A 112,102-nucleotide genomic window follows, 5' to 3' on the forward strand; every position below is an offset into this window, starting at 1 on the left:
GACGCGGGGTGGAGCAGCTCGGTAGCTCGCTGGGCTCATAACCCAGAGGTCGCAGGTTCAAATCCTGTCCCCGCTACGAGAGAAACACCAGTTCGAAGCCCGTCTCCGGATCATCGGAGGCGGGCTTTCGACATTCCTGGCTGCGGGCGTTATTTCTGGCTGCGGGCGTCCGGAGCGGTTGGCGACCCCCGCTGATCATCGCCAGGACGGGTGGGTTAAGGTTAACCAGTCGACGCGGGGTGGAGCAGCTCGGTAGCTCGCTGGGCTCATAACCCAGAGGTCGCAGGTTCAAATCCTGTCCCCGCTACAAATGGAAGTGAAACAAGCCCGGCCCCCACGATGTGGGGGCCGGGCTTGTTTGCTGCCTGTGCTGACGAAGAGAAGTCGCTGCACCTCGGCGGTCCCACCGAGAGAGCACTCTCGACTCCAAGATTCGGCGTGGACCGACGTGCCCAGGTTGCGCCCCTCAGCGAGGATGGGCACATGTCTTCATTCGGTAAGTGGTGGGGCCGCCTGAGCGCGGTCCTCGGTGCGGTCGTACTGGCGGTCTTCGTGCCCGTTGCGGCCTGGGCATCCACGGGCACCGGCGAGCTGGTGGTGGAGGCCGCTCGGCGGCGACGCAGCGGCGGCGGCTTCAATGTCCTCGGCCTGCTCTGCTGCCTGGTGGTGGTCGCGGTCATCGTGTTCCTGGTGCTGCGCCTGACCCGCAACCGTCGGGGTGGCCCGCCCCGCTGACCTGGCCGAGGGGTAACGACAGGTCACCAGCGGCCGGCCGGGGGCCGGCCGCCGGTGCTCACTCCGCCAGGGCCGCGATGGCTTGGGACAGGAAGCGCGCGGTGGCCTCGCGGGTCCCGTCGCGCTTGACGCGGATGCGCTCGGCGGCGGTGACCAGCAGGGTGCGCACCTTGGGGTGCCCCTTGGGCGGCGGCGCCGGTGCCGGCCCGAGCAGGTCGTCGATGCTCGCCCCGAACGCGGCGACACGCTTCTGGGCCGGGTCGGTGATGCTGCCCTCGGCGTAGCGGCGGACGGGAAGGCTGGCGTTCAGCCCACGCTCGTGGCCGAGGACAGTCCCGGCCTCACCGTTGGTGGTCAAGAAGTTGATCACGTCGGCGACGGCATCCGGGTGGCGGGTGCCCCGAAACGCCGCCCAGTACATCGACGCCCGTGCCCACTGGGCGCCCGGTGGGCCGGGGAGGCCCACGATGCCCAACTCGGACATGGTGAGTCGTTGCAGCTCGGGCAGTTGATGCGACCAGGCGAAGGAGGCAGCGGTCAATCCGGTCACCACCAGTTGCTGGGCCGGGTCTCCGCTGTCGGCCTGCTCGACAAGCGTCGCCCCGGGTGTGGCCCGTCCACGGCGGGCCCGCTGCCACAGCTCGAACCACGCGATCAGCTCGTCCGCGCCGAAACCGAGCTCGTTGCCTCGGTAGAACTCGCCACCCTGCGAGCGCAGCCAGAGCCAGAGCGCCCGGTAGTCACCGGACGCGTCCATGGTGCCGGCCACCTGGCCGTCGCTGGCATCGGTGACCTCTTCCGCCCAGGAGACGTACTCGGCCCAGGTCATTCCGCCGCGTGGCTCCGGCACTCGCAGGTCCCGCAGCAGGTCCCGGTTGAAGACCACGACGGCGTGGGTCTGCCCGCCAGCCACCGCCATCGTCCGCCCCTCCACCGTGCCGTAGCGGATCAGACCCTCTGACAGGCCCCGCAGATCCAGGCGATGGTCGGCGACCCGGTCGGTGAGGTCGAGGATGATCTGACGTTGGGTGTACTCGGTCAGCATCGCGTCGTCGATCTGGACCAGGTCCGGGACGTTCCCACCGATCGCCTGGGTGGCCAGTCGGTCGTAATAGCCGTCGGCACCCTGCCAGGTGACCCGGAAGGTGACCCGAGGGTTCCGCTCCGAGTAGAGCCGCAGCACCTTCTCGGTCAGCTCCGCCCGCTTGGTGCCACCCCACCAGAAGACCGACAGCTCGACCGGCCCGTCCTGACTCGAGGTGGCGGTGCGGTCGCTGCACCCTGCCAGCCCACCGGACGCGAGCAGGGGTGCACCGAGCAGCGCGGTGAGCAGTCGGCGCCGGCCCGGGTCGGCGCCGAGGCGATCGATCGGGGGTCGAACAACGGGCACGGGGGTCTCCTGGACCTGCGAGGGCGGCGGTCGGACCATTCACGCAGGCAGCGCACGAAGGTGTCAACGTCCGTCCGGTCACCCCGGCGAGGGTGGTCGGCTCGGGCCTTCCGACGGCACATGGTGTACTAGGGCGCGTGGAACTTCTGCACTCTGGCAAGGCTCGGGACATCTACGCCGACGGCGAGGATCTGATCCTGGTCGCCTCGGACCGCATCTCGATCTACGACGTTTCGCTGCCGACGCCGATCCCGGACAAGGGTCGCCTGCTCACCGCACTCTCGCTGTGGTGGTTCGAGCAGCTCGCCGACCTGGTGCCGAACCACGTCATCTCCGCCACCGACGTGCCCGCCGAGTTCGCCGGGCGGGCCATCCGGTGCCAGCGGCTGGACATCCTCCCGATCGAGTGCGTCGCTCGCGGCTACCTCACCGGCGGCGGCCTGCGGGAGTACGAGCGGACCGGCGCCGTCTCCGGCGTACCACTGCCGCGAGGGCTGGGCGAGGCGTCGATCCTGCCCGAGCCGATCTTCACGCCGTCGAGCAAGGCCCCGATGGGCGAGCACGACGAACCCATCACGTACGACGACATGGTGGACAAGGTGGGCGAGGCGACCGCCGAGCGACTGCGGCAGATCACCCTCGACGTCTACCGGCGCGGCGCGGAGCTGGCCGCCGACCGGGGCATCCTGGTCGCCGACACCAAGCTCGAGTTTGGCTGGGCGCCGGACGGCACGCTGGTCCTCGCCGACGAGCTGCTCACCTCCGACTCGTCGCGGTTCTGGCCGGCCGAGTCGTACCAGCCGGGCCGGGTGCAGTTCTCCTACGACAAGCAGTACGTGCGGGACTGGGCCACCGGGACCGGCTGGGACAAGCAGGGCCCGGCCCCGGACCTGCCGGCCGAGGTGGTCGAGGCGACCCGGGCGCGCTACATCGACGTCTACGAGAAGCTCACCGGCAACCGCTGGGAGTGACCGCCGGACGGGTCCAGAACTGGCGCGGCGCGTAGCCGTCGCGGCGCAGCCAGTGCTCTGTGTAGACGATCCGATCCGCTTCCACCACCACCAGCGGCCCGTCGGGCGGCTCGTCCAGGTTGCGTGACCGCTCGACGTGGTCGGACTGCCAGCGGATGGCCGGCCAGTAGTGGGCGAAGTCCTCATCCTGTGGATCGAGGATCCGAGCCTGGCCGAAGACCTGTGCGCCTCGGCTACTGGCCTGGCCGACCAGCGGGGCGAAGACGCCGATCGACACCCGGGGGTCGGCGGCGATGTTGCGCATCTTCGGTGAGTTTGCCGCTGCGGTGAACATCAGCGCGAAATCAAGGTGGAAGTAGCGCACAGGAGTGGCCAACGGGCCGTCCGGGCCGGTGGTGGCCAGCACACACATGTTCTGCGACGACAGCAGGTTGAGGATCCGCTCCTCCAACCTCGGTCGGTCGAGGCGTTCTCGCGGGCTGGGGCCGCCCAGCCAGGGGTTGGTGACGGGCATCGGTCACTCCATCCAGTTGAGGGTGCGCTGCACGGCCTTGCGCCAGTTGTGCAACTCCCGGTCGCGCAACTCCGGGGCCATGGTCGGCTTCCACTGCGCGTCGGAGCGCCACTGCGACCGCAGGGTGGCCAGGTCGGGCCAGAAGCCGACCGCCAGACCGGCCGCGTACGCGGCCCCCAGGCAGGTCGTCTCGGTGATGCGGGACCGCACCACCGGCACGTCGAGCACGTCCGCGAGGAACTGCATGAGCAACGCGTTGGCGGTCATCCCACCGTCCACTCGGAGTCGGCGCAGCGCCACGTCGGAGTCGGCGTTCATGGCGTCGACCACCTCACGGGTCTGCCATGCCGACGCCTCCAGTGCCGCCCGGGCCAGGTGCCCCTTGGTGATGTAGCCGGTCAGGCCGGCGATCACACCACGCGCGTCGCTGCGCCAGTGCGGGGCGAACAGCCCGGAGAACGCCGGCACGACGTAGCAGCCGCCGTTGTCGTCCACGGTGCGCGCCAGCTCCTCCACCTCCGCGGCAGTGGAGATCAACCCGAGGTTGTCCCGTAACCACTGCACCAGCGAGCCGGTGACCGCGATGGCGCCCTCCAGGGCGTACGCCGGCGGTTGGCCCTTGATCCGATAGGCAACCGTGGTGAGCAGGCCGTGCGTGGACGGGACCGGGCTCGCGCCGGTGTTGAGCAGCAGGAAGCTGCCGGTGCCGTAGGTGCACTTCGCCTCGCCCGGCTGGAAGCAGGCCTGCCCGAACAGGGCGGCCTGCTGGTCGCCGAGTGCGCTGGCCACCGGCACCCCGGCGAGCACTCCGGTGGCGTGGCCGTACACCTCGGCCGAGCAGCGGATCTCCGGCAGCATCGCTGGCGGGACACCCATCGCGTCCAGCAGGTCCGGCGCCCAGTCGAGGGTGGTGAGGTCCATGAGCATGGTCCGGCTGGCGTTGGTCACGTCAGTGACGTGCTCGCCGGTCAGCTTCCAGATCAGCCAGCTGTCCATGGTGCCGAAGAGCACCTCGCCGCGCTCGGCACGCTCGCGCAGGCCGTCGAACTCGTCGAGCAGCCAGCGCAGCTTCGGCCCGGCGAAGTAGGTGGCCAGCGGCAGGCCGGTGCGGGCGCGGAACCGCTCCTCGCCGTACGCCGAAGCCAGCTCGCGCAGCAGCGGCCCGGTCCGGGTGTCCTGCCAGACGATGGCGTTGGCCACCGGGCGGCCGGTGGCCCGGTCCCATACGACGGTGGTCTCCCGCTGGTTGGTGATGCCGACGGCGGCCAACCCACCCGCGTCGGTGCCAGCGGCCCGCAGCGCCTCGGAGACCACCTGCTGGACGTTGTCCCAGATCTCCTCGGCGTCGTGCTCCACCCAGCCGGGTTGCGGGAAGATCTGCCGATGTTCGCGCTGGGCCACGGCGACGATCTCCCCGGCCCGGTCGAAGACGATGCACCGCGAGGAGGTGGTGCCCTGGTCGATGGCGGCGACGTACTGGGGGGTCACCGCAGCACCGTACCCGGACCGGCTGCGCGGTGCGACATGCGTCACGGCCGGATGCGGCCCGCCGCCGTCCGCCGGCGGCCGCTTCGCCTACGATGTGCGAACGTGCGCGACATCGCCGTTTTCAGTGGAACTGCCCATCCCGACCTGGCTGCCGAAATCTGCACCCACCTGGGGGTGCCGCTGCATCCGGTGCGGGTGTCCCGGTTCGCGAACGACTGCTTGGAAGTGCAGTTGCAGGCCAACTGCCGGGAGCGCGACGTCTTCCTGATCCAGCCGCTGGTGCCGCCAGTGCAGGAGAACCTGGTCGAGCTGCTCCTGATGATCGACGCCGCCCGGGGTGCGTCCGCCGGCCGGATCACTGTGGTGTTGCCGCACTACGCGTACGCCCGCTCGGACAAGAAGGACGCGCCGCGGATTTCGATCGGTGCCCGGCTCGTCGCCGATCTGCTCACGTCGGCCGGGGCGGACCGGGTGCTCGCGATGACCCTGCACTCGCCGCAGGTCCACGGCTTCTTCAGCGTTCCCGTGGATCACCTGCACGCGCTGCGGGAGTTGGCCACCCACTTCCGGCGCTACGACCTCAGCAACACCGTGGTGGTCTCACCCGACCTCGGCAACGCCAAGGAGGCTGCGGCCTTCGCCCGGCTGCTCGGCACGCCGGTCGCGGCCGGGGCGAAGCAGCGGTTCAGCGACGACCTGGTCAAGATCAGCGCGGTGATCGGCGAGGTGACCGACCGGGACGTCATCGTGTTGGACGACGAGATCGCCAAGGGCAGCACGGTGGTCGAGCTGATGGAGCATCTGCGCGACCTGAAGGTCCGCTCGATCCGGCTCGCCTGCACGCACGGGCTCTTCTCCGGTGACGCGTTGCAGCGGCTCAGCGACCAGGACGGCGTTCTGGAGATCGTCTGCACCAACACGGTGCCCATCTCGGCCGCCAAGTTGGTCCCCAAGCTGCAGGTCCTGTCGGTGGCCCCCGCCCTGTCCGAAGCCATGCGTCGGATCCACAACGGAGAGTCCGTCTCCGCCCTCTTCGCCTAACCCTCCCGTCCCCGTCCCCGCGACCACCAGCCCGCGATCTTGCGGTTTCTGTCCCCGAGATATGCGGGTCTGGGTGGTTTTGTCGCAACAGTAAGTGCAAGATCGCCGGGGGTGGGGGGCGCGGGCGCGGGGTGGGTTAGTTCGGGGTGTGGCTGGGGCTGGTGAGGCCTGTGGTGACGCGGACTGTGGTGCCGGCGGCGCTGGTGACGACCTCCATGGCGTCGGTCAGCTCGCGGGCCAGCCAGAGGCCCCAGCCGCCAGCGGTGTCCGCGGCCGGCCGAGTACGGTCGCCCAGCCGCTGCGGGCTGATCCCGTGCCCGTGGTCGGCGACCTCGCACACCAACAGCCCTGCCTCGTGCCAGAGCCGCAGCCACCCGCGCCCGCCGCCGTGCCGCACCGCGTTGGTAATCAACTCGTTGATCGCGAGCACGAAGTCGTCCAGCCGTTGGCCGGCGAGCCCGGAGGCGTGCGCCCAGGAGGTGACCGAGTGTCGAATCTCGGTCACCTGGGCCTGGTCGAAGGCATCGGCGATCAGGAGGGCAGGTTCGATGGGCACAACCGTACGCGGTGCGTGCGGATCTGCGTTGGTCATGGGCCCGTCCCGGCGGCGGATCTCGAAGTGCTTCGCGGCTTTTCCACCGTACGTCAGGGTTTCCCGAACCGCACTCGCTGCTCGCCGTGCCACTGGCCCGGTTGTGGCATCCTGACCGCCATGCCGTCGCCGCCAGGTGGATTCGAGATGCCGCTGTGGCGTGCGCTCACGGTTTTCCGGCTGGCGTCCCTGGCGTACGTCCTCGTTCTCGCGATCCGCGACGCCGACCGGTACGCCCACCCGTACGCCGTCGGCGCCCTGCTCCTCGTGATGACCACCTGGACCGGGGCGACCGCGATCGGGTACGCCCGACCGGCCTGGCGGCGCTGGCCGCTGCTGTTGGCCGACCTCGGGGTGGTACTGGCCGTCGTGCTGGCCACCCCGTCGGTGGTCGGTCGGGCGGCGCTCGCCACCGGCGTACCCACCATGGGGGTGGCCTGGATGGCCGGCCCCGTGCTGGCCTGGGCGGTCTCCGGCGGCCGGCGGCGAGGCACGATCGCAGCGTTGCTGGTCGCCGGCGCGGACCTGACCACCCGGGAGCGGATCGGCCAGTCCTCGTTCACCGGGGTGATCCTGATGCTGCTCGCCGGAGTGGTGGTCGGGCACGTGGCTCGGCTCGCGGCGAGCGCCGAGGAACGGCTGCAACGCGCGGTGGAGTTGGAGGCCGCGACCCGGGAGCGGGAGCGGCTGGCCCGCGGTATCCACGACTCGGTCCTTCAGGTGCTGGCGCTGGTGCAGCGGCGTGGCGCTGACCTGCCCGGTGAGGCCGGCGAGTTGGCCCGGCTGGCCGGCGAGCAGGAGGCCGCGTTGCGGGCCTTGATCGGTGGCGCCAGCCCGGTCGCTGCCGTGGACCCGGACGGCTCCGAGGCCGCCGCGGTGGACCTGCGGACCCTCCTCGGCGGCTACGCCTCGCCGGCGGTGGCGCTCTCCGCCCCGGCCACCCCGGTGCCGCTGCCTCGTCGGGTGGCTGGAGAGCTGGCCGCCGCGACCGGCGCGGCCCTGGACAACGTGGGGCGGCACGCTGGCGGGCGGGCCTGGGTGCTGATCGAGGACGAGGGGGCGACGGTGACCGTGTCGATCCGCGACGAGGGGCCGGGCATCCCGGACGGCCGGCTGGCCGAGGCAGCCGCCCAGGGCCGGCTCGGCGTGACCCAGTCGATCCGGGGCCGGGTGGCCGACCTGGGCGGGACGGTTCGGATCGTGTCGGCCCCCGAGGCTGGCACCGAGATCGAGTTGACCGTGCCGAGGGTGCAGCGGTGAACCCGACACGGGTGATGGTGGTCGACGACCATCCGATGTGGCGGGAGGGCGTGGCCCGGGACCTGACCGAGGCCGGTTTCCTGGTGGTGGCGACAAGCGGGGAGGGACGACAGGCCATCCGGGTGGCCGCCGCGGCCCGGCCCGACGTGGTCGTCCTCGACCTGCAACTACCGGATATTTCCGGCGTCGAGGTGATCCTGGGGCTGCGGGCGGCACTGCCCGACGTGCGGGTGCTGATGCTCAGCGCCAGTGGCGAACAGCAGAGCGTGCTGGACGCGGTCAAGGCAGGAGCCACCGGTTACCTGATCAAGTCGACCGCGCCCGCCGATTTCCTCGATGCGGTGCGGCGCACCGCGGACGGCAACGCGGTCTTCACCCCCGGCCTGGCCGGGCTCGTCCTCGGCGAGTACCGCCGGCTGGCCGCCGGACCGCAGCAGGGGGCCGACCCGGCCAGCAGCGGGGAGCCCGCAACGCCACGGCTCACCGACCGGGAGACCGAGGTGCTGCGGCTGGTGGCGAAGGGCATGTCGTACAAGCAGATCGCGCAGCGGCTCGGACTGTCGCACCGCACAGTGCAGAACCACGTGCAGAACACCCTGGGCAAACTGCAACTGCACAACCGCGTCGAGCTGACCCGGTACGCCATCGAGCGCGGCCTGGACGACTGACCCAGGTCAGACCGAGCTGAACGACTGACCCAGGTCAGACCGAGCGCGGCGGCTCCGTCTCGTGGATGGCCAACTCCTCGGCCGTCGCCCCGCCGCCAGCGGAACCGGCGTCGTATGCCACCGAATCGGTCTCCTGGTCGGTGTGCGACCCCTCGTCGGGTTCGACCAGCCGGCCCACCGTGGCGTCGGCCACCGTGCCGAGTTGGCCGTGGTCGTAGAGGGAGACCGGCGAGTTCGGGTCCGAGGTGGGCCCCGGGTTGATCACGTCGGCGTCCAGTTGGGCCTCCGCCGCAGCTTCCAGGTTGTCCGCCTCGAGAGCGATCTTCGGGTCGATCGTCCCGGCCAGCGGATCATCCGCCGGACGCTCGTACACCTCGCGGTCGAGCTTGTAGTCCAACGACTCACCGTCGAGCTGCTCCTCGGCGGTCGTGCCGAACCGGTCCACCGCCACCGGCGTCCGGTCGCCGGGCAGTTGGGCCGGGTCCGGGCCGTCCGCCTCGCGCCCGGTGAGCACATCGTCGTTGGCGGTCGAGTCGTCATCGGCGGTGTCGGGCAGCCCTTGCGCCTCGGTGTCGGACACGGGGGTCGGGTACTCGTTGTCGCGCATGTCTGATCACTACCCGCTGCCCTGCCGCCATAACCGGAGCACCGCCGGCGATGCCGTGGCGAAACCGACACCGGAGGCGAAAGGCCCCGTCACGCGGGAGCGGCGGCCTCGTCGTCCGGGTGCAGCACGCACCAGACGACCTTGCCGTCCGGTACGGCGCTGCTGCCCCAGCGGCGAGCCACGGTGTCGATCAAAAGCATGCCCCGGCCGCCGATCCGGGTTGGTGGGGAGAGACCGGCGAACGTCGGCTGATGCGGGGAGTGGTCGCGAACCGCCAGGTGCATAGTGCTGCCCTGGGGCGCCAGCCGCACCGTCATCGGAGTTCGGGCGTGCGCCACCACGTTGTTGACCATCTCGGTGATCGCGATGCACGCCGGGTCGATGAGCGTCGGCATGCCCCAGCGTTGGCAACCGGTGGTGACCAGCTCGCGGGCCTGCCGGGCCGCCTCCACCATCGGGGTCAGTTCGGCGGTGAGCACTGCCGCCAGCGGTGCCGCCGCGACCGCGGCCAACGCGTCGTCCACAGTCGGCCAGACCGGCACACCCGCCAACGGTGCGTCCGCGTGGTCGGGCCGGTCCGCCGCCAGGTCACACAGCAGCAGATCCGCGGCGGGCCAGTCGGCGATCTCCCGGCGAACCTCGGCGAAGACGTTCCGCCCGGGCGGGTCGACGACCCGCAGCCCCGTCACGTCGGCCACCACCGGGCCCGGTCGGTCGCAGAGTCGGGCGAGCAGCGCGCCGCGTACCGCCTCGGCTCCTGCGGCGTCGAGCACACCGGTCAGCCGGATCACCGCCGACGAGTCGTCGATCTCCACGAGACAGCTCGACATGATCGCCCCATTGTGCGCGTCGGTGACGGTCCGCGCATTCGGGCGCTCGGTGGCGGTCATCGGTGGTCCATCCGGGACCGGCGGTTGATCGCCGCCATCGTGCCGACCGCGGTGCCGGCCGCGGCAAGACCGAACGCGGCGGTCATCCGCACCAACTGACGCCGTCGGCCGTGCCAGCCGCCGTCCCGCTGGGCCTGGGCGTCGGCTTGGAACATGTTGCCGCTGCTGTCCATCCGGGCGCCCGGACCGAACTGGGTGCGGTGGGCGTACCAGCCAAGGGTGCGCTCCACCAGCGCGGGCGCCAGCCGCCATTGCAGGCCGAGCAGCCGGGCCGCACCGCCGGCGTACGCCTCGCGGCGCGGCCGGCGCAGCAGTCGGACGATGGTCTCGGCGACCATCTCCGGCGGGTAGATCGGGGGCGGTGGCACCAGCTCACGGCCGCTGTAGTTGCCCGCGTGCCGGAAGAACGGGGTGTCGATGGTGGCTGGCAGCACGGTGCAGACGGAGATCTGACCGCGACCGGTGACCCGCAGCTCCTGCCGGACCGTGTCGGCCAGCCCCCGGATGCCGTGCTTGGTGGCGTTGTACGCCGACTGGTACGGCATGGCCACCTCGGCCAGCACCGAGGCGTTGTTGACCAGCACTCCACCACCGGCAGCGGTGAGGTACGGCAGTGCCGCCTTGATGCCGTGCACCGCCCCGAGCAGGTTGACCTCCAGCACCCGGCGGAACTCGGCGACCGGAATCTCGTCGAACAGACCCACCGCGCTCACCGCGGCGTTGTTCACCCAGGCGTCGATCCGGCCGAACTCGGCTGCCGCCCGATCGGCCAACCGTTGCACCGACTCCAGGTCGGTCACGTCGGTCGGCACGACCAGTGCCCGGCCGCCCAACTCCCAGCAGCGCCGCGCGACCTGTCGTAGGGCCGGCTCGCTGCGGGCGGCCAGCACGACGGCGGCACCCCGGCGGGCCACCGCGTACGCGGTCGCCGTGCCGATCCCGCTGGACGCGCCGGTGATCACCACGGTCGAATCGTCGAGGCTGCGGGTCAGCGGCATTCCTGAGCGGTACCCCCGCCTGGGCCTGGTCATACCAGGGACCGGATGTTGATCATCGTGGAAGCGGCCGGCAATGTGGCTCTTGTGGTTGCTGTTGCGCAAGCGTCGGTGGCACCTGCGCGGACTCTTCCTGATCTGCCAGGTTTCGACTCCGGGCCCCGAGGTTAATGGGACGCTCTGAACGGGAGGACCACTGCCGAGGAAAGATCGCAGGGAGGTGACCCATGCGCGTCGGCCTCGTCTGCGCGCACGCCAGCTCGTACCGCCACGCCGACGGCCCACCGGTCGGCACCCGACAGCACATCGCACGGGTCGCCGCCGAGTTGGCCGAGCGAGGCCACGACGTCCGGCTCTACGATCGCCGGGACGCCCCCGGGCTGCCGGCGACGGCTGACATCGACGGCTACCAGGTGCACCAGGTGCCCGCTGGCCCGCCCACCCCGCTACCGACCGCCGAGCTCATCCCGTACGTGACGGAATTCGGCCGTTGGTTGGCCGACGAGTGGTCCGGTGCCTGGCGGCCCGAGGTGGTGCACGGGCACTACTGGGTCGGCGGCCTGGCCGCCGCGCACGCCGTCCGAGAGACCGACATCCCGGTGGTGCAGACGTTCCACTCGCTCGGCGTCGAGCAGCTGCGCCACCTGGGTGGCCACTACGACGGGCCGGGGGAGCGGATCACGCTGGAACGCGCGCTGACCCGGGCGGTGGACATCGCCGTGGCCCAGTCGAACGACGAGGTCGACGAGCTCACCCGGATGGGTCTGCAACGCAGCTCGGTCGCGTTGGTGCCGGCCGGGGTGGACATCGAGCAGTTCCAGCCCGACGGCGAGGCGGCACCGCGCGAACAACGGGCCCGCATCCTCTCCGTGGGCTCACTCTCCGCAGGGCACGGTCAGGAGGACCTGATTCGGGCGATGCGTCTGGTCGGTGACGCCGAGCTGGTGATCGCTGGTGGGCCACCGGCCGACCAGTTGGTCAACCACGCGGAGGCGCGACGGCTGCGCGAGCTGGCCGAGCAGATCGGCGTCGTCGACCAGGTGCGACTCGTCGGGGCAGTGCCGCACGACCAGATGGCCACCTGGTACCGGTCGGCGGACGTGGTCGCCTGCACGCCGCACTACTCCTCCGCCGGGCGGGTGTCGCTGGAGGCGATGGCCTGCGGAGTGCCCGTGATCGGCTACGCGATGGGCGGCCTGGCGGACGCCGTCGTCGACGAGGTCACCGGCCGACTGGTGCCCCCCGGCGACGTGCGGGCACTCGGAGTCTCGTTGCGCCGGTTGCTCGCCGACAACGCCGGCCGTTTCGCGTACGGGCACGCCGCGGTGGACCGGGTGCGCAGCAGCTACACGTGGGAGCGCACCGCCGGTGCATTGGAGCGCCTCTACGAGCGGGTGGTGAGCCGCCGCAAACCCGTCGAGGCCTAGTGGGGTCAGCCCGGGCGATCTTGCAGTTTCGGTCGCCGTTTTGCATGACATGCCCCTTAGGTCGGGGCAGAAAGTGCAAGATCGCGTAGCCGAAGGAGGGCAGTGCGGCGACGTTCCTCGCCGGGCGGCCCGGACCGTCAGCCCGGCCGACCGACGGCGATCATCGCCTGGTCGCGGCGGCGTGCTGCCGAGCGTTGCTGCTGCGGCTCGGCATACCGGGTCAGCCCGATCACCGCCGCCAGGGTGACCAGGAAACCGGCTGCGGCCAACCATTCCCGCCCCGGCCAGATCTTGTCGTTGAGCAGCAGCAGACCGACGATCGCGGCCGGCACCGCACCGGCGGCGTCCATCGCGGCGACCGCGGCGGTCGTCGAGCCACGCTGCATGGCCAGACCGAGCAGCAGCTGACCGACGATCGAGTGGGCAATCAGCAGGTAGAAGAGCGGGTCGGCGAGGAACGCCTCGGCGGACGGCGCGGACGCCAAGGGGCGAGCGGCCACCGCCGCCGAACTGAACGCCAACCCGGCCAGCGAACCGAGGGCCACCGAACCAGGTGCCCCGCACAGCCGGACGGCGAAGACACCGAGCACCGCGATGACGCCGAGTGCCACCAACAGGGCGATCGAACCAGCGGTGCCGAGTTGTTTCGACGGCGCAGGCCGAGCGGACAGCACCAGCGCGGTGATCCCGGCGAAGAGCAGGCCCAGCAGCACCACCTCCGCCACCGGTAACCGCCACTTCAGCACCAGCACGCCGAGGATGGCGGTCACCCCCAGCCCGGCCGCGACGCTCGCCTGCACGAGGAACAGCGGCAGATCCCGTCGGGCCAGAAAGGCGAGCACGAATCCGCCGATCTGGCAGCCCAGGCCGACCAGGTATGTCCGGTGCCCGGCGAGGCGCAGCAGCAGGCCCGGATCGAAGGTGTGATGGACCGTGGTGCGGGCCGCGGCCACCGACTGGAGGAGGTTGGCGAAGCCGTACGCGACGATCATCGCCGCGAGGAAGCACCAGCCGGAGGAGACCACCTGGCGAGGATAGAGGTTGGCGGGAGTCAGCGCTCGGCTGGACGATCGAGCCGGGTGAGGATGTCGGCGTGCAGCACACCGTTGGTGGCCACCACGCTGCTGTCAGTGCCAGGGGCACCCGCTGGGGCCGGTCGACCGAACAGATCCGTGACCGTGCCACCCGCCTCGGTGATGATCGGCACCAGCGCCGCCACGTCCCACAGCGACAACTCCGGCTCGACCATCACGTCCAGTGCGCCCTCAGCCAGCAGCATGTAACCGTAGAAGTCGCCGTACGCCCGGCTGCGCCAACTGGCCCGCATCACGTCGAGCATCGCGTCGAGCCGCCCGGCGCGCTCCCACCCGTTCAGCGACGAGTAGCAGAAGCTGGCGTCCGCGATCCGGTGCACCGCCGACACCCCGATCCGCTCGCCTGCGGCGGGGCCCGGCCCGGCGTACGCGCCCGCGCCCGCGCTCGCCCACCAACGCCGGCCCAGCGCCGGTGCGGACACCACGCCGACCGCCGGCCGGTCGCCGTCGTAGAGCGCGATCAGGGTGGCCCAGACCGGCACACCACGGACGAAGTTCTTGGTGCCGTCGATCGGGTCGATGATCCAACGACGGCCGTCCGGGTCGCTGGCCGGCTGCGCCCCGAACTCCTCGCCGAGCAGCCCGTCGGCTGGCCGGTGCTCGGCCAACAGGGCGCGGATCTCCCGCTCCACGGCGGTGTCCGCGTCCGAGACCGGCGTCAGGTCGGGTTTCGCCTCGACCCGCAGGTCGAGCGCGCGGAACCGGGCCGTGGCGATGGCGTCGGCCCGGTCGGCGAGCAGGTGGGCGAGGGCGAGGTCGTCGGCGTACCCGGTCATGCCGGCAACCTAGCCGACGCCCATCGGCTCACTCGTCGGGCCCGCGCCGGTCACCCTCGCCGGGCCCGCGCTGGTCGCTCTCACCACGCGAGTCACCCTCGCCGGCGCGGGAGGCGAGCAACCGGCGGTACGAGGCCAGCCGGCGCGGATCGGCCTTGCCGGCAGCCACCCAGGCATCCAGCCCGCAGGCGGCCTCGTCGGCCGTGTGCTGGCAGTTGGGCGGGCAGTCGACGGTGCCCTCGACCAGGTCCGGGAAGCCGTGCAGCAGGCTGTCGGCCGAGACGTGCGCCAGCCCGAAGCTGCGGATCCCTGGGGTGTCGATGATCCAGCCCGGGTCGGTGTCGACGCCGGGCACCGGTGGCAACCGCAGCGCGACCGCGCTGGTGGAGGTGTGCCGGCCACGGCCGATCGCGCTGACCACGCCGACCGCGCGTAGGGCGTCCGGGACGAGGCGGTTGACCAGGGTCGACTTGCCCACCCCGGAGTGCCCGACCAGCACCGACACCTTGCCGCTCAGTAGCGCACGCAGTGCGCCCAGGTCGGAGTCGGGGCGGTTGAGCACGTACGGCAGCTCCAACTCGGTGTAGTAGCCCAGCACCTCCTCCGGCCCGGCCAGGTCGGCCTTGGTGAGGCAGAGCAGCGGCTCGACGTCCGCGTCGTACGCGGCCACCAGGCAGCGGTCGATGAACCCGGTGCGCGGCGGCGGGTCGGCCAGCGCGCTGACGATCACCAACTGGTCGGCGTTGGCCACCACCACCCGTTCCAGGCGGCCCTCGGCGGTGGTCTCGTCGTCGTCGGCGGTGCGGCGCAGCACCGAGCGGCGCTCGGCGATCCGGACGATGCGGGCGAGGGCGCCCTCCGCCCCGGACGTGTCCCCGACCAGGCTGACCCGGTCGCCGACCACCACCGACTTGCGGCCCAGCTCACGGGCCCGCATCGCGGTGACCGTGGGCAGCTCGGCTCCCACCACGCCGCGCTCGGCCCCGGCCAGCACACACTGGTAGCGCCCCCGGTCGACGGCGATGACGAAACCGTCGACGGCGTCCGCGTGCTGAGGTCGGGTGCGCGTACGCGGGCGCGACGACTTTCCGGGCCGGACCCGCACGTCGTCCTCGTCGTACTCCCGCCGTTTGGTCGCCAGGACCTGTCCTCTTCTCGCGTCAGCTCTTGCCGGTCACCATCGCTGACCATAGTGCCGGGAACTCGGGCATGGTCTTGGAGGTACACCCCACGTCGTCCACCTCGATGCCGGGAACGGCGAGCCCGGCCACTGCGGCGGAATGCGCCATCCGGTGATCCTGGTAGGTGTGGAACACGCCGCCGCGCAGCGGCCGGGGCCGGATCTCCAGCCCGTCCGGCGCTTCGGTGACGTCCGCCCCGAGCGCCGTGAACTCGCGCGCGAGCGCGGTCAGCCGGTCGGTCTCGTGGCCCCGGATGTGCCCGATGCCGGTGAAGACCGACGGCGAGTCGGCGAGCATGGCCAGTGCGGTCAGCGCCGGGGTCAGCTCGCTGACGTCGGAGAGGTCGGCGGTCAGGCCGTGCACCACACCGGTGCCGCGGACGGTCAGCCCGCTGGTGGAGAGGGTGACCTCGCCGCCCATCCGTTGCAGCAGCGAGCGGAGTTGCTCGACCGGCTGCGCGCTGCTGTGTGGCCAGCCTTGCAGGGTCACCTCGCCGCCGGTGACCAGGGCGGCGGCGAAGAACGGCACCGCGCCGGAGAGGTCTGGTTCGATTTGCCAGCCGCGCCCGGTGAGCGGGCCGGGCTCGACGGTCCACACGTCGGGAGTGGTGTCGTCGACGGCCGCGCCAGCGGCACGCAACATCTGCACCGTCATCCGAAGGTGCGGCGCGGACGGCACCGGCGGGCCGACGTGCCGCACCACGACGCCCCGGTCGAAGCGCGGGGCGGCCAGCAGCAACCCGGAGACGAGTTGGCTGGAGGCGGACGCGTCGATCACCACCGCACCGCCGGTGACCCGGCCGGTGCCGAACACGGTCAGCGGCAGGCTGCCCGCGCCGGTGACGTCGATCCGGACGCCCAGCGAGCGCAGCGCCCCGACCAGCGGGCCGAGCGGCCGGGTGCGGGCATGGGGGTCGCCGTCGAAGGTGACCTGCCCGTCGGTCAGCCCGGCCACCGGCGGCACGAACCGCATCACGGTGCCGGCCAAGCCCACGTCGACGTGGGCGGGGCCGACCAGCGGGTGCGGCCGCACCAGCCAGCGCTCGTCGTCGCTGATCGAGACGTGCGCGCCCATCGCCCGCAGGCCGGCGGCCATCAACTCGGTGTCGCGGGCGCGTAACGGCCCGGCCAGCGTTGACGGGCCGGCGGCCAGCGCGCTGAGCACCAGGGCCCGCGCGGTCATCGATTTGGAACCGGGCAGGCGCAGCGTCGCCGTCACCGGGTCGGATGCGGTCGGTGCGGTCCACGGCTGTGGCGGCCGGGTCGCGGTCAGGTTCCCCACGGTTACATTCTGCCGTGTCGGCCGCTGGGCTGCGGGAACCGGCGGTCCTACTCCCGGTTGGCGGGACAGCCGACGGGGCCTTTGACGCGTTAGCGTGTGGCTCATGTGCGGCAGGTACGCGACGACTCGGAGCTCCGGCGAGCTGAGCGCGCTGTTCGAGTCGTCTGACGACACGGACGGCCTGCTCGGACCGGATCACAACGTCGCGCCGACCGATCCGGTGCCGCTGGTCCGGGTCAGCCCGGAGGGGCATCGCAGCCTCTGCGTCGGTCGCTGGGGTCTGCTGCCGCACTGGTCCCGGTCCGCTGCCGGGGCTGCCCGCATGATCAATGCGCGAGCGGAGACGGTGGCCACCAGCCGGGCGTATGCCGGGTCGTTCGCCCGTCGCCGTTGCCTGGTCCCGGCCGACGGCTGGTACGAGTGGGTACGCAAGCCCGACGGTGGGCGGCAGGCCTACTACATGACCCCCAGCGATGGCTCGGTGCTCGCCCTGGCCGGCATCTGGTCGGTCTGGGGGTCCGAGGCCGACACCCGGCTCACGTTCAGCGTGCTGACCACCGCGGCGCTCGGCGACCTGGCCGAGGTGCACGACCGGATGCCGGTGCTGCTGCCGCCCGAGCACTGGTCGTCGTGGCTGGCGCCGACCGACGAGCCGGAGCGGCTGCTCGTCCCGGCGTCGGTGGAGCGGCTCGCTGGGTTGGAGATCCGCCCGGTGGGTGCGGCGGTGGGCGACGTTCGCAACGACGGACCTCATTTGACCGCCCGGGTGCCGGCGGTGACTCCGCAGGAATTGACTTTGTTCTGAGGCCGAGGCGCATCGTCGGGTGCCGATTTGCCAGGGTTGCGCGCGATTCGTCTCCTGGCTGTTCAGTCATGTTCCCGGCAGACCCTTGTCCCGGTGTTGCGAAGTGCGATAGAACACAGCGCCGGTAGTGGCTGTCGATTCGCACGGGGCGGACGGCGTCCACCGATCTTGCCGGTCCCACGGGGGAGGTGGGTGGATGACACGGGCGCGTATGCCCCGGCCGCACGAGGTGGCTGCGGCGCGGCGAGACCCACGGTTGCTGCGAGCCGTGCGGGAACGACAACAAGACGACGCGTGGCGCACCAGAGGCACCTGTCAGGCCGTCGATCCGGAGACTTTCTTTCCGGCACCGAACGAGCCGGCGGATGCTGCCGTTGCGCTTTGCCGCAGTTGTGACGTGCAGGGGTCCTGCCTGGCCTGGGCCCTCGACGTCGGCGACTGCCATGGCGTCTGGGGGGCCACCACGCCCCGCGAGCGGCGGGCGATGCTTGTCGCCTGGCGCGGCGAGGTCGAACCGGACCCGGACGCCGTCGACGACGCTGGCCCGCCGGTGCGGGATCGCCTGCTCACTCTGGTGCCGCTGAGCTGATCGGCGGGCCCGGTCCGCACCCGTCGCCGGCCAGGCGGCGCAGAATGGGTCAGTGCTAGTCAGCGACGAGATCGCCACTGCGCGCGGTTCGGCGCGGATCGACACCGATCTGCCGGTCCGCCCCGCCACCGCTCTGCTCGTGCTCGGGCACGGCGCGGGCGGCAGCGTCGACGCCCCCGACCTGCTCGCGGTCCGGGACGCGTCGGTCGCCGCCGGCCTGGCGGTGGTCCGGGTGACCCAGCCCTATCGGGTCGCCGGTCGACGCGCGCCGGCACCGGCAGGTCACCTCGACGAGGCCTGGACCGCGGTGCTCGCCGTGCTGCGCGACCGGCACGCCGACGTTCCGACGGTGCTGGTGGGCGGTCGATCCAGCGGCGCTCGGGTGGCCTGCCGGACGGCCCGAGCGGTGGGCGCCCTCGGCGTGCTCGCGTTGGCCTTTCCGCTGCACCCGCCCGGGCGGCCAGAGCGCTCACGGGCCGCCGAGCTGGCCACTGGCCTGCCGACGCTTGTCGTCAACGGCGACCGGGACCCGTTCGGGACGCCGGAGCCAGGGCCGGGAGTGCAGGTGCTGACCCGTCCGGGGGAGACGCACGACCTGCGGCGGGATCCGGCCGGCACCGCTGCTCTCGTACGGGATTGGCTGTGCGCCCACGGCTGGGCCGCGCCCGACTGATCCGGCGTGGCCGGCCCGTCGCGCTTCGGCCCGGCACGGCCGGCCGAGCCCGGCTCGCCCGGACGACCGTTTCCCGTGCCTGGCGCGGGTCGTTGCATCCGATGGTGCCGCCGGCCCGATCTGGACAGGCGATACCAGTCCTCCCAGGCCCTTCCTGGTCCCAGCGCCGGCCGCCGTCGGGGCCGGGACCAGGAACGGGAGGGTCGGCCGGAATGCCCCAGTGGTCATCTCGCGTTACTACCCCCGGACGACTTTTTTGCGAGGGGGGTGACCGGTGCCGACCGAGACACGGAGCCTGGAACGGGACGAACGGGAGGCCCGGCAGCTGAAGCGGCTGCTGGATGGCCCAGAGTGGCCCGCGACGGCGGGACCAGGCGTGGCGGGTGCGGTGAGCACGGGCACACCGGCCGGAAGTGAATCTGCGGGCAGGTCCTTGCGCGTATCCTCGGCGGGAAAGCATCCGACGCGAGGGGATGTGCGGTTGACCACCGAGAAGACGGACGAGCGCAGGGCCCGATTCGAGCGGGACGCGATGCCATTCGTCGATCAGCTCTACGCTGCTGGGCTGCGGATGACGCGCAACCCGGCGGATGCCGAGGACCTGGTCCAGGAGACCTACCTGAAGGCGTACGCGGCCTTCCACCAGTTTGAGCAGGGCACGAACCTCAAGGCCTGGCTCTACCGGATCCTGACCAACACCTACATCAACTCCTACCGCAAACGGCAGCGCCAGCCGATCCAGGCGCCCACCGAGGAGATCACCGACTGGCAGCTCGCCGAGGCCGAGTCGCACACCTCGAGCGGGCTGCGCTCCGCCGAGACCGAGGCGCTGGACCGGCTGCCGGACAGCGACGTCAAGGAGGCCCTCCAGCAGCTGCCGGAGGAGTTCCGCCTGGCCGTCTACCTCACCGATGTCGAGGGCTTCTCGTACAAGGAGGTCGCGGACATCATGGGCACGCCGATCGGCACCGTGATGTCGCGTCTGCACCGGGGCCGTCGTAATCTGCGCAAGCTGCTCGAGCGCTACGCCGGGGAGCGGGGCTTCAGTGCGGCCCGCTCAGCGAAGGGCTCGACTGCCGCCGCTGCCGGCCGGGAGGTGTGACGTGAGCTGTGGGGAGCCGCACGAGACAGATTGCCGCGAAGTGCTCGCGGAGGTCTACCTCTACCTGGATCTGGAGTGCGCCGACGAACGGCGCCCGCTGATCCGGCACCACCTGGACGAGTGCGGGCCCTGCCTGCGCGAGTACGGGCTCGAGCAGGAGGTGCGGGCGTTGGTGGCTCGTTGCTGCGGCAACGAGACCGCGCCGGACGACCTACGCGAGCGACTGCGGGTCAAGCTCACCGAGCTGGTGGTCTTCGAGACCAGGGATTCCCGCGAGCTGGCCGACTGAGCGTCGGTCGTATCTGACGGACCAAGACCGGTGGCCCGGGTCGATGTCGACCCGGGCCACCGGTGTACCCGGCGTCGGCCGGGTCAAGCTGATCGGTGACGGGCCGACGGCCCGCCGACCCGTTCAGGAGTTGGGACGCTTGCCGTGGTTCGCGGCGCTCTTCTTACGGGCCTTCTTCTTCCGGGACTTCTTCGCCATGCTGACCTCCTCGTGATGGGTGGATCCGCTCTGCGTACGACCGCGGCGCCGTGTACCCGCCGGCGGCCCGGCATCGGGTCCGACCCGCTGATGGTAGTGCGGGCGACACCCGCCGCCTTCCCCAGGGCGGGCGCGCTATCCCGGCCGTGCCGCTGCGCGCCCATCGTCGGCAGCCGCATGATTGGATACGTCGGCAGGCACATCGCGAAAAGGGAGGGCCTGGACATGGCCGAGGAGATCCGCGCCGAGATGGTGGCGAACGTCTGGAAGGTCGTCGCCACGGCAGGTGACACCGTGACCGAGGGCGACACCCTGGTGATCCTCGAGTCGATGAAGATGGAGATCCCGGTCATCGCCGAGTCCGACGGTGTGCTTGAGCAGCTCGCCGTGCACGAGGGCGACGTCGTGCAGGACGGCGACCTCATTGCGGTGATCGCTTGAGCGGGCTGCGGGTTCGTCCTGCGGAGCCGGCCGACTTCGCGGCGGTGGCCCGGCTGACCGTGGCCGCGTACGAGGCGGACGGCCAACTCAAGGGCGAACACGGGTACGGCACGGTGCTGGCCGACGTGTCGACCCGGGCCGTCAGCGGCGAGGTGCTGGTCGCGGTCGACGAGGCGACCGGGGCAGTGCTCGGCTCGGTGACCTTCGTGCTGCCGGGCACCCCGTTCGCCGAGTTGTCCGGTCCGGGCGAGGCGGAGTTCCGGATGCTCGCGGTCGACCCGGGCGCTCAGGGGCGGGGTGTCGGTGCCGCGCTGGCCAAGGCGTGTGTCGACCGCGCGGCCGAGCTGGGCTGCACGGCGGTCGTGATCTGCGTCCGGGCCGGGATGGCCGATTCGGCGCACCGGCTCTACTCGCGGCTCGGGTTCGTCCGCGCACCGGAGAAGGATTGGTCGCCGGCGGCGGACGTGGACCTGCTCGGCCTGCGACTGGACCTGACCCGCGGCTGACCGATCAGCCCAGGCCGGTCGAGGACGCGCCCCGGTCGGGCTCCGCGGCCTCGTCGGGATGCGTGCCGATGGCGGCGAGCAGCTCGTCGGCCACATCCAGGGCGAGCTTGCGGCGTTCGTCGTCGCTGATGTGCGGCGCGCGCACCGCGAACCAGCTGGTATGCACCGCGAACAGTGACAGCGCGGCGCGAAGTTGGGCGGCAGGGGAGTCGTCGCCCCGGCAGAGCGCGTCGGTCAGCTCCAACATCCGACCGCGCATCTGCTGCCCGGCGGAGAGGCTCTTGAGCGCGGTCTGGTTCTGCTCGAAGAAGCGCATCACCGACGGCTGCGTGCCGTCGAACATCGTGTCGGCGTACCGGGAGATCAGCTCGCGCCGGGTGGCCAGGGTGGCGGGCTCCGTAGCGGCCCAGGCGATCAGCGCGTCCATCCGGTCCAGCCGGTCTTCGACGAAGCTGGCGACGATGTCGTCCTTGCTCTTGAAGTGGTAGTAGAGCGCTGCCTTGGTGACGTTGAGGCGCTCGGCGATTTCCCGGAGCGAGGTCTTCTCGTACCCCTGCTCGGTGAAGAGCTCGAGCGCGACGGTCTTGATCCGTTCCCGCGTCCCGCCTGTGCTCTCCCTCACTCACGCCCCCCAATTGGCTTGACCGCTGCTTGCTACCCAACTTACCGTGCGGCTAGTAAGGTGACTAGCCGGGCGGCAAGTAAGTTTGGCAATCCTCGGGGGGAGCTTACCCATGACTCAGGCAACACAGACCGGCGCACGACCCAACAACATACGGGTCGTGCTGTTCGGGCTGATGATCGCGATGATGCTCGCGATGCTCGACAACATGATCGTCAGTACCGCGCTACCGCGGATCGTCGGCGAGTTCGGCGGCCTCAACCACTTCACCTGGGTGGTCACCGCGTACGTGCTCGGGACCACCGTCTCTACCCCGATCTGGGGCAAGCTCGGTGACCTCTACGGCCGCAAGTCGGTCTTCCTGACCTCGGTCGTCGTCTTCCTCGTCGGCTCGGCCCTCTGCGGCATGGCCGGCTCCGCGATGCTCGGCGGCCCGCAGGACGGCATGGTCCAGCTCATCGCCTTCCGCGCCGTGCAGGGCCTCGGTGCCGGTGGCCTCATGGTCGGCGTGATGGCGATCATCGGTGACCTGGTCCCGCCCCGCGAGCGTGGGCGCTACCAGGGCATGATCGCCGGCATCATGGCCATCGCCATGGTCGCCGGCCCGCTGGCCGGTGGCTTCATCACCGATCACCTCTCCTGGCGCTGGGCGTTCTACGTGAACCTGCCGCTGGGCGGTGTCGCGCTGCTCGTGCTGATCAGCACCATGCACCTGCCGAAGTACCGCACCGAGCACCGGATCGACTGGCTCGGCGCCGGGCTGCTCTCGGTCGGCATCACCGCGATCGTGCTCATCACCACCTGGGGTGGCAACGAGTACGACTGGACGTCACCGCAGATCCTCGGCCTGGCCGTGCTGGGCGTGCTCACGCTTGTGGCTTTCGGCCTGGTGGAGCGCCGCGTCCAGGAGCCGATCCTCCCGTTGGCGCTCTTCGCCAACCGCAACTTCGCGCTGATCTCGGTGATCGGCTTCCTGCTCGGCTTCGCGATGTTCGGCGCGATGAACTTCCTGCCGCTCTACCAGCAGACCGTGCAGGGGGCGTCGGCGACCAACAGCGGGCTGCTGCTGCTGCCCCTGATGTTCGGCATGCTGGTCGTCTCGCTGGTCATCGGCCGGGCGATCACCAAGAACGGTAAGTACCGGGCGTACCCGATCATCGGGGGCGTGGTGATGACCGGGGGCATGGCCCTGCTGTCGATGCTCGACACCGAAACCAGCAAGGTGATGTCCTCGCTGTACATGGTCGTGCTCGGCGTCGGTATGGGCTTCCTCATGCAGACGTCGATGCTGATCGCGCAGAACAGCGTGGAGCAGAAGGACCTCGGCGCGGCCAGTGGCGCGGCGACGTTCTTCCGGTCGATCGGCGGCTCGTTCGGCATCTCGCTGTTCGGCGCGATCTTCGCCAACCGGCTGGCCAGCTCCGAGGGCGGTCGGGCCTTCGGCGGCGAGTCCGGCGGTGCCGGGATGGACCTGGCGAAGCTCAAGGAACTCCCCGCCGAGGCGCGCGAGTTGGTGCTCAATGGTCTCTCCGACGCGATTTCGCACGTCTTCCTCTGGGCGGTGCTGTTCACCATCGTGATCCCGGTGCTCGCCTGGTTCATCAAGGAGATCCCGCTGCGCACCGCCAACGAGGCGCCGCCGCAGGCCACTCCGGAGGAGGAAGCCGAGATCGCCCTCGGCAAGGCCCCCGTCGCCTGACCTCTACCCTCCCCCCGCGCCGCGCCAGCCCGTCAGGGCCGGCGCGGCGCGCTTCTTTCCCCGCGATCTTGCACTTTCTGTCCCGGCATAAGCCCTGTTCCCGACAAACCGACGACAGTAAGTGCAAGATCGGCGGGGCGGGGCGGGGCGGGGTGGGGTGGGGGCGGGGTGGGGTGGGTGGGTGGGGTCAGGTTTGGCGGGTTAGGCGTTGCCAGAGGCGGCGGAGGGGGTTGCGGGGGCGGGGGAGTTGGGAGGAACGCGTGCCCAGCAGTTCGGTGGCCAGTGCCGCGGTGGCCGGGTCCAGCTCCGGGGCAGCGAGCGCCAGGTGGGCCAGCGAGACGGCGATCGGGACCGGTCGGACCCGAGCCACGGCAGCCGCGTCGGCGAGCCGCTCCGCCACCACCCGCGCCACGTCCGCCCGTACCGAGGGATCCACCCAGGCGGCGGTGACCAGGGCGAACAGCGCTGCCTCGGTGACCCAGTCCTCGACGTCCCAGATCAGGTCGAGCAGCACGCGGCGCCGAGTCGACCCCTCCCACGGCTCGTCGGTGCGGTGGTGCAGCAGCCCCAGGCAGGCCCACACCTGCACACCACGGACCCAGACCGACGGGTCGTGGGCGGCCAGCAGCCGACCCACCGCGTTGGCCGGGGCCGCCGGTGGGTGCACCAGCAGGCCGAGCAGGTCGGCAACGTCGAGGCCGGCCAGGCCCACCGCCGCGTCGTACGCCGCCGGTGGGTGCGGCCACGCCGGGTGCGCGATCTGCCCGATCCGTTCGACCGCCGTCGCCGAGGGTGCCGGCAGTGCGGGCGTGGGGACGTTGTCCGCGTAGTGCCACAACCGCTGGGCGGACGCCCGCCGGGGCTCGCGCGGGTCCGGCTCAAGCGCGCCGACCACGTCGATCCGCAGCCCCGGTGCAGTGGACGCCGCCGTCCGGACGGCACTCGGCGGTGCGGCGGCGGGTAGGCGGACGGCGCTGCCGAGACCGTTGTCGTCATCGGCCACCGCCTGGCGCATCGCGTCGACTAGTGGACCACCGGCCGGGGTCAGTTGGCCGAGCCAGGGCCGGCCTCGGCAGCACTGGGCCAGGTCACCGTGCTCGTGGCTGTCGTCGGGGTGGTCGCGGACGAAGTCGGCGAGCGCGACCAGGTGGGCCAGGTCACCGTCGCGCAGGTGCCGCAGGCGGTGTGCGGTGTGCACCGCGCAGTCGAACGACGGGTCGCGCGCCAGCGCCCGCTCGGTCCACTCCAGCGCCTCGTCCAGCCGGCCGATCTCGGCCAGGGTGCCGGCGATGTCCGCGTAGATCGCCAGGTCGTCGGGATCCAGCTCCACGGCCCGACCGAGGGCTGCGAGGCAGTCGCGGGTCCGGCCCGCGCTGCGGTACGCGTACCCGAGCCAGACCTCGCCCATCTTCGAGGGTTGTGCGCGTACCCCTCGGGTGGCCCAGCGGACCGCCAGCGCGACCTCAGCGAGACGCCGGGCCAGTGCGGACGCCGCGCCCAGCAGCAGACCGTGCTCGGGGTGGACGGTGACCGCGTTGTGGGCCAGCGTGAGGTACGGCGTGAGGGCGCCCCGGCCGACCCGCGGCACCGGGTCGGGCAGCGCGGCGCAGACCTGCATGAGGATGCGGGCGATGTGCTCCGGATCGAGCCGTTCGGCCAACTCGGGCGCGGTGATCCACGGAACGCCGGCCCACTGGGTGCCGGGTGCGTACGCGGTTGCCGCGGCCAGCAGCTCCAGCCCTTCGGCGGGGCGGCCGGCGGTGGCGAGCAGATGGGCGCGGGCGACGACCGCGCCCACGAAGGTGTGGTGGGTGATCGGGAAGAGGTCGAGGCCTCCGCCGCTCGCGGCGGCGAGCCGGGCCAGCGTCTCGTGCACCTCTGGGAGGGTCGGGGCCTGTGTCAACGCGGCGGCGAGGTGGCCGGCGGCGTGCTGCAGGTCGCCCTCGTCGAGTGCCAGCCGGGCCAGCGCGAGCTCCTCCGTCGCGGAGAGCGCGGGGTCGTCCGTTCCCTCGGGCACGTGGTCCTCTCGTCGCAAGCCTAGACCGTGTGTAGCGGGGCAATCCTAGTTGATATTGAGATCATTCGGTGATCATCTGCGCAGTCCTGCTCGTTCAATTGCTCAGATACGATAAAAAGTGCAAGACTGAGCATGGAACGCGCGGCAATCGCGCAAGGGGGGAGTGTCCGTGACACGCGCAGGGGCTGGAATGGCCGCCGACATCGAGGAGCAGCCGGCGGGCTACGCGCGCCTGCTCTCCGCCGCCAACGCCGCCGAGATCGCCCGGGTGGCGGCGGTCATCGCCGAACGTCGCCCACGGCACGTGGTCTTCACCGCCCGGGGCACCTCCGACCATGCAGCCCTCTACGGGGCGTATCTGACCGAGATCCGGCTCGGCCTGCCGGCCGGGCTTGCCTCGCCCAGCGCGGTAACCCTGTTCGGGGCCCGCCCTGACCTGTCCGACGCGCTGGTCGTCGGGGTCAGCCAGAGTGGCGGCTCACCTGACCTGGCCGAGGTGCTGCGCGCCGCCCGAGCCTCCGGGGCGCTCACCCTCGCGGTGACGAACGCGCCAGGGTCGCCGCTGGACGAGGTAGCCGAGTTGAGCGTCGACATCGCCGCCGGGCACGAACGGGCGGTGGCCGCCACCAAGACGTACACCGCCGAGCTGCTCGCCCTGCTGATGCTGGTGGAGGGCATCCGGGCCGGCGACGGCGTGCTCCCGGCGGCCGAACGGGAGGCGCTCGACGCGCTGCCCGAGCTGGCCGCCCGCACCTTGACCGACAACACCCCAGCCCAGCTCGCGCCGCGCTACCGGTTCGCCCGCCAGCTCGTCACCACCGGCCGGGGGTACGCCTACCCGACCGCCCGGGAGGCCGCGTTGAAGCTGATGGAGACCTCGTACCTGCCGGCGCTGGCCTTCTCCGGTGCCGACCTGCTGCACGGCCCGCTCGCGATGACCGACCCGGAGGTCCCGGTGCTCGCGCTGGTCGGCTCCGGTCCAGGTGGACGGTCGATGGGCGAGGTGCTGCCCCGCCTCGGCGAACGACGCGCCGACGTCGTGGTGGTCGGCTCCGCCGACGTGCCGGGCGCCACCCGGCTGGCCGTTCCCGAGGTCGACGAGCGGTACGCCCCGCTGCTGGACATCCTGCCGTTGCAGCGGTTGGCGCTGGCCCTGGCGCTCACCCGAGGTGAGGACCCAGACGCGCCGCGCGGGTTGAAGAAGGTCACCGCGACGATGTGAGGCCCGGCGTGGCACCCTGGTCACCGTGTCCACGCTGCGCGACCTCGCCGAGGAGCATACCCATCTCCGTCCGGCCGACATCGACCATCTGCACCGGATCGCCGGCGACTGGCAACTGCTCTCCGATCTGTCCTTCGCTGACCTGCTGCTCTGGGTGCCGGTCGACGCCGACGGCACGTTCCTCTGTGTCGCCCAGGTCCGCCCCACCACCGCACCCACCGCCTACCAGGATGACCAGGTGGGACGGATCGTCGGCGGGCCGGAAGTGGCCCACCTGGGGGTGGCGTACTCCCAGGGCCGGATCTGGCGGGAGGGCGACCCGGTCTGGTACGGCGACGTACCCGCCCGGCACGAGGCGATTCCGGTCCGTCTGCGGACCGCCGAGGGTGAGGCCGGTGAGGTCATCGCCGTGGTGGGCCGGGACACCAACCTCTCCACCGCGCGTACCCCCAGCCAGCTGGAGCTCAACTACCTGACCACGGCCGACGACCTGGCCCAGATGATCGCGGACGGCACCTTCCCGCCGCCCCGGCATCCTGGTGAGACCACCTCCGCGCCCCGGGTCGGTGACGGCCTCGTGCGGCTGGACGCCGGCGGCAAGGTCACCTACGCGAGCCCGAACGCGCAGTCGGCGTACCGCCGGTTGGGTTACGCCTCCCACCTGGTGGGCGAAGACCTGGCCGCGCTGCACCGCCGGCTCGCCGGCGACCCGCTGGACGGCACCGAGGCGTCGAACGGCATCCTGGCCGCACTGCGCGGTGAGGCGCCGCCCCGACGGGAGATCGACGCACGCGGCGCCACGATGCTCACCCGGGCGCTGCCACTGATGCCCGCCGGGGTGCCGATCGGCGCGCTCGTGCTGGTGCGGGACATCACCGAGGTTCGCCGCCGGGATCGGGCACTGATCACCAAGGACGCCACGATCCGGGAGATCCACCACCGGGTGAAGAACAACCTCCAGACCGTTGCCGCCCTGCTGCGGTTGCAGGCCCGCCGGGTGTCCATGCCGGAGGCCCGGGTCGCCCTGGAGGAGTCGGTCCGCCGGGTCGCCTCGATCGCACTGGTGCACGAGACGCTCTCCATGTCCAGCGACGAGGCGGTCGAGTTCGACGGCATCGTCGACCGAGTGGCCAGCGCCGCGACCGAGGTCGCCGTGACCGAGGTGAGCGTCGGCATGCGTCGGCGGGGCAGCTTCGGTGTGCTGCCGGCGGAGATCGCCACCTCGCTGGTGATGGTCCTCAACGAGTTGCTGCTCAACGCCGTCGAGCATGGCTTCCCGCCGGCCGACGAAGCGGACGACGCCCCCGCCCCCGCCGTAGCCGGCCCTGAATTCGTGCCGGCTGCCGTTCCGGAGGCCGATCCGTCGGTGCGGCCGGAGGTGGTGGTCTCGGCGCACCGGTTCCGCAAGATGCTGCACGTTTCGGTCACGGACAACGGGCGTGGGCTGCCGCCCGACTTCGACGCCGAACGCGGCAGCCGCCTCGGCCTGCAGATCGTCCGAGCCCTGGTCACCGGGGAGCTGCGCGGCACCATCGAGCTGCGGGCCGGAGCCAACGGCGGCACCGAGGCGATGCTGATCGTCCCGCTCGCCCGCAGCGCCAACGAGGGCCGCTCACAGCCCTGACCGCCGCCCCGTCCGCCCCGTCCGCGGCTGCCGTCCGGCGCTGGCGACGTGTCGTGCACCGGTGGGTAGCAGTCCCTGTAGAGCTGCCCCACCAATGGGGCGTGCCGTGCCCTGCGTGCCGTGCCCTGCGTGCCGTGCCCTGCGTGCCGTGCCCTGCGTGCCGTGCCCTGCGTGCCGCGCCGACGCACACGGTCGGGCCGGGTGGCCCGATCGGGGTCACCCCAGATCTGGGGCAAGCTACGGCCGATGGCTTCGGCCGGCCGTCAGACCGCCACCACTCCGATAGGCGATATACCTGTGAGTCATATTTATGACCCACAGGTATATCGCTCAGAACGACAGGATCGGTCCGCCGGTCCGCCGGTCCGCCGGTCCGCCGGTCCGCCGGTCCGCCGGTCCGCCGGTCCGCCGGTCCGCCGGTCGGGCTGAGGCATCGGGAGGGCAGACCGCGGCAACGGGCCCGAGCAGCGAAGGGCCTGAACAGCAACGGGCCTGAACAGCAACGGGCCTGAACAGCGACAGGCCCGAGGTGGCAACGGGGTTGTGTTAGCGGGTCAGCAGGGCGACGGTCAGGCCGGGGCGCGGCCAGACCTGGGCGACGGTGAAGTTTGCGCGCAGCGCGTCGCCCTTGGCGCCGGTCACGGCCGCCAGCGGCTCGGCGTGCCGGCCGGAAATCACCAGCCACACCCGTGTCGTGCCGGCTAGGCACTGCGCCGGTTGCGGGCACTCGGCGGCCCACAGGTCACCCCGACGGACCTCGTCCTCGGTGACCAGCACGTCCCTTGGTGGGTCGTCGAGGTGGTACTCGATGCCGAGGTCGAGAAAGAGCCAGCTCTGCCGTGGCGAGTAGACCACCGCGTCGCCCGGCCGCTGACCTTCTGCGATCACCCGCGCCGCGCCCGCGTAGTCCACAGGCGCGTTGCGTGGCCATTCGTGCGTCCGCCGCAGCGCGGTCTGGTCGGGCAGGCCGAGCAGCCCGGCCAGGACCACCACGACGAGCGCGGCCGGCGCGGCCACCGCGGCCAGCGCCGCGCCCGCCAGCAGGCAGGCGAAAGGCACCACGAAGACCAGGTACCGGGGCACCCACAGCGGTACGGCCGTGCCGGCGGCGAAGAGCAGCAGCACCGGCAGCAGCACCGAGCTCACCGGCAGCAGAGCGCGCCGTCCGAGCCGGGCCGCGCCCAGTGCGGCGACCCCGACCAGCAGGCCGCCCACCACGCTGCTCTGGGTCACGCCGCCAGGCAGGGCGGTCAGGTCGTCCAGTCGAACCAGGTTGACCCAGTTCAGCTGACGCGACCGCTGTGACCGGGCCTTGAGCAGCAGCGGGCTGACCAGCAGCACGACCGGCACCACGGCGACCACCCACCGCCACACCCGCCGGTCCCGCTCAGCACCGCCGTCGGCCCGGGCGACGATGCCGGCCGCGACCGGGCCGCGCCACCACGCGAGCAGGACGACCAACGCGTGCGCGGCGAGCAGGGTGAGCGCGATCAGATGGATGAGTCCGAGAGCGGCGACGGCGACCGCGTACCCGGCCCAACGGGCCCAGCTCGGCCGGCGTAGTGCGGTCACCAACAGCAGGGTGGCGAGCACCGCGAGCATGGTGGCCAGCGCGTACGGGCGGGCCTCCTGACCGTAGCGGGATGTGCCGGGGAGCACCGCGAACAGCAGCCCGGCGAAGAGGCCGGTTCGCCGGTCGACGAGCCGCGCGCAGAGCACGGCGAGCAACCCGGCGGCCACGGTCATCGCCAGCACGGCCGGTACGCGGAGGGCGATCGTGGAGTCGCCAACGACCGCGGTCCAACCGTGCATCAGCAGGTAGTACGGCCCGGTGGCGGCGTCGATGGTGCCGGCCAACCGGGCCAGGTCGTGCGGCGACCGGGTGGCCGCACTCCAGGTCGCCAGCTCGTCGCGCCAGAGCTGGGCGGAGCCCAGCCCGGTCAGGGTCACCGCCAGGGTCAGCAGCGCCGGGGGGAGCCAGACCGGTACGCGGCGCAGGTGCTCCCGCGCCGCCAAGGTCGACTTCTCGGACAATGTGCCCACGGTCCGAGCCTGCCACGGCCACCCCGGTCGCGGGCGTCAGCTGGCGGCAGGCGGTGGGCGCCAGGCGGGCATCACGTCGTTCGGCCGAGCGGTCTTCGCCGGATCACGCTCGACGAGATCGCCGAGCACGGTGTCGATCCGTGCCATCAGCTCGTCGTCCAGCCGGACCGTGGTGGCGGCAGCCGTGTCGGCGAGCTGCTCGGGTCGCGACGCGCCGACGATCGCGCTGGCCACGGTTGGACGACGCAACACCCACGCCACCGCCAACTGGGCCATCGTGCAGTCGGCGGCCTCGGCGATCGACCGGAGCTGGTGTACCCGGGAGAGCAGCAGATCCGAGGAGTAGCGGGCGATGAACGACCCGCCGAAGCCGTCGGTGGCCCGGGAGCCGGCGGGCGGACGATGGCCGGGCTCGTACTTGCCGGTGAGCACCCCCATCGCGAGCGGCGACCAGGCGAGCTGACCCAGGCCGAGCTCGGCGCTGGTGGGCACCACCTCGGCCTCCACCACCCGCCACAGCATCGAGTACTGCGGCTGGTTGGCGATGAACGGGACGTGCAGGTCGGCGGCGAGCCGCAGGCCTGCGCGCAATTGCGGGGCGGTCCACTCGGAGGCGCCGACGTAGAGCACCTTGCCCTGGCGTACCAGATCGGCGAAGGCGGTCATCGTCTCCTCCAGCGGCACGCTGTCGTCGTACCGGTGTGCCTGGTAGAGGTCGATGTAGTCGGTGCCCAGCCGGTTCAGCGAGGCGTGGCAGCCCTCGATGATGTGCTTGCGGGACAGTCCTGCGTCGTTTGCCCCCGGCCCGACCGGCAGGCACACCTTCGTGCACAGCTCGATCGAGCTGCGCCGGGTGCCGCTCAGCGCCTTGCCGAGCGCCTCCTCGGCCCGCCCCTGGGCGTATCGGTCTGCGGTGTCGAAGGTGGTGATGCCCGCGTCCAGGGCAGCGGCCACGCACGCGGCCGCGGCGCCGTCGTCGAGCTGGCTGCCGTGGGTGACCCAGTTGCCGTACGCGACTGCGCTCACGCGCAGACCGGACCGGCCCAGTTGCCTGTATTCCATGTGTGGATCGTCCAGCGGGCGCGCGCTGTCGCCGAACCGTTCGAGCGTGGTCGAATCTGTCGGTGATCGAGGTCCACTTCACGCCCGACGACCTGAGTCGGGTCCGGTTCGTGCACTCGCCGCTGGCTGAGCTGGTGGCCAGCACCTGGGCCCTGCGGAAGCCGGCGAAGTACTGGATGCACCGTCCGTGGCGGGAGCGTGCCGAGCGGCTGCTCCCGGGTGCCGGCCTGGAGCCGCTGTTGGCAGTGCTCAAGTCGTCCAACGGATACGTGCCGGACTTCCTCACCCCGATCGGGGCGGCGCCGAATCTGGCGGCCGAGCTGCGGGCGGTCGCCAGCACCGACCCGACCCGGGTACGGCGGCAACTGGACCGGGCCGGCGCACCCCGGCTGACCCCGGACGAACTGGTCGCGCAGCTCCGTCGCTACTTCACGCTGCTGATCGCGCCGGACTGGCCCCGGCTGCGAGCGCTCGCGCTGGCCGACATCCGGCGGCGGACTCTGCTCGCCGCGGAGCAGGGCGGGCGGACCCTGCTCCGCGAGCTGCACCCGTTGATCCGCTGGGACGGCGCGGCGCTGCAGGTCGCCGTCGGCACGACCCGGCCGGCCGGTCTCCAGGGGCGCCCGTGGACGCTGCTGCCCACCTCTTTCGCCGGGCCGACGGTGCACGCGATCATGGAGGGTGACGCCGGGCCGGCGCTCTGCTATCCGCCCGCCGGGCTGGGCGGGCTGTGGACGTCGCCGCCGCCCAGCGCCGCGCTCGGCGCGCTGCTCGGCAGTACGCGGGCGGCGGCGCTGTCCGTGCTCGACGCTCCGCTGAGCACCGGTGAGCTGGCTGCGATGTTGGGCCTTGCGCCGGCGACTGCGTCACACCACCTCACCACGCTGCGGGACAACGGCCTGATCGCCGGTGTACGGCAGGGGCGGGTGGTCCGTTATGCCCGAACTATCCTCGGTGACCAGCTGGTCGGCTAGCCTTCGGCCCGTGATGTGGGATCCGGCACGCGGACATTGGCCGGCCCCCATGCGGTGTGGCAGCATAGCCCCATGACCGCCGCTGTCGTCCGCCGCTTCGTGGCACGTCGCCACGTCGACTACGGCCGCGTGTTCAGCGCGATCTGTCCGGCCTACTGACGACGCCCGACCAATCTGTCTCGGGCGCGCTCCGCGCCGGCTGTCTGAAGACACCGTTGTCCCGCCCGCTTCGCCGGGCCGGCCGCCGCGCCCCGCGCATGCCCGAGGCACAGCAGACAACGGAGGACGCCGCGATGGCGGTCAGCAGCACCCCGGCCCGACCCGAGGGCCCGACGGCCCGCCCGGCGCGGGCCCCGCGCCGCCCACGGGGTGAGGGTCAGTGGGCGCTCGGCCACCGCGAGCCGCTCAACCCCAACGAGCGGATCAAGAAGGACGACGATCCGCTGAACGTCCGGGCCCGAATCGAGACCATCTACGCCCACCGCGGCTTCGCCTCGATCGACCCGCAGGATCTGCGCGGCCGTTTCCGCTGGTGGGGCCTCTACACCCAGCGCAAGGCGGGCATCGACGGCGGGCGCACAGCCGTGCTGGAGCCGCACGAGCTGGAGGACGAGTTCTTCATGCTCCGGGTCCGCATCGACGGCGGCCAGCTCAGCCTGGCCCAGTTGCGGGTCATCGCGGACATCTCCCGGGAGTTCGCGCGCGACACCGCCGACATCACCGACCGGCAGAACATCCAATACCACTGGATCCGGGTCGAGGACATGCCGGAGATCTGGCGCCGGCTGGAGTCGGTCGGCCTGCAGACCACCGAGGCGTGTGGCGACTGCCCGCGCATCGTGCTGGGCAGCCCGGTCGCCGGGGTGGCCCGCGACGAGGTGCTCGACCCGACCCCGGCGGTCGACGAGATCGTTGCCCGGTACGTCGGGGACAAGCAGTTCTCCAACCTTCCCCGCAAGTTCAAGACGTCGATCTCCTGGCTGGTGGACACCCCCTACGAGTCGAACGACATCGCCTTCCTCGGCGTCGACCACCCCGAGCACGGCCCCGGCTTCGACGTCTGGGTCGGCGGGGGTCTCTCCACCAACCCGATGCTCGCCCAGCGGCTCGGCGTCTGGGTGCCGCTGGCCGAGGTGCCCGACGTGTGGGCCGGGGTGGTCGGGATCTTCCGCGACTACGGCTACCGCCGGCTGCGCAACCGGGCCCGGCTGAAGTTCCTGGTGGCCGACTGGGGCGTGGAGCGCTTCCGCGAGGTCCTGGAAAAGGACTACCTCGGCCGGACGTTGCTCGACGGCCCGGCACCGACCCTGCCGTCGAAGCCGATCGACCACGTGGGCGTGCACGAGCAGGCCGACGGGCGGCACTACGTGGGCGCCGCCCCGGTGGTCGGACGGGTCTCCGGCAAGCAGCTCACCCAACTGGCCGACGTGGTCGAGGCGCACGGCAGTGACCGGGTGCGGCTCACCCCGTACCAGAAGCTGCTGGTGCTCGACGTGCCGTCGGAGCGGACGGAGTCGCTGGTCGACGCGCTGCGCGACATCGGCCTGGAGGCCCGGCCTTCAGCGTGGCGGCGCGGCACGATGGCGTGCACCGGCATCGAGTACTGCAAGTTGGCCATCGTCGAGACGAAGGCCCGCGGTGAGGAGTTGGTGGCTCGGCTGGAGCAGCGGCTGCGCGACTTCGACGCCGACATCTCGATCCACATCAACGGCTGCCCGAACGCGTGCGCCCGCACGCAGGTGGCCGACATCGGGCTCAAGGGTCAGCTGGTGGTCGGCCCGGACGGCCGGCAGGTGGAGGGTTTCCAGGTGCACCTGGGCGGCGGGTTGGGCATGGCCCAGGGGCAGACCGCCGGTTTCGGCCGCAAGCTACGCGGCCTGAAGACCACCGCCGAGGAGCTTCCGGAGTACGTGGAACGGCTGGCCCGCCGCTACCTGGCTGGTCGGAGCGAGGGCGAGACGTTCGCCAACTGGGTGATCAGAGTCGACGAGGAGGAACTGCGGTGAGCAGCGAGAACCGAGCGGCACCTCTGTACTGCCCGTACTGCGGCGAGGAGGACCTGCGGCCGCACGAGGCGGGGCACGGCGCCTGGGAGTGCCACGCCTGCACCCGGGTCTTCTCGGTGAAGTTCACCGGGCTGCTCTCGCGGGCGGTGACCCGGTGAGTCTGGTCTCCGCCGCCGGCCTGCGCCTGGTCGGCCCCGGTGGCCCGACGCCGGCCGACCCGGCGCGGCGCAGCCCGGACGAGCTGCGCTCGTTGGCCGAGCAGGCGGCTCGGGACCTGGAGGGTGCCCCGGCGCTGGAGATCGCCCGCTGGGCGGCGCAGACCTTCGGCGACCGGTTCTGCGTCACCAGCTCGATGGCCGATGCCGTGCTGGCCCACCTGGTGTCCCGGGTGGCCCCGGGGGTGGACGTGGTCTTCCTCGACACCGGCCTGCACTTCCCCGAGACGCTACGGGTGCGCGACGAGGTTGCCCGGACGCTCCCCGTGAACGTCCGGTCGATCCGGCCCCGGCTCACCGTCGGCCAGCAGGACGGCCAGTACGGCCCCCGGCTGTTCAACAAGTCGCCGGACGACTGCTGTCAGCTGCGCAAGGTGGAGCCGTTGGAGCGGGCCCTGACCGGGTACGACGCCTGGGCCGCGGGCCTGCGTCGCGACGAGTCGCCGACCCGGGCCAACACACCGGTGGTGACCTTCGACCCGCGACGCGGCAAGGTCAAGGTCAACCCGATCGCGGCGTGGACGCAGGGGGATGTGGACGCCTACATCGCCCGCTTCAACGTGCCGGTCAACGAGCTGTTCAAGCAGGGCTACGGGTCGATCGGCTGCTGGCCGTGCACTCGCCGGACCAAGGCCGGCGAGGACGCCCGGGCCGGCCGGTGGGCCATGTTCGAGAAGACCGAGTGCGGGCTGCACGTCTGACCTCCCCGGCGACGACCCCGACCGGCCCCGGCGCGGCCGGCGGGGCGGATCCGGTGGTGCTGGTCGCACACGGTAGCCGTGATCCACGAGCGGCCGATGCCACCCGCGCACTGGCCCAGGCCGTGTCGGCCGCTCGGCCAGGCACACAGGTGTGGGCGAGCTGGCTGGACCACACCGAGCCGGGGCCGACCGAGGTCCTGCGAGACCTGGCAGTGGCCGGCCACCGTCGCGCGGTGCTGGTGCCGCTGCTGCTGACTGCCGCGTACCACCATCGGGTGGACATTCCGGCGGCGATCGCCGCGGCGGCGCAGGCCGGACCGGAGCTGGCGGTACGGGTGACCGATGTGCTCGGCCCGGCGGACGGAACTGTCGACCTCGGGCTGCTGGCCGGGCTGCGCCGTCGACTCGGTGAGGCGCAGCCGGGCCGCTTCGACGCGCTGGTGTTGGCCGCTGCGGGCACCAGGGACGCGCGGGCGCGTCGTTCGGTAGGCCGGGTTGCGGATGCGCTCGGTGTGGAGTTCGGTGTGCCCTGCCGGGTGGCGTACGCCTCGGCGGCTCCACCGGAGTCCGGCGTGGCGGTGTCCCGGCTGCGGGCGGCCGGCGCGCGCAGGGTCGCGGTGTCCGCGTACTTCCTTGCGCCGGGCCTGTTCCACGACGCGGTGGCCGAGGCTGCCCGCGCGGCCGGCGCGGTGGCGGTCGCCGCGCCGTTGACCGACGCACCGGAGTTGGTCGAGTTGGTGCTGCGTCGGGTCGATGACCGGCCCGGCGAGCGCGTGGTCGACTCCGGCAGGGTTACGGCGCGCTGACCCTCGTGCCGGCCGACGGTCCTCGTGCGGGACAGCGTCCTTGTGCCGGCCAGCGGTCCTTGTGCCGGCCAGCGGTCCTCGTGCGGGACAGCGTTCTCGTGCCGGACAGCGGTCCTTGTGCCGGACAGCGGAACGCCCCGGCGGGCGAACCCACCGGGGCGTACAGCTGTGTCGTTGGGGATCAGGCGGAGTGAGCGCGCAGCACCCGGAGACCGCCGCGCCGCTTGACAGCGCGCCGCTCCTCCTCGCTCATTCCGCCCCAGACGCCGGCGTCCTGACCAGACTCGAGTGCCCACTGCAGGCACTGGTCGGTCACGGAGCAGCGCCTGCAGACGGCCTTTGCCTGCTCGACCTGCAGCAGAGCCGGTCCAGACGTCCCGATCGGGAAGAACAGCTCTGGGTCCTCGTCGCGGCAGACACTATGGTGACGCCAGTCCATGGCGGCAACACTCCTCATTCTGGATGGGTGGCAACAATTGCTTGGTCGTGCTTTTCCTATATGCATCCGCAGTGCCGGTGGTGACAGTTAGCGTCTGACCATTCGGCAGTGCGTGAGCAGGCGTTCAGCGCCGGGGACCTGCTGGAACAGCTCAACCTGACGAGCATATCCAGGCAATGTCCCGGTAACTCAAGTTCGCTTGTGAATACTTTCACGAACAGTCGTGATGTCAAGGGTGACGCTCGGAAAAACTCCGGGCGGTGAGCAAGCCCACAACCCATTTGTCCGGGTTTCAGTGCTTTCCTGGTTACCCGCCGTGCCACAGTCGAGGATCAATATAGTACAGTCCGCGTGACATTGCTGACATTTCCGGCACCTGCCCCTCGGTGTGGCGGTGACCGGCCGATCCGGTCGCGGTCACCGTGTCGACCAAGGGCAGTACCCGAGACCTAGCAGATTACTCTCAGTGCGGCGGGAACGGAGGTGAATCTGACTTTCTCCCGCTCGCCGAGATAGTCGCCGTCCAGCTGGAACGCCTGCGGACGGCTTGAGAGCAGCGTGAACTCCGCCGTGTCATGGAGTCGTAACACCTGGCGGCCGCGCGGATCCGGCCGCTGGGACAGGAACTGCGTCACCGTCCGTGTTGTGCTAGCCACTCGGAGCTGACGCAACGCCAGCACATCCAGCCCGAGGTCGAACGACGCGGCGGGGTTGGGGTTGACTTCCCGGTCGCCCAGGTACGTCCATGGCGCCGTGTTCTGGATGATGACGGTGGCCAGCTCAGCCTCGGCCGGCTCGTCCGGACGTTCCAGGACGATCGCCGGATGCCGCCGGTCCGAGGCGAAGAAGTACTGATTCATGATCGAGCGCAGATAGAGCGTCGGCGTCGACACCCGGCCCTTCCGCCGGGCCTGCTCCACCCGGTGGATCACCGCCGCGTCCAGGCCGAACCCCGCGCAGAAGGTGAAGTAACGGTCGTCCGCCCGGCCCAGCCCAACCTTCCGGCTCCGGCCCAGCCGCAACGCTTCGAGGATCATGCTGGTCGCGTCCGGCCACTCCCGGGGTAGACCCAGCGCACGGGCGAACACGTTTGTCGAGCCGCCCGGCACGGTCGCCAGCGCGGGCAGCCGATCGGCCATCGTGGCATCGTCGGCGCGCGGCGGCGGGTCGGCCGTCATCAGGCCGTTCACCACCTCGTTCACGGTGCCGTCGCCACCCAGGGTGACGACCAGGTCGACCCCCTCCGCAGCGGCCTCCCGGGCCAGCGCCATGGCGTGCCCGCGCCGGCGGGTGTAGCGCACGCTGAGGTCGACTTCGCTGCGCAGCGCACGGACGAGCACGTCCCGGCTGCGTTCGCTGGTAGTGGTGGCCTTTGGATTGACCACCAGGACGGCCCGCATGGGCGGCACTGTACCTTCCGGTAGCCCGAGTATCGTGGCGCGCGTGACCATCGACTCGGCCCCGTTTCCCGTCACGCTCCGCTGGGCGGTCCGGCTGCTGTGGGGGGAATCGGCCGTCGTCGGCCTGATCGCGGCCTGGCTCGTCTGGGCCGACCTCACGGCCACCACCACCGATCTGGCGTCGGCGTTGCTGGTGACGGCCTTCGCCATCGGGGCGGCGGTCGTGCTCTGGGCGCTGGGCCGTGCGCTGCTGCGCCGCAAGGCGGGCGCACGGGCCCCCGCGATCGTGCTCCAGCTGATGCTGCTGCCGATCGGGTGGTTCATGATCCAGGCTGGGCTCGGCTGGCTGGGCGTGCCGTTGATGGCCCTCGGCCTGGGCGTGGGCTGGCTGCTGGTCAGCCCTCCGACGACCCGGGCCCTCGGCTTCGAGTGACAGTGCCGGAGTGACAGTGCCGGCAGGCGCTGGGCCGGTCAGTAGGTGCCGGAGCGGCGAGTGAGCAACCCGATCGTGGCCCGGCCGTCGGCGGCCGTGGCGGTTGCCGAGGTGGTCAGCGCGGTGAGCACCTTCCAGGCGAAGGACGACTCGGCGGGCAACGTGGCACCGCGCACGGTCGGCACGGTCACCTCGACGGTCAACGCATCCTCGGTGACCGCGAAGCGGCACTCCAGCTCGGCGTCGCGGGTGGCGATGGCGAGCAGCATGGCGCACGCCTCGTCGACCGCGATCCGCAGATCCTCGATCTCGTCGAGCGCGAACTGCAACCTGGCCGCGAGACCGGCTGTGGCGGTACGGAGCACGCCGAGGTAACCGCCGTCGGCGGGCACCGTGAGGCGCACCACGTCGTCGGTCCACGGCTGGCCAGTCAGTTGAGTCACGCCTCATCCCCCCGGTCGGGGACTCTACCCGGTCGGTCGCCTGTACGCGTGCCGGCAGCGGTGACATGACCGGCCAGTTGGCGCAGCGCGTCCCCGCTCAGTCGGTAGGGGACCCACTCGGTCATCTGCTCCGCGCCGATCGAGGCGTAGAACCCGGCGGCCGGGTTCCAGTCGATCATCGACCACTCAAGCCGCCGATAGCCGCGTCGTACGCAGATGTCGGCCAGAGTGGCGAGCAGAAGCCGACCCGCCCCGGTGCCTCGGGCTGGCGGGGAGACGTAGAGGTCCTCCAGGTAGATGCCGTGCACGCCGGCCCAGGTGGAGAAGTTGAGAAACCACAACGCGAAGCCGATCGGCTTGCCGTGCTCGTCGACCGCGACGTGACCGAAGAGCGCCGGAGCAGCCGCCGGCCCGCTCCAGCTCGGCCCGTCCGCCGCGCCGCGACCTGGAGCAGCCGGGAACAGGGCCGAGGTCAGCTGCTCGGCGGTCAGGTGGCACTGGTCGGGGGCACGTTCGTACTCCGCCAGCTCGTGCACCATGGCGACGATGGCCGGCACGTCCTCGGGACGTGCCGGCCGGATCGTCGGGATGACCCGTGAGGTCACGCCTTCTTGGTCTCCCAGAAGATCTTCGAGATCTCGTCGATCTTCGCGAGCAGCTTGTCGGCGGTGGCCGGGTCGAGGCTGCCCTTGACGCCACCGGCGCCGGCGAGCTTGGTGGCCTCGTTGAACAGGCTGTGCAGGTTCGGGTACTTCTCGAAGTGCGGGGGCTTGAAGTAGTCGGTCCACAGCACCCAGAGGTGGTGCTTGACCAGCTCGGCGCGCTGCTCCTTGATGATGACGGCGCGGGTGCGGAACTCCGGGTCGGTGTTCGCCTGGTACTTCTCGCAGATCATTTTGACCGACTCGGCCTCGATCCGGGCCTGAGCCGGATCGTAGACACCGCACGGCAGGTCGCAGTGAGCGCTCGCGGTGACGCGGGGCGCAAGGATGCGCGGAAATCGCATCGGGATCCTCCATGGGAAGTTTGCGATGATCAAAGGCGACATTACTCCTGAGGATGCTCCCCGAACCGGATGGAGGTGAAACCAGTGGGAAGCGATCACCCGCCTGAGGCGCCCCGTTTGCGGAGACCGTTGACCGCAGTTCTGGTGATCGGTCCGTCCATGGCACCGACGCTGCGGCATGGCGACGCGGTGCTGGTGCGTCCGGATGGCCGCCCGATCCGAGCAGGGGACGTGGTGGTCGCGGTCTTCCGGACCCGTCCCGAGTTGCTGGTGGTGAAGCGGGCGGTCCGGCAGCAGGACGGCGGCTGGTGGCTGCGCGGGGACAACGACCTGATCACCGATGACTCCCGGGCGTACGGGGTGGCCGACGTGCGGGGGAGGGTGGTGGCCCGCTACTGGCCGCGCCCCGGCCGGGTTCCTCGTCGCCCGTTATGACCCTGCTCACATCCCAGCGGCAGTGTCGACACTATGCTCGGAAGTGCCCGGGTGACCCCCTGCACCGCGTGCCACCGCTCGCCGCCCACCTCGCGGCCGGGCCGGACGCCCCATCTGCTCGACAGATCCTGGAGTCACCACCATGTCTTCGTCCATCGTGGACCCCGCTGATCCCGTCTTCCTGCTGCACCGCGGCGGCAAGATGGCAGTCACCTCGACCGTGCCGCTCACCAGCCGGGAAGACCTCTCCCTGGCGTACACCCCGGGGGTGGCTCGGGTGTGCGAGGCGATCGCCGCCGATCCCACCCTGGCGGACGACTACACCTGGGTGTCGCACACCGTCGCGGTGGTCACCGACGGCTCGGCGGTGCTCGGGCTCGGCAACATCGGCCCACGCGCCGCAATGCCGGTGATGGAGGGCAAGGCGGTGCTGTTCAAGCAGTTCGCCGGGGTGGACGCGGTGCCAATCTGTCTGGACACCCAGGACGTCGACGAGATCGTCGCCGTGGTGCGGGCGCTGGCCCCCTCGTTCGGCGGGATCAACCTGGAGGACATCAGCGCGCCGCGCTGTTTCGAGGTGGAGAGACGGCTCGACGAGGCGCTCGACATCCCGGTCTTCCACGACGACCAGCACGGCACTGCGATCGTGGTGCTCGCCGCGCTGCGTAACGCCGCCACCCTGCTCAACCGCAAGCTCGGTGACCTGCGGGTGGCGGTGAGCGGTGCGGGCGCGGCCGGGGTGGCCGTGACGAAGATGCTTGTCGCCGGGGGCGTCAACCCCGACCAGGTGGTGGTCTGCGACTCCAAGGGGATCATCGGCCTGCACCGCACCGAGCTGACCGGCACCAAGGCCGAGTTGGCGGCGAGCACCAACGCGGACGGCCGCCAGGGCGACATCACCGAGGCGCTTCGCGGCGCGGACGTGTTGATCGGGGTCTCCGGCGGGCAGATCCCCGAGAGCGCGGTGGCCGGGATGGCACCCGGCGGGATCGTGTTCGCACTGGCCAACCCGACCCCGGAGGTGCACCCCGAGGTCGCCGCCCGGCACGTCGCGGTGGTCGCCACCGGGCGCAGTGACTACCCCAACCAGATCAACAACGTGCTGGCGTTCCCGGGGGTGTTCCGTGGTGCGCTGGATGCCGGCGCCACCCGGATCACCGAGGCGATGAAGGTCGCCGCCGCGGACGCCATCGCCGGTGTGGTGGCCGAGTCGTTGACCGTCGACGCGATCGTCCCCTCGCCGCTCGACCCGCGCGTCGCGCCAGCCGTCGCCGAGGCGGTCGCCGAAGCCGCCCGCCGCGACGGCGTCGCCCGTCACTGACGACGCACGGGCCGGGGGCGCTCCGGCGCAGCATGCGCTGCTGGCCGGTGTGAGAGGGAGCCTTCTTAACGGGCGCTCAGCTTGTTACCGTGCCGATCATGCGTGCTGCCTTCGCCTCCAGCTTCGACGACGCCGATCCGCTCGCCGCACTCACCGTCGGCGAGCGGCCCGAGCCGACCCACCCGGCCGACGACTGGGTGACCGTGCAGTTGCGGGCCACCTCGCTCAATCACCACGACCTCTGGTCATTGCGCGGGGTGGGGCTCACCGAGGCCCAGCTGCCGATGATCCTCGGCTGCGACGCGGTCGGAGTGGACCCGGAGGGTCACCCGGTCGTCGTGTACCCGGTGGTGGTCACTCCGGGTGACCCGCGCGGGGTCTCCATCCTCTCCGAGCACTTTGCCGGGACCCTCGCCGAGCGGGTCGCCGTACCCCGATCGAACCTGATCCCGCTGCCCGACGGCATGACCGCGACCGACGCGGCGTGCCTGCCCACGGCCTGGCTGACCGCGTGGCGGATGCTGACCACCAAGGGCCGCGTCGCGGACGCCGACAGCGTGCTGGTCCAGGGCGCGGGCGGTGGCGTCGCCACCGCGGCCGTCGCGCTCGCCGTCGCGATGGGCAAGCGGGTGTACGCGACCAGCCGCGACGCCGCCAAGCGGGAGCGGATCTCGGCCCTCGGCGCTACCGCCGTGGAACCCGGTGCCCGGCTGCCGGAACGAGTCGACGTGGTGATCGAGACGGTTGGCGCGGCCACCTTCGACCACTCGATGAAGTCGGCCGCGCCGATGGCCCGGATCGTGGTCTCCGGCGCGACCGCCGGGCACGAGCCGGCGATCAACCTGCGCCGGCTCTTCGCGATGCAGCTGGAAATCCTGGGCACCTCGATGGGCACCCCCGGCGAGCTGTACGAGCTGCTGGCGTTCTGCTCCGACAACGAGGTGCGCCCGGTGGTGGACTGTGTCGTCCCGTTCAGCCGGGTCGAGGACGCCTTCGCCCGCCTGCACTCCGGCGACGCCTTCGGCAAGGTCGTCATCGACCACACGGCCTGATCCGCGGGCCGTCTCGTCGCATGATCCGCGCAACATCAGGGAAACTGCTGCCTCCGGTCGCGCTGAGGCAGCAACATCCCTGATGTTGTGCGGATTTCAGCCGGCCGGCCGGCCCGAAGCGTGCTGCTCAGAGATGATCGTCGAAGGTGGCGATGTCGCCGCGCATCGCGTCGGTGGGGATGCGCTTCTTGGCCGCCGCGTCGCCGTACAGCGACCAGCGGAGAAACTCGATGGACGTGTCCGAGACCACCCGCAGCGCCGCGCCGTCACTGAGCAGCGCCCGTCCGTGGTCGCCGTTCGGCAGGCTCAGCATCGCCTTCGGCCAGGGCACCTTGTCGTACACGGCCTTGCCCGCCGCGTACCCGACCACCTCGTCCAGCTCCCCGTGCACGAACAGTTGCGGCGCGGCCGCGCCGGCGAACGCGGTGCCCACGCCGAGCGCTGTGCCAGCGAACACCACGCCCGCGTCCAGCCGCTCGTCCCGGCTCGCGGTGAAGAGGCCGATCGTGGTCACCCCGCCCGCCGAGTGCCCGGCCGCAGCCACCCGGTCGGCGTCCAAACGGCCGTGCAGTGGGTCGTCGGCCTTGGCGTCCAACGCGAGCACCTGGGTCAGCGCGTACGACACGTCGGCCGGCTGGTTGAGCACGTCGAGGACGTTGCCGTCACCGCCCCGGGAGGTGTGCGGGAAGACCGGCGCGGCCACCACGAAACCCGCCGCCGACCACCGGGTCAGCAGCGTGGCGTAGTCGTCCGGCCGCCCGCCCAGACCGTGGCTGAACATCACCACCGGAAACCGACCGTTCGCGGCCGACGCCGACCGCTTGGCCGCGCCGCCGGCATCCCCAGCAGCCGGGTACCAGATCGTCACCGGCAGCGCACGGCCGTCCCGGTCCAGCTTCAGTTGGCGTACGCCGACTGCGAAGGCGCGCTGCGGCGCGGTCCCGGCAGGGACCTGCGGCGTCGGCGTGGCGGCGGCCGGCGGTGGCTCGGCCGGAGCCCGCCAGCTCTTGCCCTGCGGGGTGTCCGCTGAACAGCCGGCCAGCCCGGCCAGGAGAACGGCGCTGGCCAGCAGTGCGGAGGTGACGCGACGCGACATGAATCCGATTGTGCCTTGTGCGGTCGGCACGACCGGCGAAGTTCGACGGGCTGTGCCCGCCCCTGCACCCGCCGCTGCACCCGCTACCCTGCTCGACCAGGACCGGCACGTAGCCGGATCAGGTCGTCGGCGTCCTTCGGCCGGCGCGGACGCTCCGGCATCCAGACCGGGTACATCTGCTTGAACTCGATCTGGGCCTGCACCGAGATGGTCGGCGCGGTGAGCGAGCCGATCCGGCCGGGTGGCGCGTCCAGCATCCCGGCCGGCAGCGGGGTCCCGGCCCAGGAGCCGGCACCCACCGTCGGACGGCCGGCATCATCCCGACCCAGGTACGCGAAGCTGACCTCGACGTCGCCCGCGAACACGTCGAGTTGCAGCTCCACCGGCATCCGAGGGTCGAGACGCCAGCCTCGGGCCAGCAGCAGCGTGCCCAGCCGGTCCGCGTCCTCCCGCCAGCAATACCAGTCGACGTCGACGTGGGGGCGGGTCACCGCGCCGAGGTGGAAGTCCATCGCCCAGCCGCCGCGCAGCCACACCGGGATGCCGTCTGCCCCGGCGACCGTGACCACCTCGGCGATGCTCGCCAACTGGCGGTGCGCGTGCTCGTCCACCGGGCCACCGTAGCGGTGCCGCAGGGTCAACGGGCCGGGCGGGACTCGTAGCTGGTCATCGGGGTGCGGGCGTCGGCGGGGAGGCGAGCACCGGCCGTCTGGTCGCCGTAGAGGGTCCAGCGGAGGAAGTCGGTGGTGGTGGCGAGAACCGGGGCGAAACCTGGATCGCCCGGCGTCAGGTAGGCGCCGTGGTCCTGCCCGAGCAGGCTGAGAAACGCGGCCGGCCCGCGGGTACGCCCGTACGCCGCCTGGCCGACCGTCACCGGCACCACCGCGTCGGCCGTGCCGTGCACGAAGAGCACCGGTGCGGCCGGCCCGGCGAAGCTGCCGGGCAACCCACCCCCGGCGATCACGATCCCGGAGCGCAACCGGGCCGGGTGCCCCTCGCTGAACATGCCGGAGGTGGTGAAGCCGCCCGCCGAGTGCCCGGCGGCGGCAATCGACGTCAGGTCCAGGTGGCCGGCGAGGGGATCCGTGCGGTTCCGGTCCAGGCGGCTCAGGTGTCGGATCAGCCGCCAACCATCGGCGGGTTGGTTGCGCACGTCGGCCCGGCTGAACTCGGCGGCGCCCTCCCGGGTGTGCGGGAACGCGGGAGCGGCCACCACGAAACCCGCCGCCGCCCAGCGGGTGGTCAGGCCGGCGTGCAGATCGGGCCGGCTGAACAGCCCGTGGCTGAAGACCACCACCGGGAACCGCCCGTCGGCCACCCCGTCGGCCGCAGCCGGAAACCAGATCGTCACCGGCAGGGGGCGCGCCGAGCGCGGATCGAGGGTGAGCGTACGCACGCCGACGGCGTACGACCCCTCAGGCGCCCGATGCGCCGACAACGGCCCGTCGGACCCGCCAGCGACGGCCGTGGCAGGCGCGCAGCCCACCAGCAGCGTTGTCATCAGCACAGCGACCAGCCGTCCCGCCCCCATCGTTTCACGGTAAGTGCCCAGGCAGGCGTAGCGGCCCCGCCATCCGGCCTGGCTGCACCCACCACCCGGTCGGGTCACCTCCACCGGCCGGGCCCAACCTGGGACGACGTGGGCCGGGGGCGGTGCCGCGTAAACCGTTTCGCTAGGGTCACCGACATGCCTGAGAACTACACCGACCCCAGCGGCAACACCGAGGCGTTCCGTGCCTTCACCGAAACGCCGGAAGCCGCGGTGCCGACGGAGGCCCCATCCCGCATCCCCCTGATCGTCGGTGTGGTGGTCGTGGTGCTGGTGGTGGCCGTTGTCGCCTGGCTCGCGCTGCGCTGACCCCGCGCTGCGCTGACCCTCGCCTGCGCTGACCGGAGCTTCGTCAGCCGCCCTCGACCACGTCCCGGGCCTGCCGGGCGATCTCCCGTTCCTCGTCGGTGCGGATGACGCAGACGCTCACCTCGGCGCCGTCGGGCGAGATCACCCGGTCGCCGCCGCCGTCGTTGCGGGCATCGTCCACGGTGATTCCGAGCCGATCCAGGCCGGCCAGCGCGGCAGCCCGGACGGGTGCGGCGTTCTCGCCGACCCCGGCGGTGAAGGCGATGGCATCGACGCGGCCGAGCAGCGCGTAGTACGCCCCGACGTACTCGGTGATCCGCCGGCAGTACACGTCGAAGGCCAGCTCCGCTGCACGATCCCCGGCCGCCCGGCGCTGAAGCACCTCGCGCATGTCGTTGACGCCGGTCAGGCCGAGCAGACCGCTGCGGTGGTTGAGCAGGTCGTCGATGTCGTCCACCGACAGCCCAGCCTCCCGGCGCAGGTGGAAGATCACCGTCGGGTCCAGGTCGCCGCTGCGGGTGCCCATCACCAGCCCCTCCAACGGGGACATGCCCATCGAGGTGGCGACGCTGCGACCGTTCGCCACCGCGCAGGCACTGGCCCCGTTGCCCAGGTGCAAGGTGATCGTGTTGAGCTGCTCGTACGGGCGGCCCAGCAGTTCGGCGGTGCGGCGGGACACGTACGCGTGCGAGGTGCCGTGGAAGCCGTACCGGCGAATGTCGTACCGCTCGGCGGTGTCCCGGTCGATCGCGTACGTCGCGGCGGCCTCCGGCAGGGTGTGGTGGAACGCGGTGTCGAAGACGGCGACCTGACCGACGTCCGGCAGTGCCGCGCGGGCCACCTCGATGCCGGCCAGGTTGGCCGGGTTGTGCAGCGGGGCGAGCGGCACCAGGTCCTTGATCGCGGCCAGCACCGCGTCGTCGACCAGGACCGGTGTGCTGAACCTCCGGCCGCCGTGCACCACCCGGTGCCCGACCGCCGCCAACCCGGTCAGATCCAGCCCGTCCAGGATCTGCCGGACCGCACCGGCGTGATCCGACGGGCCGCCGCCAGGCTCACCGACCCGCTCGACGGTGCCGTGGTCGAGCGTCCGGTCACCGTCGTAATGGCGCCACTTCACCGACGACGACCCACAGTTGAGCACCAGAACCCGACTCACGAGGCCTCCTCGGTGGCCGCCTGGATGGCGGTGATCGCCACGGTGTTGACGATGTCCGGCACGGTGGCGCCACGGGAAAGGTCGTTCACCGGCCGGCGCAGGCCCTGCATCACCGGGCCGACGGCGACCGCCCCGGCGGAGCGCTGCACCGCCTTGTACGTGTTGTTGCCGGTGTTCAGGTCCGGAAAGATGAAGACCGTGGCCCGGCCGGCGACCGGGCTGCCCGGCAACTTCGTCGCCGCCACCGCCGGGTCGATCGCCGCGTCGTACTGAATCGGCCCTTCGACCAGCAGATCGGGCCGGCGCTCCCGGACCAGCGCGGTGGCCGTGGCGACCTTCTCCACGTCCTCGCCGGCGCCGGAGCTGCCCGTGGAGTACGACAGCATCGCCACCCGGGGTTCGATGCCGAACCGGGCGGCGGTGTCGGCCGACGAGATCGCGATGTCGGCGAGTTGGGCGGCGTCCGGGTCGCGGTTGACCGCACAGTCGCCGTACACCAGCACCCGATCGGCGAGCAGCATGAAGAAGACGCTGGAGGCGACCGATACGTCCGGCACGGTACGGATGATCTCGAACGCGGGCCGGATGGTCGCAGCGGTGGTGTGCGTGGCACCGGAGACCATGCCGTCGGCTCGCCCGGCCGCCACCATCAGGGTGCCGAAGTAGTTGGCCTGGGCCACGATGTCGTGCGCCAACTCCGCGGTGACGCCGCGGTGAGCGCGCAACCGGGCGTACTCGGCCGCGAACTCGTCTCGCCACCCGCTGGTGACCGGGTCGACCACGTTCGCGTCGCCAAGGTCGATGCCCAGTTCGCGGGTCCGCCGGGCGATGTCGTCGGGCCGGCCGAGCAACGTCAACTCGGCCACCCCACGGCGCAGCAGGATCTCCGACGCGCGCAGGACCCGTTCCTCGCTGCCCTCCGGCAGCACCAGGTGCCGGGGCTTCGAGCGGGCCCGGTCGATCAGCTCGTTCTCGAACATCAGCGGGGTGACCCGCGCCGACCGGCTGACCCGCAACCGGCGGGCCAGGTCGTCGGTGTCCACGCAGCGCTCGAACGCGCCGAGCGCAGCCTCCACCTTGCGGGGATTCGCCGCGCTGGGCCGACCCTCGATGCGACTGGACGCGGCCACCGTGTCGTAGCTGTCGCTGCGTACGGACAGCACCGCCAGCCCGGTGTTCAGCCCTTCCACAAGCCGCATGACCCTCGGGTCGGGCTGAACGCCCAGGGTGAGCACCAGCCCGGCCACCGACACCTGCCCGGCCACGTGCGCGGCGCTCGCGGCGACGAGCAGGTCGGCCCGGTCCCCGGGGGTGATCACCAGGGCGCCCTCGGTGAGGTGACCCAGCAGGGTCGGCACATGTGCCGCGCCGACCACGAAGTCCAACACGTCCCGGCCGAGCGCGGCGTCGTCCCCGGCCAGCAGGGTGGCACCGAGTGCCGCCGCCACCTCCGCCACCGTCGGCGCGGACACGCTCGGCACCTCCGGGATGGCGTACGCGGGGACCGGCAGGTCGGGCAGCGTCATCGGCCCCGGCACCCGGTTGGCGATCACCGCGAGCACCGTCGCGCCCAGGTCGGCCAGATCGTGGTACGCCCCGCGAACGGCCGCCGCGACAGCCCCCGGCTCCTGCCCGAAGCCGTCCACCACAGGCACCACCACGCTGCCGAACTCGGTAGCGAGCCGGGCATTGAAAGCAAGCTCCCGAGGATGGGCCGGGTCGCCTGGTTCGTCGAAGTCGCTGCCCACCACGACCACGGCCGGGCACTGCCTCTCCACCGCCCGGTAACGCTCGACGACGGCGGAGATCAGCTCCGCGCGCCGGCCGTCGGCCACCAGGGCGGCAGCCTCGGCGTAGGTCGCTCCGGCCAGCTCGGCCAGCGGCAACTCGACCCGGTAACGCTCGCTGAGCAGGGCGAGGATCGGGTCCGGACCGGCGTCGGCGACCAGCGGCCGGAACACGCCGATTCGCCCGACCTGGCGGGACAGCAACTCCGCCAGCCCGAGGGCAATCGTCGACTTACCCCCGCCCGAACCCACGCTAGTCAGATACACACTGCGAGCCACAACCCCACCCTAGAAGATCGCGAGACCCCGCCACCCAAGTCCTCCACCGCCGCCCCACCCCTCCAAGGCACCGGTGATCAAGAGCTTTGCGTCACTTCCGCCCCTGATGGTGACGGAAACTTCTTGATCACCGCGGGTCTGGGGTGGGGGTGGGGGGTTAGGCGTCTTCGTCGTCGGGGTCGTCTAGGCGGGCCAGGTACGTTGCCAGGCGTTCGATGGGGGTTTCGAAATCGGGGTTGAGATCGACGAAGTCGCGCAGGCGCTCGCCGAGCCACTCCAAGGTCACCTGCTCGTCGCCCCGGCGTTCGACCAGTTCCTCGATGCCACGGTCCGTGAAGTACATCGCGTACGTCCTCGTGCTCAGCCCGGCGCGGGCCGGGCGGGTAAATGGGTGGGTGGACCAACAGAACCGGGGCAGGACCGTGGTGAACGGCCTGCCCCGGCTCTCATGGTGCGGTCAGGTCACGGGCGGGGGAGAGCCGCCTCGATCAGCGCGTTCAGCTCGACCTCGTGGGTCTTGGCGGAGCCGACCGCCGGGGCGGCCGCGGCCGGGCGGGAGATCCGCCGAAGCCGGACGTCCGCGAGGTGCTCCAGCAGGTTGAGCGCGACGAACGACCAGCCGCCCTGGTTGGCCGGCTCCTCCTGCACCCAGGCGAAGTCCTCCGCGTTCGGGTACTGCGCGAGGGCGGCCCGGATCTCCTCCACCGGCAGCGGGTACAGCTGCTCGATCCGGATGATCGCGGTGTCGGTGACGCCGCGCTCCTGACGAGCCTGGAACAGGTCGTAGTAGACCTTGCCGGAGCAGAGCAGCACCCGCTTCACCGCCTCCGGTGCCGGGGCGGCAGTGTCACGCAGCACCGGCTGGAAGGTGCCGGTGGTGAAGTCCTCCACCGACGAGACGCAGAGCTTGTGCCGCAGCAGCGACTTCGGCGTGAACACCACAAGCGGCTTGCGCTTGGGCGACAGGGCCTGGCGGCGCAGCAGGTGGAAGTAGTTCGCCGGGGTGGTCGGGATGGACACCCGCATGTTGTCCTCGGCGCACATCTGCAGGAACCGCTCCGGCCGGCCGGAGGTGTGGTCCGGGCCCTGGCCCTCGTGGCCGTGCGGCAGCAGCAGGGTGACGGCGGAGCGCTGGCCCCACTTCACCTCGCCGGACGAGATGAACTCGTCGATCACCGACTGGGCGCCGTTGACGAAGTCGCCGAACTGGGCCTCCCAGGCGACCAGCGCGTTGATGTTCTCCACCGAGTAGCCGTACTCGAAGCCCATCGCCGCGTACTCGCTGAGCAGCGAGTCGTGCACGAAGAACCGGGAGCGCTCGCCGTCGCCGGTGAGCGACTTCAACGGCAGGTAGTCGTCGCCGGTGCGGGAGTCGACCACCGAGGCGTGTCGCTGGACGAACGTGCCGCGACGCGAATCCTGCCCGGCCAGCCGGACGGTGACCCCGTCGTGCAGCAACGCCCCGAGCGCGATGATCTCGCCGAAGCCCCAGTCGATGTTGCCCTCGACGGACATCTTGGCCCGCCGGTCCAGCAGTTGCTGGATCCGCTTGTGCGGGGTGAAGCCCTCGGGGAGGTTGATGTGCGCCTCGCCGATCGCCTTCACCACGGACGCGTCGGTGGCGGTGTCGACCTGCGGCTCCGGCTCCACCTCGCGGCGCGGCCGGTTGAGCTGGCGTGGCGCCGCGGCGGCGTCCCGGGTGGCCTTGAAGACCTTCTCCAGCTGCGCCTGGTAGTCACGCAGCAGCTCTTCCGCGTCCTCCACGGTGATGTCGCCGCGACCGATCAGCTCCTCGGTGTAGAGCTTGCGGACCGAGCGCTTCGAGTCAATGATCTTGTACATCTGTGGGTTGGACATCGACGGGTCGTCGCCCTCGTTGTGCCCGCGCCGGCGGTAGCAGACCATGTCGATCACGACGTCCTTGTTGAACGTCTGCCGGTATTCGAAGGCCAGCCGGGCCACTCGGACCACGGCCTCCGGGTCGTCGCCGTTGACGTGGAAGATCGGCGCCTGGATCATCCGGGCCACGTCGGTGCTGTAGAGGCTGGACCGGCTGTATTCCGGGGCGGTGGTGAAGCCGACCTGGTTGTTGACCACCACGTGCACGGTGCCGCCGGTGCGGTAGCCGCGCAGCTGCGACAGGTTGAGCGTCTCGGCGACCACACCCTGCCCGGCGAACGCCGCGTCACCGTGCACCGCAAGCGGCAGGACGGTGTAACCCTCGAGCTTGAGGTCGATCCGGTCCTGCTTGGCCCGGACGATGCCTTCCAGCACCGGGTCGACGGCCTCCAGGTGCGACGGGTTGGCCACCACCGACACCTTGACGGAGTGATCGCCGCCGGGGGTGGTGAACTTGCCGTTCTGACCCAGGTGGTATTTCACGTCGCCGGAGCCCTGCGTCGAGCGCGGGTCCAGGTGGCCCTCGAACTCCGAGAAGATCTTCTCGTACGGCTTGCCGACGATGTTGGCCAGCACGTTGAGTCGACCCCGGTGGGCCATGCCGATGACGACCTCGTCCAGGCCGTTCTCGGCAGAGGACTCCAGAACCTCGCCGAGCAGCGGGATCAGCGACTCGCCGCCCTCCAGCGAGAAGCGCTTCTGGCCGACGTACTTGGTCTGCAGGAAGGTTTCGAACGCCTCGGCGGCGTTGAGCCGGTTGAGGACGTGCTTCTGCTCGTCGGCTGCCGGCTTCTCGTACTTGCGCTCGATCCGCTCCTGGACCCAGCGCCGCTCCTCCGGGTCCTGGATGTGCATGTACTCGATGCCGACCCGGCGACAGTATGAGTCGCGCAGCACGCCGAGGATCTCACGGAGCTTCATCCGCTGCCGGCCGGCGAAGCCGTTGACCGGGAACTCGCGGTCCAGGTCCCACAGGGTGAGCCCGTGCTGGAGGACGTCCAGGTCGGGGTGCTTGCGGATCTTGAATTCCAGCGGGTCGGTGTCGGCCATCAGGTGACCGCGCACCCGGTACGCGTGGATCAGCTCGTGCACCCGGGCGGTCTTGTTGATCTGACCCTCGGAGTTGACCGCAACGTCGCGCATCCAGCGCACCGGCTCGTACGGGATGCGCAGCGAGGTGAAGATCTGGTCGTAGAAGCCGTGCTCGCCCAGGATCAGCTCGTGCATCACCTTGAGGAACTCGCCGGACTGCGCGCCCTGGATGATCCGGTGGTCGTACGTGCTGGTCAGCGTGATGATCTTGCTGACGGCCAGCTCGGCCAGCGTGGCCTCGGACATGCCCTGGTAGGGGGCCGGGTATTCCATCGCGCCGACGCCGATGATCGCGCTCTGCCCCTGCATCAGCCGCGGCATCGAGTGCACGGTGCCGATGCCGCCCGGGTTGGTCAGCGAGATCGTGGTGCCGGAGTAGTCCTCCATGGTCAGCTCATTGCGCCGCGCCCGCCGGACCACGTCCTCGTACGCCTGCCAGAACTGCCGGAAGTCCATCTGCTCGCAGCCCTTGATGGAGGGGACCACCAGGTTGCGGCTGCCGTCCGGCTTGGCCAGGTCGATCGCGATGCCGAGGTTGACGTGTTGCGGGCGGACCACCGCCGGCTTGCCGTTGGCCTCGGCGAAGGAGTTGTTCATCTCCGGGTGCTGGACCAGCGCCCGGACCATCGCGTAGCCGACCAGGTGGGTGAAGCTGACCTTGCCGCCTCGCCCACGGGCGAGGTGGTTGTTGATCACGATGCGGTTGTCGACAAGCAGCTTGGCCGGGACCGCGCGCACGCTGGTCGCGGTCGGCACGCTCAGCGAGGCGTCCATGTTCTGGACGATCTTCGCGGCGACGCCACGCAACGGCGTGGTCTGCGGGCCGTCGGCGGTCGGCGCGGACGGCTTTGCGGCCGGCTTGGCCGGGGCGGCCTTCTCCGGGGCGGCCTTGGCTGTGGCCGGCGCTGCGGCGGGCTTGGCCGGTGCCGACTGCTTGGCGGACGGCTTGGCTGCGGACGGCTTGCTCGCGGTCGCCGGCTGCGCCGTGGCGCTCGGCTGGCTGACCGTGGCGGCTGCCTCCGGCTGGCCGTCCGGCTCGGGGGCGGCGGCCGGCTTGTCCGACGACGACTCGACCCCGCGCGGCGCGGCCGCTCCGGGCGCTGGCCGATAGTCGGCGAAGAAGTCGTGCCAGGCCGAATCGACGCTGGTTGGGTCGGCGAGGTAGCGCTGATACATCTCCTCGACGATCCACTCATTCGGGCCGAAACCCGCCAGTGGGTTCTCCTGCGAAGTCTGCTGGGTCGACACGGCCGGTAATCGCCTCTTTCACGCGGGTTTGTGTGGCACGCGGTGTGTCCCGTCGCGCCCGATTAGGAGCACGGACTGGACGGCTCCCAGGCTACGCCGTACCGATCCCGCAGGCATTTCCGCCTCGGTCCCGTGGCCGGTTTCACAGAAGATGCCAGAAGTTCAGCAACAGCTGCGCGGTTGGTCGACGGCTGCTAACGCGCCGGGATCCAGCACGTCCCGGCCCTGTGGCAACGACGAGACCAGGGCGGCGGCAACGACGAGGACCCCGGGGCGGCCAGCTTGTCGCCGCCACCCCGAGGTCGGGACCGCCGTCAGGCGATGTCGCGCCGCCGAGTGAGCAGGACTCCGACGACCCCGCTGACCAGCGCGTAACCGATCAGCACCAGGGCACCGACCCACCAGGATGGTGTGAATTCCGAGGTGCCCTCCGTGATCATGACCTGGGAGGCCACCGCGGGCCAGACCACCTGCCACTTGAGCACCGCCTCGCTGTCGAGCACGTTCGACAGGAGCAGGAACAGCAGACCCACCACCTGGGTGCCGATCAGATAGAGCACCGCCGCCGTGATCACCGCGCCGAGCTGGTTGGTGATCAGCGTGCCGATGCCCACCCCGAGGATCGTCCAGATGGCGTACGCGAGCAGGTTGAACAGCAGCGCCCGCTGCACCGGCCACTCACCGAGCTGGGCGCCGTAGTCGTTCAGGGACAGGAAGACCGAGCCGGCGGCCAGGTCGATGAGCGTGGTCACCAGCCAGAACATGAAGCCGAGCAGGCTGGCGGCGACGAGCTTGCCGACGATGACCGACGTACGCCGGGGAGTCGTCAGGAACGTCGTGGTCGCAGTCTGGTGGAAGAACTCGTTGGTGACCATCAGGATGCCGATGAGCATCACGAACATCAGCCCGAGGTACTGGCCCGAGGTGTAAAGGTTCGCCGCCTGCGCCGGCGCGGTCGCCTGCTCGGCGCTGACGCCGACGTCGCCTGCGTCGCCACCGAGCGTCGTGACGAGCAACCACGCGTTGATCGCGAACGCCAGGGCGATCGAGAGGAACGCGCCGAGGGCCAGCCACCACCAGGTGCTGGTCGTGCGGATCTTGAGCAGTTCGGCTCGGACGAGGTTCATCGGATGCCCGCCTTTCCGGCCGTCAGCTCCAGGAAGACCCGTTCCAGATCGGGCCGTTCGGTGGTCAGTTCGTGCAGCTCTACCCCGGCCGCCAAGGCGGACCGGCCGATCGTCGGGGCGTCCACCCCGGCAACCAGCAGGGTGCCCTGCTCGTCGGTGTCGACGGTCGCCGACTGCGCCTTCAGCGCGGCGATCAGCGCCTCGGCGTGCGGCGTGCGGACCCGGACCCGGGCGCTCTGCGCCATCGAGCCGAGAACATGGTCGACCGGACCCTGCCGGACCAGCTGCCCGGCCGCGATGATCACCACGTCGTCGGCGAGCAGTTGCATCTCCGACAGCAGGTGGCTGGAGACCAGCACGGTGCGACCCTCGTGGGCGAGGTTCTTGAGGAACCCACGCATCCACCGGATGCCCTCCGGGTCGAGCCCGTTGGCCGGCTCGTCGAGGATCAGCACCCGGGGGTTGCCGAGCATCGCGGCGGCGATGCCGAGCCGCTGCTTCATGCCCAGCGAGTAACCCTTGAACTTGCGCTTCGCCGCCGGCGTCAACCCAACCAGGGCCAGCGCCTCGTCGGCCCGCTGCTTGGGCAGCCCGGCCGCCGCGCAGAGGACCCGCAGGTGGTTGATGCCGGTACGGCCCTTGTGCGCGCTGGAGGCCTCCAGCACCGCGCCGACGTGCCGCAGCGGTTGCGTGAGGTCGGCGTACCGATGGCCGCTGATGGTGGCCGTGCCCGCGGTCGGCGTGACCAGGTTCAGCAGCATGCGCAGCGTGGTGGTCTTGCCAGCGCCGTTCGGACCGAGGAAGCCGGTCACCCGCCCCGGTGCCACGGTGAAGGACAGGTTGTTCACCGCCCGCACGTTCTTGTACTGCTTCGTCAGACCGGACACCACGATCTGACCGTCGCTGGTGGGGCTTCGCTGCCCGTCAGTCATCGTTCTCCTCCCGTGTGTGGCGTCGATGTACGCCGTGGCACAGCGTGACGGCACGGGGCAACAAGGTCAATCAGGCGCGGTCCGTACGTTGTGGTCCGTCGCAGGGGGGAGGCGACTCCTACCTGCGGACGACGGCCGGGGGGTCAGCGGGCGATCCAGGTGGCCCGGGCAGCCCCGAGTAGCGCGCCGTCCGGGCCGTACAGGCTGGTGTGCACGAGCGCCTTGCGCCCATCGACGCCGATCAGCGCCCCGGTCACCACGCACTCGTCGTCAGGCCCTGGCAGCGCCGCGACCACGGCGGCGATCCGACCCAGCAGGTACGGGCGGCCCGGCGCGAGCACGGTCCACCCGCCGGGGCAGTCCAGCGCCGCCCAGACCGTGGCTGCGCTGACCTGCTCAGGTGCCCGGAACGGCGCGGCGGTCCGGCCATCCGGCAGCCGGCCGGGAAAGATCCGCAGCCCGTCGGGCCGCTGCGGCCCACAGACATAACAGCTGGGGAACGGATGCTCGACCAGGCCGGGGTAGCGGGTCGCCGCAGCCGCCGCGGTGTCCAGGTCGACAGGGGGTACGACGGCATCGACCACCCCGACCGGGCGCACCTCGGCCACCAGTTCGCCGGCCGGGTCACGTACCTCGCCGTCGACCAGACTCAGCTCGGTCTGCAGGGGCGGTGGCCGGCGCAGCGTCACCTCGACCGGGCCGGTGCCGCCCTGCTCGGCGGCGAACACTCCCGCGCTCCAGCCGCCGTTGCCGGATCCGGCGGGCCCGTTGTAGCGGGATTCGATGCGCATCGTCGACCTCCGGTGAGGCGTGCCGGCTCGTTCGCCGGTCCGCTCCGGCAGCCTCGCACGCCCACGGCCGGGTGTGGCTAGCGGTCTCGCCTGCCGGCGTTCATCCGATCGACACCAGTGGTCCCCGTGGATGGCAACCCGGGCACCTAGACAGATCCCATGGCCGTTCTGCATGCCGCTGGCGCACCCCTGACGACCAGCGGATACACCCTGCTGATCGCCGACGACCCCACCCAGGTCGCGGCCGCGCAACGCCTGCGTCACGAGGTGTTCGCCACCGAGCTAGGCGCCACCCTCCTCCCCGGTGCGGCCGGGTTGGACGTGGACCCCTTCGACGCGTACTGCGACCATCTGATCGTCCGCGAGGACAGCACCGGCGAGGTGGTCGGCACGTACCGGCTGTTGCCGCCCGGCCGCACCGACCGCCGGTACGCCGAGGACGAGTTCGACCTCACCGCGCTCGACCCGCTCCGCGACGACCTGGTTGAGACGGGCCGCTCCTGTGTGCACCCGGACCACCGCTCGGGCGCGGTGATCAACCTGATGTGGGCCGGACTCACCAGGTACCTGCACCTGCGTGGCTCCCGCTGGCTCGGCGGCTGCGCCTCGGTGCCGGTGGACGACGGGGGGCGGACGGTCGCCGAGGTGTGGGCGCAGGCCCAGACCCGGCACCTGTCGCCGCCGCCGTTGCGGGTCCGCCCGCTGCGGCCCTGGTTCGCCGACTCGGCCGCCGCTCTCGAACTGGCCGCCGCTGCCTCGGTAGCCGCCCAGCCGGCTGGGCGCGTCGCGGTGCCGCCGCTGCTGCGGGGCTACCTCCGTCTTGGCGCATGGATCTGCGGCGAACCGTCGTACGACCCCGACTTCGGGTGCGCGGACTTCTACGTGCTCTTCTGCCTGGACCGGATGAACCCCCGTTACCTGCGGCACTTCCTGGGCGAGGAGGCGCAGCGGTGACCGCCGTGTCGCACGACCTGTGGCGGCCCACATCGGGCTGCGACGACGATTGTCTGCCGGCGGCCGATGAGGTGCCCACGGCACCGGTGGCTCGCCGGGTGCTCAGGTTGGTTGCCGTGGCCGGCATGCTGCTGGCCGGGGTCGGCCTGGTGGTGCTGCTGCCCGTGCTCCCGGCCCGGGAACGGCAGGCAGCGGTGCGCGGCTGGGCCCGGGCCACCGCCCGAGCCTTCGGTGTCCGGTTGGTGATCCGGGGTCGGCTGCCCCGGCGGCGGGCGCTGCTGGTCGCCAACCATGTCTCGTGGTTGGACATTCTCGCGGTGCTGGCGGTCGCGCCCACCCGGATGGTCGCGAAGCGGGAGATCCGCTCGTGGCCGGTGGTCGGTCTCCTGGCCTCGGCGTTGGGCACGGTCTTCGTGGACCGTTCCCGGCCGCGGGCGCTGCCGGCCACCGTCGGCCGGGTCGCTGACACGCTGCGCGCCGGACGGTCGGTGGCGGTCTTTCCGGAGGGTACGACCTGGTGTGCTGGTGACGGTGCCGCCGACTGCCGCCCCGGCGGCGGTTTCCGGCCGGCGACGTTCCAGGCGGCCATCGACACGGGCAGCCCGGTGGTGCCGCTGCGGATCGCCTACCGCTGCGAGGCCACCGGGGCGACCACCACGGCTGCTGCCTTCCTCGGTGCGGACACCCTGCTGCGGTCGGTGGCCCGGGTGGTCACGGCGCGGGAGTTGGTGGTGTCGGTGACGATCACCGCCGCCCTGCACCCGGCCCGTGATGCCGACCGGCGGTTGCTGGCCCGGGCCGCCGAGTCGGCCGTACACCTGCTGCCCACGGCGGGGGCCGTAGCGCGGGCCCGGCTGCGTTCGGTGCCCACGGCGACCCCGGCCGTTCCCGTCTCGACGCCGGTCACCGGCCGGGAGCTGGGCCTGGCGGCCTGAGGGGAACGGCGCGGCGGGGGGTCGTCCGGCCCTGCCCACCGCGATGAGCGCGATGCCGCCGAGTCATCACCATGACGCGGAGGCATCGCGCTCGACCAACTCACGACCTGTCTTGTGCTGTCGCGATGTATCGCGTTACTGTGCTCCCTGTCAGGCGCGTGTTCGCGCGTCGTCGAGAGGGGGACGCCATGGCCAGATGGACGGTCGACAGCCCGCAGCGGCTCACCGTGGACGGCCCGGTCACCCGGCTGGACGTCCGCCTGGTGAGTGGACGGCTCAACGTGGTCGCCACCGACGGCCCGACCCGGATCGACGTCACCCAGGTCGGCCGTCGGCCGGTCCTGATCGACCACTCCGACGGCCGGCTCACCATTCGTCAGGAGCGCGGCCAGGGCTGGGCGGACGTCCTGCGGTGGTTCCGGATGATCCACCGTTATCCGCGGGTGGACGTCTCCGTCGCCGTGCCCGCCGATGTCCTCGCCGACCTGGGCCTGGTCGCGGGCTCGCTTGTCGCCTCCGGCCTGCGCCGCCAGACGACGGTCCACGTCACCGCCGGTCAGATCACCCTGATGGGCCTGCGCGGCAGCACCTCCGCGAAGATCACCTCTGGGCCGGTGGAGGCGCTCGGCGTACGCGGCGACCTCACCCTGGAGACAGTCTCCGGGGAGGTGATCCTCGCCGACAGCGCCGCCGACCGGGTGCGGGCGCAGACCATCTCGGGCGCAATAACCTGCGACCTCGACAATCCTCGGCGCAGCGAGATCCGGCTGACCACCATCTCGGGCAGCATCACCGTCCGGGTTCGCGAGGACAGCGACCTCGCCGTCCAACTGCACACCGCCTCGGGCCGGATCACCAGTGGCTTCCCCCAGGTGCGCACCTCGACGTTCCCACTGCCCAGCAGCGAGGGAGTGCTCGGCGCCGGCGAAGGTAAGCTCTGGGCTTCCGCGACCTCGGGCAGCATCGCCCTGCTCGCCCGAGCTGTCGACGACGATGGGGAGGAGCTGCCGTGACCGCCGTGTTCAGCCACGGGCGGCTCCGGCTCTACCTGCTCAAGCTGCTCGACGACGGCCCGAAGCACGGCTACGAGCTGATTCGCCTGCTGGAGGACCGGTTCCTCGGGCTCTACGCGCCCAGCGCCGGCACCATCTACCCCCGGCTGCAACGGCTGGAGGCCGAAGGGCTGGTCAGCCACACCGCTGCCGGCGGACGCAAGACGTACGACATCACCGACGCCGGCCGCGACGAGCTGCGCCAACGAGCCGGCGAGCTGACCGCGCTGGAGGCGGACATCGCAGCCTCGGTGGCGGACCTCTCCACCCTCGCCGGCGAGATCCGCAGCGAGGTGCGCGGCTCGGTTCGCGACCTCAAGCGGGAGTTGAGCGAGGCAACCCGGCAGACCCGGCGTACCCGGTGGGACACACAGGTGCCACCGACCCGGCCGGCGCCGGCCGACGGGCCGCAAGCCGCACTGCTCGACGAGTTCGACAAGCGGTTGAGCGCGTTCACCGCCGAGGTGGGCAGGCTGGTGCGCGCCCGGCAGTTCAGTGACACCCAACTGCGCACCGCGGTCCGGCTGCTCGACGGCGCGCTGGACGGGCTGCGTCGCCTGCTGCGCTGACCGACGTCGTCGCACGGCCGGTGACGGGCCCGGCGACTCACAGCCTTTTTGCAGGAATCATCCAGCGCCGCCGCAGTGACGTCACCGATGATTGGCGCATGCCCGCTACCCAGACCGAGGCGCGACTGCTCGTCGTCGAGGACGACCCCAACATCCTCGAACTGCTCTCCGCGAGCCTGCGGTTCGCGGGCTTCGACGTGGCCACCGCGACCAGTGGGAGCGCGGCGCTCAACGCCGCCAAGGACCACCGGCCCGACCTGGTGGTACTCGACGTGATGCTGCCGGACCTGGACGGGTTCGAGGTCATCCGAATGCTGCGCGAGGGCGGCACGCGTACCCCGGTGGTCTTTCTGACCGCCCGGGACGCCACCGACGACAAGATCCGCGGGCTGACCCTGGGCGGCGACGACTACGTCACCAAGCCGTTCAGCCTGGAGGAGTTGACCGCCCGGATCCGCGCCGTGCTGCGCCGCACCACGACCGGCGAGCAGGCCCCGTCCCGGCTCACCTTCGCCGACCTGGAGCTGGACGAGGAGACCCACGAGGTGCACCGGGCCGGCCAGCGCGTGCAGCTTTCGCCGACCGAGTTCAAGCTGCTGCGCTATCTGATGCTCAACGCCAACCGGGTGCTGTCCAAGGCGCAGATCCTCGACCACGTCTGGAACTACGACTTCCGTGGTGACGACAACATCGTCGAGTCCTACATCTCCTACCTGCGGCGCAAGGTCGACACCACCCAACCCCGGTTGATCCACACCCTCCGTGGCGTCGGGTACGTGCTGCGCAAGCCGGCGGCGTGAACGCGGTCCAGCAGGCGAAGGGGCGGGTGCGGGGCGTACCGCTGCGGGTCAAACTGGTCACCTCGGTGCTGGCGCTGGTCGCCGTCGCGCTGCTGGTGATCAGCTCATTGACCGCCTACCTCCTCCGCAACTACCTGGAGGGCCAGGTCGACGGGCAGATCAGTTCGACCGCCCGAGGGCTCGGCCAGCTGCTCCCGCAGCTGCGCAGCGGTGAGGTCGGCGCGATGCTGCCCAGTGACTACGTCCTGCGCCTGGCCGACGAGCAGCAGGTCTACAAGCCGGTCTACGACAAGTTCAGTCTCGATCCCGGGGAGCTGCCCACCTTTGCGACGAGCCGTGACGGCTTCGAGGATCTGGAGGGGGAGCCGCGGACGGTCATCTCGCAAGACGGCCGCACCCGGTGGCGGCTCTACTACGCGGCCCAGCCGGACGGCTCGGTGCTGGCCGTGGGCCAGCCGCTGACCGACGTGGACCGGGCCGTGAAGCAGCTCGTCTGGATAGATCTCCTGGTCGGCGGCGCAGTGCTGATCATGTTGGCTTCGGTCGGCGCGGCGATCGTCCGGACCAGCCTCAAACCGCTGGTGGAGATCGAACGCACCGCCGCCGCCATCGCCGGGGGCGACCTGACCCAGCGGGTGCCCGACCCGGAGCAGGGGCAGGAGCATCCGACCTCGGAACTGGGCCGGCTGTCCCGTGCGCTGAACGCGATGCTCACCCAGATCGAGGCGGCGTTCACCGCCAGAGCCGCCTCGGAAACCGCGGCGCGCTGGGCAGAGAGCGCTGCTCGCGATGCCGCCGTCGCCGCTCAGGCGTCCGAGGCGCGGGCCATCGGCTCCGAGGAACGGATGCGGCGGTTCGTCGCCGACGCTTCGCACGAGTTGCGGACCCCGCTGACCACCATTCGCGGCTTCGCCGAGCTGTACCGGCAGGGCGCGGCCCGTGAGCCGGAGCAGACCGCCGGCCTGCTGCGTCGGATCGAGGACGAGGCGGCCCGGATGGGGCTGCTGGTGGAGGACCTGCTGCTGCTCGCCCGGCTGGACCGGGAACGGCCGCTCTCGCTGACTCCGGTGGAGTTGCCGGTGCTCGCCTCCGACGCGGTGCAGGCCGCTCAAGTGATGGCCCCGGATCGCCGGATCGAGTTGGAGATCGAGCCCGGATCGGGTCCGCTCGTCGTCTCCGCCGACGACGCGCGGCTGCGCCAGGTGATCGGCAACCTCGTCACCAACGCGCTGACCCACACCCCGCCGGACGCCGAGATTCGCGTGCGGTTGCGGGCCGAACCGGGGGACCTCGCCGTCGTGGAGGTGGCCGACACCGGCCCAGGTCTCTCGGCGGAGCAGGCGGAACGAGTCTTCGAGCGGTTCTACCGGGCCGACGCGGCGCGTACACGGCGGGCTGACGGCAACACCGGCACCGGCCTCGGCCTGGCCATCGTGGCGGCGCTGGTCGCCGCGCACCACGGCACGGTCGAGGTGACCGAGACACCCGGCGGTGGGGCCACCTTCCGGGTCCGGATGCCGCTGCTGCCACAGGTCGACGAAGCCGACGAGTGACTTTCAGCCAACTTCCAGGCCGGTTCCAGCTTGATTGCAGTGCACAGGGAGAAGGTAGTGGCATGACCGAGTTCGAGTCCGACCCGCAGCGCCGGCCGGCCCCCATCGACGCCGAGCCGTCGCACCCCACCGCCGAGCTGCCGCGCGACGAGCGCGCGCAGTCCGACTCCCCGACTACTCCCGTCCAGGTCGTTTCGACCGCTGGTGACTCTCCGGTCGTTTCGACCGGCGGTGACTCCACGGTCGTTTCGACCGCTGGTGACACGGAGACCACCGCTGTCACGCCCGCCGCGGCCGACGCACCGGCCGCACACCCGGGCCAGCCGACGGGGTACGAGCCGCCGACCACCGCGCAGCCGACCGGGTACGAGCCGCCGACTGCGTCCGCGCCGCCGTACCCGGTCTCCGGATACCCGGCACCCGGCCAGCCCGGCTACCCGCAGCCGAATGCCGGCCAGCACCCCGGTGCCCCCTGGTACCAGGGCCAGCAGTCCGGCTGGGCCGGCGGGGGTCAGCCGGGTATGGCGTACCCGCCGCACCAGCAGCACGCCCAGCACCCGGGTCAGCATGCCCAGCACCCGGGTCAGCCGGTCCCGCCGTGGGGCCCGCAGGTCGCGCCGCCCGGCAGCGGCCCCCGACCGGGCCGGATCGCCAAGTTCGCCGGTGCCGGCGTCGCGGTGTTCGCCCTGATGCTCGGCTCCGGTGTGGCAGGTGGGGCCCTCGCCCTCGCCCTGGGCGACGACAGCGGCGGCGTCACCCGCACGTACTCCGCGGCACCGGTGCTCAACAGCGCCGACCTGCCAAAGATCGCCGCGTCCGTGCAGGACAGCGTCGTCTCCATCGCCACCGAAAGCGGCGAGGGCTCCGGGGTGGTGCTCACCGCCGACGGCTACGTGCTCACCAACAACCACGTGGTCGCCTCCGCCAGCGGTGACACCGTCCAGGTGGTCTTCGCCGACGGCACGAAGGCCGCAGCGAAGATCATCGGCACCGACCCGAAGACCGACCTGGCCGTGGTCAAGGCCAACGCGGTCACCGACCTCAAGCCGGCCAAGTTCGGCGACAGCGACGCCATGCAGGTCGGCGACCAGGTGCTCGCCCTGGGCAGCCCGCTCGGCCTGCAGGGTTCGGTGACCTCGGGCATCCTCAGCGCCCGGGACCGCACCATCCGGGCCGGCGAGGGTCAGCAGCAGGACCCGACCCAGCAGAGCCAGGCCGTCAGCTCGATCTCCGGTCTGCTCCAGACCGATGCACCGATCAACCCGGGCAACTCCGGCGGCGCGCTGGTCAACACTCGGGGTGAGGTGATCGGCGTCAACACCGCCATCGCGACCTCCGGGCAGAGCACCGGCAACATCGGCGTCGGGTTCGCCATCCCCAGCAACAAGGCCAAGGACGTCGCGGGCAAGCTTCAGCGCGGCGAGAAGGTCAGCCACCCGTCGCTCGGGGTGGGCGTCAACCAGGCCGAGGGCGGCGGCGCACTCGTCGCGTCGGTCACCGAGGGCAGCCCGGCCGCGAAGGCCGGACTCCAGCGCGGCGACGTCGTCACCCGATTCGGCGACAAGCTGGTCAACGATTCGGATGACCTGGTCGGCGCGGTGCAGGCCGGCAAGGTCGGCGACCGGGTCGAGGTGCAGTTCAAGCGGAACGGCGCCGAGAAGTCGGCAACCGTGACGCTCGCCGAGACGTCCTAACTCATATCTGAACCTGCCTCCTCCCTCCGGCGGCGGGTGGCGGGGCCGAGGGGGTCGGCTCCGTCACCCGCCGCTTCTTTCCGCCCCGACGGCGGTTCACCCGGATCGGGTGAACCGCCGTCACCCGTTTGCCCGGCAGGTTCGTTGGGCGAGTCTCGGCAACCGAACCAGGGGGTGGGTGCCATGACCGGGATGGTGGATGTCCGCGGGCGTGATCGACACGAGGTCGCCGATGTGGGGGTGTCCCAGGGCTTGGATGCCCCCACATCGCCGACCTGGAGTCGAGCGTCGCGCGACGACCAGCGGATCCAACGCGACGTCCTGGCGGAGTTGGCCTGGGACGCCCGGCTGCAACCGAACGAGATCGGTGTGACCGTTGACGAGGGCGTGGTCACCCTGACCGGATTCGTGGACGGTGCCGCTCGCTCTTGGGCCGCGACGCGGTGTGCACAGCGGGTTCGGGGCGTACGGGCGGTGGCCGACGAGATCGAGGTGCGGCTGCCCGGCACACCGGGGCGTACCGACGCCGAGATCGCCATCGCTGCCTCCCGTGCGCTGGAATGGGACAGCTTCGTGCCCGCTGAGCGGCTGGACGTGACAGTTGCCAACGGCTGGCTGATGCTGCGCGGTGAGGTCGAGTTCGGATGGCAGCGGCGCGCTGCCGAGGGGGAGTTGCGCCGGCTCGACGGCGTCCGGGGAATCACCAACCTGATCGAGGTGCGACCGTCGGCGCCACCGGTCGCCGATCGGCTGCGTCGGGACGTCCAGCGGGCGCTGGCACGCACGATCGGTGCCGAGCGGGTGACCGTCGAGGTGGACGGCGACACGCTGGTCCTTGCCGGGGTGGTCCGATCCTGGTGGGAACGCGACCAGGTCGAGCGGGTCGCCTGGTGCGCGCCGGGGGTGCGGGTGGTGCACGACCAACTCCTGGTCGGCGGGTGAGCGTCCGCCTTGTCCGGTTTACCCGGGACGTCACAGGGAACCCGCCGCCGACCGGCGGTGACGCCGCACCGGGGATCAACGGGGAGGACTCGTGGCCGTGAACCACCCGCCTGCGGGCCGCCCTCAAGAGCGGTCTTTGCGCATCGCGATGGTGGTCCCGCCATGGTTGTCCGTTCCGCCGCCCGGCTACGGCGGCCTTGAGCAGGTCGTCGCCGCCCTGGTGGACGCGTTGACGAGACACGGGCACGGGGTGACCCTGTTCGGCGCCGGTAGCCACCACGGCACCGCCGCCGAAGACTTCGTCTCCACCGTGCCCGAGGTGCAGTACGAGCGGCTCGGCGAGTCACTGCCCGAGCTGGCCCACCTGGCCCGGGTGAACCGGCTGATCACGGCGGCTGACTTCGACGTGATCCACGACCACACCACGATCGGGCCGCTGATCGCCGGCCGCCGGGCCGTACCAACGGTCGCGACCGTGCACGGCAACCCCGTGGGGGAGTACGGCGATGTGCTCAGCGATATCGACTCGGACGTCGCCCTGGTGGCGATCTCACACGCACAGCGCCTGCTGAACCCCGGCCTGCCCTGGGCCGGCACGGTGCACAACGCGCTGGACGTCCGCGGCCTGCCGCGCAAGACCGAAACCGGTCAGGGGCCAGTGCTGTGGTTGGCGCGGTTCAGCCCGGACAAGGGCCCGGACGTCGCCATCCAGGCGTGCCGGGAAGCCGGGTTGCCCCTACTGCTGGCAGGTAAGTGCAACGAGCCAGCCGAGCGCCGCTACTACGAGAAGGTCGTCGCGCCGCTCGTCGACGAGAACGTGACAGTCGTGCTCAACGCCGACCGCGCGGAGACGCTGCGGATGCTCGTCGACGCCCGTTGCCTGATCATGCCGATTCAGTGGGATGAGCCGTTCGGCATGGTGATGCTGGAGGCGATGGCGACCGGGACACCTGTGGTCGCGCTGAACCGGGGTGCGGTGCCGGAGCTGGTTCGGCCTGGGCTGACCGGGCTGGTCTGTACGCGCCCGGAGGAGCTGCCCGCGGCCTTGCTCGCAGCGGCGCAGCTCGACCCGGAGGACTGCGTGGCGCACGTCGCGGAGAACTTCTCGGTCGAACGGATGGCGTACGGCTACGCGGAGGTCTACCGGCGCTTCGCTGCCGGCCGAACCGACCGCCTCGAACCCGCCCGGGTATCGGCCCGCTGACCCCCGTCCCCGGGGACTGGTCAGACCCTGGCCGCGCCCAGCTCGGCGATGGCGGCGTCGAGTCGCTCCGCGTACGCCGGACTGATGCCACCCTCGCCGAGGCGGACCGCGACCTTCTGGCGCAGCCGGGCCACCGGTGGGGCCAGCTCGTCGCGGCCGGAGCTGACTGCGGTGGTCAGGTTGCGTAGCTCGTTGCGCAGGTCGAGGCCGATGTCGCTGCGAATCTCCCCCGCGCTCAGCCCGGCACCGATCAGCTTGTCGACCCGATTGGCGGCCTCGATCAGGGTGCCCGGATCTAAGGTGGGCGCGACGGTGCTCGGCGACGCTGGCGGTGCCGAGGTCGGCTCGGGCGGCGCGGAGGCCGGCGGGTCGGTCGGCGGGGTCGCCACCGGGCCAACCGACGGCTGCACCTGCCGTGCCGGCGGCTGCTCGGGCAGCAGGGCCACGCCGGTCAGCGCCACCCCGACCGCCAGGACCACCGGGACCAGCAGCAGCGCCAGCCGCCGTCGCGACCAGCCCGACGCGGCCGTCGTCGGGACGGTGACTGGCTGCGGTGGCAGGGGCGGCGTGGGCGTCTGGATGGGCGCGGGTGGGGGGTCGGCCGGCAGCAACTGGTCGCGTAGCGCGGTGGCGACCTGCCGGGCGGTCGGCCGATCGGCCGGGTTCCGGGCGAGGCTGCGCAGGCAGATCCGCGCCACCGGCGGGGGCAGCTCCGGCAGCTCGGCAAGCGTCGGCGGTGGGCCGCTGGCCAGCGCGGCGCTGAGCTGCTCCCAGGTCTCCGCCGGGTACGGGACCCGGCCGGTGAGCGCCTCGTGCAGCAGTACGCCGAGCGAGTACACGTCGGTGGACGGCTGCGCCGGTGCGCCGTCGAGCCGTTCCGGGGCGACGTACGCCGGAGTTCCGAAGGTCCCGCCGTCCTCGTCTTCGTCGGGCGCGCCGATCCGGGTGGCGATGCCGAAGTCGAGGACCTTGACCCCTGTCCCGGTCATCATCACGTTGGCCGGTGTGATGTCCCGGTGCACGATGCCGAGTCGGTGCGCGGCGGCCAGCGCGTCCGCGACCTGCGCGCCGACCTCGACCGCCTCGGCCCACGGCAACGGCCCTTCGGTGAGTCGCAGCTCCAGTTCCTCGCCGCTGAGCAGTTCCATCACCACGAACGAGGTGAGCGAGCCGTCCGGGGCGACCGTCTCGCCGTAGTCGTGCACCGAGGTCACGTGCGGGTGCACCAACTGGGCGGCGGCGCGGGCCTCCTCGCGCACCATGCCCCGAAAACGCGCGTCGGCTGCCAGCGACGGAGCGAGCACCTTGAGCGCGACGACCCGGTCCAGCACCTCGTCGCGGGCACGCCAGATCACGGACATGCCGCCGGCGCCGATCTGGTCGAGAAGTCGGTATCTGCGGGCCAGCAACCGGCCCGGATGCAGTGCTGCCTTCACCGATCGCACCTGCCTCAGGGGTGGGAGCGGTATCAGGTTGCGCGAATGTGTCCTGCCTGTCAACGCCGTCGGGGCCCTCCGTCGATGGGCGGTGCCTGGCGTGCGCCGACCGCCCGTTGACGGCGGCCGGCCGGTCGGCTGCGGGCCCGTGCCAGGATGAGGGGCATGGCGGGGGGACCGGTGGCGTTCGTGCTCGGCGGCGGGGGAGTGCTCGGCGCGGTCGAGGTGGGCATGTTGCGAGCACTGTTCCGCGCCGGCATCCAACCCGACATGGTGCTCGGCACCTCGATCGGCGCGGTGAACGGCGCGCTGGTCGCCGCCGACCCGTCGGAGGCGGTGACCGACCGGCTGGTCCGGCTCTGGGCCTCGCCGGAGGCGAGCGAGGTGTACGGCGACTCGGTCGCCCGGCAGCTGCGCCGCTTCGCTGCCCGCACCCACCTGCACTCACCCCGGCCGCTGCGCCGCCTGCTCGAAACCGAGCTGGGGGTGGACACCACCTTCGCCGAGCTGCGGGTGCCGTTCCGCTGCTGCGCTGCGCACATCGAGCGGGCCGCCGAGCACTGGTTCGACAGCGGCCCGGTGGTGCCGGCGGTGCTGGCGTCGGCCTCGGTGCCGGGCCTGCTCCCGCCGATGGAGATCGACGGCGCGCACTACGTGGACGGCGGCATCGTCAACTCCATCCCGATCGGCGAGGCGGTGGCCGTCGGTGCCCGCCGGATCTACGTCCTCCAGGTCGGACGGATCGAACGGGAGCTGACGCCGCCCCGTCGGCCGTGGGAGATCGCGCAGGTCGCGTTCGAGATCTCCCGCCGGCACCGCTTCTTCCGGGAGATGGCGGCGCTGCCCGAGGGGGTGGATGTGCACGTCCTGCCGACCGGAGGGCTGAACCCCCGCGACGACACGCCGTGGGCGTACCGGGACATGGCGGCGGTGGGACGACGGATCAGTCGCGCGTACACCGCCTCGCGGCGCTATCTCGCCACCCATCTGGAGCGGTGATGCCGCTGCTCCCCAGGTGGCTGCGTCGGTTGCTGCTCGCCCCCGCGGTGGTGGTGCTCGCGTTCGTCGTGGTCACCACGTTGCCGGTCTGGGCGCTACTCGCCGCGGCCGCATCCCCGCTGGTCCCGGGCCGGTTACGCCCGCTGCGGCTGCTCTGGATCGGCTGCTTCTACCTGGTTTGGGACGCTGCCGCCCTGCTCGCGCTCTTCGGGCTGTGGGTCGCCTCCGGCTTCGGCTGGCGGGCCCGGACCCCGGCCTTCCAGCGCGCACACTACGTGCTGGCCGGCTGGTTCCTGCGGGTGCTGTTCTGGCAGGCCCGATGGACACTGCGGCTGCACATCGACGTGGTGGGCACCGACCCGGACACTGCGCTGCCCGGCCGGCCCGAGCTGGTGCTCTGCCGGCACGCCGGGCCGGGCGACTCGTTCATCCTGATCCACGGCCTGGTCAACTGGTTCCACCGGGAGCCGCGGATCGTCCTCAAGGACAGCCTCCAGTGGGACCCGGCGATCGACGTGCTGCTCAACCGGCTACCCAACCGCTTCATCGCTCCGACGCCGGAGCGCGGCGAGGAGACGGTACGCCAGGTCGGGCACCTGGCCACCGGCCTGGACGACAACGACGCGTTCGTGATCTTCCCTGAGGGTGGCAACTTCACCCCGAAGCGGCGGCTGCGCGCCATTGCCCGGCTGCGTTCGCTCGGCCTGGAACGGATGGCCCTGCGCGCCGAGCGGATGCGCCACGTGCTCGCCCCACAGCCCGGTGGGATGCTCGCCGCGCTGGACGCCGCCCCGGACGCCGGGGTCATCTTCGTCGCCCACACCGGGCTGGACCGGATGCTCACCGTCGCCGACGTGTGGCGGGAACTGCCGATGGACAAACGGATCGTCATGAGGTTCTGGTCGGTGCCGCCGGAGGACGTACCAGCCGGACGGCAACAACGCATCGACTGGCTGTTCGACTGGTGGGCACAGATCGATGCCTGGATCGCCGCTAATCGTGATGGCGCCGCGTAGGGTGCGGTCGTGGACCAGATCTGCGTGGTGACGACTGTGGTGGATGCGCGTGCGGTCGCCGACGTGCTGGCGGCCTCAGCGGTCGCCGGGCGACTCGCCGCCTGTGCCCAGGTGGGTGGTCAGGTGGAAAGCACCTACTGGTGGCGGTCCGCAATGGAGACCAGCACCGAGTGGTCGGTGCAGTTCAAGACCGCGCCGGACCGGTTGTCCGCGTTGGTGGACCAGATCCGGCTCAGCCACCCGTACGAGGTGCCGGAGATTCTGGTGTCCAGGGTGGAGAGCGGCGATCCCGCCTACGCCACCTGGGTGCACGAGCACAGCCGGCCCTGAGTACGCGCACTCTGGGGCGCACCCTGGTCGGCTCCCAATGATGACCGGGTGGATGACACCCGCTATCCCTGCCCCGCCTGCGGTGCGCTGGCTGACCTGAGCACCGGTTGCCCCGGCTGCCGGCGCGCCCCCGACCCGATCGCCGCTGAGGTGGTCCGGCTGGGCCGGGAGATCACCCAGCTTGAGCCGGAGGTGGATCGGGCCCGCCGCACGTACATCGAGTTGGCCGGACGCCTGTCAGCTACGTCGCGGCGGCGGGCGGAGCTGGCGGCGGTCGTCCGCGCGGGGGTGGCCGCTTCGGTCGTGGCACGCCCCGCGCCTGCCGTCGGGCCGGTGCCGCCCAGTGGCCCGGGTGCGACAGCCGATTCGGGACCGGGTGCGGCGGAGACCTCGACCCGGACTGTCCAGGGTCTGCTGTTCGTCCTCGGTGGACTCCTGCTGGGCACTGCGGCGGTGGTGTTCACCGCGGTGGCCTGGGCGGCGGTGGGGGTCGGCGGGCGGGCGTTGATCCTGGCCGCGTTCACCGCGCTCGCTCTGGCCGTTCCGTTGCTGGCGGTTCGCCGAGGGCTGCGCGGCACGGCGGAGACGTTCGCCGCGGTCGGGTTGCTGTCGGTGGTGCTGGACGGTTACGCGGCCTGGTCGGTGGACCTGGCTGGCGTTGCCGGCTGGCCAGACAGCCGGTACGCCGCGCTGGTCGGGGGGGCCAGCGCGGCGGTCGCCGTGGCGTACGGCCGGTGGAGCAGGTTGACCGGACCCTGGTTCGCCGCCCTGCTGGCCGCTCAGCCGGTGTTGCCGCTGCTCGCGGTGGAGGCCGAGACGGGGGCGGCCGGTTGGGCGCTGGTTCTGCTTGCAGTGGCGGTGTTGGACCTGGCCGTGCTGGTCAGGCTGCGCGGCGGGGAAGGCGTGGCGCAGCTCGTCGGTCGGGTGTTGGCGGGGAGCGGTCACGTCGCGGCGCTCGTTGGTGCCGCAAGCTGTGCCCTGGTGCCGCTGATTCTCGGGCGGGCGGCGGGTTCGCCACTGTTGGCCGGGTTGCCGCTGCTGCTGGTCGTGCTGACCGGGTTCGGTGCGGCCTGGCTGGTCGGCGGACGGGCGCTGCGGGCGGTGGCCGCCGGGTTGCTGGTGCCGGTGCTCGCCGCCGCCCTGCTGCGCCCGGTGGCCGAGCTGCGGCCGTCACTGCTGCTGCTCGCGGCGGCGCTGGTGGCCCTCGTGCTGGCTGCGGCGGTGCGGCAACTGTCGGCCCGCTGGCAACCGATCCCCGGTGCCGACCGCGCAGCGGCGGGGTCGGGGCGGGCCGGGGTCGATGGTTGGTGGACCGGCCCGCGTACGGGTGCACTGCTGGTCGCGGTGGCCACGGCGACGGTGGCCGCGTTGATCTCCGCCGCGCTCGCGGTCGCTGCCGTCGGCCGGTCGATGCCGCCGTGGCGCGGGGCCGGGACCGGACCGGACCTGGACTGGGGCTGGCAGCTGGCACCTGCCGTGGCGTTGGCGCTCGGCGCGACGGTGCTGCTGATGCCTCGGGCAGCGCGGGCGGTGCTTGCCACGGCTGGTGCGGTGGCGGTGCTGCTCGCTCTGCCCGCCGGTTGGGCCGCTCCCTGGCCTCAGGTGGTGGCCGTCGACCTGGTCGGCGGGGTCGTGCTGCTGCTCGCCGTGTTGGCCCGCCCGGTGATCCGCCCAGCCTCTCTGCTCACCCGCGCGTTCGGTGGTGCCGTCCTGCTCGGGCACGGGCTGCTGGTCGCCCTGGCCTCCCCGACCGGCGCCCTGGTGGCGCTCGGCATCATCGTGGTGGTCGGGCTGGCACTGGCCGTACGACGGGGCACCGGGCCGTACCGGCAGGTTGCGGGTGTGGGTCTGCTGGTCGCGCAACTCGCGCTACCCGGGGTCGCGGCGGTGGCGCTGTTCGCGGCGGGTGCGCCGCCCTGGTGGCAGGCGCGGCTCGCGCTGGTCGCCGCCGGGCTGCCGCTGGTCGCGGTGTTCGCGGCGCGTCGCCACCGGGTGGAGCTGACCGGGTACGCGGTGACCGGTGCCGTGGTCGCGGCGACGGTGCCCGGACTCGCGCCGCTGGTCGTGGCGGGAGACGAGCCCCTTGCGCTGTACGCCGCGCTGGCGGCGCTCGGCGTCGCGTTCGTCGCCCGGTGGGACCAGCCGACGGGGACCGGCCGGCCGGGCGTGCTGGCGGTGGAAGGTGTGCTGGCGGCGGTTGCTGTCCTGGCGAGCCTGCCGACGGTGCTGACCGCGCTCGTGTCGCCGTATGGCAGCCGGGGGCGGGTCTGGTCGGGGGTTCCCACGGTCGTCGCCGACCCGGCGGTGCTCCCCGCCGGGCTGGCGCTGGTCGTGCTGGCAGTGGCCGCCGTGCTGACCGGTCGGTGGGTCCGCCCGCCGGTGCTGCCGGCGCTGCCGTTCGCCGCGGGCGCGCTGCCGGTGCTGCTCGTCGCCGTCGGAGCGCCCTGGCCGGTGCTGCCTGCCGCCGTCCTGCTCACCGGGGTAGGCGCGCTGCTGCTCACCGCACTGGCGGCACCCCGTCCGGCGCTCGCGCCGATCGCCGCGCCGGTGGGGGCGGTGCTGGCGGCCTCCGGCGTGGTCGGGCTGCTCGTCACCCGGGCCGGCACGCTCGCCGCAGAAGGGGTGCTGCTGGTGGCGGCGGTGATCGTCGCGGTCGGGGCACGGAGGGTCGAGGTGCGGCTGACTGGTTGCCTCGCCGCGGTGGGTGCGGCGTCCGCGCTGGCGGTGACCGCCCCGCTCGCCGGAGGGTGGCCGCTGAGGGCGGCGGCGTACCCGCTGCTGGCGGTGGCCGCGCTGATCCTGGCGGTGGCCGCCGCAACCACCCCGGTACCGGCGCTCGCGTCGGGCGACGCGAGCGGACCGTCGCAACCGGTGGCGCTCGGCCCGAGGTCGACGGTCCCAGCCCAGGTCGGGCGAGTCCTGGACGCCGCCGCGCAGGCGGTGGCGCTGGTAGCGGCGATGCTCGCCGTCGAGGTGGCGCGGCACCTCGCCACCGTCTGCGTGCTCTGGGGTGCCGCCGTCGCGCTGCGGCTGCTGCGGCGGGGGGAGCCGGCCGGTCGACGGTGGACATTCGCTGGCATCGCCGCCGGCAGCGAGTTGCTCGGGGCGTGGGTGCTGCTGGCCGCCGGCGGGGTCACGGTGCTGGAGGCGTACACCCTGCCAGCCGCCGTGCTCGCGCTCGGCGCGGGTCTGCTGGCGCTGCGGACCCGGCCCGGGCTGACCAGCTGGCCGGCACTCGGCCCCGGGCTGGTCACGGCGCTGTTGCCGAGCCTGATGTCGGTGCTGGCCGGCCCGGACCCACAGCCGTGGCGGCGACTGCTGGTCGGCGTGGCGGCGCTGGGCTCGGTGCTGGCCGGGGCGACCCGCCGATGGCAGGCGCCGGTGCTGCTCGGCGGCGGGGTGCTGGCGCTGCTGGCGCTGCACGAGCTGGCCCGCGGCTGGGACCTGCTGCCCCGGTGGATCTACCTGGGTGCCGGTGGCCTGGCGCTGGTCGGGCTGGCCGCCACCTACGAGCGGCGGCGGCGTGACCTGGCTCGGCTGCGAGCCGCGGTGGGTCGGCTGAGCTGAGTGTGAAGTCAGGGGGGTAGTGCCCGCCCTACCCCCCATTCGGGGGTTGTCAGGGTTACTCAGCGCAACCGCTGCCAGGAGACTTGACATTAAGCCCGAACCACCCTGGTACGGGCGCAAGCGGATCGGGAGCAGCGATGGCGCTCGGAGCGGTGGCGGAACCGCCGGTACAACGGCGAGGCAGTGACTACGCACAGTTGTCCCGCAGGATCAGCCAGGCGGGTCTGCTGGAGCGGCGCCCGGGCTGGTACGTCACCCGCATCGCGCTCACCCTCGGCTCCTTCGTGGCCGGCTGGGTCGCCGTGTTCCTGCTCGGCGACTCCTGGTGGCAGCTGCCACTCGCGGCCCTGATGGCGGTGGCCACCACCCAGGTCGCGTTCCTCGGTCACGACGCCGGGCACCGCCAGATGTTCCGACGGCGCGGTCCCAGCGAGCTGGTGGGGCTGTTGGCCGGAAACGTGGCGGTGGGAATCAGCTACGGCTGGTGGGTCGACAAGCACAACCGGCACCACGCCAACCCGAACCACGAGGACGAGGACCCGGATGTCGGCGCGGGCGCCCTGGTGTGGACGACCGAGCAGGCGCTGGAGACCCGTGGGTTCGGCCGTTGGATGGCGCAGCGGCAGGCGTACTTCTTCTTCCCGATGCTGCTGCTGGAGGGCCTGAACCTGCACGCGGCGAGCATCCGGGCGATCATCAGCCGGGGGCCGGACGGCCGGTACACCACCCCGATGCGGCACCGGGCGGTCGAGGCGGCGCTGCTCATTGCGCACACCGTCGGCTACGCGGCGCTGCTGCTGGCTGTCATGTCCCCGGTCAAGGCGCTGCTCTTCGCGGTTGTGCACCAGGCGCTGTGGGGTCTCTACATGGGCTGCGCGTTCGCGCCGAACCACAAGGGCATGCCGATGCCGACCGCCGAGGACGAGTTGGACTTCCTGCGTAAGCAGGTGCTGACCTCCCGCAACGTGCGTGGCAGTCTGCTGGTGGACACCGCGCTGGGCGGGCTCAACTACCAGATCGAGCACCACCTGTTCCCGAACATGCCCCGGGCGAACCTGCGCCGGGCGCAACCGATCGTCCGTGCCTTCTGCGTCGAACAGGGCATCCCGTACGCCGCGACCGGGCTGATCGAGTCGTACCGGCAGGCGCTTGGTCACCTGCACGAGGTGGGGCGGCCGCTGCGCGGCTGAACAGAGCGGGTGACACGAGGGGGATAGGCGGGGCGGCATTCTGATGCCGCCCCGCCACCGCTGGTGGCGTGTCCGGTCAGCCGGGCGCGCCACCGGTAGGGTCTGGTCATGGCAGACCTGCTCACCGCGGACGCGGTGCGAGAAGAGCTGGGCCGGTTGCCCGACTGGTCGGGTGACCCGACCGGCATCGGTCGTACCGCACAGCTCGGCAGTTTCCCGGCGGCCATCGATGTGGTGGACCGGGTGGCGACGGTGGCCGAGGAGCTCGACCACCATCCCGACATCGACATCCGATGGCGGACCCTGACCTTCCGCTGTGTCACGCACTCGGCCGGTGGCGTCACCCACCGGGACATCGAGCTGGCCCGGCGGATTGACGACATCGTCCGGAGTGCGGCATGAGATTCGAGATCAGCAAGGTTCTGGACGCCATCGAGGGGCGGGTCTGCACCGACCCGTCGCTGGCCCGGGCGGTTGTCGACCTGGCCGAGGTTATCCGCTACCAGGACATCGACGGCGGTCGGCCGGCCAGCCTCCTACGGCTCGGCATGGTCATCGACGCGCTCTCCCGCGAGCTGGAGGAGGACAGCGTCCAGGTCTACGCGGTGGTGCACCGGGCGCTGCTCTCCGACGCCGACCTGACCTCCAACGAGCGGATGGTGGTCCGCCGCTGGGCCGACGACGGGCTCGTCGAGGTGCTCGACAACCCGGGCGACCGGATGTTGGAGGTCGCCGACCTGCTCGGGTTGCCGGTGCTCAGCCGGGTCCGCTTCGACGGGCTGCGCGGTCGGTTCCCATGGCTGGTCGAGCAGCCCGGTCGGGTGCTCGCCCCGGTGCCGGGCGCCGGCGGCCCGGTGTTCATCGCGCACGTCGGTGGCGGACACTCGCCGGTCACCGGCAAGCGCTCGTCGACCGGGATGAAGTTGCTGGCCCGCCAGTGGCGGTGCCCGGAGTCGGGCTGCGCCTTGTTCGGCAGCGGCGGTGGGGGCGGCGCGTTCGCCGACCTGGCCCGGGTGGTCGAACGCAGCCCCGCTGGGCAGCCGCCGCCCGCGCTGCGCAATGGCGTACCAACCTGCCCCCGGCACGGCGTTCGCCTCGGTGACAGCGGCCCTCGGCCGCGTACGGAGGTGCTCGCGGTGCGCGTCGGCGGGCTGGTCCGGCGGCGGTTCGTGCTGAGCGAGGAGCAGCCGGTGGTGGCTGGCCGGGCCCCGGAGCAGGACGGCGGGATCATGCTCGGGCAGTGGCTCAACGATGAGGCCCGGCGGTGGATCAGCCGTGGCCACGTCCGCTTCGAGCTGCGGGTCGGCGAGGTCATCGTGACCGACGTCAGCACCAACGGCTCCGGCATCCGTCCGGCCGGCTCGATGACCGAGTCGGACCGGATCCCGTTGGCACCGCAGCAGTCCCGGGTGTTGGGCGAGAACGACATGGTGGAGCTCTACCCGGGGGTGCAGATCGGTCGCGCCGAGGAGTTGCCCGCCGGTGCCCCGTTCACCCCCACCTCGGTAATGGCCGAGGCCCCGACGATGGCCATGCGCCTACCCCGCCCCTGACGCGCCCGCGCCGCCCCGGCGGCGGCGGCGGCGGTCAAGATCCGCACAGGAACAGGGAAAGTGCTGCCTCGACACCATCCGAGGCAGCACTTTCCCTGTAGTTGCGTAGATCTCGGCCAGCGCGGCCCGTCAGCCGGCCAGCACCTCGGCGAGCTTGGCCACCGCCAGGTCGATCTCCTCCTCGGTGATCACCAGCGGTGGGGCGAGCCGGATGGTGGAGCCGTGGGTGTCCTTGGCGAGCACACCCCGCTCGGCGAGCCGCTCACAGGCCTCCCGCCCGCTCATCAGCGCCGGGTCGATGTCGAGACCGGCCCACAGACCGCGCACGCGCACCGCCACCAGGCCCTTGCCGAGCAACCCTTCCAGACCGGCCCGCAGCCGCTCGCCCAACTCGGCCGAGCGCCGCTGGAAATCACCGGTGGCCAGCAGCCGGACCACCTCGATCGCCACCGCGCAGGCGAGGGGGTTGCCGCCGAAGGTGGAGCCGTGCTGGCCGGGCTTGAGCACGCCGAGCACGTCGGAGTTCGCGGCCACCGCGGAGACCGGCACGATGCCGCCGCCGAGCGCCTTGCCGAGCAGGTACATGTCCGGCACGACGCCCTCGTGGTCACAGGCGAAGGTCGCGCCGGTGCGCCCCAGGCCGGACTGGATCTCGTCGGCGATGAAGAGCACGTTGCGGTCGGTGCAGACCTGCCGTACGCCCGGCAGGTAGCCCTCGGGCGGCACCACCACGCCCTGCTCGCCCTGGATCGGCTCGAGCAGCACGGCAACGGTGTTCTCGTCGATCGCCGCAGTCAGCGCGTCCAGGTCGCCGTACGGCACGACTGTGAAGCCCGGGGTGTACGGCCCGAAGTCGGCGCGGGCGTCCTCGTCGGTGGAGAAGCTGACGATGGTGGTGGTCCGGCCGTGGAAGTTGCCCTCGGCGACCACGATGTTGGCGCGGCCGGCGGGCACGCCCTTGACCTGGTAGCCCCACTTGCGGGCCACCTTGATCCCGGTTTCCACCGCCTCGGCGCCGGTGTTCATCGGCAGCACCAGGTCCTTGCCGCACAGCTCGGCCAGCTCCCGGCAGAAGTCGGCGAACTGGTCGTGGATGAACGCCCGGCTGGTCAGCGTCAGCCGGTCCAACTGTGCGTGCGCAGCGGCGATCAATTGGGGATGCCGGTGGCCGAAGTTGAGCGCGGAGTATCCGGCCAGGCAGTCCAGGTAGCGGCGACCGTCCACGTCGGTGAGCCAGGCACCTTCCGCAGACGAGATCACCACCGGCAGCGGGTGGTAGTTGTGCGCCGTCCAGCGCTCGGCGTCCCGGACCGCTTCCGGCGTACGCAGGATGTCATCCACGATCACTTGCTTGCCTTTCCCTGACGCAGTCGCAGTGTGCAGCACTTCGGTCCGCCGCCGGCCTTACGCAGCTCGGACAGGTCGACACCGATGGTTTCGTAGCCCCGGTCGCGCAGCTTGGCGGCCAGGTCGGTGGCCTGCGCGGGCAGCACCACGTGCCGTCCGTCGCTGACCGCGTTCAGCCCCAGCACCTCGGCGTCGGCCATGGTGGCGTGCACCGCGTCGGGGAAGAGCCGGCGCAGCACGGCCTGGCTTCCGGGGGAGAACGCCTCGGGCAGGTACGCCACGGTCCGCTCGTCGAGCACGGTCAGCGCGGTGTCCAGGTGGTAGAAGCGCGCGTCGACCAACTGCATGGTGATCACCGGGTAGCCGAAGACCTCCTGCAACTGGGCGTGCGAGGCGTGTGCCGTGCGGAAGCCGGTGCCGGCCAGCAGGTGATCGCCGGCCAACAGGACGTCGCCCTCACCCTCGTTGACGTGCTTCGGGTCGTACATCTCGAAGCCGGCGTCCTCGAACCAGGCCCGGTAGGCCGGTGCCTCGTCGGCGCGCTGGGGGTCGCGGAACTGCACGGCCATCGCCTTGCCGTCGATCACGGTGCCGCCGTTGGCGGCGAAGACCATGTCGGGCAGGCCGGGCACCGGAGTGATCTCCTCGACGGTGTGGCCCAGATCGCGGTACGTCTGGCGCAGCTGCTCCCATTGCCGGATGGCCAGCGCGGTGTCGACCGGCGCGCTCGGGTCCATCCAGGGGTTGATCGCGTAGTCGACGGCGAAGTACGTCGGCCGGCACATCAACAGGTGCTGGCTGGTGGCGTCCATCGTCATTGTCCTGCTCCCAGGGGTCGGGCGCGCCCGGCCACCGTGGCCCACGGGCTGGCGCCGTTGCTCAACGCTATGCGGCCTGAGCGGCAGGATCCACCACTGAGAGTTGCGCATGCCGGAGATTCGTTGCGTGTGGTTGGGGGTTGGTCTGCGATTCGTTGCGTCGAGCCCCGGAAACACTTCAGGGGCGGCGAACCGCCGCCCCTGAAAGGGTGTTGCCCGGCCGGTGAACCACCGGAAGATCGGGCTGCCGGCGAACCGCCGGGTACTACGCCGGTTGATCACCGGCGAACGGAACAGTGCCCGCTAGAAACGATCGACAAACTGTGAGTCAAGCCACTCGCGGAACCGCTGCACCCAGTCGCCGTCGGTGGTCGGCCAGTCGAACTGGCCAGTCATCGCCAACACCCCGATCACCACCGCGGCCAGCCCGATCAGCACGCCGAACAACGCGTCGGTCTTGCCGGCGACGTGCCGGCGACGGGTGGCCATCAGGCCGAGCACCGCGAGCACCGCGCCGACCGCGCCGAGCCCGATGCCGTACCCGGCCAGGGTGCCGGTCAGCACGAACAGCGCACCCGCGACGGAGACGATCAGGCCGAGGGTGGCGAGCAGGCTGGCCCGCGGCTTCGGGCCGCGTACCACCGGCGGCTCCGGCCTGGCGTCGGCGGGGGTCGGGTCGACCGGGCGGGCGGTCGCGACCCGATCAGTCGTGTCGGGCCGCCCGGTGGTGTTGTCGCGGTCGGTGTCCCGTACGGCGCTGCGGCCCGTGGTCGGGTCGGTGCCGGGCCGGGCGTCGCTGTCCAGCGGGCGGGTGGGCCGTGCGTCGCCCTCCACCGGGCGGGCGATGGCGGCGCGGGCCACGGCGGCCCGCTCGGCGGCCCGCCGTTCGGCCTCGCCTGTCCGCTCGGTCCCGCCGGTCTGCTCGGTGGGCACGGCAGCGTTGCGGTACGTCGCCTGGTCGGTGTCCCGGTCGGTGACCACCGGGCGGTCGCGCTCGCCGTCGTTTGACCGGCCTCCGAGCACCATCGTGTTCTGCCGGTCGCTGACCGGGGTGTCGCGGCCGTCGATGCGACCGTCGAGGTTCTCGTCCCGCGTCGGCGCCGGCTCGGACCGGCGGGACAGCGAAGGAATCTTGACCACTACACACCTCCTGATAAATGCGTGGTGGCCGACAAGTCGGGTGGCACCCACGCGGTACCGCCCTGAAGTACCCCGCTGGGCGTTTTCTGACACCAATTCCGGGTACGGCCTTAGACGATCGCCGTCTCTGCCCACGGGACCGTCGCTGACCAGCAGGGAGTGTGGGTCGGGGTGCCTTTGGAGCTGAATCGTTCACGACATCAGCGGATGACTCGTCTGTGACATCAGCTCCACAGGGCGGCAGGGTGCCCCACCCGGGCGGGCGGTCTGCAGCACTCGCAGTCCGGCCCGCCGCACGTACACCTCCCGCTTGTCGACGGCCAAGCCCTTGTCGTTGAGCACGTACCCGGCCAGCCAGACCCACCCGTGGTACGTCGGGCGCGGGTCCACGCTGACCAGCCGGAGCCGCAGCGCCCGCGCGCCGGCGAACTGGACCGAGCACGCCTCGCCGATCAGCAGCACGTCTCCCGGCTTGAGGGCGCTCATGTCGGCCAGTGCCCACGGTTGATCGGGATGCGGTGGCGGGCTCGGCAGGGCAACTCCGCGCCGCAGCGGCACACCCTGCGCCAGCGCGTCCAACTCCAGACCGGCCGGTGCCGGCGGGCGAGGGTCAGCGCGGTGACCAAGAGATATTCGTTGTACGACACGCGCACTGCGGCGTCCTTCCTGAGAAATGGCGTCACCCCGGCAAATCCAGATGTGCGAGGCAGTGCGCTATTGTCGACGCCATTCCCGGCGCTTATCCGGAGGCCCTCTTACGCGTGACAGCATGTTCCATGCTGGCCACCTTGTGCAATGCTCGGAGTCGTCCTAGCCTCAAGCGATATTGACGCACGAGGAATGGACGACAATTGCGTGCGGGGCGAAACGTTCGGTGTTGCAGGAGGGGCGCGGTGATGTTGCATGACGGATGAAACAAGTGGGTCAACGGTCCCTCGGCGACAGCTTGGACGGCTGCTCACACAGCTTCGTGAGGACGCCTCGGTGACGCTGGACGCCGCAGCCGAAGCGCTGGATTGCTCGCGGCAGAAGGTGTGGCGCATCGAGAAGGGGTTGGTCCCGGTGCGCGTGGTGGACGCCCGCGCGATGTGCGCTCTCTATGGGGTGACCGACACCATGGGTGAGATCGTCGCCGGGCTCGCGAAAGAAACTCGCGCCAGGGGTTGGTGGCATTCCTACGGCGATGTCGTTCCGTCGTGGTTCTCGCTATACGTCGGCCTGGAAGCCTCCGCCTCTTTGATTCGCCGATACGACTCGGAGTTGATCCCCGGACTTCTGCAAACCCGCGAGTACGCCAGCGAGTTGTTCCGCCGAAAGAACCCGACGATGAGTGGGGAGGATCGGGAAAAGTTGGTGGAGGTCCGGTTGCAACGGCAGGGCATCCTCGTTCGCCGGCTGCCCACCGCGCCCACCCTGCGGGTCGTCCTGAGCGAAGCCGTGCTGCGGCGCACGATCCCCGACCACCGGGCAATGGTGGGGCAGTTGCGACACCTGCTCGACGTGGCAGCGCTGCCCAACGTGAGTCTGCGGGTGCTGCCGCTCGCCGCCGGTCCACCGCTGGCCAGCGAAACCGGCACCTTCGTCCTGCTGGGCTTCCCGCAGGCGTTCGGAAGGGCGTCGACCGAGCCGACCACCGTCTACGTCGAGAACATCACCGGAGCGCTCTACCTGGACAAGCCGGCAGAGGTGGCGGCCTACGAACATGTCTGGTCGGATCTGGAAGCGCTCGCGTCGGGTGAGGCAGAATCAGAGAAAATGATCACTTCGATCATCGAGGAGCATCATGACTGACCTGGCCGGTGCCATCTGGCGCAAGAGCACCCGCAGCGGCGGGAGCGGCGGTGACTGCGTCGAGGTGGCCGACAACCTCGCCGGTGTCGTGGGTGTGCGGGACAGCAAGGACCCGGCCGGGCCGGCGCTGGCCTTCGCCCCGGCCACCTGGAGCGCGTTCGTGGCCGGCGTCACGGGGCAGCGCCAGCGCTGACGGCATCGCCTCGCTCGCGCGGCCCCTCGCGAGCGCTGCTGGCTATCCTTGGCACCCGTGCCAGAGGGACATACGATCCACCGCCTGGCGGCCCGGCACGCCGAGTTGTTCGCCGGGGACAAGGTGCACGCCACCAGCCCACAGGGCCGCTTCGCCGAGGGCGCCGCCCGGCTCGCCGGGGCCGTGCTCGAAGGCACCGAGGCGTACGGCAAGCACCTGCTGCACCACTACGCCGGTGAGCTGACGCTGCACGTACACCTCGGGCTGTATGGCAAGTTCACCGACGGGTCGGGGGAGGCGCCGGAGCCGGTCGGTCAGCTGCGGCTGCGACTGGCCAGCGACCGGCACTGGCTGGACCTGCGCGGGCCCACCGCCTGCGAGCTGCTCACTCCACCCGAGGTGGCCGCGCTTCGGGATCGCCTCGGGCCGGACCCGCTTCGTGCCGACGCGGACCCGGAGCGGGCGTACCGCAGGATCTCGCGCAGTCCGACACCCCTGGCCGCGCTGCTGCTGGACCAGTCGGTGGTGGCCGGCACCGGGCTGATCTTCGTGACCGAGGCGCTGTTCCGGGCCGGGCTGCCGCCGACGATGCCGGGCCGAGGGCTGACCCGTGCCGGCTGGGACGCACTCTGGGCCGACCTGGTCGGGTTGATGCGGCTCGCGGTCGAGCACGGCCGGATCGACACGGTCCGCGACGCGCATCTGCCGGAGGCGATGGGCCGGCCGGCCCGGGTGGATCGGCACGGTGGCGAGGTGTACGTCTACCGCCGCCCCGGCCTGCCCTGCCACGTCTGCGGCACCGAGGTCAGCCGCGGCGAGTTGGCCGGACGCAACCTCTACTGGTGCCGTACCTGCCAGGCCAACTGAGCGCCCGCGCTTGAATGTGCCGGCGCCTGCGCCGCGCTTGGTCGTGGCGGCGCCTGCGCCGCGCTTGGTCGTGCCGGCGCCTGCGCTGCGCTTGATCGTGCTGGCGCCTGCGCCGCGCTTGATCGTGCTGCAACCAGGAAAGAGTGGCCTCCCGGGCGGAGCAGACCACTACATCCTGGATCGAGCACGATCAAGGACGGCGCACGCGGGACGATTGATCGGTCAGCCCTCGTCGAGCAACCAGCGGACCACCTCGATCTGGTGCGGTAAGACGACCTCGTCGGCGATGCTCCAGGCCAGCGTGTGCCCGATCGTCCAGCCCCGGACCCGCTCCCGGTTTAGCCCCAGCTCGGTGCTGAGCCGGTCCAGGCGGTACCGGACGGCGGCCGGCGAGTGGCCGAGCTCCCGGCCGCGCACCATCGGCACGACCGAGAATTCCCGCTCGCCAGTCAGCGGCTTCGGGTCGATCGCCAGCCACGGTGCCCGGTCGGCCGCGAGCACGTTGCCGGCGTGCAGGTCCTGGTTGACCAGCACCTGCTCGCCCTGGCTCGACGCCAGACCGCTGAGTAGGGCGAGCGCCTCGTCGAGCAGTCGCCGCTCGTACGGCCGGCCGGCCCGTTCCCACTTGCGGGGCATCCGGTCGACCCAGCCGGCGGCCTCCTCGGCCAACGGGGTGAACGGCGCGCCGGCCGGCCGCCACAGTCGGGGCAGCAGGTCGATCATCGCGTCCAAAGCCTGGTCCATCGGCAACTCGTGCAACGCAGTGCCGGGTTGGCAGCGCTCCACCAGCAGGGCGCGCCGTTGCGGGTCGTGTGCGAGCAGCCGGATCGCCCCGGCACCGTCCCAGTGGGCCAGTGCGGCCGCCTCGTGCCGGCTCTCCTCGTCCGGGTACTGAAGCTTGAGCACCGCCGCCGTGCCGTCGGGCAGGTCGGCGGGGAGCGCCAGCGAGGCGTACGCGTACTGGAAGGGCGGGCCGAGTCGCAGCGACCATCGCTCGGTGCACTCCGCCAGCCACGTCGGGAGTGTGGCCAGCCACTCTCGGCCGGCCGGTGACCCGCGTACCCAGTCAAGTCCCTCGGGCAGTTCCACCTGTCCATCCTGGAGCATCAGTCTTGCGGACGCGTGCGCGCCACAGGTCGTCCTGGGTGCCTGTCCTGTGCCAGAGGTGGGCGACGCCGTCCTCGCCGAGGTCGTCGAGTGGTACGAGGAAGTGCGTGGCGAGCGTTCTGGCGAATTCGTCGACGTCGGCGATCGTGTGGGCGGTGCTGGCGTCGGTGCCCAGCCGGCGCAGCGTCCGGGAGAGCAGGACCAGGGTCTGATCGGCGCTCGGTCGGGCGGCCATGAGCGTGGTGACGTACGCCGACGTGGGAGACGTGGACATTTCCCGGGAGCGGGTGGCGAAGTCGGCGATCTCCCGTGGGCGCAACCGGAAGTCGTAGGAGGCAATGGTGCCGCCAGGGCGGTGGTGCAGACGCCAGGTGTCCGGATCGAGTCGCTCGAGCCGATAGGTCAGGCCTCCCTGGCTGTGTGGCCCCTCCCGCATCGGCAACGGCTGGATGAACCCGTCACCGATGCCGGCGTCGGCCAGCCAGCGTCCGCCCTCGAGGTCGACCAGCAGCGCGTTGTGGTTGCCCCACGTCTCCTCGCCGCGGGCCGCCCGCAGGACTGCAGCCTCCACCATCGTCACCTGGAAGCCGGCCAGCCGCAGCAGCATGGCCAAGCCGGCGTTCTGCTCGTAGCAGTAGCCACCGCGTCGCCGCCGCACGAGCTTGTCGAAGAGCGCCTCCGCGTCGAGGAGGATCGGCCTGCCGAGCTGGATATCGAGGTTTTCGTACGGCACGGCGTTCCGCCAGGCCCGATGCAGTGCGAACAGCGTCTCCACGTCGGCTGCCACGCGCCCGTGGTGCCCGATCCGGTGCAGTATGTGCTCGATCCTCGCTCCTGTGCTCATTGGCCGACTCCTAAGTGATAGACATCCCTCCACTTCGAGAGTCTAAGTGAAAGAGTTCCATCCGTATACTTGTCGAGTGACGAACGAGGGCCCCAGGCTCCGGGCCGACGCGCGGCAAAACCGCGAACAGATCATCGAGGCCGCCCGCGCGCTCTTCGCCGAACGTGGTGTCGACGTGCCCATGGAGGAGGTGGCCCGCCGCGCCGGCGTCGGGGCCGCCACCCTGTATCGGCGCTTTCCCGACCGTGCGGCTCTTGTCCGGGGGGTGGCGCTGGACGGCTTCGACCGCGTGGTCGCCATCGCCCGCGATTCGGAGGACGAGGAGCCGGACGCGTGGAGTGCGCTGGCACGCTTCGTCCGCCGGGCCTCCGCCGAGTTGCGGCTGGCCACATGGCTGTCGATCTGGTTCACCAGTGTCTGGGAACAACTGCACGCCGACCCCGAAGAGCGGCGACTGCGGCAAGCCCTGCTGAAGATCCTCGACCGGCTCGTCCGCCGTGCCCAGGTCGACGGCGACCTGCGCCCCGACGTGGACGCGGGCGATCTGACCCTGATGATGGCGCTGCTGCTGCGGCCATTGCCCGGCCTGCGTGCCGAACTCACCCAGCGCAGCGTGGACCGCTATCTGATCCTCATGCTTGAGGGCCTGCGTGCCGGCCCGGACATCCAGGGCCTTCCCCCCGCCGAGATCGGCCTGGCCGACCTCGGGGGCGCGTGATGGACGCCGCGATGGCCAGCCGACGTGCGGTGTGACGCAACCGCAATTGACAGTTGACCAACTGTCGGAGCAGGGTTGAGAAGTGACAACGATGTCAACGGACAAAAGGGAGGAAGGCGTACTCATGATCCTCTCCGTTGTGCACCCGGCGTGGCCGGTCGGTGCGCGGCGTACCGTTGGCGGGTTTTCCGGCGCGGACCTGCTCCGTGCACTGATCCTGGCCGTATGTCCCTTTCCTACCCGACGGTGACCAGCTGAAATGACCGACGTGCCCCGCTCCGACGCTGAAACGACCCCGGCTCCGGCTGGGTCGCCCGACCTCCCCGATCTGGCCGAGTTCCTCGCCGACCAGACCCACACACTCCTCGATACGGCCCGCCGCTCGGTCCGGCCCGAGGGCGGCTTCTGGTGGCTGACCGACGACCGCACCCCGGACCGGGGCGAGGCGGTGCACACCTGGATCACCTGCCGGATGACCCACGTGGCCGCCCTTGCCCATCGCAACGGAGATCCGGACGCCGCCGCCCTGGTCGACCACGGAATCGCCGCGCTCAGGACACTGCTGCGCGACGACAAGTACGGCGGCTGGTTCGGCGCAGTGGACCAACAGGGCACGCCCGTCAACGACCGCAAGGCCGGCTACGACCACGCGTTCGTGCTGCTCGCCGCGTCCAGCGCCGTGCGCGCCGGACGGCCCGGCGCCGATGAGTTGCTCGCCGACGTCCAGGCCGTGGTGCGGGAGCGGTTCTGGGACGCCGACGCCGGCGCGGTCCGCGAATCGTGGAACCGCGACTGGACGGTCACCGAGGACTACCGCGGCGCGAACAGCAGCATGCACATGGTCGAGGCATTTCTCGCCGCTGCCGCCGCCACCGGCGACGCGAGCTGGACCGACCGGGCCCTGCAGATCGCCACTCACCTGGTGCACACCGAGGCCGCCCGGCACGACTGGCGGCTGCCCGAGCACTACACGGCCGACTGGACGCCCCTGCTCGACTACAACCGGGACCAGCCCGCTGACCCGTTCCGGCCGTACGGCTCGACGATGGGCCACTGGTTGGAGTGGGCTCGGCTGCTGCTGGAGCTGGAGGCAGTCCTGCCGCAGCCACCACGCTGGCTGCTCACCGACGCCCGTACCCTGTTCGCCGCCGCCGTGCGGCGCGGCTGGGCGGTCGACGGGGCCGACGGCTTCGTCTACACGATCGACTGGGACGACCGACCGGTCGTGCGCTCCCGGATGCACTGGGTGCTCGTCGAGGCCATCGGGGCAGCGGTCACCCTGCACCGTCGCACCGGGGAAGCGGTCTACGCCGACTGGTACCGGGTCTTCTGGGCGTACGCCCGCCGCTACCTGGTCGACGCCACCGGATGGCGGCACGAGCTGGACGTGCAGAACCTGCCCGCCGACTCGGTCTGGCACGGCCGGCCGGACGTTTATCACGCGTACCAGGCGGTGCTGCTTTCCCGTTCGGCTGACGGGCTCGGTGGCCCCGGCCCGCTCGCACCGGGCGAGGTGACCGCATGATCGTGGTCGCGGGTGAGGCGCTTATCGACCTGGTGGTCACCAGCGAAGGGGAGCGGGCCGTGCCGGGTGGCTCCCCGGCGAACGTGGCGGTCACCCTGGCCCGGCTCGACCAGCCGGTACGGCTGCTGGCCCGGATCGGCACCGACGAGTACGGCCGGCAGGTCGCCGAGCACCTGAGCGCCAACCGGGTGGACCTGGGGTGGGCGGTCCGTGCCGCGGAGCCCACCTCCGTGGCGGTGGCCACGTTGGACGCCACCGGGCAGGCCAGCTACGAGTTCCGGTTGGCCGGCGCAGCGGACTGGCAGTGGACGCCGCAGGAACTGCCCGAGCTGGCCGGGACCGCGGCGACCGCGCTGCACACCGGGTCCCTCGCGCTCGCACTGGCACCTGGCGCGCAGGTGCTGGAGGATCTGCTCGACCGTGAACGCCGCCGCGACGGCCGCACCATCTCGATCGACCTCAACCTGCGTCCGAGCATCGTCACGGACCGGGCGGCGGAGCAGGCGAGGGTACGCCGGCAGGTGCCCCTCGCGCACCTGCTCAAGGCCAGCGACGAGGATCTCGCCTGGCTCTACCCGGACCGGTCGGTGGCCGACGTGATGGCGGAGTGGCGCGAGGCTGGGGTGTCCTGCGCCGTGGTGACCCGGGGCGGGGACGGCGCGTGGCTGCTCGCCCCGGACGGGTCGCTCTACGAGGAACCGGCGGTACGCACGACCGTGGTCGACACCGTCGGCGCCGGCGACTCGTTCACCGGCGGCCTGCTGGCCGCGCTGGCCGACTTCGACGCGCTCGGTGAACGGCCGGCCGACCGGCTCGCCGCGGTGACCGAGCCGCAGTGGCGTGCGGTGCTCCGGCAGGCCGCGACGGTGGCGGCGCTGACCTGCGGCCGCCGAGGTGCCGACCCGCCCAACCGCGCCGAGCTAAAAGCCCTGCTAAACGCCGCGGGTTAAACCCCAGTCCCGCCCCAGCGCGGCACCCCGACCCGCGATCTTGCACTTTCTGTCGCGACAAAGAGCGCAATCTGCGCCAATCGTCGACACAAACTGCAAGATCGCGGGCGGCGGGCGGCGGGCGGCGGGCGGCGGGCCGCGGGGTTAGGGGTTACGGGGTTGCGGGGGTTAGGCCGCGACGCAGCAGGCTTGTTGGGAGCACGACGGTTGACGGTGGGGAGTCGTCGTCGCCGGCGATCCGCTGGAACAGGCGCTCTGTGGCGACCCTTGCCAGCTCCCGGGTGTCGTAGGCGACAACCGTCAGCGGCCGGGGCATCAGGTGGGCCAGTTCGAAATCGTCGAAACCGACAAGCGCGGCGTCACTGCCCCGCCGGTGCAACTCCTGGAGCGCGCCGACGGTGAGCCGGTTGTTCGCGCAGAAGAAGGCGGTGGGCGGGTCCGGTAGGTCAAGCAGCGCGGCGACCGCCCGTCCGGCCTCCTCGGGAGCGATGAGCCGGTCACGCACCAGCGATTCGTCCGGCTCGACCCCGGCCGCAGCCAGTGCCGCCCGAGCCCCGGCCAGCCGCTCACGGATGGTGGGCACGCTCGGCGCGCCGAGCAGGAGACCCACCCGTCGGTGCCCCTCGTCGAGCAGCGCGCTGACCCCAGCGTGGCTGCCGCCCCGGTTGTCCAAGAGCACGGCATCGGCTTGCAGCCCCTGTGGCGGCCGGTCCAGGAACACCACCGGCATGCCCAGCTCAACCTCGCGGCGCAGGAACGAGTGGTCGAGGCCCGCCGGCACCACCAGCAGCCCGTCGACCCGGCGCTGGGTGAAATCCTGAAGCACGGCGCGTTCCCGCTCCGGATCCTCCTCCGACGATGCGGTGATCAGCATGGTGCCGTGGGCGGCTGCGATCTCGGCGGCAACGCTCGCGATGGTCGCGTAGAACGGGTTGGCGATCTCCTCGATGAGCAACCCGACCGTGGCGTTGAGCTGCCGGGACCGCAGATTACGAGCGATGTCGTTGCGCCGAAAGCCCAACTCGGCGATGGCGGCCAACACCCGGCCGACCAACTCCTGCCCCACCGGCTCGTCGTTGACCACTCGGGAGACCGTCTTCAAACTGACGCCGGCGTGCCGGGCCACGTCGACCATCGTCGGGCGCCGACGCACCGTCGGCCGGGTCGGGGTCTGGGTCACGAGGTGGTCCTCCACGGCGGGCACCGGTCAGCGGTCGAGGGCGGCGAGCGCGTCTACCGCTTTTCGGGCGGCGACGAGCACCGGATCCCATACCGGCGCGTACGGCGGAGCGTAGCCCAGGTCGAGCGACGTCATATCGTCCACCGTCATGCCGTTCCAGAGCGCTACGGCCAACGTGTCGATCCGTTTGGCCGCTTCGGACCAACCGACGATCTGCGCACCGAGCAACCGGCCGCTGGGCCGCTCGGCAATCAACTTGACTGTCATCGGCCGGGCACCGGGGTAGTAGCCGGCCCGGTTGGTCGACTCGGCGACCACCGAGATGAAGTCGAACCCGGCCAGGGTGGCCTCCCGCTCCCGCAGGCCCGTCCGACCCACCTCCAGGTCGCAGACCTTGGTCACGGCCGTGCCGATCACGCCGGCGAAGGTGGCGTACCCGCCGCCGATGTTGATTCCGGCTGCGCGGCCCTGCTTGTTGGCGTGCGTGCCCAGCGGCACGTGCACCGGCATTCCGCTGACCCGATGCAGCGTCTCCACGCAGTCGCCGGCCGCCCAGATGCCGGGCAGCCCGGGCACCCGCATTCGGCGGTCCACCCGGATCCCACCGGTCGGCCCGATCGGAAACCCGGCAGCCTCGGCGAGCGCGGTGTTCGGGCGTACTCCCAGACCCAGGACCACGACGTCGGTCGGCATCGGCCCCTCGGCCGTGACCACCGCGGACACCCGGCCGTCCCGCTGCTCCAGGCCGGTCACCGGCAGGCCGGTGCGGATCGTGACACCCAGGCCGCGCATCGCGTCGGCGACCAGCTCGGCCATGTCGCCGTCGACCGTCGCCATGGGCTGAGCGCCGGCCTCGACCAGGGTGACCGACAGGCCACGTTGGATCAGCGCCTCGGCGAGCTCGACCCCGATGTACCCGCCACCGACCACCACGGCCCGGCGCGGCTGCGGCTCAGCCTCCAACCAGTCGCGCAGCGCCGCCCCGTCGTCGAGCGTCTGCATGCCGAACACACCGCTCGCGTCCGTGTCCGCCCAGTTTGGCTTCACGGGCACCGCACCGGCGGCGTACATCAGGTCGTCGAAGCGCTCGCGGACCTCGACCCCGCCCGCCAGGTCCCGGGCGACCACCTCCCGGCGGTCCAGGTCGATGGCCGTGACCTCGTGTCGCATCCGTACGTCCATGGCGTACTTCGTGCGGAACGTCTCCGGGTCCCGGGCGATCAGCTCCTCCGGGCCGGACACCAGCCCACTGATCCAGTACGGGATGCCGCACGCCGAGTAGGAGGTGAAGTGGCCTCGCTCGAAGACCACGATCTCCAGGTCGTCACGGTCGCGGCGGCGTCGAGCCTGGGACGCCGTCGACATGCCGGCGGCGTCCCCGCCGATGACGATCAGCCGTTGCGCCACGGGTTCATCCTGTCACGCGGTGATCAGTCACGGGTCTGTCGTGCGACGTCCTGCACCACGTCGGTGAGCCGGCCGGTGCGGGCGTACACCGCGCGCTGCCGGGCCGCACCGCTGCCGTGCCGGCGCAACCCGCCCAGCAGGTCGGTCACCTCGGCCCAGTCGCCGTGCTGCTCCAGCGCCGGCCGCAGCCGATCCACGAACCTGTCCAGAAGCTCCCAGGCCGGGCGCAGCTCGCCGGTTGTGACGTCGACGGCTTCACCCTCCAGGCCGTCGTGTGCGGCCCTCCAGTGCGCGCCGACCAGCAGGTGGTGGTCGGTCAGCAACGCCGGCCGGCCGGCCTCGACATCCGTCATGGCGGTGGCCACCAGGGCCCGGACCAGCGCGGCGACCAGCACCGCGTCGTCCACCGAGGGGCAGACGTCACCGATCCGCAGCTCCACCGTCGGATACTTCGCCGACAGGCGGGCGTACCAGTAGAGCATCCCCTCGTCGAGCATCACCCCGCTGGCGATCAACTGGCGGATCAGTCGCTGGTAGTGCTCGTGCGACTCCAGCCACGGCGTCGGCGCCACCGACGGCCAACGCTCCCACTCCACCGAGCGCCAACTGGCGTAGCCGGTGTCCTCACCTCGGGCGAACGGGGAGTTGGTCGTCATCGCGTGCAGCAGCGGCAGCCAGGGCCGTACGTGGTTGAGCACCTGCACGCCGGTCTCCGGGTCGGGCACGCCCACGTGCACGTGCATGCCGTTGTTGCCGGGCCCGGGAACGAGCAGCCGGAATCGCTCGATCATCCGGTCGAAGCGTGGCTTGTCGACCACCGGCGGCACCGGGCCGTCCACCGGGCCGGTGCCGATGGCGAGCAGGCGTACGCCTGCCCGCTCGGAGGCGTCGGCGAGCGCGCGCCGCAGCACACCGAGTGAGTGCCGGATCGACGAGAGTTCCAGGCCGGGCGGACTGCCGATCTCGATCTGACTGGTTTGGAACTCGCGCTCCACCTGCCCGCGCAGCTCGGCCGGAACCTGCTCCATGACCAGGTCGACGGCCGGGACCGCGGCCCCGGTGTGCGGGTCGACGAGCAGGAACTCCTCCTCGACACCCACGGTGAGCAACCTGGTCGCCCCAGCCGTCTCGCTGGGCGCCTCCGCCACCTGGCCGGTCATGGAAACCACCGTCCGTTCCTACCGTTCGCGGTCCGTCCGCGTTGGTCCGCCGTTGGTTACCCAACGTGGCGACACCGGGAAACGTGGCGGCACATGGTCTTAGTCGTGCCGACCAGGTAGGGCCGTTCGATTCGGCCTGGCGGCGTGACAACGGGTCCTATGCTGAGCCCGTGCCGGTGCCGCTGGGATTCCTACAGGTCGCGTGGATCTACGCGTTCGCCCAGCTCACCCTGCTTGCGGGCCGACCGGTCGACCTGCTCACGGGCGCCGCGCTGACCGCCCTGGTGTTGCTCGCCGTGGTGCTGGCGGCGCGGGTGCTCAGCCGCTCGGGTGCGCCCGGAGCCGAGCCGCGTTGGGCCGGGTTGCGAGCCCGGTCCCGTGGTCGGCGAATGCCCCGGCAGATCGACCCGGACGCCGCCGGTCGACCTCGTCCCCGAGCTCCCGGACACCCCTCGGCCGCGTAGCGCCACGCCGCCGCGCGGCCGATCCCGCCGTCATCGGCCCCCCTGTTGAGCGGATACCGCCCGGGGAGGGGCCTCACCGGAATCGGACCGAGGGGTCTCCCATGCTTGCCTTCGCACCACTGCACGGCGCTGTCGGCACTGCCGGCACCGCACTGTCCTGGCTCACCGAACTGCTCGAACCAGTTGCCGGTGGCATGGCGACCGCCGCCGCCATCGTGCTCTTCACCGTCGCCGTCCGACTGCTGATCTCGCCGCTCACCGTCGCGCAGGTCCGCGGCGAGCGACGCCGCGCGGCGCTCGCCCCACAGGTGCGTGACCTCCAGCAGCGGTACGCCGACGACCCGGCGACGCTTCAGCGCGAGGTGTTCGCCTTGTACCGGACCGCTGGCGCCAACCCGATCGCCGGCTGCCTGCCGGTGCTGCTCCAAGCACCGTTCCTGCTGGTCCTCTACCGGCTGTTCACCACGAACGAGGGCGGCACGGGGCTGCTGGACGAGCGACTTGCCGGGGTCCCGCTGGGCCACCACCTCAGCGACGGGGTGGCGGGGGCGGCCGGCCCGCTCTTCGCCGTGCTGCTGGCCGTGCTGCTGGCGGTGGCGTGGTGGTCGTCGCGGCGGGCCCGCCGGGCGTCGGCGGCCGTCGGCACGGTGGCCGGTACGCCCACCGAAGGGCCGGGCGCGGCAGTGCTCGGCCGGCTGCTGCCCCTGCTGCCGTTCACGACGGTGCTGGTGGCGCTGGTGCTGCCGCTCGCCGCAGTGATCTACCTGGTGACCACGAGCACGTGGTCGGCGATCGAGCAGGCGGTGCTTCGCCGACCGCAGGCGGTGCCACCGCGCCCTCTGGACAGAAAGGTCTAGCGCGGTTCAGCGACCGGCGGTCACCGACCGCCGGTCGTCGCGCTCGCGACGTCGGCGGACCTTACGGATCGTCCAAGTGGCGGCCATGACGACGAAGATCGCGACGATCGCGTAGTTGAACCAGTCGCTGTAGCGGGCCACGTCCTGCCACTGGCTGCCGAGCGCGTAGCCGGCCCCGACGATGAGACCGTTCCACACCCCGCTGCCGATGGTGGTGAGCAGGATGAACTCGCCCAGCGGCATCCGGTTGGCCCCGGCCGGCACGGAGACCAGACTGCGGACCACCGGCACCACCCGGCCGATCAGCACCGCCCACCGGCCGTGCCGCTCGAACCAGCGGTCGGCCTTCTCCAGGTCTTCGCTGTCCACCAACGGGATGCGGTCCAGCCAACGTTTGAGCCGCTCCTCACCCAGCGCCGCGCCGAGCCAGTAGAGCACCAACGCGCCGACCAGCGAGCCGGCCGTCGCGGCCAGCACCACGACCACCACGTTGAACTGGCCCTCGTGAGCCAGGAAGCCGGCGAGCGCCAGCACGATCTCACTGGGGATCGGCGGGACGATGCTCTCCAGTGCCACCAGCAGCGCCACGCCGACCGGGCCCATCGTCTCGATCACGGTGGCCACCCAACCGGTCAACCCGGTGAACTCGGACGGGTCGCCAGTCTGGGCGTACGCCATGGTCGTCCTTCCGTTTCGGCTGTCGGGGATCGGAGGGTCATACCCACTGACGTCCTGCCGACACCTGCCGATCAGTGCTCCGGGTGCAGCGCGGTGTCCGCCGGTCCCCGCCGCCAGCCGGTGAACACCACGGTCAGGCCGGCGCGGGACGGCGTGCAGCAGAACGGGCCGGCCATCGCCACTGCGGCCGGGTCGAGCGGGGCGAGCCGAACCAGTCGCCACGGCTCGTCGTCGGCCCTGGCGCGGACGGTCAGCGCGTCGCCGGCTCGGCTGACCCGGACGGTCACCTCCCGGCCGGCCCATTGCGGCACCGGCGCCACCGACCAGTCGGAGAACTCCCGGGTCACCACCGCGCCGAGCTGCGACTCCCCGTCGCTCATCTCGACGCCGGCCTTGGTCCAGGTCCGTTCGTCGACGCGGACGAGGGCACCGGCCTGGTCGAACTGTGCCGAGAAGTCGAGCCGGAAACTCACCTCCATGGCGGTGCCGACCGGCAGCGGTGCCAGCAGAGCATGGCCGTTGTCGTGGACGAAGCCGTAGCTGGTCCGCTGCCAGAAGTCGGTCTCCGCGGCCGGTTCGACGACAAGTTCACCGGCCGGGCCCTCCTCGACGCGTACCGGCGGGTGCAGCCAACTGCCCGCAGACCAGTCCAACGGTTCGCTCGGCGGTACGAGATCGGTCTCCATGACGGGCACGGTAACCAACCGGGGGCGACCGCAGCCGGACGGGTTTGCCGCGATGATCGTTCGGAGAAGTCCTTTCCGCATGGGTGACCGTTGGTATTCCGAAGCCGTCGTCTACTGCCTCGACATCGACACGTACGCCGACTCGGACGGCGACGGGGTCGGTGACATCCGTGGGTTGATCGGGAGGCTGGATTACCTGGCCCGGCTCGGGGTGACCTGCCTGTGGCTGCACCCGATCCACCCGTCGCCCAACCGTGACGACGGTTACGACGCCACCGACTTCTACAACGTGGACCCGCGCTTCGGCACCCTGGGCGACTTCGCCGAGTTGCTGCACCAGGCCGAGAACCGGGGCATCCGCGTGATCATCGACCTGGTGGTCAACCACACCTCCGACGAGCACCCGTGGTTCCAGTCCGCCCGTTCCTCTCCGGACTCTCCGTACCGGGACTGGTTCGTCTGGTCCGACACCGAGCCGGACGACCGGCACCAGGGGATGGTCTTCCCCGGTGAGCAGAACGAGACCTGGAGCTACGACCGGACGGCCAAGGCGTGGTTCTACCACCGGTTCTACAAGTTCCAGCCGGATCTCAACTTCGCCAACCCGCAGGTCCGGGCGGAGATCAAGAAGATCATGTCGTTCTGGCTCCAGCTTGGCGTCTCCGGCTTCCGGATGGACGCGGTGCCGTTCATCATCGAGCTGACCGAGCCGGGCAACCCGAACTCTCCGAAGGACTTCGAGTTCCTCACCGAGATGCGCCAGCACGTGCAGTGGCGGCGCGGCGACGCCGTTCTGCTGGCCGAGGCGAACGTCGAGCCGGACCAGCTGCCGACGTTCTTCGGCGACGCCAGTGGATCCGGCAACAGGATCCACATGCTCTTCGACTTCATGCTCAACGGTCGGCTCATGCTCGCCCTGGCCCGGCAGGACCCGGAGTCGCTGATCGAGGCGTTGCGGGACACCCCGAAGTTGCCCGTCGGCGGGCAGTGGGCCACCTTCCTGCGAAACCACGATGAGATCGACCTGTCCCGGCTGACCACCGAACAACGCAACCAGGTGTACGCGGAGTTCGGCCCGGACGAGACCATGCGCATCTACGACCGGGGCATCCGTCGCAGGCTCGCCCCGATGCTCGGTAACGACCGGCGGCGCATCGAGCTGGCGTACGCCCTGCAGTTCTCGATGCGCGGCACGCCGGTGCTGCGCTACGGCGAGGAGATCGGGATGGGCGAGGATCTGTCGCTCCCCGGCCGGGAGGCGATCCGTACCCCGATGCAGTGGTCATACCAGCCGAATGCCGGCTTCTCCACGGCGGAGGAGGAGAAGCTGGTCCGCCCGGTGATCGACAAGGGTGAGTTCGGCTACCAGGCGGTCAACGTCACCGCCCAACGTGGTGACCCGAAGTCGTTGCTCGCCTGGTTCGAGCGCATGATCCGCACGCTGCGCGAGGCCCCGGAGATCGGCTCTGGCTCGACCACCCACATCGACGTGGCGATGCCGGCCGGAGTGCTCGCCCACCGGGCGGACGGGCCGACCGGCACCATGGTGTTCCTGCACAACCTGGGCACCGACGACGTCGAGGTGGACCTCAGCACCCTTGAGCCGGAGGCCGACCTGCCGATCGACGTGCTCGCCGACCGTGGCTACGGCGAGCTGGGCAAGCTCGGCGCGGTGAAGGTTTCCGGGCACGGATACCGGTGGATTCGCCTATGCCGGGGTCGGGGGTTCTGACGTTAAGCTCCTCCGATCGACCCCACGTTACCGGGAGGTAATCATGTCGGAGGAGCCCCGCGTCGCCATCGTCACCGGAGCCGCACGCGGTATCGGCGCGGCCACCGCCCGACGGCTCGCCGCCGACGGGATGGTCGTCGCCGTGGTCGACATCGAGGAAGCGGCGACCAAGGAGACGGTGGACGCCATCGCCGGCGCCGGTGGCCGGGCGCTCGGTGTGGGTGCCGACGTCTCCGACCGGGATCAGGTCGAGGCGGCGGTGGCCCGTGTCGCCGCTGAACTGGGCGCGCCCACTGTGCTGATCAACAACGCCGGCGTGCTCCGCGACAACCTGCTGTTCAAGATGACCAACGCCGACTGGGACACGGTGATGGGGGTGCACCTGCGCGGCGCGTTCCTGTTCAGCCAGGCCGCTCAGAAGCACATGGTGGACCGCAAGTGGGGGCGGATCGTCAACCTCTCCAGCACCTCTGCCCTGGGCAACCGCGGCCAGGCGAACTACGCCGCCGCCAAGGCTGGTCTGCAGGGCTTCACCAAGACGCTCGCCATCGAGTTGGGGCCGTTCGGGGTGACCGTCAACGCGGTCGCACCCGGCTTCATCGTCACCGACATGACGGCGGCCACCGCGGCGCGCATGAAGGTCGACTTCGACGACTTCCAGAAGCACGCCGCAGCCGAGATCCCGGTGCGTCGCCCGGGGCGGCCGGAGGACGTCGCGCACACCATCTCGTTCCTGACCAGCGAGGGTGCCGGTTTCGTCTCCGGGCAGGTCATCTACGTCGCTGGCGGCCCACGGGACTGACTCGCACACCGGCGAGGGCGCTCCTTCGAGGAAGGGACGCCCTCGTCGCTGGGTCAGGCGGGGGCGCGGCGGGTGCGCCAGAGCCAGATCAGGCCGAGCACCGGCAGCACCAGTGGGATGTAGCCGTACCCGCTGCCGAACTGCGACCAGACCGTCTCGTCCGGGAAGAGCTCCTTGTCGACCACGCTCAGGATGCCGACCACCACCACCCCGACCAGCTCCACGGAGCAGCACGCCAGCGCGACCCGTCGGCCGGTGTGCCCGGCGCGGGCCAACCCCACCGCCGCCACGATGTAGATGAGAGCGGCCAGCCCGGACAACAGGTACGCCACCGGCGCCTCGTCGAACCGGGTGGCGATCTGCAGGCCAGCCCGGCTGGTCGCCGCGATGGCGAAGAGCAGGTAGACCGCGATCAGCAACCGGCCCGGGCCGGCGTTCGTGGCACGTACGGCCGGTCGTGTCTCAACCACCGAGCACCTCCCAGGTCTGCTGCAACCGGAGCACCACCACCGGGGCCACCAGGCAGACCGCACAGACGATCGCCGAACCCCAACGGGTCGGCTCCATCCGGGCCAGCACCCAGGCCAGCGGTGGCAGGCACACAAGCGTGACCAGGTAGCCGAAGAAGGCGCCGGGCTCACCGGGCCGGTCCCCGCCGCCGACCGCGACCAGGGCCAGCACGCTCAACACGAGCAGCGCGAGTTCGAGGAGGCCCAGGCCGATGAACTGCACCCGGTCCGGCGGCCGGTGGCGTACCGCTGCCACCAGCGCCCACACCGCGACGAGCAGCGACAGCACGATCGATGCCGTCGCCAGGACCCCGTCCACCGGCGAGTTCGCCGCCGCCGCGCTGGTCATCGGCCCCACCTGGTCGTTGCCTCGGTCACCGGCACAGCCTACTAACCGTCGTAGTAAACAGCTGACCCCGCCTCGGTGCCCCCGCCTCGGTGCCCCCGCCTCGGTGCCCCCGCCTCGGTGCCCCCGCCTCGGTGCCCCCGCCTCGACACCCCGCCGCGTGCCACCGTCGGTGGCTCCGCCGCTCGCTGTAGAGCTGCCCCACGAGTGGGGCGCGTCCGGGACCATGCGTGGGGCCCGGTGAGCGAGGGCGGGTGCGGGATCGCGCCTGGCTCGGTGGGTGGGGCGTCGGGCCCGGGACCGTGCGTGGCGTTCTGTGGGCGGGGGGCTGGGACCGTGCGTGGCGTTCCGTAGCTGGGGCGAGTCGGGGATCGGGCGTGGGGCGCCCGGTGGGTGGGGCGGGTCGGGACCGTGCGTGGGGCCGGGTGAGTGGCCGGGTCGGGGATCGTGCGTGACGTCTCGTGAGTGGGGCGGGTCCGTGCGTGGCGTGTCGTGGGCGGAGCCGGGCCGAGGATCGTGCGTGGGGCCGGGTGAGTGGTCGGGTCGGGGATCGTGCGTGGCGCCCCATATCTGGGGCAGCTCTACAGGCACTGGCCGTACCATGTCGCGCCCGAGCGGCACGGGACGTGAGCTGCTTCGGTTGGTCGACCCGCCGCCGGTGCCCCTGGTGCGGCGACTAGCGTGGATCACGTCCGCGGCGTTGTCGCGGCGGGGGGAAATGGTGGAGGTACACGTGCTGCGGTTCGGCTTGTTCGGCACCGGTCACTGGGCGATCGAGACACACGGCAAGGCGCTGCACGCGCACCCGGACGCGCAGTTGGTCGGGGTGTGGGGGCGTAACCCGGAGCGGGCCTCCGTGCTGGCTGAGCTGTACGGGGTACCCGCCTTCGCCGACGTCGACGCGCTGATCGAGGAGTGCGAAGCGGTCGCCGTCGCCCTGCCGCCGGACATTCAGGCTGACATCGCGGTCCGGGCGGCCGCCGCCGGCCGGCACCTGCTGCTGGACAAGCCGCTGGCGCTCAGTGTGGCCGACGCCGATCGGGTTGTGGCAGCCGTCGAGGAGTCCGGGGTCGCCTCGGTCGTCTTCTTCACCCAGCGGTTCCAGCCGAACGTCACCGCGTTCCTCGCCTCCACCGCTGCCGCCGGGGGTTGGCAGCACGGTCGGACCACCGCGTTCGCCTCGATCTTCCAGGACGGCAGCCCGTATGGCGGTTCGCTGTGGCGTCGGGAGCACGGCGCACTCTGGGACATCGCCCCGCATGCGCTCTCCATCCTCTTGCCGGTGCTGGGTCGGGTGACCCAGGTGGCGGCGATGGACGGGCCGAGCGGGATGGTGCACCTGCTGCTCACCCACGAGGGCGGTGCCACAAGCAGCGCCTCGCTCTCCCTGGACGCCCCGACGGAGTCGATGGCCCGGGAATTCGTGTTCTACGGCGAGAACGGCATCGAAACCGTCCCGTTCGGCGAGAACGACGCCGCCACCGCGTTCGGCGTCGCGATCGACCAACTCGTCGAGCAGGTGCAGGCCGGCACCCGGGATCACCGCTGCGACGTGCGCTTCGGCCGCGAGGTCGTCGGCATCCTCGCCGCCGCCGAAACCGCCCGCACCGAATCCCGCACAGTCGTCGTCCCTGCCTGACGGCAGCAGGGGAGGAGCCCCTGTGACGAGGGGCCCCTCCCGGACCCTCAGGCGAGGTCGACGCCGCGTACCCGGCCGTTCTGGTCGGCGGCGACCAGTTGACCGCCGACCAACACCGGCGTGGAGAAGCTGTAGCCGGTACCGAGCTTCACCAGCCGGTCCAGGGTGCCGGTGTTCAGGTCCAACGCGCCGACCTGGCTGTTGACGCCGAGCACCCATGCGGTTTCGCCGTCTACGACGGCACCGGAGTTGAAGACCGGGAAGCCCAACTGGGTCTGCCAGCGGATCGCCCCGCTCATCGCGTCGACGAGCAGCGTCGCTCCGCGCTCCTGGTTCAGCAGCAGCGCGGTCGACCCGCCGACCGTCGCCAGTCGCGGGCCGGCGTACATCGACGAGCCGGAAACCGACCAGAGTGCGGCACCGGTCGCCCGGTCCAGACCCCACGTCGCGGAGACCGACGACACCACGACGGGACCGTTCGGCACCAGCACCGTCCGGTCGTCCCACGGGCCGTAGAGCAACGCCGTGTTCGGGTCTGTCGCCGCGCGCGTGGTGAAGGCCCAGAGCGGGGCACCGGTGCGGGCGTCGAACGCGTGGGCACGGGCGTCACCCGCACCGACGTACACCCGTTCTCCGTCGCAAGCGGGACGGCCGGCGGCGAACCCGCCGATCGCGGCGTGCCAGTGCTCGTGGCCGGTTGCCGGGTCGAGCGCGAGCAGCGTCGTGCCGGCCGCCACCAGGAGTACACCCCTGCCGTCGATCCGGGCCAGCGACGGTGTGGAGAGGACCGGCTCGGCAGTACGGACCTGCCAACGGCGCCGACCCGTCCCGGCGTCCAGCGCGGTCACCGTGTGGTCGGCACCGGGGACGAAGACCGTCGAGTCGGCGAGCAACGGCTCCCGGTAGACCGGGCCGTTCCGGACCGTCCACCGCTGCTTCGCCCGACCGTGCCGCATCGACCACGCGGTGACGGCGCCCCCGGTCGAACCCGCCACCACCAGGTCGCCTTCGGTGCTGAGCGCTCCCTGCACCGCGCCGTCCAGAGCGGTCTCCCAGGCCACCCGGGGGCCGGCGCCGGCCAGCTGAACCGTGCGGACGGAGTCCCACCAGCTCCCGTCGTCGGCGACGGCGCGCAGCCGCACCTGGTGAGTGCCCGGCGGCAGGGCCGTGGCGTCCAGCGAGGTCTTCCAGTGCGCCCCGGTGCGGGTCAGCTCGGTGAAGGGCGTGTTGACGCTGCCGCTGAAGGCGGTCTCCGCCAACACGTGGGCACGTACGGCCACCGGAGTTTTCCGACCGAAGGTGGCCTGGACGGCGAATGCCGCCCCGGCGTCGGAGACCTGGAAGGTGGCCGGCTCGACGTCGGCGCCCGGTCCTGCGCCGGTCAGCGGGACAGTCGCCACGGTCGTGGTGGTGGTGCCGCCGGTGGCGAGCAGGTCGACCCGGGTCACCACCAGCTGCTGCTTTCCGGGCCCGTTGTCCGTGCGCTCGGTCCAGTAGTAGTGCGGGCTGTCCTTCACCGCCTTGAGGGTGATCTCGACCAGGCCATTCATCGGCCGCACCGCCTCGGCGTGCACGTGCCCGGCGAAGATCACCCGTACGTCGTACCGCTCGACCAGTTCCAGGAAACGGTCCTGGTCGTCGGCGTAGAACCAGGCGTCCCCGACCGGGTGGTGCTGGAAGATCACGATGGGGGTGTTCTTCCGGACCCGGCGGAGGTCCTTCTCCAACCAGTCCAGCAGGGCCCCGCCGAAGTGGCCCGGCTCCTGCAGCAGCATCGTCGGGTCGAGCGCGACCACGTGTACGCCGCAGACGTCGAACGACTGTTGGCTGGCGCCGAACGCCCGGTGGTACTCCTCCTTGGCGGAGACGTCCCACCGCACTTCGTGGTTGCCGGGGGTGTAGTGGATGCGGTCGGCGAGTTCCGCCGGAACAGTCGACTTGTAGAGGGCGATCTGTGCGGGCGTACCGGAATCGGTGATGTCTCCGCAGTGCAGCACCGCGGCCGGGTCGCGTTCGGCGATGGCCTGGAACACGGCCCGCATGGTGTCGGTGCGGGCCGGCGCGGTGGGGTTGAGGTGGGTGTCGGAGACCAGGGCGAACCCCTGCGGGGCCTGCGGGTGGGGCTTGCCAGGAGGCCCAGGAGGCGCGGGAGGCCCGGCGGGCGCGGCGGTCGCGGCGGTCGCGAGCAGGCCGGGCGCGGCCAGGGTGCCGAGCGTGACGCCGGCCGCGCCAAGAAGTAGGCGCCGGCTGACAGCCTGATCGTTGCTGTGCGGAGTGGGCATTGTGTTCCTTACCTGGGTCACCGACATCCCTTCGAAAGAAGTGGATGTTGATCATGAAAGGTAGTGACCCAGGGTGAACTCGCGTCGGCATGCACGCGACCGCACCGTGTAGACCCGTCAGATGTTCGGCAACGAGCTGACCCGCAGGTCAGGAGATGGTGGTCAGCGCGGCGTAGTCGAGCCCGGCCAGGTACTCCTGCAGCTGAACCCCGGTGACGGTCATGTCGGCCGGCTACCCGCTCGCTGTGGGCGTACACCGTCCCGGTCGGCTCGCACGACGGCCCAAGCGGCCGGCGTGTCGGCCCGCGACGCGCCCACGGTTTGCCGCAGCGGCGGTCGGGTAGCCGCTGGCATGCTGGTTCAGCGGCTCGGCGCGCCGAGCGATTTCGACCCATTGCTGGAGCGCGTTCGAGACGCCCGGGTGGTGATGATCGGCGAGTCCACCCACGGCAGCTACGACTACTACCGGTTACGTGAGCAGCTCACCCGCCGATTGATCGCGGAGTGCGGCTTCTCCTTTGTCGCCGTTGAGGGCGACTGGCCGGACTGTGATCGAGTGCACCGTTCGGTCACTGCCGCGCCCGGCGGCGCACTTGAGCCGCAGCTCGCGCTCGAGCAGTTCGAGCGGTGGCCGACCTGGATGTGGGCCAACGCCGAGGTGGCCCGGTTCACCAGCTGGCTGCGGGCCTGGAATGTGGAGCGTCCGGAGGATCGACGCGCCGGGTTCCACGGGCTCGACGTGTACAGCCTCTGGGAGTCGATGCAGGCGATCTTCGACTACCTGGGGGAGGAGGACCCGACGTCGCTGGAGGCGGCACAGGACGCGTACCGCTGCTTCGAGCCGTACGGCAAGAGGGTCGAGGAGTACGGCGCGGCCAGCCGGTTCGTCTCCGCCCGTTGCGAGGAGGAAGTTGTCCGGCTGCTCGCCCGGACCCGTGAACACGCCCTCTCCGACGGTCCGGATCGTTTCTCTGCCTGGCAGAACGCGGAGGTGGTGGCCGGGGCGGAGCGCTACTACCGGGCGATGGTGGCCGGTGGGCCGGACTCGTGGAACATCCGCGACACCCACATGCAGGACACCCTGGACCGGCTGCTGGACCGCTACGGTCCGGACGCCCGGGGGATCGTCTGGGCGCACAACACGCACGTCGGGGATGCCCGCGCGACCGACATGGCCGCGGACGGGATGGTCAACATTGGTCAGCTGGCCCGGGAACGGCACGGCGACGACGCGGTGGCCCTGATCGGCTTCGGCAGCTACCGGGGCACGGTGATCGCCGCTCCCCGGTGGGGCTCGCCTTCCGAGCCGATGGTGGTGCCCCCGGCGCGGGAGGGGTCGATCGAACGGCGGCTGCACGAGCTGATGCCGGAACGAGCGGTGCTGATCTTCGGCGGTGACGACCAGCCCAGCTGGGTGACCGACACCGCGGACCACCGGGCGATCGGAGTCGTCTACGACCCGTCCTTCGAGTCCTGGGGCAACTACGTGCCGACCCGGCTGGGCGACCGCTACGACGCGTTCATCTGGTGCGACGAGACCACGGCGCTACACCCGCTGCCGGTCCCGGCGCTCCCCGGCGAGATGGAGACCTACCCAGCAGGCGTCTGACGTAATGGAGGTGTGGCACCCTCGGGCACCACACCTCCACTGTCGGTTGGGGTCAGACGTGCGTCGGGGTGCGGTCTTCCAGATGGGTGTGGAGGCCTGCGCCTTCGATGTCGACGTTCGGGAGAGCGCGGTTGAGCCACCTCGGCAGCCACCAGGCGCGGTCGCCGAGTAGTGACATCACCGCCGGGACGATGGTCATCCGGACCACGAACGCGTCGATCGCGACGCCAATGGCGAGCGCGAAGCCCATCGACTTGATCACCGGGTCCTCCAGGAAGACGAAGCTCCCGAAGACCGAGATCATGATCAGCGCGGCGGCCGTGACCACCCGCGCGCCGTGTCCCATGCCGCTGATGGTGGCCTGCCGGGCAGACTTGCCGTGTACGAAGTCCTCCCGCATCCGGGACACCAGGAACACTTCGTAGTCCATCGCCAGCCCAAACAGGATGCCGATGAGCAGGATCGGCAGGAAGCTGATCAGCGGCCCCGGCGTGTCCAGGCCGACCAGGTTGGCGAGGTGCCCCTGCTGGAAGACCGCCACCGTGATGCCGAACGTGGCGGCGACGGTGAGCAGGAAGCCCAGCGCGGCCTTGACCGGCACCAGCAGCGAGCGGAACACCAGCATCAGCAGCAGCACCGAGAGCCCGACCACCAGCAGCAGGTAGATCGGTAGCGCGTCGGAGAGCTTCTCGGAGACGTCGATGCCGATCGCCGTGACACCGGTGAGGAGCACGTCCGCGTCGCGGATCCCGCCGACCGAGCCGCGGATGTCGTGGACCAGGGTCTCGGTGGCCTCGTCGGTCGGGCCGGTCTTCGGGATCACACCGAGCAGCGCGGTCCGGCCGTCCGGGCTGAGCTGGGCCGGCGCCACCGCGAGAACATTCTTGGTGCGCTGCACCAGCGCGGTCACCTGCGGCACGGCGGCCGACGTGGCCTGTGGCGTGTCACCGGCGACCACGACCGCGAGCCGGCCGGTGAAGCCCGCTCCGAAACCCTCGGTGGTCAGGTCGTTCGCCACCCGGGCGGGTGAGCCGACTGCCGCCGTCGAGGCGCCCGGCAGGGCCAGCCGCATGTCCGGCGTGGGCAGCGCGAGCAGGCCCAGGCCGAGCAGGCCGACCAGGATGACCGGTACGCGGAATCGGGTGACCAGCCGCGCCCAACGGAACCCGAACCGGGACTGGTCCTCGGTCGCGGTGTCCGTCTGGTGGGCCGGTGCGGTGGTGTCGGCAGTCGTGCCGTCGGTGGCGATCGCGCGCAGTCGGCGGGGGAGTACCCGGCGACCGGCGAAGCCGAGCAGTGCCGGCTGGAGGGTGATCGCGACGAGGACCGCGACGGTGACCGTGCCAGCGGCGGCGAGACCCATCACGGTGAGGAACGGGATGTTGACTACGGCAAGCCCGGCCAGCGCGATGACCACGGTGGCGCCCGCGAAGACCACTGCGGAGCCGGCGGTGCCCACGGCACGGCCGACCGCCTCCTCCGGGGACAGGCCGTCGAGCAGGTTCTGCCGGTGCCGGGAGGTGATGAACAGTGAGTAGTCGATGCCGACCGCGAGACCGAGCATCAGCGCCAGGATCGGGGCGGTGCTGGTGAGCTGGACGGCGCCGCTCAGCGCGAACAGCCCGGCCATCCCGGCACCGACACCGATCAGCGCGTTGAGCATGGTCATTCCGGCGGCGACGAGTGAGCCGAACGTGATGATCAGGACGATCGCGGCGACCAGGACGCCGAGCGCCTCGGTGGAGCCGATCTCCGGCTCGCCGCCCAGCACCTCACCGCCCGGGGCGACCTGCCAACCCTGCGCCTTGGCCGATGCGCCAACCTGCTCGTACGCGGTGCGCTGCGCGTCGGTCACGTCGTCCCCGCCGGTCGCGAACTGGACCTGGACCAGCGCGTACCGGCCGTTGGGCGTGACCGCGCCGACCTGGAACGGGTTGACCGCGCCGACCACGCCGGGCAGTGCCGAGGCCTGCTGGACGAGCTCCTGCACCACGGCCTGGCCCTGCGGGGTGGTCAGTTGGCCGTCAGCGGGTGCCTTGATCGTGATGGTGCCGGTGGCGCCGCTGGCTGCGGGGAACTGCTCGGTGAGCAGGTCGAGCGCGCGCTGGCTCTCGGTGCCGGGCATGGTGAAGTTGCTCGCCGTCGGGCCGCGCAGGGTCGCCGCGGCCAGGCCGGCGACGACGAGTACGACGAGCCAGAGCGCGACGACGAGCCGTCGCCGACGCAGCGCGCCCCGGCCAAGCCGGTAGAGCAGGGTGGCCATCAGGAGTCCTTGTCCTCGGTCGTGGGTTGTCGGGGCAGGTGTGCGTCGACGGGTTCGATGGCCCGCCGGACGAGGGTGAGCAGGGCGGCGCGCAGCTCGTCGTCGGGGATGTCGACGAATTCGGCGCAAGCCTCGGAGATGCCGGCGAGCAGCACCAGCGCGGCGATCCGGGGTCCCGGCCGGTCGGAGTGCCCGGCCAACGCGTCCCGCAGCCGTTCGGAGATCCGCTGGATGTGCGCGAAGGGTGGCTGGCACAGCAGCTCCGGGAACTCGCCGCGCAGCACCGCGATCTCCCGCCGGAACCGGACCGCCAGGTCGACGAAGCCAGTTGCGGCGACCTCCTGGGCGGACGCCCCGGTCAGGTTGGTGAGCTGGCTGTCGAGGTCTTGCAGCACGGCGATGGCCGGTGCCATCAGCTCGGCGAGCAGGGCTTCCTTGTTGGCGAAGTGGTAGAGCACGGTGGCCTTGGAGCAGCCGACCTCGCGGGCGATGTCCTGCAGGGAGGTGCCCCGGTAGCCGGTCACCGCGAATCGTCGCGCTGCTGCGGCGAGGATCTCGCCGTGCGTCTCGGACACCGCTCTCGCCATCATTGGCCCACCCCCGCAGACCAGCATGCCTGACCGATCGGTCAGACCCTGACCGATCGGTCAGAAATCCTTGGTGGTGTTCCCCACAGCCGGCGTCGGATTAGCCGCTGCGCTCGGCGTCGTACCTGGTCCGCGCCTCGGCAATGGTGCGACGGTGCCGCTCGGCCCAGGCGGTCAGCGCCACCAGCGACTCGTACAGCTCCAGCGCCATCGGGGTGGCGGTGTACTCGACCTTGGGCGGAACTGTCGGATAGACCGTGCGGTGCAGTAGGCCGTCACGTTCCAGGTTGCGCAGCGTCAGCGTGAGCATCCGGCGGCTGATCCCCTCGATGTGCCGCTCCAGCTCAGTGAAGCGCACCGGCCCGTTCGAGGCGGCCACCAGGATCCCGATGCTCCACTTGCCGCCGACCCGGTCGAGCACCTGGCGGACGGTGCACGCCCGAGCCTGACCCGGGGCGAACGGCACGTTCTCGGGTGCACAGGTCAACTCGGCCTCGACCAGCGCGGACACATCGCTGTTCCTCTGGGACATCACAGTGCCTCCTTCCGCTCCGCTCCATGGTCACAGACGATGACCTCAGTAACAAAGCGTGCACCAAGGAGGGGTTTCATGGACCGCGTCGTTCCGTCCCGCTGGCCAGCGCTGCTGGTGCTCTGCGCTGGCAGCCTGATGATCATCTTGGATGGCACAGTCGTGGCGGTGGCGCTGCCCGCCGTGCAACGCGACCTGGGCTTCACCGCCGCTGGCCTGGCCTGGGTGGTCAACGCGTACCTGGTCGCGTTCGGCGGGCTGTTGCTGCTCGCCGGCCGGCTTGGCGACCTGCTCGGCCGGCGGGGGGTCTTCCTGGCCGGCGTCGCGCTGTTCACGCTGGCCTCGCTGGCCTGCGCGGTTGCCACCGGGCCGACCCTGCTGGTGGGCGCGCGGTTCGGCCAGGGCATCGGCGGGGCGCTGGCCATGGCGGTCAGCCTCGGCATGATCGTCCGGCTCTATCCCGAACCGGCCGAGCGTGCCCGCGCCATCGCCGTCTTCAGCTTCACCGGTGCGGCCGGTGCGTCGGTCGGCACAGTCGCCGGCGGGGTGCTCACCGAGGTGGCCGGGTGGCGGGCGATCTTCCTGGTCAACCTGCCGATCGGGGCGGCCATCCTGCTCGCGGCCGTCCGCAGGCTCCCCGCCGAACAGGGGATCGGCCTGCGGGCCGGCCTGGACCTGCCCGGTGCACTGCTCGCCACCGCCGGTCTGATGGCCGCCGTGCTCGGCATCGTGGGAACGGGCGAGCACGGCTGGACCAGCCCCCGAACCCTCGGCGCGGTGGCCCTCGCGGCACTGCTGCTCGGCGGGTTCGCGCTCCGCCAACGGGTCGCGGCGACCCCGCTGCTGCCGGCGCGAGTGCTGCGGGTCCCGGGTCTGGTGGCGGCGAACGCCGTGCAGTTCCTCATGATCTCTGCGTACTTCGGCTTCCAGTTTCTGCTCGCCGTGGAGCTGCAACTGGTGCTCGGGCTGGACGCGGCCGCGACCGGCTGGGCCTTCCTGCCCACCCCGGTCGTGATCGCGGTGGTATCGCTGGGCCTGGCCGGTCGGCTGATCGCCCGCTGGAGCGCACGGACCGTGCTGCTGGCCGGGCTCGGCCTGGCAGTCATCGGCTTCCTGCTGCTCGCCCGGCTGCCCGCCGACGGTGCCTACGTCGCCGACGTACTCCCCGCGATGCTGGTCTTCGGGGTGGCCGGCGGTCTGACCCTGCCGGCCGTCACCACCCTGGCCATGGCCGGCGCGACCGACGCGGACGCCGGGCTCGCCTCCGGACTGGCCAACACCACCCAGCAGGTCGGCGGTGCGGTCGGCCTGGCCGCGCTGGCCACCCTGGCCGCCGCCCGCAGTGACGGCTTGCGGGCTGCCGGCTGGGCCGAGACGGCCGCGCTGGCCGGCGGCTATCGGATGGCGTTCGCCGTGGCGGCTGCCCTGGTGGTCGCCGCGTTGCTGGTAGCGCTGAGCACGTTGTCTGGCACCCGGCCCGCCGGATCCGATCGGCACGTCAGGTTGACCGACGACACCGGGGCCGGGAGGGTGGTCGGGTGAGTGAGGCTGACGAATCCCGGGACGGCGTGGCCCTGACCAACCTGGACCAGCCGCTGTCCGACCGCGACGACGCGACCAAGCGTGACCTGGTGGACTACCTCGACGCGGTCAGTGAGCGGATCCTCCCGCAGCTGCGGGGCCGGCCGCTGTCGGTGATCCGGGTCCGCCCCGGCCAGCCGCCGTTCATGCAGAAGAACCTGCCCCGCTACACCCCGGACTGGGTCCGCCGGGTGCCGGTCTGGGCCGAGGCGTCGCAGCGGGAGATCTCGTACGCCCTCTGCGACGACCGTCGCACCCTGCTCTGGTTCGCCAACCAGCGCGCGGTCGAGTACCACCCGACATTGGCCACTGCGGCGGATCCGCACCGCCCGACCCACCTGGTGCTCGACCTGGACCCACCGGAGGGCGACGGCTTCCGCGCGGCCGTCGCCGCGGCCCTGCTGGTCCGCCAGGCACTCGCCGATGCCGGCCTGGCCGGTGCGGTCAAGACCAGCGGTGCCAAGGGCGTGCACGTCTTCGTCCCGGTGGCCGACGAGCCGACGGCGGAGGAGTTGGCCGCAGCCACCCGGGCGCTCGCCGTCCGCACCGAGCGGCTCGACCCGGCGCTGGCCACCACGGCGTACATCAAGGAGGACCGGGGTGGTCGGGTCTTCGTGGACGCCACCCGCGCCGGCGGGGCGACCGTGGCGGCTGCGTACAGCCCTCGACTGCGACCCGGGACGCCGGTCTCCTTCCCGGTCGACTGGGCCGACCTGACCGAGGTGGCCCCCGCCGACTTCACCATCCGGACCGCGCCGGCGCTGCTCGGCGACGGTGATCCGTGGGCCGCGCTGATGCCGGCGCCGCAGCCGCTCCCCGCCGACCTGGTGGCCGAGGGCCGGACCATCCCGGTGGCCCGGGTGCAGGCCATGCACGAGGGAAAGCGCCGGGCCCGCGCCCGGCGGCAGGCCGATTGACGGGGGGTTGTGGCACGATTTTCCAGGTGACAAGCAAACCCGACGCGACGCAGCGACTCAGCGACCTCGCGCGGCTGCGCCGGGTCCGCGACCGGATCGACCGGGAGTACGCGTCTCCGCTGGACGTCGAGGCGCTCGCCCGGGGCGCGCACATGTCGTCCGGGCACCTCAGCCGTGAGTTCCGGCTCGCCTATGGCGAATCTCCGTACAGCTATCTCATGACGCGGCGGATCGAGCGGGCGATGGCGCTCCTGCGTCGTGGTGACCTCAGCGTCACCGAGGTCTGTTTCGCGGTCGGCTGTTCGTCGTTGGGCACTTTCAGCACACGTTTCACCGAGCTGGTCGGTGTGCCGCCGAGCGTCTACCGCCGTGAGGCGGCGCAGGCGACGGCGGGGATGCCGTCCTGCGTGGCGAAGCAGGTGACAAGACCGATCAGGAATCGAGAAGCGCAGGTCACGACGCCGCAGCTAGCGTGACGGCCATGGACATCACCATTCACTCGAGCTTCCTTCCGCACACCGACCCGGATGCCTCCCTGGCCTTCTATCGCGACATCCTCGGTTTCGAGGTCCGCCTCGACGTCGGATACGAGGGAATGCGCTGGATCACCGTCGGGCCGCCCGACCAGCCCAGCACGGCCATCGTCCTGCACCCGCCGGCCGCCAACCCGGGCATCACCGACGACGAGCGGCAGACCATCCTCGAACTGATGGCCAAGGGCAGCTACTTCGGCGTCAACCTGGCCACCGCCGACCTCGATGCCACCTTCGCGAAGTTGGAGGCCAGCGACGCCGAGGTCGTCCAGGAGCCGACCGAGCAGCCGTACGGCGTACGCGACTGTGCCTTCCGGGACCCTGCGGGCAATATGGTCCGCATCCAGGAAACGCGCTGATAATCCGGCACGACAGATGGAGACACGATGAGCTCGGCCACCCAGCCGTCCGCGCCACACGTTGCCGACAGCCACGGTCTGATCCGGGTGCAGGGCGCGCGGGTCAACAACCTCAAGGACGTCAGCGTTGAGATCCCGAAGCGCCGGCTGACGGTGTTCACGGGCGTCTCCGGCTCCGGCAAGAGCTCGTTGGTGTTCGGCACCATCGCCGCCGAGTCGCAGCGGATGATCAACGAGACCTACAGCGCCTTCTTGCAGGGCTTCATGCCGACGCTGGCGCGGCCCGAGGTCGACCTGCTGGATGGCCTGACGACGGCGATCATCGTGGACCAGGAACGGATGGGCGCGAACTCGCGATCCACCGTCGGCACCGCCACCGACGCCAACGCGATGCTGCGCATCCTGTTCAGCCGGCTCGGGCAGCCGCACATCGGTTCGCCCAACGCGTACTCCTTCAACGTCCCCTCGGTGAAGGCCACCGGCGCGATCACCGTCGATCGCGGCGCCGGCAAGACGAAGACCGAGAGGGCGACCTTCAGTCGTCTCGGCGGCATGTGTCCGCGTTGCGAGGGGATGGGTGCGGTCACCGACATCGACCTGTCGGCGCTGTACGACGACAGCCTGTCGCTCAACGAGGGCGCGATCACGATTCCGGGTTACAGCATGGAGGGCTGGTACGGCCGGATCTTCCGTGGCTGCGGCTACTTCGACCCGGACAAGCCGATCAGCAAGTACAACAAGCGGGAGCTGCAGGACCTTCTCCACCGAGAACCAACCAAGATCAAAGTCGACGGGATCAACCTGACGTACGTGGGCCTGATCCCGCAGATCCAGAAGTCCTTCCTCGCCAAGGACATCGACGCGTTGCAGCCGCACATCCGCGCCTTCGTGGAGCGGGCGGTGACCTTCACGACCTGTCCCGACTGTGCCGGCACCAGGCTCAGCAAGGAAGCGCGGTCGTCGAAGATCAAGGGTAAGAACATCGCCGACGCCTGCGCGATGCAGATCAGCGACCTCGCCGCCTGGGTACGGGAAATCGAGGAGCCCTCGGTGACCCCGTTGCTGGCAGGGCTGCAACACCTCCTCGACTCGTTCGAGAAGATCGGGTTGGGCTATCTCTCGCTCGACCGGCCGTCGGGCACCCTCTCGGGCGGCGAGGCGCAGCGCACCAAGATGATCCGCCACCTCGGCTCTTCGCTCACCGACGTCACCTACGTCTTCGACGAGCCGACGATCGGGCTGCACCCGCACGACATCCAGCGGATGAACGAGCTGCTGCTACAGCTGCGCGACAAGGGCAACACCGTGCTGGTCGTGGAACACAAGCCGGAGGCCATCGCCATCGCCGACCACGTTGTCGATCTCGGGCCCGGAGCAGGCGCGGACGGCGGCACCGTCTGCTACGAGGGCGCCCTGGAAGGCCTGCGGGCCAGCGGCACCATCACCGGCCGCCACCTCGACGACCGGGCGGCTCTCAAGGAGACGGTGCGTACCCCCACCGGCAAGCTGGAGATCCGTGGTGCGACGGCCAACAACCTGCACGACGTCGACGTCGACGTACCGCTCGGGGTGCTCGTCGTCGTGACCGGTGTCGCCGGCTCCGGCAAGAGCTCCCTGGTGCACTCCTCGATCCCCGCCGGGGCGGGTGTGGTGTCGATCGACCAGGGCGCGATCCGTGGCTCGCGGCGGAGCAACCCGGCCACGTACACCGGGTTGCTCGACCCGATCCGCAAGGCGTTCGCGAAGGCCAACGGTGTGAAGCCGGCGCTGTTCAGCGCCAACTCCGAGGGTGCCTGCCCGAGCTGCAACGGCGCCGGCGTCATCTACACCGACCTGGGGATGATGGCCGGTGTCGCTGCACCCTGCGAGGACTGCGAGGGCAAGCGGTTCCAGGCATCGGTGCTGGAATACCGCTTCGGCGGTCGCGACATCAGTGAGGTGCTCGCGATGTCGGTGGCGGAGGCCGAGAAGTTCTTCGGCGCCGGCGAGGCGCGTACGCCGGCCGCGCACGCCATCCTCGACCGCCTCGCCGACGTCGGGCTCGGCTACCTCAGCCTGGGCCAACCGCTCACGACCCTGTCCGGCGGCGAGCGGCAGCGACTCAAGCTGGCCACCCACATGGCCGAAAAGGGCGGCACCTACGTCCTCGACGAGCCGACCACCGGCCTGCACCTGGCCGACGTCGAGCAACTGCTCGGCCTGCTCGACCGCCTCGTCGACGCCGGCAAGTCGGTGATCGTCATCGAGCATCACCAGGCGGTCATGGCGCACGCCGACTGGATCATCGACCTCGGCCCCGGCGCCGGGCACGACGGTGGCCGGATCGTCTTCGAGGGCACACCCGCCGACCTCGTCGCCGCCCGTTCCACCCTCACCGGCGAGCACCTGGCGGCGTACGTCGGCAGTTGAGCGCGAGCCGTCGCCGCCGGTCGAACGTCTACGCGACCGGCGGCGACGGCTCGCGCTCTGCCATCCTGGCGGCGAGGACTCCAAAGACGGCGGTGATCAACCCGAGGGCGGTCGTGGTCGGGTTGACGTACCCGGGCACGGATGAGGTGACATAGGTGCCGCCGCCGCTGAGGCG

At 71.3% G+C, this 112,102-nt stretch carries 108 protein-coding genes, 2 tRNA genes and 1 pseudogene (1 of these 111 cut by a window edge); 61 read left to right on the top strand and 50 right to left on the bottom strand.

Features of this window, described 5'->3' with window-relative positions; all coding sequences use genetic code 11:
- Positions 1-2: 2 nt before the first annotated feature.
- The 3 genes from ACLQ28_RS01920 (at position 3) to ACLQ28_RS01930 (ending at position 735) form a co-directional block, all read left to right on the top strand.
- Positions 3-76 (top strand) — tRNA-Met (locus ACLQ28_RS01920).
- Between the two features lie 157 nt (positions 77-233).
- Positions 234-307, top strand: a tRNA-Met gene (locus ACLQ28_RS01925).
- A gap of 176 nt (positions 308-483) precedes the next feature.
- Entirely contained in the window at positions 484-735 is a 252-nt protein-coding gene (locus tag ACLQ28_RS01930; RefSeq protein ID WP_425684450.1) for a hypothetical protein, read from the top strand.
- Between the two features lie 58 nt (positions 736-793).
- Here ACLQ28_RS01930 and ACLQ28_RS01935 read toward each other — a convergent pair whose 3' ends face one another.
- Entirely contained in the window at positions 794-2,125 is a 1,332-nt protein-coding gene (locus tag ACLQ28_RS01935; RefSeq protein ID WP_425684451.1) for an ABC transporter substrate-binding protein, read from the bottom strand.
- 137 nt (positions 2,126-2,262) lie between these two features.
- On the opposite strand from ACLQ28_RS01935, the gene ACLQ28_RS01940 reads away from it, so the two are divergent.
- Complete coding sequence (locus tag ACLQ28_RS01940) at positions 2,263-3,096, top strand: phosphoribosylaminoimidazolesuccinocarboxamide synthase (RefSeq protein ID WP_425684452.1); 834 nt, start codon at positions 2,263-2,265, stop codon at positions 3,094-3,096.
- On the opposite strand, the gene ACLQ28_RS01945 is transcribed toward ACLQ28_RS01940, so the two are convergent.
- Both ACLQ28_RS01945 and glpK read right to left on the bottom strand, forming a co-directional pair.
- Positions 3,074-3,610, bottom strand: coding sequence for a pyridoxamine 5'-phosphate oxidase family protein (locus tag ACLQ28_RS01945; RefSeq protein WP_425684453.1), 537 nt, complete (start codon positions 3,608-3,610; stop codon positions 3,074-3,076). The two genes, ACLQ28_RS01940 and ACLQ28_RS01945, sit on opposite strands and share 23 nt — an antisense overlap.
- Before the next feature lie 3 nt (positions 3,611-3,613).
- Positions 3,614-5,098, bottom strand: a complete 1,485-nt coding sequence (gene glpK, locus ACLQ28_RS01950; protein ID WP_425684454.1) for a glycerol kinase GlpK — start codon at positions 5,096-5,098, stop codon at positions 3,614-3,616.
- A gap of 102 nt (positions 5,099-5,200) precedes the next feature.
- Between glpK and ACLQ28_RS01955 the strand changes: the two genes are divergently transcribed.
- On the top strand, positions 5,201-6,139 hold the full coding sequence (locus ACLQ28_RS01955; protein WP_425684455.1) for a ribose-phosphate diphosphokinase: 939 nt from the start codon (positions 5,201-5,203) through the stop codon (positions 6,137-6,139).
- Positions 6,140-6,275: 136 nt separating this feature from the next.
- On the opposite strand, the gene ACLQ28_RS01960 is transcribed toward ACLQ28_RS01955, so the two are convergent.
- On the bottom strand, positions 6,276-6,731 hold the full coding sequence (locus tag ACLQ28_RS01960; protein WP_425684456.1) for an ATP-binding protein: 456 nt from the start codon (positions 6,729-6,731) through the stop codon (positions 6,276-6,278).
- Between the two features lie 120 nt (positions 6,732-6,851).
- Here ACLQ28_RS01960 and macS point away from each other — a divergent pair, with 120 nt between their 5' ends.
- A complete protein-coding gene (gene macS, locus ACLQ28_RS01965) occupies positions 6,852-7,991 on the top strand; it encodes a MacS family sensor histidine kinase (protein ID WP_425684457.1) in 1,140 nt (379 codons plus the stop codon).
- Positions 7,992-8,005: 14 nt separating this feature from the next.
- Complete coding sequence (locus ACLQ28_RS01970; RefSeq protein WP_425684750.1) at positions 8,006-8,659, top strand: response regulator; 654 nt, start codon at positions 8,006-8,008, stop codon at positions 8,657-8,659.
- Positions 8,660-8,693: 34 nt separating this feature from the next.
- Here the strand turns inward: ACLQ28_RS01970 and ACLQ28_RS01975 are convergent, their stop codons facing one another.
- The 3 genes from ACLQ28_RS01975 to ACLQ28_RS01985 form a co-directional block, all read right to left on the bottom strand.
- On the bottom strand, positions 8,694-9,266 hold the full coding sequence (locus ACLQ28_RS01975) for a DUF5709 domain-containing protein (protein WP_425684458.1): 573 nt from the start codon (positions 9,264-9,266) through the stop codon (positions 8,694-8,696).
- An 89-nt stretch (positions 9,267-9,355) separates the two neighbouring features.
- Positions 9,356-10,156 (bottom strand): ATP-binding protein, encoded by an 801-nt coding sequence (locus tag ACLQ28_RS01980; protein ID WP_425684459.1) that lies wholly within the window; start codon positions 10,154-10,156, stop codon positions 9,356-9,358.
- Positions 10,153-11,154 (bottom strand): SDR family oxidoreductase, encoded by a 1,002-nt coding sequence (locus ACLQ28_RS01985; protein WP_425684460.1) that lies wholly within the window; start codon positions 11,152-11,154, stop codon positions 10,153-10,155. Before ACLQ28_RS01985 ends, ACLQ28_RS01980 begins: the two co-directional genes overlap by 4 nt.
- Before the next feature lie 224 nt (positions 11,155-11,378).
- Between ACLQ28_RS01985 and ACLQ28_RS01990 the strand changes: the two genes are divergently transcribed.
- Positions 11,379-12,578 carry a glycosyltransferase gene (locus ACLQ28_RS01990; RefSeq protein ID WP_425684461.1) on the top strand — a complete coding sequence of 400 codons (1,200 nt, stop codon included), beginning with the start codon at positions 11,379-11,381 and terminating at the stop codon, positions 12,576-12,578.
- Between the two features lie 137 nt (positions 12,579-12,715).
- Here the strand turns inward: ACLQ28_RS01990 and ACLQ28_RS01995 are convergent, their stop codons facing one another.
- The 4 genes from ACLQ28_RS01995 to aroA are packed head-to-tail and all read right to left on the bottom strand — an operon-like array spanning position 12,716 to position 16,910.
- Positions 12,716-13,570 carry a hypothetical protein gene (locus ACLQ28_RS01995; RefSeq protein ID WP_425684751.1) on the bottom strand — a complete coding sequence of 285 codons (855 nt, stop codon included), beginning with the start codon at positions 13,568-13,570 and terminating at the stop codon, positions 12,716-12,718.
- Positions 13,571-13,629: 59 nt separating this feature from the next.
- Positions 13,630-14,448 carry a histidinol-phosphatase gene (gene hisN / locus ACLQ28_RS02000; protein ID WP_425684462.1) on the bottom strand — a complete coding sequence of 273 codons (819 nt, stop codon included), beginning with the start codon at positions 14,446-14,448 and terminating at the stop codon, positions 13,630-13,632.
- Positions 14,449-14,476: 28 nt separating this feature from the next.
- Positions 14,477-15,553 carry a ribosome small subunit-dependent GTPase A gene (gene rsgA / locus ACLQ28_RS02005; RefSeq protein ID WP_425684463.1) on the bottom strand — a complete coding sequence of 359 codons (1,077 nt, stop codon included), beginning with the start codon at positions 15,551-15,553 and terminating at the stop codon, positions 14,477-14,479.
- 55 nt (positions 15,554-15,608) lie between these two features.
- The gene (aroA, locus tag ACLQ28_RS02010) at positions 15,609-16,910 is read right to left on the bottom strand and encodes a 3-phosphoshikimate 1-carboxyvinyltransferase (protein WP_425684464.1); all 1,302 of its coding nucleotides are present in this window, start codon (positions 16,908-16,910) and stop codon (positions 15,609-15,611) included.
- Between the two features lie 103 nt (positions 16,911-17,013).
- Here aroA and ACLQ28_RS02015 point away from each other — a divergent pair, with 103 nt between their 5' ends.
- From ACLQ28_RS02015 to rsrA, 5 genes are all read left to right on the top strand, one after another.
- Positions 17,014-17,715: an SOS response-associated peptidase gene (locus tag ACLQ28_RS02015; protein ID WP_425684465.1), complete on the top strand. Its 702-nt coding sequence runs from the start codon at positions 17,014-17,016 to the stop codon at positions 17,713-17,715.
- A 196-nt stretch (positions 17,716-17,911) separates the two neighbouring features.
- A complete protein-coding gene (locus ACLQ28_RS02020) occupies positions 17,912-18,304 on the top strand; it encodes a WhiB family transcriptional regulator (RefSeq protein WP_425684466.1) in 393 nt (130 codons plus the stop codon).
- Between the two features lie 52 nt (positions 18,305-18,356).
- Positions 18,357-18,977 (top strand): alpha/beta family hydrolase, encoded by a 621-nt coding sequence (locus tag ACLQ28_RS02025; protein ID WP_425684467.1) that lies wholly within the window; start codon positions 18,357-18,359, stop codon positions 18,975-18,977.
- A gap of 274 nt (positions 18,978-19,251) precedes the next feature.
- The gene (locus ACLQ28_RS02030) at positions 19,252-20,079 is read left to right on the top strand and encodes a sigma-70 family RNA polymerase sigma factor (RefSeq protein WP_425684468.1); all 828 of its coding nucleotides are present in this window, start codon (positions 19,252-19,254) and stop codon (positions 20,077-20,079) included.
- Between the two features lies 1 nt (position 20,080).
- Positions 20,081-20,368, top strand: a complete 288-nt coding sequence (rsrA, locus tag ACLQ28_RS02035; RefSeq protein WP_425684469.1) for a mycothiol system anti-sigma-R factor — start codon at positions 20,081-20,083, stop codon at positions 20,366-20,368.
- A gap of 123 nt (positions 20,369-20,491) precedes the next feature.
- Here the strand turns inward: rsrA and ACLQ28_RS02040 are convergent, their stop codons facing one another.
- Positions 20,492-20,566, bottom strand: coding sequence for a 50S ribosomal protein bL37 (locus ACLQ28_RS02040; protein ID WP_369814844.1), 75 nt, complete (start codon positions 20,564-20,566; stop codon positions 20,492-20,494).
- A gap of 219 nt (positions 20,567-20,785) precedes the next feature.
- Between ACLQ28_RS02040 and ACLQ28_RS02045 the strand changes: the two genes are divergently transcribed.
- Together ACLQ28_RS02045 and ACLQ28_RS02050 are read left to right on the top strand one after the other, a co-directional pair.
- Positions 20,786-21,007, top strand: coding sequence for a biotin/lipoyl-binding carrier protein (locus ACLQ28_RS02045; protein WP_425684752.1), 222 nt, complete (start codon positions 20,786-20,788; stop codon positions 21,005-21,007).
- A complete protein-coding gene (locus ACLQ28_RS02050; protein WP_425684470.1) occupies positions 21,004-21,513 on the top strand; it encodes a GNAT family N-acetyltransferase in 510 nt (169 codons plus the stop codon). The genes ACLQ28_RS02045 and ACLQ28_RS02050 overlap by 4 nt, the downstream gene beginning before the upstream one ends.
- Before the next feature lie 4 nt (positions 21,514-21,517).
- On the opposite strand, the gene ACLQ28_RS02055 is transcribed toward ACLQ28_RS02050, so the two are convergent.
- On the bottom strand, positions 21,518-22,135 hold the full coding sequence (locus ACLQ28_RS02055; RefSeq protein WP_425684471.1) for a TetR/AcrR family transcriptional regulator: 618 nt from the start codon (positions 22,133-22,135) through the stop codon (positions 21,518-21,520).
- 112 nt (positions 22,136-22,247) lie between these two features.
- On the opposite strand from ACLQ28_RS02055, the gene ACLQ28_RS02060 reads away from it, so the two are divergent.
- Positions 22,248-23,834, top strand: coding sequence for an MDR family MFS transporter (locus ACLQ28_RS02060; protein ID WP_425684472.1), 1,587 nt, complete (start codon positions 22,248-22,250; stop codon positions 23,832-23,834).
- Between the two features lie 187 nt (positions 23,835-24,021).
- Here ACLQ28_RS02060 and ACLQ28_RS02065 read toward each other — a convergent pair whose 3' ends face one another.
- Entirely contained in the window at positions 24,022-25,851 is a 1,830-nt protein-coding gene (locus ACLQ28_RS02065) for a tetratricopeptide repeat protein (protein WP_425684753.1), read from the bottom strand.
- Between the two features lie 190 nt (positions 25,852-26,041).
- On the opposite strand from ACLQ28_RS02065, the gene ACLQ28_RS02070 reads away from it, so the two are divergent.
- Together ACLQ28_RS02070 and ACLQ28_RS02075 are read left to right on the top strand one after the other, a co-directional pair.
- Positions 26,042-27,073 (top strand): SIS domain-containing protein, encoded by a 1,032-nt coding sequence (locus ACLQ28_RS02070; protein WP_425684754.1) that lies wholly within the window; start codon positions 26,042-26,044, stop codon positions 27,071-27,073.
- Between the two features lie 25 nt (positions 27,074-27,098).
- Positions 27,099-28,697, top strand: coding sequence for a histidine kinase N-terminal domain-containing protein (locus ACLQ28_RS02075; RefSeq protein WP_425684473.1), 1,599 nt, complete (start codon positions 27,099-27,101; stop codon positions 28,695-28,697).
- Positions 28,698-29,243: 546 nt separating this feature from the next.
- Here the strand turns inward: ACLQ28_RS02075 and ACLQ28_RS02080 are convergent.
- Together ACLQ28_RS02080 and ACLQ28_RS02085 are read right to left on the bottom strand one after the other, a co-directional pair.
- The gene (locus ACLQ28_RS02080) at positions 29,244-30,713 is read right to left on the bottom strand and encodes a glycosyltransferase family 39 protein (protein ID WP_425684755.1); all 1,470 of its coding nucleotides are present in this window, start codon (positions 30,711-30,713) and stop codon (positions 29,244-29,246) included.
- A 63-nt stretch (positions 30,714-30,776) separates the two neighbouring features.
- On the bottom strand, positions 30,777-31,802 hold the full coding sequence (locus ACLQ28_RS02085) for an aldo/keto reductase family protein (protein ID WP_425684474.1): 1,026 nt from the start codon (positions 31,800-31,802) through the stop codon (positions 30,777-30,779).
- A gap of 62 nt (positions 31,803-31,864) precedes the next feature.
- Between ACLQ28_RS02085 and ACLQ28_RS02090 the strand changes: the two genes are divergently transcribed.
- The 5 genes from ACLQ28_RS02090 to ACLQ28_RS02110 all read left to right on the top strand — a co-directional run bounded on the left by ACLQ28_RS02090 (position 31,865) and on the right by ACLQ28_RS02110 (position 36,504).
- On the top strand, positions 31,865-32,776 hold the full coding sequence (locus ACLQ28_RS02090) for an ArsR family transcriptional regulator (protein WP_425684475.1): 912 nt from the start codon (positions 31,865-31,867) through the stop codon (positions 32,774-32,776).
- Positions 32,777-33,069: 293 nt separating this feature from the next.
- Positions 33,070-34,782, top strand: a complete 1,713-nt coding sequence (locus ACLQ28_RS02095; RefSeq protein ID WP_425684476.1) for a nitrite/sulfite reductase — start codon at positions 33,070-33,072, stop codon at positions 34,780-34,782.
- Positions 34,779-34,940 (top strand): hypothetical protein, encoded by a 162-nt coding sequence (locus ACLQ28_RS02100; protein WP_167393614.1) that lies wholly within the window; start codon positions 34,779-34,781, stop codon positions 34,938-34,940. Before ACLQ28_RS02095 ends, ACLQ28_RS02100 begins: the two co-directional genes overlap by 4 nt.
- Entirely contained in the window at positions 34,937-35,698 is a 762-nt protein-coding gene (locus ACLQ28_RS02105; RefSeq protein ID WP_425684477.1) for a phosphoadenylyl-sulfate reductase, read from the top strand. The genes ACLQ28_RS02100 and ACLQ28_RS02105 overlap by 4 nt, the downstream gene beginning before the upstream one ends.
- Positions 35,680-36,504, top strand: a complete 825-nt coding sequence (locus tag ACLQ28_RS02110; RefSeq protein WP_425684478.1) for a sirohydrochlorin chelatase — start codon at positions 35,680-35,682, stop codon at positions 36,502-36,504. Before ACLQ28_RS02105 ends, ACLQ28_RS02110 begins: the two co-directional genes overlap by 19 nt.
- A gap of 181 nt (positions 36,505-36,685) precedes the next feature.
- On the opposite strand, the gene ACLQ28_RS02115 is transcribed toward ACLQ28_RS02110, so the two are convergent.
- A complete protein-coding gene (locus ACLQ28_RS02115) occupies positions 36,686-36,943 on the bottom strand; it encodes a WhiB family transcriptional regulator (protein ID WP_088950012.1) in 258 nt (85 codons plus the stop codon).
- 449 nt (positions 36,944-37,392) lie between these two features.
- The gene (locus ACLQ28_RS02120; protein WP_425684479.1) at positions 37,393-38,343 is read right to left on the bottom strand and encodes a diacylglycerol/lipid kinase family protein; all 951 of its coding nucleotides are present in this window, start codon (positions 38,341-38,343) and stop codon (positions 37,393-37,395) included.
- Here ACLQ28_RS02120 and ACLQ28_RS02125 point away from each other — a divergent pair.
- Positions 38,342-38,776, top strand: coding sequence for a hypothetical protein (locus tag ACLQ28_RS02125; RefSeq protein ID WP_425684480.1), 435 nt, complete (start codon positions 38,342-38,344; stop codon positions 38,774-38,776). The genes ACLQ28_RS02120 and ACLQ28_RS02125 overlap by 2 nt on opposite strands.
- A gap of 38 nt (positions 38,777-38,814) precedes the next feature.
- Here the strand turns inward: ACLQ28_RS02125 and ACLQ28_RS02130 are convergent, their stop codons facing one another.
- From ACLQ28_RS02130 to sodN, 3 genes are read right to left on the bottom strand one after another with little or no spacing between them, the layout of a single operon-like run.
- Positions 38,815-39,219, bottom strand: a complete 405-nt coding sequence (locus ACLQ28_RS02130; RefSeq protein WP_425684481.1) for an ATP-binding protein — start codon at positions 39,217-39,219, stop codon at positions 38,815-38,817.
- Positions 39,216-39,824, bottom strand: coding sequence for a GNAT family N-acetyltransferase (locus ACLQ28_RS02135; protein WP_425684482.1), 609 nt, complete (start codon positions 39,822-39,824; stop codon positions 39,216-39,218). The genes ACLQ28_RS02130 and ACLQ28_RS02135 overlap by 4 nt, the downstream gene beginning before the upstream one ends.
- Positions 39,821-40,225, bottom strand: coding sequence for a superoxide dismutase, Ni (gene sodN / locus ACLQ28_RS02140; protein ID WP_110563452.1), 405 nt, complete (start codon positions 40,223-40,225; stop codon positions 39,821-39,823). Before sodN ends, ACLQ28_RS02135 begins: the two co-directional genes overlap by 4 nt.
- Before the next feature lie 69 nt (positions 40,226-40,294).
- Between sodN and ACLQ28_RS02145 the strand changes: the two genes are divergently transcribed.
- From ACLQ28_RS02145 to ACLQ28_RS02155, 3 genes are all read left to right on the top strand, one after another.
- Positions 40,295-40,660 (top strand): S26 family signal peptidase, encoded by a 366-nt coding sequence (locus ACLQ28_RS02145; RefSeq protein WP_425684483.1) that lies wholly within the window; start codon positions 40,295-40,297, stop codon positions 40,658-40,660.
- Between the two features lie 142 nt (positions 40,661-40,802).
- Positions 40,803-41,981 carry an NAD(P)-dependent malic enzyme gene (locus ACLQ28_RS02150; protein WP_425684484.1) on the top strand — a complete coding sequence of 393 codons (1,179 nt, stop codon included), beginning with the start codon at positions 40,803-40,805 and terminating at the stop codon, positions 41,979-41,981.
- Between the two features lie 89 nt (positions 41,982-42,070).
- Positions 42,071-43,033, top strand: a complete 963-nt coding sequence (locus tag ACLQ28_RS02155) for a zinc-binding dehydrogenase (protein ID WP_425684485.1) — start codon at positions 42,071-42,073, stop codon at positions 43,031-43,033.
- Positions 43,034-43,160: 127 nt separating this feature from the next.
- Here ACLQ28_RS02155 and ACLQ28_RS02160 read toward each other — a convergent pair whose 3' ends face one another.
- The 3 genes from ACLQ28_RS02160 to ACLQ28_RS02170 form a co-directional block, all read right to left on the bottom strand.
- Entirely contained in the window at positions 43,161-44,129 is a 969-nt protein-coding gene (locus ACLQ28_RS02160) for an alpha/beta hydrolase family protein (RefSeq protein WP_425684486.1), read from the bottom strand.
- Positions 44,130-44,212: 83 nt separating this feature from the next.
- Positions 44,213-44,740, bottom strand: coding sequence for a nucleotidyltransferase domain-containing protein (locus ACLQ28_RS02165; protein ID WP_425684487.1), 528 nt, complete (start codon positions 44,738-44,740; stop codon positions 44,213-44,215).
- 26 nt (positions 44,741-44,766) lie between these two features.
- Positions 44,767-45,660: an alpha/beta hydrolase family protein gene (locus ACLQ28_RS02170; protein ID WP_425684488.1), complete on the bottom strand. Its 894-nt coding sequence runs from the start codon at positions 45,658-45,660 to the stop codon at positions 44,767-44,769.
- Positions 45,661-45,816: 156 nt separating this feature from the next.
- Here ACLQ28_RS02170 and ACLQ28_RS02175 point away from each other — a divergent pair, with 156 nt between their 5' ends.
- Positions 45,817-45,987, top strand: a complete 171-nt coding sequence (locus ACLQ28_RS02175; RefSeq protein ID WP_425684489.1) for a hypothetical protein — start codon at positions 45,817-45,819, stop codon at positions 45,985-45,987.
- A 43-nt stretch (positions 45,988-46,030) separates the two neighbouring features.
- Here ACLQ28_RS02175 and ACLQ28_RS02180 read toward each other — a convergent pair whose 3' ends face one another.
- The 7 genes from ACLQ28_RS02180 to ACLQ28_RS02210 form a co-directional block, all read right to left on the bottom strand.
- A complete protein-coding gene (locus ACLQ28_RS02180; protein WP_425684490.1) occupies positions 46,031-47,146 on the bottom strand; it encodes an acetate/propionate family kinase in 1,116 nt (371 codons plus the stop codon).
- A complete protein-coding gene (gene pta, locus ACLQ28_RS02185) occupies positions 47,143-49,212 on the bottom strand; it encodes a phosphate acetyltransferase (RefSeq protein WP_425684491.1) in 2,070 nt (689 codons plus the stop codon). Before pta ends, ACLQ28_RS02180 begins: the two co-directional genes overlap by 4 nt.
- A 157-nt stretch (positions 49,213-49,369) precedes the next feature.
- Positions 49,370-49,555, bottom strand: a complete 186-nt coding sequence (locus ACLQ28_RS02190) for a DUF6104 family protein (RefSeq protein WP_007464679.1) — start codon at positions 49,553-49,555, stop codon at positions 49,370-49,372.
- A gap of 119 nt (positions 49,556-49,674) precedes the next feature.
- On the bottom strand, positions 49,675-53,451 hold the full coding sequence (locus ACLQ28_RS02195; RefSeq protein ID WP_425684492.1) for a multifunctional oxoglutarate decarboxylase/oxoglutarate dehydrogenase thiamine pyrophosphate-binding subunit/dihydrolipoyllysine-residue succinyltransferase subunit: 3,777 nt from the start codon (positions 53,449-53,451) through the stop codon (positions 49,675-49,677).
- A gap of 314 nt (positions 53,452-53,765) precedes the next feature.
- A complete protein-coding gene (locus ACLQ28_RS02200; protein WP_425684493.1) occupies positions 53,766-54,578 on the bottom strand; it encodes an ABC transporter permease in 813 nt (270 codons plus the stop codon).
- Positions 54,575-55,510, bottom strand: coding sequence for an ABC transporter ATP-binding protein (locus tag ACLQ28_RS02205; protein ID WP_425684494.1), 936 nt, complete (start codon positions 55,508-55,510; stop codon positions 54,575-54,577). Before ACLQ28_RS02205 ends, ACLQ28_RS02200 begins: the two co-directional genes overlap by 4 nt.
- 143 nt (positions 55,511-55,653) lie before the next feature.
- Positions 55,654-56,301: a hypothetical protein gene (locus ACLQ28_RS02210; protein ID WP_425684495.1), complete on the bottom strand. Its 648-nt coding sequence runs from the start codon at positions 56,299-56,301 to the stop codon at positions 55,654-55,656.
- Between the two features lie 159 nt (positions 56,302-56,460).
- On the opposite strand from ACLQ28_RS02210, the gene ACLQ28_RS02215 reads away from it, so the two are divergent.
- The 9 genes from ACLQ28_RS02215 to ACLQ28_RS02255 all read left to right on the top strand — a co-directional run bounded on the left by ACLQ28_RS02215 (position 56,461) and on the right by ACLQ28_RS02255 (position 66,004).
- Positions 56,461-57,255, top strand: a complete 795-nt coding sequence (locus ACLQ28_RS02215) for a GNAT family N-acetyltransferase (protein WP_425684496.1) — start codon at positions 56,461-56,463, stop codon at positions 57,253-57,255.
- Positions 57,252-58,190: a lysophospholipid acyltransferase family protein gene (locus tag ACLQ28_RS02220; RefSeq protein WP_425684497.1), complete on the top strand. Its 939-nt coding sequence runs from the start codon at positions 57,252-57,254 to the stop codon at positions 58,188-58,190. The genes ACLQ28_RS02215 and ACLQ28_RS02220 overlap by 4 nt, the downstream gene beginning before the upstream one ends.
- A gap of 188 nt (positions 58,191-58,378) precedes the next feature.
- Positions 58,379-59,203 carry a DUF4097 family beta strand repeat-containing protein gene (locus tag ACLQ28_RS02225; RefSeq protein WP_425684498.1) on the top strand — a complete coding sequence of 275 codons (825 nt, stop codon included), beginning with the start codon at positions 58,379-58,381 and terminating at the stop codon, positions 59,201-59,203.
- On the top strand, positions 59,200-59,811 hold the full coding sequence (locus tag ACLQ28_RS02230) for a PadR family transcriptional regulator (RefSeq protein ID WP_425684499.1): 612 nt from the start codon (positions 59,200-59,202) through the stop codon (positions 59,809-59,811). The genes ACLQ28_RS02225 and ACLQ28_RS02230 overlap by 4 nt, the downstream gene beginning before the upstream one ends.
- Before the next feature lie 98 nt (positions 59,812-59,909).
- Complete coding sequence (locus ACLQ28_RS02235) at positions 59,910-60,611, top strand: response regulator transcription factor (RefSeq protein ID WP_030336721.1); 702 nt, start codon at positions 59,910-59,912, stop codon at positions 60,609-60,611.
- Entirely contained in the window at positions 60,608-62,164 is a 1,557-nt protein-coding gene (locus ACLQ28_RS02240; RefSeq protein WP_425684500.1) for an ATP-binding protein, read from the top strand. The genes ACLQ28_RS02235 and ACLQ28_RS02240 overlap by 4 nt, the downstream gene beginning before the upstream one ends.
- Positions 62,165-62,226: 62 nt before the next feature.
- A complete protein-coding gene (locus ACLQ28_RS02245) occupies positions 62,227-63,858 on the top strand; it encodes a trypsin-like peptidase domain-containing protein (protein ID WP_425684501.1) in 1,632 nt (543 codons plus the stop codon).
- A 183-nt stretch (positions 63,859-64,041) separates the two neighbouring features.
- Positions 64,042-64,800, top strand: a complete 759-nt coding sequence (locus tag ACLQ28_RS02250) for a BON domain-containing protein (RefSeq protein ID WP_425684502.1) — start codon at positions 64,042-64,044, stop codon at positions 64,798-64,800.
- A 148-nt stretch (positions 64,801-64,948) separates the two neighbouring features.
- Positions 64,949-66,004, top strand: a complete 1,056-nt coding sequence (locus tag ACLQ28_RS02255) for a glycosyltransferase family 4 protein (protein ID WP_425684756.1) — start codon at positions 64,949-64,951, stop codon at positions 66,002-66,004.
- 20 nt (positions 66,005-66,024) lie between these two features.
- Here ACLQ28_RS02255 and ACLQ28_RS02260 read toward each other — a convergent pair whose 3' ends face one another.
- A complete protein-coding gene (locus ACLQ28_RS02260) occupies positions 66,025-67,440 on the bottom strand; it encodes a protein kinase domain-containing protein (protein WP_425684503.1) in 1,416 nt (471 codons plus the stop codon).
- 165 nt (positions 67,441-67,605) lie between these two features.
- Here ACLQ28_RS02260 and ACLQ28_RS02265 point away from each other — a divergent pair, with 165 nt between their 5' ends.
- The 7 genes from ACLQ28_RS02265 to ACLQ28_RS02295 all read left to right on the top strand — a co-directional run bounded on the left by ACLQ28_RS02265 (position 67,606) and on the right by ACLQ28_RS02295 (position 76,095).
- Complete coding sequence (locus ACLQ28_RS02265) at positions 67,606-68,439, top strand: patatin-like phospholipase family protein (RefSeq protein WP_425684504.1); 834 nt, start codon at positions 67,606-67,608, stop codon at positions 68,437-68,439.
- The gene (locus ACLQ28_RS02270; protein WP_425684505.1) at positions 68,439-69,455 is read left to right on the top strand and encodes a 1-acyl-sn-glycerol-3-phosphate acyltransferase; all 1,017 of its coding nucleotides are present in this window, start codon (positions 68,439-68,441) and stop codon (positions 69,453-69,455) included. Before ACLQ28_RS02265 ends, ACLQ28_RS02270 begins: the two co-directional genes overlap by 1 nt.
- Before the next feature lie 9 nt (positions 69,456-69,464).
- Positions 69,465-69,785, top strand: coding sequence for a divalent-cation tolerance protein CutA (gene cutA / locus ACLQ28_RS02275; RefSeq protein ID WP_425684506.1), 321 nt, complete (start codon positions 69,465-69,467; stop codon positions 69,783-69,785).
- A gap of 48 nt (positions 69,786-69,833) precedes the next feature.
- Positions 69,834-73,352, top strand: a complete 3,519-nt coding sequence (locus ACLQ28_RS02280) for an SCO7613 C-terminal domain-containing membrane protein (protein ID WP_425684507.1) — start codon at positions 69,834-69,836, stop codon at positions 73,350-73,352.
- Between the two features lie 137 nt (positions 73,353-73,489).
- Entirely contained in the window at positions 73,490-74,542 is a 1,053-nt protein-coding gene (locus ACLQ28_RS02285; protein ID WP_425684508.1) for a fatty acid desaturase family protein, read from the top strand.
- 108 nt (positions 74,543-74,650) lie between these two features.
- The gene (locus tag ACLQ28_RS02290) at positions 74,651-74,944 is read left to right on the top strand and encodes a 4a-hydroxytetrahydrobiopterin dehydratase (protein ID WP_425684509.1); all 294 of its coding nucleotides are present in this window, start codon (positions 74,651-74,653) and stop codon (positions 74,942-74,944) included.
- Positions 74,941-76,095, top strand: coding sequence for an FHA domain-containing protein (locus ACLQ28_RS02295; protein ID WP_425684510.1), 1,155 nt, complete (start codon positions 74,941-74,943; stop codon positions 76,093-76,095). Before ACLQ28_RS02290 ends, ACLQ28_RS02295 begins: the two co-directional genes overlap by 4 nt.
- A gap of 129 nt (positions 76,096-76,224) precedes the next feature.
- Here ACLQ28_RS02295 and rocD read toward each other — a convergent pair whose 3' ends face one another.
- The 4 genes from rocD to ACLQ28_RS02315 all read right to left on the bottom strand — a co-directional run bounded on the left by rocD (position 76,225) and on the right by ACLQ28_RS02315 (position 79,886).
- Positions 76,225-77,439 (bottom strand): ornithine--oxo-acid transaminase, encoded by a 1,215-nt coding sequence (gene rocD / locus ACLQ28_RS02300; RefSeq protein ID WP_425684757.1) that lies wholly within the window; start codon positions 77,437-77,439, stop codon positions 76,225-76,227.
- A complete protein-coding gene (ddaH, locus tag ACLQ28_RS02305) occupies positions 77,439-78,254 on the bottom strand; it encodes a dimethylargininase (RefSeq protein ID WP_425684758.1) in 816 nt (271 codons plus the stop codon). The genes rocD and ddaH overlap by 1 nt, the downstream gene beginning before the upstream one ends.
- A 309-nt stretch (positions 78,255-78,563) precedes the next feature.
- Positions 78,564-79,400 (bottom strand): thrombospondin, encoded by an 837-nt coding sequence (locus tag ACLQ28_RS02310; RefSeq protein WP_425684511.1) that lies wholly within the window; start codon positions 79,398-79,400, stop codon positions 78,564-78,566.
- Positions 79,401-79,592: 192 nt separating this feature from the next.
- Complete coding sequence (locus tag ACLQ28_RS02315) at positions 79,593-79,886, bottom strand: hypothetical protein (RefSeq protein WP_425684512.1); 294 nt, start codon at positions 79,884-79,886, stop codon at positions 79,593-79,595.
- 417 nt (positions 79,887-80,303) lie between these two features.
- Between ACLQ28_RS02315 and ACLQ28_RS02320 the strand changes: the two genes are divergently transcribed.
- From ACLQ28_RS02320 to ACLQ28_RS02330, 3 genes are read left to right on the top strand one after another with little or no spacing between them, the layout of a single operon-like run.
- Positions 80,304-81,191, top strand: a complete 888-nt coding sequence (locus ACLQ28_RS02320; RefSeq protein WP_425684513.1) for a helix-turn-helix domain-containing protein — start codon at positions 80,304-80,306, stop codon at positions 81,189-81,191.
- A complete protein-coding gene (locus tag ACLQ28_RS02325) occupies positions 81,184-81,384 on the top strand; it encodes a DUF397 domain-containing protein (protein WP_425684514.1) in 201 nt (66 codons plus the stop codon). The genes ACLQ28_RS02320 and ACLQ28_RS02325 overlap by 8 nt, the downstream gene beginning before the upstream one ends.
- A 57-nt stretch (positions 81,385-81,441) precedes the next feature.
- Positions 81,442-82,251 (top strand): Fpg/Nei family DNA glycosylase, encoded by an 810-nt coding sequence (locus ACLQ28_RS02330; RefSeq protein ID WP_425684515.1) that lies wholly within the window; start codon positions 81,442-81,444, stop codon positions 82,249-82,251.
- Between the two features lie 222 nt (positions 82,252-82,473).
- Here the strand turns inward: ACLQ28_RS02330 and ACLQ28_RS02335 are convergent, their stop codons facing one another.
- Together ACLQ28_RS02335 and ACLQ28_RS02340 are read right to left on the bottom strand one after the other, a co-directional pair.
- Positions 82,474-83,358: an aminoglycoside phosphotransferase family protein gene (locus ACLQ28_RS02335; RefSeq protein WP_425684516.1), complete on the bottom strand. Its 885-nt coding sequence runs from the start codon at positions 83,356-83,358 to the stop codon at positions 82,474-82,476.
- Positions 83,318-84,202 carry an arylamine N-acetyltransferase family protein gene (locus ACLQ28_RS02340; protein ID WP_425684517.1) on the bottom strand — a complete coding sequence of 295 codons (885 nt, stop codon included), beginning with the start codon at positions 84,200-84,202 and terminating at the stop codon, positions 83,318-83,320. Before ACLQ28_RS02340 ends, ACLQ28_RS02335 begins: the two co-directional genes overlap by 41 nt.
- 46 nt (positions 84,203-84,248) lie before the next feature.
- On the opposite strand from ACLQ28_RS02340, the gene ACLQ28_RS02345 reads away from it, so the two are divergent.
- The 3 genes from ACLQ28_RS02345 (at position 84,249) to ACLQ28_RS02355 (ending at position 87,395) form a co-directional block, all read left to right on the top strand.
- Positions 84,249-84,920: a TetR/AcrR family transcriptional regulator gene (locus tag ACLQ28_RS02345; protein ID WP_425684518.1), complete on the top strand. Its 672-nt coding sequence runs from the start codon at positions 84,249-84,251 to the stop codon at positions 84,918-84,920.
- A 259-nt stretch (positions 84,921-85,179) separates the two neighbouring features.
- Complete coding sequence (locus ACLQ28_RS02350) at positions 85,180-86,445, top strand: AGE family epimerase/isomerase (RefSeq protein ID WP_425684519.1); 1,266 nt, start codon at positions 85,180-85,182, stop codon at positions 86,443-86,445.
- Positions 86,442-87,395, top strand: a complete 954-nt coding sequence (locus ACLQ28_RS02355) for a carbohydrate kinase family protein (RefSeq protein WP_425684520.1) — start codon at positions 86,442-86,444, stop codon at positions 87,393-87,395. Before ACLQ28_RS02350 ends, ACLQ28_RS02355 begins: the two co-directional genes overlap by 4 nt.
- A gap of 151 nt (positions 87,396-87,546) precedes the next feature.
- Here the strand turns inward: ACLQ28_RS02355 and ACLQ28_RS02360 are convergent, their stop codons facing one another.
- From ACLQ28_RS02360 to ACLQ28_RS02370, 3 genes are all read right to left on the bottom strand, one after another.
- Positions 87,547-88,530, bottom strand: coding sequence for a LacI family DNA-binding transcriptional regulator (locus tag ACLQ28_RS02360; protein WP_425684759.1), 984 nt, complete (start codon positions 88,528-88,530; stop codon positions 87,547-87,549).
- A gap of 72 nt (positions 88,531-88,602) precedes the next feature.
- On the bottom strand, positions 88,603-89,982 hold the full coding sequence (locus ACLQ28_RS02365) for an FAD-dependent oxidoreductase (protein ID WP_425684521.1): 1,380 nt from the start codon (positions 89,980-89,982) through the stop codon (positions 88,603-88,605).
- Positions 89,983-90,005: 23 nt separating this feature from the next.
- The gene (locus tag ACLQ28_RS02370) at positions 90,006-91,142 is read right to left on the bottom strand and encodes a carboxylate-amine ligase (protein WP_425684522.1); all 1,137 of its coding nucleotides are present in this window, start codon (positions 91,140-91,142) and stop codon (positions 90,006-90,008) included.
- Positions 91,143-91,312: 170 nt separating this feature from the next.
- Between ACLQ28_RS02370 and ACLQ28_RS02375 the strand changes: the two genes are divergently transcribed.
- Both ACLQ28_RS02375 and ACLQ28_RS02380 read left to right on the top strand, forming a co-directional pair.
- Positions 91,313-91,606 (top strand): DUF6412 domain-containing protein, encoded by a 294-nt coding sequence (locus ACLQ28_RS02375; RefSeq protein WP_425684523.1) that lies wholly within the window; start codon positions 91,313-91,315, stop codon positions 91,604-91,606.
- A 101-nt stretch (positions 91,607-91,707) separates the two neighbouring features.
- On the top strand, positions 91,708-92,463 hold the full coding sequence (locus ACLQ28_RS02380; protein ID WP_425684524.1) for a YidC/Oxa1 family membrane protein insertase: 756 nt from the start codon (positions 91,708-91,710) through the stop codon (positions 92,461-92,463).
- Positions 92,464-92,469: 6 nt separating this feature from the next.
- On the opposite strand, the gene ACLQ28_RS02385 is transcribed toward ACLQ28_RS02380, so the two are convergent.
- Together ACLQ28_RS02385 and ACLQ28_RS02390 are read right to left on the bottom strand one after the other, a co-directional pair.
- Positions 92,470-93,141, bottom strand: a complete 672-nt coding sequence (locus ACLQ28_RS02385) for a DedA family protein (RefSeq protein WP_425684525.1) — start codon at positions 93,139-93,141, stop codon at positions 92,470-92,472.
- Between the two features lie 71 nt (positions 93,142-93,212).
- Positions 93,213-93,827, bottom strand: a complete 615-nt coding sequence (locus ACLQ28_RS02390) for a DUF1349 domain-containing protein (RefSeq protein WP_425684526.1) — start codon at positions 93,825-93,827, stop codon at positions 93,213-93,215.
- A 79-nt stretch (positions 93,828-93,906) separates the two neighbouring features.
- On the opposite strand from ACLQ28_RS02390, the gene ACLQ28_RS02395 reads away from it, so the two are divergent.
- Both ACLQ28_RS02395 and fabG read left to right on the top strand, forming a co-directional pair.
- On the top strand, positions 93,907-95,559 hold the full coding sequence (locus ACLQ28_RS02395; protein WP_425684527.1) for an alpha-amylase family protein: 1,653 nt from the start codon (positions 93,907-93,909) through the stop codon (positions 95,557-95,559).
- A 43-nt stretch (positions 95,560-95,602) separates the two neighbouring features.
- Positions 95,603-96,361, top strand: coding sequence for a 3-oxoacyl-ACP reductase FabG (gene fabG / locus ACLQ28_RS02400; RefSeq protein WP_425684528.1), 759 nt, complete (start codon positions 95,603-95,605; stop codon positions 96,359-96,361).
- On the opposite strand, the pseudogene ACLQ28_RS02405 reads toward fabG, so the two are convergent.
- Both ACLQ28_RS02405 and ACLQ28_RS02410 read right to left on the bottom strand, forming a co-directional pair.
- Positions 96,334-96,831, bottom strand: a pseudogene (locus tag ACLQ28_RS02405) (hypothetical protein). The gene fabG and the pseudogene ACLQ28_RS02405 overlap by 28 nt on opposite strands.
- Positions 96,824-97,219: a hypothetical protein gene (locus ACLQ28_RS02410; RefSeq protein WP_425684529.1), complete on the bottom strand. Its 396-nt coding sequence runs from the start codon at positions 97,217-97,219 to the stop codon at positions 96,824-96,826. The pseudogene ACLQ28_RS02405 and the gene ACLQ28_RS02410 overlap by 8 nt, the downstream one beginning before the upstream one ends.
- A 733-nt stretch (positions 97,220-97,952) precedes the next feature.
- Between ACLQ28_RS02410 and ACLQ28_RS02415 the strand changes: the two genes are divergently transcribed.
- Positions 97,953-98,855, top strand: coding sequence for a Gfo/Idh/MocA family protein (locus tag ACLQ28_RS02415; protein ID WP_425684760.1), 903 nt, complete (start codon positions 97,953-97,955; stop codon positions 98,853-98,855).
- 47 nt (positions 98,856-98,902) lie between these two features.
- On the opposite strand, the gene ACLQ28_RS02420 is transcribed toward ACLQ28_RS02415, so the two are convergent.
- A complete protein-coding gene (locus tag ACLQ28_RS02420) occupies positions 98,903-101,137 on the bottom strand; it encodes a PQQ-binding-like beta-propeller repeat protein (protein WP_425684530.1) in 2,235 nt (744 codons plus the stop codon).
- A gap of 352 nt (positions 101,138-101,489) precedes the next feature.
- On the opposite strand from ACLQ28_RS02420, the gene ACLQ28_RS02425 reads away from it, so the two are divergent.
- Positions 101,490-102,746 carry an erythromycin esterase family protein gene (locus ACLQ28_RS02425; protein ID WP_425684531.1) on the top strand — a complete coding sequence of 419 codons (1,257 nt, stop codon included), beginning with the start codon at positions 101,490-101,492 and terminating at the stop codon, positions 102,744-102,746.
- 52 nt (positions 102,747-102,798) lie between these two features.
- Here ACLQ28_RS02425 and ACLQ28_RS02430 read toward each other — a convergent pair whose 3' ends face one another.
- The 3 genes from ACLQ28_RS02430 to ACLQ28_RS02440 all read right to left on the bottom strand — a co-directional run bounded on the left by ACLQ28_RS02430 (position 102,799) and on the right by ACLQ28_RS02440 (position 106,131).
- Positions 102,799-105,009 (bottom strand): MMPL family transporter, encoded by a 2,211-nt coding sequence (locus tag ACLQ28_RS02430; protein WP_425684532.1) that lies wholly within the window; start codon positions 105,007-105,009, stop codon positions 102,799-102,801.
- The gene (locus tag ACLQ28_RS02435; protein ID WP_425684761.1) at positions 105,009-105,596 is read right to left on the bottom strand and encodes a TetR/AcrR family transcriptional regulator; all 588 of its coding nucleotides are present in this window, start codon (positions 105,594-105,596) and stop codon (positions 105,009-105,011) included. The genes ACLQ28_RS02430 and ACLQ28_RS02435 overlap by 1 nt, the downstream gene beginning before the upstream one ends.
- Positions 105,597-105,696: 100 nt before the next feature.
- Entirely contained in the window at positions 105,697-106,131 is a 435-nt protein-coding gene (locus ACLQ28_RS02440) for a winged helix-turn-helix transcriptional regulator (protein ID WP_425684533.1), read from the bottom strand.
- Positions 106,132-106,206: 75 nt separating this feature from the next.
- On the opposite strand from ACLQ28_RS02440, the gene ACLQ28_RS02445 reads away from it, so the two are divergent.
- From ACLQ28_RS02445 to ACLQ28_RS02465, 5 genes are read left to right on the top strand one after another with little or no spacing between them, the layout of a single operon-like run.
- Positions 106,207-107,670, top strand: coding sequence for an MFS transporter (locus ACLQ28_RS02445; protein WP_425684534.1), 1,464 nt, complete (start codon positions 106,207-106,209; stop codon positions 107,668-107,670).
- Positions 107,667-108,626 carry a DNA polymerase domain-containing protein gene (locus ACLQ28_RS02450; protein WP_425684535.1) on the top strand — a complete coding sequence of 320 codons (960 nt, stop codon included), beginning with the start codon at positions 107,667-107,669 and terminating at the stop codon, positions 108,624-108,626. Before ACLQ28_RS02445 ends, ACLQ28_RS02450 begins: the two co-directional genes overlap by 4 nt.
- A gap of 26 nt (positions 108,627-108,652) precedes the next feature.
- Positions 108,653-109,102: a helix-turn-helix transcriptional regulator gene (locus ACLQ28_RS02455; protein ID WP_425684536.1), complete on the top strand. Its 450-nt coding sequence runs from the start codon at positions 108,653-108,655 to the stop codon at positions 109,100-109,102.
- Between the two features lie 5 nt (positions 109,103-109,107).
- Positions 109,108-109,518, top strand: coding sequence for a VOC family protein (locus tag ACLQ28_RS02460; protein WP_425684537.1), 411 nt, complete (start codon positions 109,108-109,110; stop codon positions 109,516-109,518).
- Between the two features lie 27 nt (positions 109,519-109,545).
- Positions 109,546-111,927: an ATP-binding cassette domain-containing protein gene (locus ACLQ28_RS02465; protein ID WP_425684538.1), complete on the top strand. Its 2,382-nt coding sequence runs from the start codon at positions 109,546-109,548 to the stop codon at positions 111,925-111,927.
- A 28-nt stretch (positions 111,928-111,955) separates the two neighbouring features.
- Here ACLQ28_RS02465 and ACLQ28_RS02470 read toward each other — a convergent pair whose 3' ends face one another.
- A protein-coding gene (locus ACLQ28_RS02470) for a hypothetical protein (protein WP_425684539.1) crosses the window boundary here: on the bottom strand, positions 111,956-112,102 show its end. Its footprint extends 339 nt past the window's final position; only the last 147 of its 486 coding nucleotides appear in the window; its start codon lies off the right edge, out of view — the gene reads right to left on this strand; it ends in the stop codon at positions 111,956-111,958.

It is taken from the genome of Micromonospora sp. DT201 (assembly GCF_049841575.1).
GTDB lineage: Bacteria > Actinomycetota > Actinomycetes > Mycobacteriales > Micromonosporaceae > Micromonospora.

Excerpts from the sequence above, each read along its gene's own strand:
- ACLQ28_RS01930 (WP_425684450.1), top strand. The coding sequence starts at position 484 with ATGTCTTCATTCGGTAAGTGGTGGGGCCGCCTGAGCGCGGTCCTCGGT.
- ACLQ28_RS01945 (WP_425684453.1), bottom strand. The coding sequence starts at position 3,610 with ATGCCCGTCACCAACCCCTGGCTGGGCGGCCCCAGCCCGCGAGAACGC.
- ACLQ28_RS01960 (WP_425684456.1), bottom strand. The coding sequence starts at position 6,731 with ATGACCAACGCAGATCCGCACGCACCGCGTACGGTTGTGCCCATCGAA.
- macS (WP_425684457.1), top strand. The coding sequence starts at position 6,852 with ATGCCGTCGCCGCCAGGTGGATTCGAGATGCCGCTGTGGCGTGCGCTC.
- ACLQ28_RS01970 (WP_425684750.1), top strand. The coding sequence starts at position 8,006 with ATGGTGGTCGACGACCATCCGATGTGGCGGGAGGGCGTGGCCCGGGAC.
- ACLQ28_RS01975 (WP_425684458.1), bottom strand. The coding sequence starts at position 9,266 with ATGCGCGACAACGAGTACCCGACCCCCGTGTCCGACACCGAGGCGCAA.
- ACLQ28_RS01980 (WP_425684459.1), bottom strand. The coding sequence starts at position 10,156 with ATGACCGCCACCGAGCGCCCGAATGCGCGGACCGTCACCGACGCGCAC.
- ACLQ28_RS01985 (WP_425684460.1), bottom strand. The coding sequence starts at position 11,154 with ATGCCGCTGACCCGCAGCCTCGACGATTCGACCGTGGTGATCACCGGC.
- ACLQ28_RS01990 (WP_425684461.1), top strand. The coding sequence starts at position 11,379 with ATGCGCGTCGGCCTCGTCTGCGCGCACGCCAGCTCGTACCGCCACGCC.
- ACLQ28_RS01995 (WP_425684751.1), bottom strand. The coding sequence starts at position 13,570 with ATGATCGTCGCGTACGGCTTCGCCAACCTCCTCCAGTCGGTGGCCGCG.
- hisN (WP_425684462.1), bottom strand. The coding sequence starts at position 14,448 with ATGACCGGGTACGCCGACGACCTCGCCCTCGCCCACCTGCTCGCCGAC.
- ACLQ28_RS02015 (WP_425684465.1), top strand. The coding sequence starts at position 17,014 with ATGTGCGGCAGGTACGCGACGACTCGGAGCTCCGGCGAGCTGAGCGCG.
- ACLQ28_RS02020 (WP_425684466.1), top strand. The coding sequence starts at position 17,912 with ATGACACGGGCGCGTATGCCCCGGCCGCACGAGGTGGCTGCGGCGCGG.
- ACLQ28_RS02060 (WP_425684472.1), top strand. The coding sequence starts at position 22,248 with ATGACTCAGGCAACACAGACCGGCGCACGACCCAACAACATACGGGTC.
- ACLQ28_RS02070 (WP_425684754.1), top strand. The coding sequence starts at position 26,042 with ATGGCCGCCGACATCGAGGAGCAGCCGGCGGGCTACGCGCGCCTGCTC.
- ACLQ28_RS02085 (WP_425684474.1), bottom strand. The coding sequence starts at position 31,802 with ATGGAATACAGGCAACTGGGCCGGTCCGGTCTGCGCGTGAGCGCAGTC.
- ACLQ28_RS02095 (WP_425684476.1), top strand. The coding sequence starts at position 33,070 with ATGGCGGTCAGCAGCACCCCGGCCCGACCCGAGGGCCCGACGGCCCGC.
- ACLQ28_RS02115 (WP_088950012.1), bottom strand. The coding sequence starts at position 36,943 with ATGGACTGGCGTCACCATAGTGTCTGCCGCGACGAGGACCCAGAGCTG.
- ACLQ28_RS02125 (WP_425684480.1), top strand. The coding sequence starts at position 38,342 with ATGGGCGGCACTGTACCTTCCGGTAGCCCGAGTATCGTGGCGCGCGTG.
- ACLQ28_RS02120 (WP_425684479.1), bottom strand. The coding sequence starts at position 38,343 with ATGCGGGCCGTCCTGGTGGTCAATCCAAAGGCCACCACTACCAGCGAA.
- sodN (WP_110563452.1), bottom strand. The coding sequence starts at position 40,225 with ATGCGATTTCCGCGCATCCTTGCGCCCCGCGTCACCGCGAGCGCTCAC.
- ACLQ28_RS02145 (WP_425684483.1), top strand. The coding sequence starts at position 40,295 with ATGGAGGTGAAACCAGTGGGAAGCGATCACCCGCCTGAGGCGCCCCGT.
- ACLQ28_RS02150 (WP_425684484.1), top strand. The coding sequence starts at position 40,803 with ATGTCTTCGTCCATCGTGGACCCCGCTGATCCCGTCTTCCTGCTGCAC.
- ACLQ28_RS02160 (WP_425684486.1), bottom strand. The coding sequence starts at position 44,129 with ATGTCGCGTCGCGTCACCTCCGCACTGCTGGCCAGCGCCGTTCTCCTG.
- ACLQ28_RS02170 (WP_425684488.1), bottom strand. The coding sequence starts at position 45,660 with ATGGGGGCGGGACGGCTGGTCGCTGTGCTGATGACAACGCTGCTGGTG.
- ACLQ28_RS02175 (WP_425684489.1), top strand. The coding sequence starts at position 45,817 with ATGCCTGAGAACTACACCGACCCCAGCGGCAACACCGAGGCGTTCCGT.
- ACLQ28_RS02190 (WP_007464679.1), bottom strand. The coding sequence starts at position 49,555 with ATGTACTTCACGGACCGTGGCATCGAGGAACTGGTCGAACGCCGGGGC.
- ACLQ28_RS02200 (WP_425684493.1), bottom strand. The coding sequence starts at position 54,578 with ATGAACCTCGTCCGAGCCGAACTGCTCAAGATCCGCACGACCAGCACC.
- ACLQ28_RS02205 (WP_425684494.1), bottom strand. The coding sequence starts at position 55,510 with ATGACTGACGGGCAGCGAAGCCCCACCAGCGACGGTCAGATCGTGGTG.
- ACLQ28_RS02210 (WP_425684495.1), bottom strand. The coding sequence starts at position 56,301 with ATGCGCATCGAATCCCGCTACAACGGGCCCGCCGGATCCGGCAACGGC.
- ACLQ28_RS02215 (WP_425684496.1), top strand. The coding sequence starts at position 56,461 with ATGGCCGTTCTGCATGCCGCTGGCGCACCCCTGACGACCAGCGGATAC.
- ACLQ28_RS02225 (WP_425684498.1), top strand. The coding sequence starts at position 58,379 with ATGGCCAGATGGACGGTCGACAGCCCGCAGCGGCTCACCGTGGACGGC.
- ACLQ28_RS02235 (WP_030336721.1), top strand. The coding sequence starts at position 59,910 with ATGCCCGCTACCCAGACCGAGGCGCGACTGCTCGTCGTCGAGGACGAC.
- ACLQ28_RS02245 (WP_425684501.1), top strand. The coding sequence starts at position 62,227 with ATGACCGAGTTCGAGTCCGACCCGCAGCGCCGGCCGGCCCCCATCGAC.
- ACLQ28_RS02250 (WP_425684502.1), top strand. The coding sequence starts at position 64,042 with ATGACCGGGATGGTGGATGTCCGCGGGCGTGATCGACACGAGGTCGCC.
- ACLQ28_RS02255 (WP_425684756.1), top strand. The coding sequence starts at position 64,949 with ATGGTGGTCCCGCCATGGTTGTCCGTTCCGCCGCCCGGCTACGGCGGC.
- ACLQ28_RS02265 (WP_425684504.1), top strand. The coding sequence starts at position 67,606 with ATGGCGGGGGGACCGGTGGCGTTCGTGCTCGGCGGCGGGGGAGTGCTC.
- ACLQ28_RS02270 (WP_425684505.1), top strand. The coding sequence starts at position 68,439 with ATGCCGCTGCTCCCCAGGTGGCTGCGTCGGTTGCTGCTCGCCCCCGCG.
- ACLQ28_RS02285 (WP_425684508.1), top strand. The coding sequence starts at position 73,490 with ATGGCGCTCGGAGCGGTGGCGGAACCGCCGGTACAACGGCGAGGCAGT.
- ACLQ28_RS02290 (WP_425684509.1), top strand. The coding sequence starts at position 74,651 with ATGGCAGACCTGCTCACCGCGGACGCGGTGCGAGAAGAGCTGGGCCGG.
- ACLQ28_RS02295 (WP_425684510.1), top strand. The coding sequence starts at position 74,941 with ATGAGATTCGAGATCAGCAAGGTTCTGGACGCCATCGAGGGGCGGGTC.
- ddaH (WP_425684758.1), bottom strand. The coding sequence starts at position 78,254 with ATGGACGCCACCAGCCAGCACCTGTTGATGTGCCGGCCGACGTACTTC.
- ACLQ28_RS02315 (WP_425684512.1), bottom strand. The coding sequence starts at position 79,886 with ATGAGCGCCCTCAAGCCGGGAGACGTGCTGCTGATCGGCGAGGCGTGC.
- ACLQ28_RS02320 (WP_425684513.1), top strand. The coding sequence starts at position 80,304 with ATGACGGATGAAACAAGTGGGTCAACGGTCCCTCGGCGACAGCTTGGA.
- ACLQ28_RS02325 (WP_425684514.1), top strand. The coding sequence starts at position 81,184 with ATGACTGACCTGGCCGGTGCCATCTGGCGCAAGAGCACCCGCAGCGGC.
- ACLQ28_RS02335 (WP_425684516.1), bottom strand. The coding sequence starts at position 83,358 with ATGCTCCAGGATGGACAGGTGGAACTGCCCGAGGGACTTGACTGGGTA.
- ACLQ28_RS02340 (WP_425684517.1), bottom strand. The coding sequence starts at position 84,202 with ATGAGCACAGGAGCGAGGATCGAGCACATACTGCACCGGATCGGGCAC.
- ACLQ28_RS02350 (WP_425684519.1), top strand. The coding sequence starts at position 85,180 with ATGACCGACGTGCCCCGCTCCGACGCTGAAACGACCCCGGCTCCGGCT.
- ACLQ28_RS02355 (WP_425684520.1), top strand. The coding sequence starts at position 86,442 with ATGATCGTGGTCGCGGGTGAGGCGCTTATCGACCTGGTGGTCACCAGC.
- ACLQ28_RS02360 (WP_425684759.1), bottom strand. The coding sequence starts at position 88,530 with ATGGTCGACGTGGCCCGGCACGCCGGCGTCAGTTTGAAGACGGTCTCC.
- ACLQ28_RS02370 (WP_425684522.1), bottom strand. The coding sequence starts at position 91,142 with ATGACCGGCCAGGTGGCGGAGGCGCCCAGCGAGACGGCTGGGGCGACC.
- ACLQ28_RS02380 (WP_425684524.1), top strand. The coding sequence starts at position 91,708 with ATGCTTGCCTTCGCACCACTGCACGGCGCTGTCGGCACTGCCGGCACC.
- ACLQ28_RS02385 (WP_425684525.1), bottom strand. The coding sequence starts at position 93,141 with ATGGCGTACGCCCAGACTGGCGACCCGTCCGAGTTCACCGGGTTGACC.
- ACLQ28_RS02390 (WP_425684526.1), bottom strand. The coding sequence starts at position 93,827 with ATGGAGACCGATCTCGTACCGCCGAGCGAACCGTTGGACTGGTCTGCG.
- ACLQ28_RS02395 (WP_425684527.1), top strand. The coding sequence starts at position 93,907 with ATGGGTGACCGTTGGTATTCCGAAGCCGTCGTCTACTGCCTCGACATC.
- fabG (WP_425684528.1), top strand. The coding sequence starts at position 95,603 with ATGTCGGAGGAGCCCCGCGTCGCCATCGTCACCGGAGCCGCACGCGGT.
- ACLQ28_RS02410 (WP_425684529.1), bottom strand. The coding sequence starts at position 97,219 with ATGACCAGCGCGGCGGCGGCGAACTCGCCGGTGGACGGGGTCCTGGCG.
- ACLQ28_RS02420 (WP_425684530.1), bottom strand. The coding sequence starts at position 101,137 with ATGCCCACTCCGCACAGCAACGATCAGGCTGTCAGCCGGCGCCTACTT.
- ACLQ28_RS02425 (WP_425684531.1), top strand. The coding sequence starts at position 101,490 with ATGCTGGTTCAGCGGCTCGGCGCGCCGAGCGATTTCGACCCATTGCTG.
- ACLQ28_RS02430 (WP_425684532.1), bottom strand. The coding sequence starts at position 105,009 with ATGGCCACCCTGCTCTACCGGCTTGGCCGGGGCGCGCTGCGTCGGCGA.
- ACLQ28_RS02435 (WP_425684761.1), bottom strand. The coding sequence starts at position 105,596 with ATGGCGAGAGCGGTGTCCGAGACGCACGGCGAGATCCTCGCCGCAGCA.
- ACLQ28_RS02445 (WP_425684534.1), top strand. The coding sequence starts at position 106,207 with ATGGACCGCGTCGTTCCGTCCCGCTGGCCAGCGCTGCTGGTGCTCTGC.
- ACLQ28_RS02460 (WP_425684537.1), top strand. The coding sequence starts at position 109,108 with ATGGACATCACCATTCACTCGAGCTTCCTTCCGCACACCGACCCGGAT.
- ACLQ28_RS02465 (WP_425684538.1), top strand. The coding sequence starts at position 109,546 with ATGAGCTCGGCCACCCAGCCGTCCGCGCCACACGTTGCCGACAGCCAC.